Origin of the sequence: Azospirillum palustre (genome assembly GCF_002573965.1) — a bacterium.
In the GTDB taxonomy this organism is placed as follows: domain Bacteria; phylum Pseudomonadota; class Alphaproteobacteria; order Azospirillales; family Azospirillaceae; genus Azospirillum; species Azospirillum palustre.
On the sequence record NZ_PDKW01000043.1, the window covers coordinates 292,784 to 404,563 of the forward strand.

The following is a 111,780-nucleotide window of genomic DNA, read 5'->3' on the forward strand; positions in this document are numbered from 1 at the left end:
GATTGCCGGCGGCGAGAGCGGCCTCGGCGCGGGCGACGACGGCGTCGGCGGTGGTGCCGACCACCCCGCCGCCCTCACGGCGCACGGTGACCAGGGTGGACAGCTTGCCGACCGCCGAGTCGATCCAGCTGTTGCCTTCGCCGCGGATTTCGGCGCGGACGATCTCGCCGGCCAGCGGCTGGAAACGGTCGGTCAGCTGGGCGCGGGTCGGGATGCCCTTGGCGGCATAGGGCGCCACGGCGTCGAGCGGCTGGGTCACGCCGGCATCGGCGATGTTGAGCGCACGGACCGCCTGGAGGTCCTGCTGGAACGGCTGGCCGCCCGACAGCGAGGCGCGCAGCTGACCGGCGGCCAGCACCAGCGCCTGGGCGGCGGTGGCGGCGTCCTGCCGCTCGCTGACGGCCTGGTTGACGCTGGTGACCTGCTGCTTGAGCGCATCGACCTCGCCACGCAGCTCCTGCGCGGCCTGGGCGTTGCCGGAGGCGGCGGTGACCTTCTGCTCCAGGGCGGCGAGGCGGTCGGCCAGCGCCTTCTGGGCTTCCGCGGCGCTGGCGGCGGCACCGGTGTCCGGGGTGGCGGCCGGGCGCTTCTCCAGCGCATCGATCCGCTGGGTCAGTGCGGAGACATCGACGCTTGCGGAGCCGTTGCCGGCGGCGGCCGGACGCTGCTCCAGCTTGCCGACGCGGTCGGCCAGTTGCTGGATCTGCGACCGAAGCGCCGGATCGGCCGGAGCGGGGGCGGCGCCGGAGGCGGCGGGCGGCGGGGATGCCGGCCAGCCGGGCAGGGCCGGACCCCACCAGGGCTCCGACAGGGCGGCGGCGCCCACCAGAAGTGCCACGACCGACAGGGCGGTGGCGAAACCGCCGCCGGAGCGCGGCTCCTCGATATAGGACGGGGTCGGGGCGATGGTCGGACGCACCGGCTCGGCATCGGCGCTGCGGCTGTAGCCCGCGCTGCCGGTGGTGCCGGAGGGCGTCCAGCTGGTGGTCGAGGAGGTCGTCTTCGTCCCGCCCGACTTGATGGACTCCGACTTGATGGCGTCCGTCTTCGCGTCGTCGGCCTTCTCCGCGCCGCTCTTCGGCAGGTCGCCCAGGCTGTCGGTGGCGCCGATCGGCGTGGCCGGCGGGATCAGGGCGTCGGCGGATTGCAGCTCGGTCACTGCACCGGCGGTCGCGCTGGGGGCCGGGGTGTCGGTGTCGGAATTGGTGCCGGGAATGGTGTCGGCCGGGGAGGCGGCCGGGATCGGCTCGACCACCGGAACCACGTCGATCGTGGTGACGGACGCAGTGGCTGGCGGGATGATGACGGCGGCCGCGGAGGCATCCGTCTGACGGTCCTCGCTGGGGGTTGCCGCGTCCAGGTCGGCGTCGTCCAGCTTGATGCGGTGCTTGGCGGCGGCGGCGCGCAGGTCGGCATGGCGGGCCAGCGGGATGGCGCCGCGCTTCTTCCAGCCCTGGACCGTCGTCACCGGGGTGTCCAGCTTGTGGGCCATCGGGCGGATGCCGCCGAAACGTTCGACGATGCGGTCGACCGCCGCATTGCCGGTGCTGGCGCCGTCGCCGTCACGGTCGGTGCCGGGGCGTTCGGAGCCTGGACGAGAGGTCATGGGCTGTACCTTCGGTTCGCTGTTGTTCGTTGTAACGTCACAGCCCCCTGACCGGTCCCCCTCGTCCCCCGTACGGCTGACCCGACCATCCGTAAGCACCGGAGGCGTAAGCCGTACGGCCGGACCGCGCCGGGGTTACCCGGCGACCGGCAACAGATCGAGCAGAGAGTCCTGCTCCGGCCGAGCCGCCACCCGTACGCTTCGCCACGGCATCTCTCCCTGTCCGCCGTACGCACGGGCAGCCTCCGCGACCGCGGGGCTGAGGCAGAACGCATCGACCGTACGACAACAGTCGACCAGCCCCGCCTCGGCCAGCAGCCTAACAAAGGATGCTGCGGTACGGGGAGAGAAAAACAACACGCCGTCGAGTGCGGACGTACGCAAAAATGTCGCGGTATCGTCCGAGAGGGTTAGCGCGGGTACGGCATCGTACATCACGCTGCGCCGCAGCGTGAACCCATCCGCCGCCAGCAGGCCGGCAAGGTCGCCCGCCACCTTGCTTCCCGCCACATGCAGGAGTGTCCCGGCAGCCGGATCGCGCAGCGCCCGCACCCGCCCGGCCAGCGCGTACACGTCGCCCGAGGCGCTGTCGACTTGGCCGAAGCCGGCCGCCCGCGCCGCCCGCGCCGTGGCGTCTCCGACGGCTTGCACCGGACGGTCGCGCCGGCTCGTACGTTTGGCGTATGCGCGTACGCCGTTTGCGCTGGTGAACAGGAGTGCTTGTACGTCCGAAAGGTCAGGTTCCGGCCCGTCGAGCCAGACCATCGACAGCATCGGCTCCACCGCCACCGCATGGCCGAGCGCTTCCAGCCGGCGGACCAGCGGCTCGGCATCCTCCGCCGGGCGGGTCACCAGCAGGCGCGTACGGGGGGAGCGGCGAGGCGGTTCGGGCTGCTTTTCCGTCATGCGGAAAACCTGACCGGAGCGGGGGATCAGTGGGGTGCGGCGACGAAGAAATCGGGCGGCAGCTGCGCCCGGATCTCGGCGCCGGCATCGCGCCCCAGCGACTCGGCATCGGCCGACCGGCCGCGGCGTTCGGTCCGGAAGATGATGCTCCCGTCATGCGACAGCACCTTGGCGCGCAGATGCAGCCCGTCGCCGTCCAGCATCGCCAGCGCGGCGATGGGCGTGCGGCAGGAGCCGTCCAGCGCGGCCAGCAGGGCGCGCTCCGCCGTGACGCGGACCATGGTCTCATCGCAGTTCAGCGGAGCCAGCAGGGCGCGGGTGGCGTCGTCGTCGCTGCGGATCTCGATGCCGATGGCGCCCTGGGCCACCGCCGGCAGCATGGTTTCCGGTTCCAGCACCGCGGTGATGCGGTCGGTCAGGCCGAGGCGGCGCAGGCCGGCCAGCGCCAGCAGGGTGGCGTCGACCTCGCCGGCGTCCAGCTTGGACAGGCGGGTCTGCACGTTGCCGCGCAGCGGGAAGATCTTCAGGTCGGGGCGCAGTTCCAGAACCTGGGCCTGGCGGCGCAGTCCGGCGGTGCCGACCACGGCGCCGGCCGGCAGATCGGCAAGGCCGCCGCCGGTGCGCGAGAAGAAGGCGTCGCGCGGATCCTCGCGCGGCAGCAGGGTGGCGATCTCCAGCCCGTCGGGAAGCTGGGTCGGCACGTCCTTCATCGAATGGACGGCAAGGTCGGCGCGGCCGTCGAACAGCGCCTCCTCCAACTCCTTGGTGAACAGGCCCTTGCCGCCCGCCTCCGCCAGGGTGCGGTCGAGGATGCGGTCGCCGGTGGTCTTGAAGACGACGATCTCGATGGCGCCGGGCGCGGCGAGATGCGGATGGGCGGCGATCAGGCGGTCGCGGGTTTCATGGGCCTGCGCCAGCGCCAGCGGGCTGCCGCGCGTCCCGATACGGAGCGGGTGGGTCGTCATAGGGCGTGTTCTAGGGGATCCGCTCAGCTTTGCAAGGATTCGTCTGCCCTCCATACATAAGATTGAGGCGGATCAAATTTGCGGATCGAATGTCGGGCGCGCGGCAGCCCGCAACTCCATCCTGTACCCGGACCGCCAAGGCGGCTAATTTGGCGCCATGATCGTTCTTGGAATCGAAACGAGCTGCGACGAGACGGCCGCAGCCGTCGTTACCGACGCGCGCGAAATCCGCGCCGACGTCGTGCTGTCGCAGCTGGACGACCACACGCCCTATGGCGGCGTCGTCCCGGAAATCGCCGCCCGCGCCCATCTCGAGCATCTGGACGGGCTGATCCGCCGCGCCATGGGTGAGGCCGGGATCGGCTTCGGCGACCTGGATGCGGTGGCGGCCACCGGCGGGCCGGGACTGATCGGCGGCGTCATCGTCGGCGTGATGACCGCCAAGGCCATCGCCGCGGCGCGCGGGCTGCCCTTCGTCGCGGTGAACCATCTGGAAGGCCACGCGCTGACCGCGCGGCTGACCGACAATGTCGCCTTTCCCTACCTGCTGCTGCTGGTCTCGGGCGGCCATTGCCAGTTGCTGGCGGTGGAGGGGGTCGGGCGCTATCGCCGGCTCGGCACCACCATTGACGATGCGGTCGGCGAGGCGTTCGACAAGACCGCCAAGCTGCTGGGGCTGGGCTATCCCGGCGGGCCGCTGGTGGAGAAGGCGGCGGCGCGGGCCACCGATCCGGCGCGCTTCGAGCTGCCGCGGCCGATGCTGGGGCGTCCGGGCTGCGATTTCTCCTTCTCCGGGCTGAAGACCGCGGTGCGGCGTCATGTGGAGGAGTTGGGCGGCATGGCGGGCGGCGTCCTGTCGGATGCGGATCGCGACGACCTCGCCGCGGCCTTCCAGGCGACGGTGGCGGAGGTGCTGGCCGACCGCTGTGCCCGCGCCATCCGCCGCTTCAAGGAGGACCATCCGCAGGGCGGCGCCCTGGTGGTCGCCGGCGGCGTGGCGGCCAACAAGGCGATCCGCAGCCGCCTGTCGATCCTGGCGGAGACGCATCGCATGCCGTTCGTCGCCCCGCCGCTGCGCCTGTGCACCGACAATGCGGCGATGATCGCCTGGGCCGGGATCGAGCGCTTCCGCATGGGCGAGAGCGACCCGCTGAACTTCGCCCCCCGTCCGCGCTGGCCGCTGGACCCGAACGCCGCGCCGGTGATCGGGCGTGCAGGCGTGGGGGCGGGGGTGAAGGCGTGACGAGTGTGCGCATACCCCTCTGTTTCCTATGCGTGAGTGAAGCTCCATGAGTGCCTTGCCCATCTCCTCCCTCAACCGCATCGGCGTCGTCGGTGGCGGCGCCTGGGGTACGGCACTGGCGCTGGCGGCGTTGCGGGCCGGGCGCGAGACGCTGCTTTGGGCGCGCGAGCCGGCGGTGGTGGAGGCGATGAGCATCCGCCGCGAGAACCGCGATTACCTCCCCGGCGTGCCGCTGCCCGATGCGCTGCGGGTCACCGGCGATCTGGCCGATCTCAGCGGCTGCGATGCGGTGCTGCTGGTGTCGCCGGCCCAGCATGCGCGCAGCGTCACCGCGCGGATGGCGCCCATTCTGAAGCCGGGGGCGCCGGTCGTCGTCTGCGCCAAGGGGATCGAACTGGACAGCCATGCGCTGATGAGCGAGGCGGTGGCGGCATCGCTGCCGGCCGGCAATCCGGTGGCGATCCTGTCCGGTCCGACCTTTGCGGCGGAGGTGGCGCGCGGGCTGCCGACGGCGGTGACGCTGGCCTGTGCCGACCAGGACCTGGGCACGGCGCTGGTCGCGGCGCTGGGCAGCCGCACCTTCCGGCCCTACCGCTCGGACGATGTCGTCGGCTCGCAGATCGGCGGGGCGGTGAAGAATGTGCTGGCCATCGCCTGCGGCGTGGTCGAGGGGCGGCGGCTGGGCGACAATGCGCGGGCCGCGCTGATCACCCGCGGTCTGGCGGAGATCACCCGTCTGGCGCTGGCGCTCGGCGGCCGGGCGGAGACGCTGATGGGGCTGTCGGGGCTGGGCGACCTGACGCTGACCTGCTCCAGCCTGCAATCGCGCAACATGTCGCTGGGGGCCGCCCTGGGCGAAGGCAAGGCGCTGGCCGAGATCCTGGCGGTGCGCCGGTCGGTGGCCGAGGGCGTCTATACCGCCGCCGCGGTGGTCGGGCTGGCCGGGAAGGTGGGCGTCGACATGCCGATCTGCGCTGCCGTCGATGCCATCCTGAACCGCGGCGCCGGGCTGGACGAGACCATCGACGGGCTGCTGTCCCGGCCTTTCCGCGGAGAGGGCGTTTAGAGTTTGTCTGATGCTTATTGAAGCACCAGACAAACTCTAAGCTTTTGGTTTTCCGTGTGATTCACGCTTCAAGCGATACCGCTTGAAGCGATCACACTCTAAGGGACGGGCTGATCTGCGGGGGTCATGATCGCGTACTGTACCGCGGAGCACCCGGCCGGTCGGGTGCCGCCAGGGGAGAACGGGGAATGACGGCACGGCGACGGTTCGCGCGTTGGTCCATAATTTGGTCCGCAAGGATGATCGCCCCGGTGACGCTTCTGGCGCTGGCCGTCCTGGGATCGGGCGCGGGATCGGCCTCGGCCGGTGAACTCCGCGCGACCGTCCGCAACGTCAAGCCCAACCAGGGCAAGGTGATGGTCGCGCTGTTCGACAGCGCCGAGGCGCAGAAGGCGAAGGCGCCGCGCGCCGGCTATTTCGCCGCGGCGCTGGGGACCGAGGTGCAGGTGGTCTTCCCCGACCTGCCGGCCGGGCGGTATGGGATGATCGCCTTTCAGGATCTCGACAACAATGGGGAGATGGCCACCGGCCTGTTCGGCATCCCGGCCGAACCGCACGGGTTCAGCCGCTCCGCCCGCGGCAGCTTCGGTCCGCCGGGCTTCGACGATTATGCCGTGGCGGTCGGGGCCTCCGGCGTCGCGACGACGGAGATCCAACTGGTCGAGTGACGGGCCGGCGGTAGCGTCGTTACACCTGCGCCACCAGGAAAAGCCACTTTGTCGGGATCAAGGCGCCGCCGCTGGAATGTTCGGGATAGGCGGTCTCCAGCCGGCAGCGGTAGGCGGCGAGGAAACGGTCGAGTTCGGGTCCGGTCAGCCGGTCCATCACCGGACTCAGCGCCGACTGGTGCAGCCATTGCAGAAGCGGCACGTCGCTGTCGAGCGCATGGAAATACTCGGTTTCCCACAGATCGATCACGGCGCCCTGGGGGGCCAGCCAGTCATAATAGTCCTGGGCGTCGTGGCTGGGACTTTCCGTCCGCTCCACCGCGGGCCAGGCATCGTGCAGCCGGTCCGACCACGGGCCGTCGGCAGCGGTTTCCAGCAGCAGGCGGTGGGCGGTCTGGGCCTGCGGGCGGGGCAGGGCGACGGCCAGGACGCCCCCGGGGCCGAGCGATTGCAGCAGGTCGGGGAACAGCCGTTCGTGCCCGCCCACATGGTGGAGCCCGCCGACGGAGATGACGAGGTCCACCGGCCAGTGCGGGCGCCATTCGCCGAGATCGGCCTGCTGGTAGCGCACGCGCGACGGCGTGTCGGCGGCCCAGCGCAGCATCGCCGGGGAGTGGTCGACCGCCAGTACGTTGGCCTGGGGCCAGCGCGCCGCCAGCAGCCGGGACAGCTGTCCGGCTCCGCAGCAGAGATCGACGATGCTGTGCGGTGTCGGGGAGAAGGGAAGCGCCGCCGTCAGGTCCATGACGGGACGGCGGCGCAGGACATCGATGGTCGCGAAGGCGTTGGGGTCCGCCGTTGTTGCCCATGTCATAGAGCATGTCATGTGGCACCCGCTTCGTTGGGCGCCTGCCCCACCCGGGTGGTTCACCCGGCCTTCATGTTACCGGCCGCTTGGCGCGAGGGTCAGTGGGCGGAGCCCAGACGGTCGAAATAGCGGCCGATCGACGCGAAGATGAAGAGCACGCAGCCGAGGAAAACGATCAGGCCGCCGGCCGCGAAGGCTTCGTCCGCCGCGCGCGAGGAGGCGAGCAGCCCGACGAAGGCCATGATGCCGGCGATGATGGGGTTGATCCAGAAGGAGAAGGCTTTCACGTCGCGGAGTCCTTTCAGAACAAGGCGTTGGCGGTGGGGAAGCGCCCGCCTCCCGCCCCGCCGGGCTGCTCGCGAACGCTTCGGCTTTGAAGGAATTCTGCGGGACGAACCCGGCAGAATCAATGCGACACAAACGACTTGTGCGCTGCAACGGCTACAGCACCGGTGTCCGCATTGCATTGCGGTATGTCAAGGGCGAAGGCCGTTCCGGCGGCGTCGCTTTCCACCAGCCGCAACTCACCGCCATGGGCGCGCAGCAGCTCCCGCGCGATGGCGAGGCCAAGGCCGACGCCGCCGGCCCGCGCCGAGCCGGCGAAGGGCTGGAACAGGTTCTCCCGCGCCCGGGGTGCCAGTCCGGGGCCGTTGTCGGCGACGGTCAGGGTCAGACGGTCGGCTTGCCCGGCCTGGATGGAGAGGCGCACCCGGTCGGCGCCGGCCTGCACCGCGTTGCGGCCGAGATTGACGAGCGCACGGCCAAGCTGGGCGGCATCGACCTGCGCCAGCGTGCCGGTGGGGATGTCGTTGACCCAGTCCGCTTCCACCCGGCCGCCGTCGGGCCGGGCGGTGGCGAGAACCTCGGCGCCGACCTCTTCCACCAGCCGGCGCAGGTCCGTAGGCGCGGGAGAGGGCGGCAGGACGCCGTCGCGGGTGAAGGACAGGGTCTGGCTGCACAGCTCCACCGCCCGGTCCAGCGAGGCGACCAGCCGCGGCGTCACCCGCCGCACCTCCGGATCGGCGCTCTCGGTCAGCCGCTCGGACAGGAGGGAGGCGGTGGACAGGATGCCGCGCAGGTCGTGATTGATCTTCGCCACCGCGGTGCCCAGCGTGGCGAGCCGCTCGCGCTGGCGCAGGGCGGCGCGCACCGTGCCCTGCATGGCGGCCAGCTCGCGCTCCGCCACGCCGATCTCGTCGCCGCGGGTGCCGGGCACCAGCGGCGGGGCGCCGTCGGGGTCGCGGCGGAAGGCGACCACCCCGGCGGTCAGCCGCCGCATCGGCCGCACCAGCAGGGCATGCAGCGTGACATAGACCAGGATCGCCGCGATCAGCGAGATGGCGACCGACACCGCCAGGATGCGGCGGGAGAAGTCGAGCATCGCATCGATCAGCGGCCGCTCGTCCATCGTCACCTCGACGCGCTGGGCCGGGTCGTTGGGCGACCGGTCGATCACCCGGATCACCCGGTTGCGCTGCGGCCCGATGCCGTTCGCCAGGGCGCCTTCCAGGGCGAGCCACAGGGCGTTGCCGGCATCGACGAACTGCATGCCCATGCCAGTGCCGCGCAGGTCGTACACCGCATCGGCCTGCGGCGGCATCGGGCGCGACAGCATGTAGACGCGGGCGCCCGGCTGGATCAGGTCGATGACGTGGGTGCCGGTGTAGGCCAGCAGCTTCGCCTGCAATTCCTTCGTCACCATCAGGTCGGGAGCGGCCTCCACCGACAGCGCGGCGATGTGGGCGGCGGCCAGCCGCTCCTCCAGGTAGCTCATCCGGAAGCGCGCGATGGAGGGGGCGTAGATCAGCACCTCCGCCAGCAGCACGAACAGGATGGTGAGCAGCAGAAGCTTGGCCGACAGGCTGGTCGCGACGGTGGGGCGGGGCATGGTGGCTCGCAATGTGCCGGATGTGCCGGCGGGCAGGACGCGTGACCTTACGCGCCGGACAGTCATCTACTACACTAAGCGGCCTTCAACGGCTCGGATGTCGGAAGGCGGCGGGAGCGGAGGACATGCGATGCGGGGCTTTCTGAAATACGAAGCGGTGGTCGCCATGGAGCGCAATGCGGCGCTGACCGCGGTCGCCGACGCGCTGGGGGCTGCCGGCGGCTGGATCGTCGACCACATGCTGTTTTCCGACGTCATGGCGACCGTCCGTTTCGCGTTGCCGGGCGACCGGACCGGACTGTTCGAGACCGCGCTGGCCGATGCCGGCCTGACGGTCGAACCCGCGATGGGCGAACCGGCGGCGGGGACTGCCGGTGCGGAGGAGGTGAACGGGGCGATCACCCTGACCTTCGCCCGCGGAACCGGCGATCTGCGCCGGGACGTTCCCGCTTTTTCCTGACGCCGTCATTCCTGCGGGCGCAAACTTGTCCTCTGGCGTTACCGCTTTGGCATTGGTAAGACAGGCGCCATGAGCGACCTTGCCCGTCACATCGACACCCTGTCGCGCGCCAACGTGCTGTGCATTGGCGACGTGATGCTTGACCGTTTCGTCTATGGTTCGGTGGACCGGGTGTCGCCGGAGGCGCCGATTCCCGTCCTGCGCGTGGACCGCGAAGTGCCCAAGCTGGGGGGCGCCGGCAATGTCGCCGCCAATCTGGTGGCGCTGGAGGCGGACTGCCGCTTCGTCTCGGTGGTCGGGCGCGACGGCGTCGGCACCGATCTGCTGGCCCTGTTGCGGCGCGAGGGCGTCAGCGACGGCGCCATCGTGATGGAGGACGGGCGCCAGACAACGGTGAAGACCCGCTTCATCGCCGGCCAGCAGCAGCTTCTGCGCACCGACATCGAGACGGTGGTGCCGATCACCGTGACCGGCCGCGTGCTGGAGCGGGTGCGCGACCTGCTGCCCGAGGTGGGCGGCGTCATCCTGTCCGATTACGGCAAGGGCGTGCTGACCGACGAGCTGGTGGTGGCGGTGATCGCCGCCGCGCGGCAGGCCGGGCGCACCGTGGTGGTCGATCCGAAGGGGCGCGATTACCGCCGCTATCGCGGGGCCGACATCGTCACGCCGAACCGCAAGGAGCTGATGGATGCCACCGGCCTGCCGGCGCGCACCGACGAGGAGGTGATCGCCGCCGCCCGCCATCTGATCGCCACCTGCGGCATCGGCGCCGTCGTCGCCACCCGCAGCGAGCAGGGCATGTCGGTGGTGACCGCCGAGGATGCGGTGCATCTGCCGGCCGAGGCGCGCGAGGTGTTCGACGTGTCCGGCGCCGGCGACACCGTGGTGGCGACGCTGACCGCCGCGCTGTCGGTGGGGATCGATCTGGTCGATTCGGCGCGGCTTGCCAATCTGGCAGCCGGCATCGTGGTGGGCAAGGTCGGCACGGCGGTGGTCCGCTCGGCCGAACTGCTGTCCGGCCTGCACGAGCAGCAGTGGCGCCACGGCGAGGAAAAGGTGCTGACCCGCGACGCCGCGGCGGAACGGGCGGAGCGCTGGCGGCTGCGCGGCAAGCGGGTCGGCTTCACCAACGGCTGCTTCGATTTGCTGCATCCCGGCCATATCTCGCTGCTGAAGCAGGCCCGCGCCGCCTGCGACGTGCTGGTGGTCGGGCTGAACAGCGATGCGTCGGTGAAGCGGTTGAAGGGCGAAAGCCGGCCGGTCCAGAACGAGACGGCGCGCGCCACGGTGCTGGCCTCGCTGGGCTGCGTCGATCTGGTGGTGATCTTCGGCGAGGACACGCCGGAGACGCTGATCCACGCCCTGCGCCCTGACGTGCTGGTCAAGGGGGCCGACTACACCATCGCGACGGTGGTGGGGGCGGATTTCGTCCAGAGCTATGGCGGAAAAGTGGTGCTGGCCGAGCTGGTCCAGGGACAGAGCACGACCAACACGATCAAGCGCATGAAGGGGTGACGCAACTCGGCGCGCATGGCGGACCAGCGTCGTTTGTCGCTTGTAACCGTCCGATGCATACCCTATCTGTGGGTAGTCGACGTTGCTCTGGGCTTTGTTATTCTGATCCGTCACACGGATTTGGGTCTCTTCCCCGAAGTGAAATTGATGCATCTGCGCAAACTCGCGCGGGTGCAACGCCAGGAAGGGAACTGACCCATGGCTATCGGTACCGTCAAGTTTTTCAATTCGACCAAGGGCTTTGGCTTCATTCAGCCGGAAGACGGCACGCCCGACGTGTTCGTCCACATCTCCGCTGTCGAGCGCGCTGGCATCAGCAACCTCGGCGAAGGCCAGAAGCTGTCCTTCGACGCGATCCGCGATCCGCGCCGCGGCAAGGTTGCGGCTGAGAACCTGCGCGCGCTCTGAGCGCAGCAGGTTCGTAGAGAAAGGGCGGCTTCGGCCGCCTTTTTTTGTACCGGAATTCGGGAGCGCCGCAGCCGGGACCGCTTGTCCCTGGCGCCGCATCGCCATTTTTGGCGGCTTGTGCCCGGTACGGGATTTGTTCGATGGCCTGCCTTGTGGGCAAGGCCGACCTCACGAAATGGATGGATATGAACGGTTTTAAGAATGCAGGGCTTTCCGAGCGTCTGGCCACCGCGGCCGGCGCGAAAAAGGCACTGTTGGAAAAGTTCAAGGCGCAGCCCGGTGTGAACGATCCGGTCTTTGCCGAGCGCGAAGAGGCCCGGCGGGCCATCCGCGTCGCCCGCGAGGCCCGCGAGGCTGAACGCAATGCCGCCCGCGATGCCCGCAAGGCCGCCGAACAGGAAGCGTTGAAGGCCGAACAGGCCGAGCAGGCCGCCCGCGAGGCGCTGGCGGTTCAGGAGCTTGCCGAGCATGCCAAGCGCCAGGTGGCGACCGCAGCGGAGGCGAAAGCCGCCCGCGACGCCCGCTACGCTGCCCGCAAGGCCAGGAACCGCTGAGGCGGATCGCGGGACGTCGGCAACCGATAGGGCCCGCGGCACCGATTGCCCAATACGGCAATGGCCTCCCATGCGTTCGATCCGAACCGCATGGGAGGCCATTGCTTTTTGGGGTCGGCTCCGGGGGGCGTTGTCCGAGGCCGCGACAGCTTCGGGATTACATCTTCTTCTGGACGTTGTCGGCGCCACGCTCGATGGCGCGGCCGCCGGCCTGCACGTCCTGGCCGGCGCCCTCGACGGTGTTGCAGGCGGCCAGCGTGGTGCCCAGCAGGGTGCCCAGGACGGCGAGCAGGGCGAACTTCTTGATGGTGGTCATGGCGGTGGTCTCCGTTGCGGTGGCGCTGTGATGCCGATTTGAACGCAAGCGGGGCCGTAAAGGTTTCCGGAATCGGAAGGAGAGGAGCCTTGCGCAAAAGGGGTGCCCTTCGCTTCCATGCCGGAATGGACTAGATTGGCACTGTTCCGGAACGCCATCGTCCGGATCGGAGACGTCCGGATCGGAGACCGCCATGCCGCTCGTCCGCCGCTTCACCCCGCTGACGACCGTCGAGGAATTCTTGGCAATGGAGTTCCGGGACGACGCCCGGTATGAACTTGTCGATGGCGGGATCGTCGCTCAGGGCCATCCCAGCCGGGCGCACAGCACCCTGCAGATCGCCTTGGGCGCCGCTTTGCGCGATGCGTTGCGGGAGAAAGGCAAGAGGGATGGAAGCCGTTGCCGCGCCCTGTCGGAAGCCAGCGTCCGTCCGCATTTCGACCCGACGCACAATTACCGGGTCGCCGACCTTGCCGTGACCTGCGAGCCCTTCGACCCGGACATCCCCTACACCACCGCTCCGGTGCTGCTGGTGGAGATCCTGTCGCCGACGGAGGAGAAGGCGCAGCGCGCCAAGCTGCATGCCTATGCCGCCATGCCGTCGGTGCGCGAGATCCTGTTCCTCGACTCCCGGACCATACGGGCGGAACTGCACCGCCGCGATTCGGACAATCTCTGGCCCGCCGCACCCGAGGTGCTGGAGGAGGAGGGGAGGCTGGTGCTGGAGACCGCCGGCCTCGACATGCCGCTGGCGGAGCTTTACCGCGACCTCGGGTTCTGACCGCCGTCCATTGGGCACCCCTGCCTCCAGAGACGAAGTGTCCCGTTGCCACGGGGCGTGAGCGCGGGCATAAATCGCCCCGCGGATGATCCCGCGCGCCCTCCCCGCTGGATGGGACGGCTTTTGGCAACGAGCAAGAATGGCGAAAGGAAAGCCTCTCATGGCTGAAAGCACTTTTGACGTCGTTGTGATCGGCGGCGGCCCCGGCGGGTATGTCTGCGCGATCCGCGCGGCGCAGCTCGGCTTCAAGGTCGCCTGCGTCGAGAAGCGGGGGACGCTGGGCGGCACCTGCCTGAACGTCGGCTGCATCCCGTCCAAGGCTCTGCTGGCGGCGTCGGAGAAGTTCGAGGAAGCGGCCCACGGCCTCGCCAAGTTCGGCATCAAGGTCGGCGGCGTCGAACTCGACCTGCCGGGCATGCAGGCCCACAAGGACAAGGTCGTCAAGGACAACGTCACCGGCATCGAGTTCCTGTTCAAGAAGAACAAGATCGCCTGGCTGAAGGGTGCCGGCAAGATCACCGCCGCGAACACCGTCGAGGTCGAGGGCGTCGGCGCCATCACCGCGTCGAAGGCGATCGTCATCGCCACCGGGTCGGACGTGACCCCGCTGCCGGGCATCGCCATCGACGAGAAGCGCGTGGTGTCCTCCACCGGCGCCCTGTCCCTGCCGGAGGTGCCGAAGCATCTGGTCGTCATCGGCGGCGGCGTGATCGGGCTGGAGTTGGGTTCGGTCTGGGGCCGCCTGGGCGCCAAGGTGACGGTGGTCGAATATCTCGACCGCGTGCTGCCGACCATGGACAACGAGCTGTCCAAGCAGGCCCAGCGCATCTTCGCCAAGCAGGGCATGGACTTCAAGCTGAGCACCAAGGTGACCGGCGCGTCGGTGACCGGGACCGGCGTGAGCCTGACGGTCGAGCCCGCCGCCGGCGGTGCCGCGCAGACCATCGAGGCCGACACCGTCCTGGTCGCCATCGGCCGCCGCCCCTACACCGAAGGCCTCGGCCTGGAAGCGGTGGGCGTCGAGCTGGAGCGCGGCCGCGTCAAGATCGACGGCCATTTCCAGACCAACGTGCCGGGCATCTACGCCATCGGCGACGTGGTCGAAGGCCCGATGCTGGCCCACAAGGCCGAGGAAGAGGGCGTGGCGCTGGCCGAGCAGCTGGCCGGCCAGAAGAGCCACGTCAACCACGACCTCGTCCCCGGCGTCGTCTACACCTGGCCGGAAGTCGCCGCCGTCGGCAAGACCGAGGAGCAGCTGAAGGCCGCGGGCGTCGCCTACAAGGCCGGCAAGTTCCCGTTCACCGCCAACGGCCGCGCCCGTGCCGGCGGCAACACCGACGGCTTCGTGAAGATCCTGTCGGATGCCGCCACCGATCAGGTGCTGGGCGTCCACATGATCGGCCCGAACGTGTCGGAGATGATCGGCGAGCTGGTGCTGGCCATGGAGTTCAGCGCGTCCGCCGAAGACGTCGCCCGCACCTGCCATGCCCACCCGACTTTGTCGGAAGCGGTCAAGGAAGCGGCGCTGGCTGTGGACGGTCGTCCGCTGCACATCTGATCCTCGGCACATCCGAACCACGGTCCGCAAGGCCCACAACGACGAAAGGCTCCCCCGCCATCTGGCGAGGGAGCCTTTTTTCGCACTGGCGCCCCTACCGCCCGTCACGCCGCGCGGATGGTCGACAGGAAGCCGTTCACCGCGGTGCGCAGGCGGCCGGCGTCGCCGGCAAGCTGGCCGGACACCGACAGGACGTTCTCGGCGGAATGGCCGGCCTCGACGGCGGCGCTGCGGACGTCGGCGATGGTCTTGGTCACCTCCTGGGTGCCGCTGGCGGCCTGCTGGACGTTGCGGGCGATCTCGGCGGTGGCGGAGCCCTGTTCCTCGACCGCGGCGGCGATGGCGGTGGAGATCTCGTCGATCTGGGCGATGATGCCGCCGATGCCCCTGATGGCGCCGGCGGTCTCGCCGGTGACCCGCTGCATGCCGGTGACGTGGCCGGCGATCTCCTCCGTCGCCTTGGCGGTCTGGCTGGCGAGGCTCTTCACCTCCTGGGCGACCACGGCGAAGCCCTTGCCGGCCTCTCCGGCGCGGGCGGCCTCGATGGTGGCATTCAGCGCCAGCAGGTTGGTCTGGCTGGCGATGTCCTGGATCAGCTGCACCACCGTGCCGATCTTTTCCGCCGCCTCCGTCAGGCTCAGGACCTGGCCGTTGGCCTGCTGGGCCGCCTCCACCGCCTCGCGGGCGATCTGGGCGGACCGGTTGACGCTCTCGCCGATCTCCTGGATCGAGGCCGACAGCTCCTCTGTCGCGCTGGCAACGGTCTGAACGTTGCTGCTGGCATCCTGGGAAGCAGTGGCGACCACGCCGGCCTGCTGGCTGGTCTGGGTCGCGGTGGCGGTCATCGTCTGGGCGGTGCCGGTCATCGACTGGGCGGCGCGGTCGACGCCGTCCACCACGTTCATCACCTGGGCTTCCAGAGTGTCGGCCAGCTGCAGCATGGCCTTGCGGCGCTCGGCATCGGCCTTGGCCTGATCCTCGGCCCGCTGGTCGATCATCCGCTTCAGCTCGGCCATCATCTTGCGCAGGGCCTCGGCCAGCGCACCGACCTCGTCGGACTGCCGGATGTCCAGCGTCTGGTCGAAGCGGCCGGCGGCGATGCCCTCGGCGAAGGCGACGCTGGCGCGGATCGGCCGGGCGACGCCGCCGGCCACCACCCACATCACCGCGACGGCACCGAGCGCGACCAGGGCGCCGACGGCAACCTGCCAGAGGATGTTGGAATTGGCCCGCTCCCCCAGCGCCGATGCCAGGGCCATGCCGTCGGCCAGCACGATGTCCTTCGGCACCTGGACAAGCACCGCCCACGGCTTCTCGGTGTTGCCGAGCGTGATGGGAGCGAAGCTGCGCAGCATGTTGGTGGAGGCTTCGATGTCGACATGCGGCTTGCCCGCCTGGACGCTCGCCAGATCGGCCTGCCAGGAGGCGTCGAAGGTGGAGATCGACTGGCCGATCAGGTCGGGCCGGGCGCTGTGGGCGACGATCAGACCCATGTTGCTGATGATGACCACCTGGCTGCGGCCGTTGAACACCGCGGCGCTGACCTTCGTCGACAGCTGCTGGACGAAGTCGAGGTTGAAGTCGGCGCCGGCCACGCCGCGGAACTTGCCGCCGATGACCACCGGAACCGACAGGGTCGCAAGGAAAACCTGCTTGCCCTGCACGATGTAGGGCAGGGGGTCGAGCACGCTTTCCCGCCCGTTCTCCTGCGGGCCGATGTACCAGCCGCCCTTCGTCACGCCGTTGGGGTGACGGTCGCGGCTGTCGTATTCGACCAGCGGCTGCATGGCGATGCGGCCGTTCTGGTCGCGGTTCCAGTAGGGGATGAAGCGGCCGGTGGCGTCGGTGCCGGTCTCGCGGCGTCCCCGGAACTCCTCGTCCCGGCCATCGAGCGCGTCGGGCTCCCAGGCCGAATAGGTGCCGTTGAACAGCGGGTTGCGCTTCAGCACCGACAGCAGCACGCCGTTGAAGGCCTCGCGCCGCCGGTCCGGCAGGACATGGCCGGGCGCCCCGTCGTCGGCGAGGCTGGAGAAGCCGCTTGCCATCGTCCGTGCGGCATTCAGCGCGGTGTCGAACTCCGACCGCAGCAGTCCAGCCTGGGTGGCCGCGAGATTTTGCAGGGATTCCGTCGTTTTGCTTTCGAGGATCCGTTCGACGTTCCCGGTGACGAACTCGTTGCTTGAGCGGGTCGACAGTACGGCGAAGCCGACCAGCACGGCGACGGTACCTGCCAGGCAGAAGCCCGACAGCATCGCAATCTTCGATTGGATGGATTTCGTCTGCATAAAGTCTTTCCCCCGTCTTCGCCGCATGGATGGGGGGAACTGTCGATCTTCAAAATTAACGATAGATTAACGAGGGGTAAGGGGTCAAATCTCGTCTTTTGTCCTTAAGTATCATCTCCGAGTTGTTCTATGGGATAATTTAAAGAGTTTTGCGGGGAGGTTTAAAAGTCTTTAAGGGTAATTTCATTTCAATCAAAAGGTCTTATCGTGAGCGTCGGGGCTCAGCTGGCTGCCCCACGGCACGTGGCGCCGCCATAGGCGTGGAAATGAATACTCTAATATGCACAGATGCTTAGGGGCGGTGAGCGTCAGCCCTTGCGCGCCCGCGGATGGGCATTGCGGTAGACGTTCATCAACTGCTCGTTCTCCACATCCGTATAGCGCTGGGTCGTGGAGAGCGACGCGTGGCCGAGCAGATCCTGGATGGCGCGCAGGTCGCCGCCGTCCGCCAAAAGATGAGTCGCGAAACTATGCCGCAGGGCGTGCGGGGTGGCGCTGTCCGGCATGCCCATCAGGGCGCGCAGCTTCTGCATCTGGTGCTGGGCGATGCCGGCGTTCAGCCGGCCGCCGCGGGTGCCGACGAACAGGGGGCCGTCGGGCGTGAGCGTGAAGGGGCAGGACTCGATGTAGGCGCGCACCGCGTCCGTCACCGCCGGCAGGACCGGGATCATGCGGTCCTTGCGCCCCTTGCCGGTGACGCGCAGCGTGTCGCCCAGCGGGGCGTCCTTGCGCGCCAGTCCCAGGGCTTCGGAAATGCGCAGGCCGCAGCCGTAGAGCAGCGTGAACAGGGCGCGGTCGCGCTTGCCGATCCAGGGCTCCTCGCGGTCGCGCTCGGCCTCTTCCAACAGGCGGTCGGCGTCGATCTCGGTCAGCGGACGCGGGGCGGGGCGCTTGACCTTCGGGGTCGCCAGCGTGGCGACGGCGGGGTTGTGCAGCCGGCCGCTGCGGTCCAGCCAGCGGAACAGGTTGCGCACCGACGCCAGCTTGCGCGCCCGGCTGGCCCCGACCAGCCCGTCCATCGCCAGACGGGACATCCAGGCGCGGAAATCCGCCGCCTTCAGGTCGCCCAGATCGTTGAGCGAGGGCGGCGAGCCGCCGCGGAATTCGGTGAGGAAGCGCAGGAACTCTCCCATATCGGCGGTGTAGGCCGACAGGGTGTGGCGGGAGACCGCCTTCTCGCTCTCCATCCAGCGCCGCCAGTGGGCAAGCGCATCCTGGACATCGGGCTTGGCGGAAAAACCCAAACTTGGAGCAATGGGACCTGGATCGGTCACGCCGGCAGCTCCAGCCAGCCGCGGATCACCCGCTCGATCACGCGGGCGAGGAAGCCGACCAGCTCGGTGCCCTGGCCGCTGTGGAAGGTGTCGGGTTCGCGGCTGCCGAAGGCGAGCAGCCCGTCGGGCGTCTCGCTGGAAACCTGGATGCGGATCAGCGCCTCCGACCGGACGAGGCCGGCGCCGGGGCCGTAGATCTCGGGATCGCCCTGGATGTCGGTGTTCAGCACCACGTCGGCGCGGCCCAGCCGGTCGGCGATGGCGCCCGGCTCCACCACCCGCACGCCGGAGCGGTGGACATGGGGGATGTCGGTGCCGTTGGATTCGATGACCAGACAGGCGACGTCGAGGTCGAGCAGGACCGCGAGGTCGGTGGTGATGGTCTGGATCAGCTGTTCGAAGCTCTGGGCGTCGAGCAGGAACAGCACCGCGGCATGGATGCGGTTCTGGCTGTTCAGGTTGGCCCGGCTGGTGCCGATCAGCTCGCGCTGCTGGTCCTTGAGGGTGCGGACCTCGGCGCGCAGCCGGTCGACCATGAAGGCCTGGAGGTCCACCACCCCACGCCCGCGGTCGAGCGACGGCGGGGTCAGGTGGTGGACCAGATCGGCGTTCTGGGCCAGGAAGTCCGGGTGGGTCCGCAGATAGGCGCGCACATCCTCCGAAGAGAGCGTCGACGCCTGACGCGGGGGGTGACCCGGTTCGCGGCCCCTGTCGGCCATGATCGCTCCGGCCCGCCTTACAGGATCGACTGGCCGGTCTTCTTCCAGTCCTCGACGAACTGGGAGAGACCCTTGTCGGTCAGCGGATGGTTGAACAGCTGCTTCAGCACCGACGCCGGCGCGGTCACGACATGGGCGCCCAGGCGGGCGGCCTTGACGATGTGCATCGGGTTGCGGATCGAGGCGACCAGCACCTCGGTCTTGAAGGCGTCGTAATTGTTATAGATCTCACAGATGTCCTTGATGATGCCCATGCCGTCCTGGCCGATGTCGTCCAGGCGGCCGACGAAGGGCGACACGAAGCTGGCGCCGGCCTTGGCCGCCAGGATCGCCTGGGCGGGGGAGAAGCACAGCGTGACGTTGACCATCGTCCCTTCGGACGAGATGATCTTGCAGACCTTCAGGCCGGCCGGGGTCAGCGGCACCTTCACCGCGACGCGGTGGGAGATCTTGGCGATCTTGTGGGCCTCGGCGAGCATGGTCTCGAAGTCGGTGGACGCCACCTCGGCGCTGACCGGACCGTTGACGACGTCGCAAATCTCGGCCACGAGGTCGAGGAATTGACGGCCGGACTTGGCGATCAGGGAGGGGTTGGTGGTAACACCGTCCAGCAGACCGGTATCGGCCAGATCGCGGATCTCGGCGATGTCGGCGGTGTCGACGAAGAACTTCATGACGAAGGGTCCATGCTTGCTGATGTTGACCGGAACCGGCCGCGCCGGAAAGCTGACCGACGCGCCGTCCCGCCCGGTGCCCGGGACATGAGGCCACTCTAGCCGATGCGTTCGATTTCCGCCAGTTCCGCCCCGGGCTTTCAGGGGGATCTTCTTGGGGACGCGCCCGAAACGGGGCAGCCCGAAGGCGATTCCGCGGCAAATTCCGCGGATTTCCCGGCGAAGCCGCAGCAGCACGGGCCGGACCGCCGCGTCGCCGTGCTGCTGCCGCTGCCCTTGCGCGAGGCCTACGACTACCGCGTGCCCGACGGAATGGCGCTGGTTCCCGGCGATTTCGTCGAGGTGCCGCTGGGGCCGCGCCGGCTGATCGGCGTGGTCTGGGGGCCCGGCGCCGGGACGGTGGAGTCCGGCCGGCTGAAGGCGGTGGTGCGCCGGTTCGACGTGCCGCCGATGACCGAGGTCGGCCGCCGCTTCGTCGAATGGGTCGCCGCCTACACCATGACGCCGCCGGGCTTCGTCCTGCGCATGGCGGTCAGCGTGCCGTCGGCGCTGGAGCCGCCCAAGCCGATGCTGGCCTATCTGCGCAAGCCGGATGCGGAACCGCCGCCCGGCTTCAAGATGACCGATCCGCGCAAGCGCATCCTGGCGTTGCTGGCGGATGGGCCGCCGCGCACCCCGGCGGAGCTGGCCGAGGAGGCCGGCTGCGGCGTGACGGTGGTGCGCGGGCTGGCCGAGGCCGGGCTGCTCGACCCGGTGATGCTGCAACCGACGCGGCTCGGCCGGCCGGACTGGCGCCGGCCCGGACCCGCCCTGTCGGCGAACCAGCAGGGGGCCGCCGACGATCTGCGCGAGCGGGTGACCTCGGGATGCTATTCCACCGTCCTGCTCGACGGCGTCACCGGATCGGGCAAGACGGAGGTCTATTACGAGGCGATCTCCGCGGCGCTGGAACAGGGCAAGCAGGCGCTGGTGCTGCTGCCGGAGATCGCGCTGTCGGCCCAGTGGCTCGACCGCTTCGCCCGCCGCTTCGGCGCACCGCCGGCGGAATGGCATTCGGAGCTGACCGGGGCGCAGCGCCGCGACACCTGGCGCGCGGTGTCGAAGGGCGAGGTGCCGGTGGTGGTGGGCGCCCGCTCGGCGCTGTTCCTGCCCTATCCCGACCTGGGCGTCATCATCGTCGATGAGGAACACGACTCCGCCTACAAGCAGGAGGAGGGAGCGATCTACCATGCCCGCGACATGGCGGTGGCGCGGGCGCATCTCGGCGGGCTGCCGATCGTGCTGGTGTCGGCCACGCCGTCGCTGGAAACCAAGGTCAACGCCGACAGCCACCGCTATGCCCGGATCGAGCTGCCGTCCCGCCATGGCGGCGCCTTGCTGCCCGACGTGGAACTGGTCGATCTGCGGCGCGACCGTCCGCCCGCCCGGCACTGGCTGGCGCCCAGCCTGCGCAAGGCGCTGACCGACACGCTGGCCGGCGGCGAACAGGCGATGCTGTTCCTGAACCGCCGCGGCTATGCCCCGCTGACCCTGTGCCGCGCCTGCGGCCACCGCATGCAGTGCCCGAACTGCACGGCGTGGCTGGTCGAGCACCGGCTCGCCCGCAAGCTGCAATGCCACCATTGCGGTTTGCAGCAGCCCTTGCCCCATGCCTGCCCGGAGTGCGGCGAGGAAGGGACGATGGCCGCCTGCGGTCCCGGCGTGGAGCGCATCGCCGAAGAGGTGGCGGAGCTGTTCCCCGACGCCCGCGCCGCCATCATGGCGTCCGACACCCTGCACGGCCCGCGCGCCATCCAGGAGATGGTGGAGAGCATCGGCCGGCATGAGCTGGACATCATCATCGGTACACAGGTGATGGCGAAGGGCCACCATTTCCCGATGCTGACGCTGGTCGGGGTGGTCGATGCCGATCTGGGGCTGAACGGCGGCGATCTGCGGGCGGCGGAGCGCACCTATCAGCTGCTGCATCAGGTGGCGGGACGTGCCGGGCGCGGCGAGCGGCCGGGCCGGGTGATGCTGCAGACCTTCATGCCCGAACATCCGGTCATGCAGGCGCTGGCGGCCGGCGACCGCGACGGCTTCTATCAGCTGGAGGCGGAGATGCGGCTGGAGGCCGGCATGCCGCCCTTCGGCCGGCTGGCGGCGCTGATCGTGTCGGGCGAGGATCCGACGCTGGTGGAACGGGTGGCGATGGCGCTGGGCCGCGCGGCACCCCGCAGCGACACCGTCCATATATTGGGGCCGGCCCCGGCACCGCTGGCGCTGCTGCGCGGACGGCACCGCCGCCGCCTGCTGATGAAGGCGCCGCGCAGCACCCAGGTGCAGCCGCTGATCGCCGAGTGGCTGGACAGGGTGGAGATCCCGCCTGCCATCCGCGTGCAGATCGATGTCGACCCCTACAGCTTCCTTTAGGTGCGGTTAAGGCGATCGGACCAGGCTGCGGCGAATTGACACGATGCGGTCCCGCGGGCGATCCGGCATGGCACCTGTGACGTTTGGTCCATTGCACAGCGCGGGGCATGGTATTACCACGGCAAGGATGGTTCCGAATCGAAACATCCCTGCCGGGATGAAACCCGCGGAGCCAAACGTCACAGGGACAGGTTCGGGCTGATGATCGGCATGCTCTCCAAGCTTCGTCTGCGCGTTCAGCGGCAAACCCTGCTGACCGTGCTGCCGGTTCTTCTGCTGCTGGTGGTCATCGCGTTCGCCGCCGGCGCTCCGGCCCGCACCCGCGGCACCGACGCCGAGGCGCTGACGATGATCGACCGTGCCCAGCAGCTGCTGGAGCGGATCGGTCCGGACGCGGCGGCCGAAGCGTTTGCCGGCCATGATAGCGCTTTCACCGACCGCGACCTCTACCCGATGCTGCTGGACGACAAGGGGATGATGGTCGCCCATGGCTGGACCGCGACGCTGAACGGGTCGAACCTGAACGAGCTGCACGACATCGAGGGCAAGCCCTTCATCCGCGAGGCGCTGGACGGGGTGGCGCGCGACGGACGGACCGACGTCACCTATCGCTGGATCGATCCGCTGACGGGCCAGGTCGCGCGCAAGACGATGCATGCCCGACGTCTGGTGTTGAACGGCAAGCCGTACATGCTGGCGGTCGGCGTCTATCGCTGAGGGGGCGTCTACCGCCGAGGTGTTTGTGAAACCGGTGCGGCGGGTTGCCGCACGTCACTTTTTTACATGGTGAAATTTCGGGACGGCCACCGGCCCCGGCCTGACGCGGGTCAGAACGCCCGCGGGCGGCGCGGGCGCCAGATCGACAGGCAGTCCGCGGCGCTGTCGCCGGCGCCGATGCCGTACCAGCCCGACCGGTCGTGGAAGGACAGGCTGTAGCGGCCCTTGGCGTCGCGTTCGAAGCGGAAGACGGGGCGGTCCACCTCGGGCAGCAGCACCAGAAGCCGGTCGTGATCGCGTCCCGACTCGCGCAGCACACCGACCCAATGACCGTCGCGAATCTTCGGTTCGGCCACGGCGGCGAAGGCATCCATATCGTCCGGGGTAAAGCGGGCGCGGCAGAACTGGATGACGGTCGCCCCGCGCTCTTCCCCGCGGGAGCCGGCGCCGGCGGCGGTGTCCGCGTCGGCAGTCGCAACGGTGTCGGTCGTCGGCAGGATGGTCATCGCGGATAAGGTCCCTGGTCGCCTGGAGCGGCTGCGGCGGGGCAAAATGACGGGAAACCAAGGTCGGATCGCCCACCCGCGCGGTTCCGGCCGACCGTGGATCAGATTGGTTAACCTTGAATTAAACAGGCAATAGGGCCACATCGAAGTCACAGCCGGTATGACCAGTCGAGCGCGACTCGAGTCATTGGCGAACGCAGTTGCGACCAATGATTCCGCAGTTGCTCAAAACGCCGCAGCCAAATTGTCCAGACCCCGTTGCGTGGGCGCGATTCCTGTGATATTGGACCGCTCGCTTTCGCGGCCGGGGTGTTTGTGCCTCGGGTTGACACCCTATAAGGCCGCCGAATTCACCGTCTACCGAACTCAATTCGAGGGATCAGGTGGCATCCGAAGGAACAGGCGTATCCGAACTCGCCGCGCGTTACTCCATCGCGCTGTTCGAGCTTGCGGACGAAAACCAGGCGTTGGACACGGTCGCGAGCGATCTGACCACGCTGAAGCAGATCCTGGCCGAGAGCGCTGACCTCCGTCGCCTCGTCCGCAGCCCCGTCATCAGCCGCGCCGATCAGGGCAAGGCCATGGCCGCTGTCCTGGACAGCGCCGGCGTGTCCGATCTGACCAAGCGCTTCATCGGGCTGGTGGCGGCCAACCGCCGCCTGTTCTCGATCGACGGCATGATCGAAGGCTTCCTGGCCGAACTGGCCCGGCGCCGCGGCGAGGTCACGGCGCAGGTCACCTCGGCCCAGCCGCTGAGCGATGCCCAGCGCAACGCCGTCATCGACGCGCTCAAGGCGTCCATCGGTTCCAAGGTGCTGGTGAACACCTCCGTCGATCCGGAGTTGATCGGCGGCATGATCGTTAAGTTCGGCTCACGCATGGTCGATACCTCGGTGCGGACGAAGCTGAACAAATTGCAACTCGCCATGAAGGCCTCAGGGGGATCAGTCTGATGGATATCCGCGCCGCAGAAATCTCTGCGATCCTCAAGCAGCAGATCGCGAATTTCGGGACCGAGGCGGATGTCGCCGAGGTTGGTCAGGTCCTGTCGGTGGGTGACGGCGTCGCCCGCGTGCACGGCCTGGACAACGTCCGCGCCGGCGAAATGGTCGAGTTCCCGGGTGGCCTGCAGGGCATGGCGCTGAACCTCGAGACCGACAATGTCGGTATCGTGATCTTCGGCGACGACCGCGGCATCAAGGAAGGCGACACCGTCAAGCGCACCGGCACCATCGTCGACGTTCCGGTCGGCCGTGGCCTGCTGGGCCGCGTCGTGGACGGCCTGGGCAACCCGATCGACGGCAAGGGCCCGCTGGTCGACGTGACCCGCACCCGCGTGGAAGTGAAGGCCCCCGGCATCATCCCGCGCAAGTCGGTGCACGAGCCGATGCAGACCGGCCTGAAGGCCGTCGACAGCCTGGTTCCGATCGGGCGCGGCCAGCGTGAGCTGATCATCGGTGACCGTCAGACCGGCAAGACCGCCGTCGTCATCGACACCTTCCTGAACCAGAAGCCGATCAACCAGGGCGACGACGAGAGCAAGAAGCTCTACTGCATCTACGTCGCCGTCGGCCAGAAGCGCTCCACCGTCGCCCAGATCGTCAAGACCCTGGAAGACGCCGGCGCCATGGAATACTCCATCGTCGTCGCCGCCACCGCGTCGGAGCCGGCTCCGCTGCAGTTCCTGGCGCCGTACACCGGCTGCACGATGGGCGAGTATTTCCGCGACAACGGCATGCACGCCCTGATCGTGTACGACGATCTGTCCAAGCAGGCCGTCGCCTACCGCCAGATGTCGCTGCTGCTCCGCCGTCCGCCGGGCCGCGAAGCCTATCCGGGCGACGTGTTCTACCTCCACAGCCGCCTGCTGGAGCGCGCCGCCAAGATGGGCGACGCCCACGGCAACGGTTCGCTGACCGCTCTGCCGGTCATCGAAACCCAGGCCGGCGACGTGTCCGCCTACATCCCGACCAACGTGATCTCGATCACCGACGGTCAGATCTTCCTGGAAACCGGCCTGTTCTACAAGGGCATCCGCCCCGCCATCAACGTCGGTCTGTCGGTGAGCCGCGTCGGCTCCGCCGCCCAGATCAAGGCGATGAAGCAGGTCGCCGGCACCATCAAGATGGAACTCGCGCAGTACCGCGAGATGGCCGCCTTCGCCCAGTTCGCCTCGGACCTCGACGCCTCGACCCAGCGCCTGCTGGCCCGCGGCGCCCGTCTGACCGAGCTGCTGAAGCAGGGCCAGTTCCAGCCGCTGCCGGTTGAAGAGCAGGTCGTGTCGATCTTCGCCGGCGTGAAGGGCTACCTGGACGCCATCAAGGTCGAGGACGTCAACCGCTTCGAGGCCAAGTTCCTGTCGGAAATCCGCGCCAAGGGCGCCGATATCCTGGCGGCGATCCGCACCGACAAGCAGATCACCTCGGCGACCGAAGAGAAGCTGAAGGCTTTCCTCGACGGCTTCGCCAAGGTCTTCGCCTGACCGACCGCGCGCGGGGGCGGGAAACCGCCCCCCACCGTCTTAAAGACGGTCACGGAACGACCTCGAGCGGAATTGAAGGGCCGGCATGCCTAACCTCAAGGACCTAAAGAACCGGATCGCGAGCGTCCAGTCGACGCGCAAGATCACCTCGGCCATGAAGATGGTTGCGGCTTCCAAGCTGCGCCGCGCCCAGGAGCAGGCGGAAGCCAGCGGTCCCTACGCGGAGCGTATGGGCCGGATGCTGTCGTCCCTGGCCGCCAACGTGCAGGACAGCGGCAACGGGCCGAAGCTGATGACCGGGACGGGCGCCGACAAGGTGCATCTGCTGGTCGTCATCAGCTCCGACCGCGGTCTGTGCGGCGCCTTCAACGGCTCCATCGTCCGCGAGGCCAAGCGCCAGATCACGCGCCTGCAGGGCGAGGGCAAGACCGTCAAGGTGCTGACCGTCGGCCGCAAGGGCCGCGACCAGCTGCGCCGCGAGTTCGCCTCGCTGATCGTCGAGAGCTACGAGGATGTCGGCCGCCGCCGGCTCGGCTTCAGCGACGCCGACATGGTGGCGACGAAGGTGCTGGCGATGTTCGACGCCGGCGAGTTCGACGTCTGCTCCGTCGTCTTCAACAAGTTCAAGTCGGCGATCTCCCAGATCGTCACGGTCCAGCAGCTCATTCCGTTCGCCGTCCCCGGCGAGGCGGTCGCGGTCACCGACGAGGTGAAGCCGCTCTATGAGTTCGAGCCGGACGAGGAGCAGATCCTCGCCGAACTGCTGCCGCGCAACCTGTCCATCCAGATCTACCGCGCCCTCCTGGAGAGCGCCGCGTCCGAGCAGGGCGCCCGGATGACCGCGATGGACAACGCGACGCGCAACGCCGGCGACATGATCAACAAGCTGACGATCACCTACAACCGGACGCGCCAGGCCTACATCACCAAGGAGCTGATCGAGATCATCTCCGGTGCCGAGGCCCTGTAACGGCGGCATCCGACCCGTAGGGTCAAGCCCATTTGCGCCGGCGACGGCATACCGACACTTACCGAGTTCCTAGGGAGCTTTACTCCATGGCCACCACCAATTCTGTCGGCAAGATCACGCAGGTCACGGGCGCTGTCGTGGACGTGCAGTTCAGCGGCGACCTGCCGGCGATCCTGAACGCCCTGCACACCCAGAACGACGGCAAGACCCTCGTTCTGGAAGTGGCGCAGCACCTGGGCGAGAGCACGGTCCGCACCATCGCCATGGACAGCACCGACGGTCTGGTGCGTGGCTCGGAAGTGACGGACACCGGCAACCCGATCGCCGTGCCGGTCGGCCCGGAGACGCTCGGCCGCATCATCAACGTCATCGGCGAGCCGATCGACGAGCGCGGCGCCGTCAACGCCGCCCGCACCCTGCCGATCCACCGTCAGGCCCCGGACTTCGTCGACCAGTCGACGGACGCCGAAGTGCTGATCACCGGCATCAAGGTCATCGACCTGCTGGCCCCTTATGCCAAGGGTGGCAAGATCGGCCTGTTCGGCGGCGCCGGCGTCGGCAAGACCGTGACGATCATGGAGCTGATCAACAACGTCGCCAAGGCGCACGGCGGTGTGTCGGTGTTCGCCGGCGTGGGTGAGCGTACCCGCGAGGGCAACGACCTCTACCACGAGATGATCGAGTCGGGCGTCATCAAGCTCGACGGCCCGGGCTCCAAGGTGGCCCTGGTGTACGGCCAGATGAACGAGCCGCCGGGCGCCCGCGCCCGCGTCGCGCTGAGCGGCCTGACGCTCGCGGAATATTTCCGCGACGAGGAAGGCCAGGACGTGCTGTTCTTCGTGGACAACATCTTCCGCTTCACGCAGGCCGGTTCGGAAGTGTCGGCTCTGCTGGGCCGCATCCCGTCGGCGGTGGGCTATCAGCCGACGCTGGGCACCGACATGGGCGCCCTGCAGGAGCGCATCACCTCGACCAAGAAGGGTTCGATCACCTCGGTGCAGGCCATTTACGTGCCCGCCGACGATCTGACCGACCCGGCCCCGGCCGCCTCCTTCGCCCACCTGGACGCCACCACGGTGCTGTCGCGCTCGATCGCCGAAATGGCCATCTTCCCGGCCGTGGACCCGCTCGACTCGACCAGCCGCATCCTCGACCCGCGCGTCGTCGGTGAGGAGCACTACGGCGTCGCCCGTTCGGTGCAGAAGGTTCTGCAGACCTACAAGTCGCTGCAGGACATCATCGCCATCCTGGGCATGGACGAGCTGTCGGAAGAGGACAAGCTGGTCGTCGCCCGCGCCCGCAAGATCCAGCGCTTCCTGTCGCAGCCGTTCCACGTCGCCGAGGTGTTCACCGGCACCCCGGGCGTGCTGGTCCCGCTCGAGGAGACCATCAAGGGCTTCAAGGGCATCGTGAACGGCGACTACGATCACCTGCCGGAGGCCGCCTTCTACATGGTCGGCACCATCGACGAGGCGATCGCCAAGGCCAAGAAGCTGGCCGCCGCCTGATCCCTCACCAGGGATTGCGGCATTCCGACCCGGCCCCATCGGCCTTGTGACGAGGCGTGAGACGGCCGGGCGGAAATCGACATCAGCACACCCCCTCCCCCCGTCAGCGGGGGAGGGGGTTCCTATGAAGAGGCACCAGGAAACCCATGGCCGATAAAGTCGAATTCGAGCTGGTCTCGCCGGAAAAGCTGCTGAAGTCGCAGCCCGTGGACATGGTCGTGGTGCCGGGTTCGGAAGGCGATTTCGGCGTCCTCGCCGGTCATTCGCCGATGATCTCGACCGTGCGTCCGGGTGTCATCGACGTCTATGAAGGCGACCGCATCGTCGACCGCGTCTTCGTCGCCGGCGGCTTCGCCGAGGTCACCGAGGCCCGCTGCACCGTCCTGGCCGAGGAAGCGGTTGCGCTGACCGACCTGGACCGCGCCGCGGTCGAGAAGCAGATCAAGGACCTGTCCGAAGATCTGGACGACAGCAAGTCCGACGCCGAGCGGGCCGTCGCCGAGGCCAAGCTGGCCGTCGCGCGCGCCAAGCTGGACGCGCTGAGCCAGGGCTCCGCTCACTGAGCGGCGGCGGCCGTCCGCCTGCATTGGGGCGAACGGCATACATCTCTTCGACGGAACGGGCGGCTTGGGCTTCCAGGCCGCCCGTTTTCCGTTGCGACTTGGTTGCATCGCGGCGAAGACCGATTACATTCGAAGGCCTGAACCGTGAACCCCGCCGCATCCGACGGCAAAAGACGGGGACACGGGGCGGCAGACCCTTTCCCGGAACGAACCTTTCCCGATATGAACCGGCCGCCACGGCAGGGCGGCCCAAAACGAGGCGGTAGAGCGGATCATGGCGCGTGCGCATTGGCGGATCGACGAGCTTCCCTGGGACCGTTTCGATGCCAGCAAGATCGATCCGGACCTGGTTCCGCTGATCAAGGCGGCGGCACTGGTGGAGTTCAACGCCGACGACTACACCGCCTATCTGTGCAACGTCTTCAGCGACGATCCTGAGTTCCAGGAAGCCGCCCACGGCTGGTCGGTCGAGGAGGTCCAGCATGGCGAGGCGCTGGGCCGCTGGGCCGAGCTGGTCGACCCGACCTTCGACTTCCGGGCGGCGGTCGAGCGCTTCCGCGCCGGCTATCGCGTGCCGATCGACCTCGACGCCTCGGTCCGTGGTTCGCGCACCGGCGAGATGATCGCCCGCTGCATGGTGGAGACCGGCACCAGCTCCTATTACGCCGCCATCGGCGATTCGACCGACGAGCCGGTGTTGAAGGAGATCTGCCGCAACATCGCCGCCGACGAGCTGCGCCACTACAAGATCTTCTACACCTACGCCAAGAAGTATCTGGACCGCGAAGGGCTGAACAAGGTCCAGCGGCTGAAGGTGGCGCTGTCGCGCATCGGTGAGTCGGAGGACGACGAGCTGGCCTATGCCTATTACGCGGCCAACGCGCCGGCCGATGCCGTCTACGAGCACAAGCTCTACAACGCCGCCTACAAGCGCCGGGCGTTCGGCCGCTATCGCCGCAAGCATGTCGACCGTGCCATCGCCATGGTGTTCAAGGCCTGCGGGTTGAAGCCGCACACCCGCCTTTGCAGCATGGCCTCCCGCGGGGCTTGGTGGTTCATCGACTGTCAGGCGCGGAAGCTGGCGGCGCAGGCGGTCTGACGCTCTCCGGGCGGGCCGGGCCTCGGGAAAGGTGGCGGCGGCGGTCCCTTTGGGGTAGCCATTACCGCGCCAACCACCCAGAGAGGGTTTCGGAGACATGAAGCTCTATTACAAGCCGGGCGCCTGTTCGCTGTCGCCGCACATCGTCCTGCGCGAAGCGGGGCTGCCCTTCGAACTGGTCAAGGTCGATCTCGTGACCAAGACGCTGGCCGACGGCAGCGATTTCCGCGCGGTGAACCCGAAGGGGCAGGTGCCTACCCTGGCGCTCGATGAGGGCGGCATCCTGACCGAGGGTGGGGTGATCGTGCAGTACATCGCCGACAAGGTGCCTGGCAGCGGCCTGATCCCGGCGGCCGGCACCATGGAGCGCTACCGTGTGCAGGAACTGCTGAACTTCATCGGGTCGGAACTGCACAAGGGTGTCGTCCCGCTGTTCCCGATGCTGAACGACGTGGTGTCCGACACCCACCGCCAATTCGCGACCAAGGTCCTGAGCGGCAAGCTGGCGGTGCTGGACCAGCAGCTTGCGGGCAAAGCCTACCTGACCGGCGACAGCTTCACCGTCGCCGACGCCTATGCCTACACGGTGCTGAGCTGGCTGCCGCGCATCAAGTTCGACCTGTCGTCCTTCCCGAACCTAATGGCCTTCGCCGAACGCGTCGCCGCCCGTCCGGCGGTGCAGGCGGCGCATGCTGCCGAAGCCCAGGGTTGAGCGCCGTCCGGCCTGGATGAGGACCGGATGAAAAAAGGCCCCGTCTCGCTGGAGACGGGGCCTTTTCCTTGTGGGCGCGCTTGTCGGGGTCAGGCGGCGTTGGGCTTGCGCCGCATCGGGGTGTTGCCGCCGGGGGTGCCGGCCGCACGCGGCGCCTGCTTGCCGCTGCCGTTGCCATGGCCGTTGCCATGCGACACGGCGTGCGGGGCCGGGCGGCGGTCGTGGCGGTTCTGGTCGTTGCGGGCGGCGTCCGGACGCGGGCCGGCCGGCTTGCCGGCCTTCTGCGGCGCCTTGGCGGGCTGCTGGGCAGCCTTGGGCGCCGCCTTCGGCGCGGCGGCGGGGCGGGCCTGCTGCTGGTTGCGGTTGTTCTGGTTGCGGTTGCTGCCCGGCGCCTTGGGGCGGGGCGGCGGCTTGGACGAGGCGTGGATCTGCGCCACTTCCACCGCATGGTAGGGGTGGGTGGTGTCGGCCGGGATCGGCTGGCGGATCGTCTTCTCGATGTCCTTCAGATAACCGACCTCTTCATGGTCGCAGAAGGACACGGCGCTGCCGTCGGTGCCGGCACGCGCGGTCCGGCCGATGCGGTGGACGTAGCTTTCCGGCTCGTTCGGCAGGTCGAAGTTGATGACGTGGCTGATGCCGTCGATGTCGATGCCGCGCGCGGCGATGTCGGTCGCCACCAGCGCCCGCAGCTCGCCGTTGCGGAAGCTCTCCAGCGCGCGGACGCGGGCCGACTGCGACTTGTCGCCATGGATGGCGTCGGCGGTGATGCCGGCCTTCTTCAGATGGTCGGCGATGCGGTCGGCGCCGTGCTTGGTGCGGGCGAAGACGATGGTGCGGGCCATCGCCTTGTCTTCCAGCAGATCGGCCAGCAGGCGGCGCTTGTCGGCGCGGTCGACGAACAGGACGCGCTGGTTGATGCGCTCCACCGTGGTCGACTGCGGCGTCACCTCGATGCGCTCGGCATCGGTCAGGATGCTGTTGGCGAGGTCCACCACGGCGTCGGGCATGGTGGCGGAGAACAGCAGGGTCTGCCGGTCCTTCGGCAGCACCGCGACCACCTTCCGCACGTCGCGGATGAAGCCCATGTCGAGCATGCGGTCGGCCTCGTCGAGGACGAAGAACTCGATGGTGCCGAGATTGACGTGGTTCTGCGCCATCAGGTCGAGCAGGCGGCCCGGGGTGGCGATCAGCACCTCGACGCCGCGGGCGATGGCGGAGACCTGCGGGCTCTGGCCGACGCCGCCGTGGATGACGGTGCGGCGGATCGGCAGATGGCGGCCGTAGGTGGTGAAGCTGTCGCCGATCTGCAGCGCCAGTTCGCGCGTCGGCGTCAGGATCAGGACGCGCGGCGACTTGGCGGCCACGCGCTTCTTGTTCTGGAACAGCCGCTGCAGGATCGGCAGCGTGAAGGCCGCGGTCTTGCCGGTGCCGGTCTGGGCGAGGCCGAGCACGTCGCGGCCGGCCAGCAGAAGCGGGATGGCGCCGGCCTGGATCGGCGTGGCCGTGGAGTAGCCTTCCTCGGCGACGGCGCGCAGAAGAGGCTCGATCAGGCCGAGGCCGGAAAATTCGGTCATGGAAGTGATGGTCCTGGTCACCAGAATGGGGGCCGCGCCAGGAGGGAGCGGCCGGGCTTGCGCGCTCCGCGGCGGGTTGGCGCGGAGCCGTCGGGCGGCGGGCGATCAGGCGCGCGCAAGTCCTGCGCGGCGCCGGGCGCCGTCCGACCCCGGACAGATAGGGCCGATGGCTTGATTTGGCAAGCAAACTCGGCGCGCGGCAGGGGTGCGCCCTGCCGGTTCGCCCGAACAGGCGGAGGCTTGGCGGCAGGAAAGGGGCGTGAACCGGCTCCGCTGTCTTGCGGCATATGGCCGCGCCCCGATGCCTGCGGACGCTTACGGCTTCTTGATCACGCCGCAGGCGATGCGGTCTCCGGAATTGCCGGCCGGCTGGCTGAGGTAATCGTCGGGCTGGGCGTGGACGATGATCGAGGTGCCGCCCTGCTTGAACAGGCCGTCGGCGCCGTCGGTCAGGGTGACCATGTGGGTGATCGCCTCGAACCCGGCCTTGCCGGCCTCGTTGGCCCAGATGTTGGGCAGCTCGCCGTAATGCATGTGCTCGGCCTCAAGCCCGTGCTTGGCGCCCTGGGCGGCGAAATGGCCGCCGGCCGCCTTGAAGTCGGGGGTGCAGGCGCCGTTTTCGTGGATGTGGATGCCGTGCCAGCCCGGCGGCAGCCCTTCCAACTGGCCATGCACCAGGATGCCGTGCGGGAACTTGGTGAAGGTGACGGTGCCCAGCGGCTTGCCCTGCGCGTCGGCGACGGCGGCCTGGGCGGCGGGAGCGGGTGCGGGAGCGGATTGCTGGGCCAGCGCCGGAACGGCGGCCAGCGACAGGCCGGCGAACAGCAGGGCCGGGGCGAGGGACAGGGTGCGGGGCATTCTGGTGGGTCCTCCGTCTTGGGTGTTGGCCTGTTGGCCGGCGCGCCTGGACGGCCGGCGGGTGACGACTTTACGCCGCTGCGAAACCGCTCTGGGATTGCGAACGGTTTTCAGTATGATGGGGGCATCGGCAAGCAAAGACCAGGGTTGGGGTTATGACGTCGCGTCTGGAAGCGTTGTGCATGGAAAAGGGCCTGAAGATGACCGGCCAGCGTCGTGTCATTTCACAGGTGTTGTCGGAGGCGGACGACCACCCCGACGTCGAGGAGGTGCATCGCCGCGCCGTGCAGATCGATCCGCGCATCTCCATCGCCACCGTCTACCGCACCATGCGGCTGCTGGAGGACGCGCAGGTGATCGAGCGCGTCGACCTGGGCGACGGCCGCGCCCGCTATGAAGAGGCGACGGCGGACCACCACCATCACCTGATCGACACCCGCACCGGCCGGATCATCGAATTCGCCAGCCCGGAGCTGGAGGCGATGAAGGAGCGGATCGCCCACGAGCTTGGCTACAAGATCGTCGGCCACCGGCTTGAAATCTACGGGGTGCCGCTGGACGACGCGGCCGACTGCGCCCGGGATGAGGAGGAGCGTCCATGACCGATCCCCGTTTCCCCGAGGCCGATCAACCCATCGCCGAGGCCATCGCCTGCCGGAATGCGGTGCAGCGCTGCTACTCCGGCCTGTGCCGCTGCGGCCAGCCGGAGCGCTATGCGCTGGAGGCGGCGGTGACCGTCTACCGCTACCACCATCCGGAGATTCCGCCGGCCCAGGCGGAGACCATCGTCAGTCACTGGGTGGCGGGGCCGGTCCGGCATTGAGGGTCCCGGCGGCAAGACAGTCGCCGGCGGATGGCTTTATGAAAATAGTCCTTGATTGACGCCGCATAAAATCCTAAAACCAAGCCTGTCAAGGCGACGGGTCCGCCCCTGGACCTTACGCCCGACAGCACCAGAGCTCCCCCCTCGCTTCGGTCCGAAAAGGGCCGGCCGGACACTCCCGAAGTCCGGCCGGCCCTTTTTGTTTTCGCGTTTCGCCCGCGGCCGGCGCTGCGTCCTGCACGCACCCCCGACAACCGGGTGGCGGAACGTTCCCCCCGCCATGCCCCCGCGGGATCCGCAGGAACGCGAAAGGAAATTTTCCCTATGTCGACGAGCATCGCCCAGGCATTCGTCAAGCAGTTCGAGCGTGAGGTCCATGAGGCTTACCAGCGCATGGGCTCCAAGCTGCGCAACACCGTGCGCGGCAAGAACAATGTGCAGGGCGCTTCCACCGTCTTCCAGAAGGTCGGCAAGGGCGCCGCCGCCACCAAGTCGCGCCACGGCGCGGTTCCGGTGATGAACCTGGACCACACGCCGGTGGAGTGCGCGCTGTACGACTTTTATGCCGGCGACTGGGTCGACCGGCTGGACGAGCTGAAGACCAACATCGACGAGCGGCAGATCATCGCCAATGCCGGCGCCTATGCGCTGGGCCGCAAGACCGACGAGCTGCTGATCGCCGAGCTGAACAGGTCCGTCAACTATGCCGGCAGCGCCACCGACGGGCTGACCAAGGCCAAGATCCTGACGGCCTTCGAGATGATGGGCGAGGCCGACGTGCCGGACGACGGCCAGCGCTATGCCGTCGTCGGCTGGAAGCAGTGGAGCCAGCTGCTGGGCATCGAGGAGTTCGCCAGCGCCGACTATGTCGGCTCCGACGAACTGCCCTGGCGCGGCACCCAGGCCAAGCGCTGGCTCGGCACGCTGTGGCTGCCGCATTCCGGCCTGACGCTGAGCGGCAACGTCCGGCTCTGCCACTGGTACCACAAGACGGCGGTCGGCCATGCGGCGGGTGCCGACGTGAAGACCGACATCACCTGGCACGGCGACCGTGCTGCGCATTTCGTCAACAACATGATGAGCCAGGGCGCCGCGCTGATCGACACCAGCGGCGTGGTCACCCTGCGCTGCCTGGAGAACTGAACGGAGGAGGGTGAACCGCCCTCCTTTCCGCATCCCCCACACAAAATCCGGAGTCTTCGATCCATGGCCTATGCGTCCAAGGATTTGAGCGTGCTCGCCTATGCGAACGGCTTCACGCTCTGGCACTACACCACGCATGACGTGGCGACCGACGTCGATACCGCCGGCTATTTCAACGGGGCGGCCGACCTGCTGCGGGTGGGCGACATGCTGCTGGCGAACTGCGCGGTCGGCGGCGCCACCCCCGCCACCGGCGTGCTGGTGGTGGCGGCCAGCGCCAACGGGGCGGTCGACGTCGCCAACCTGACGCCGTTCGGTGGCGTCAACAGCGACTGATCCGCCGAAGGGAAGGGCGCCGCACCGACGGCGCCTCCCGCTCGCCTCCCGCTCCATGCCCGCCACCCGGAGACATGTCCCATGGCCCTGACCGCCATCGGCCTGTGCGGCCGTGCGCTGATCAAGCTCGGCGCCACCGCCATCGCCTCCTTCGACGACGGCTCCGCCGAGGCGGAGGTGGCCGCCGCCCTTTACGGGCCGACGCGCGATGCGCTGCTGTCGGCCAACGCCTGGAGCTTCGCCAGCGTGCAGGCCACGCTGCCGCGGCTGGCCGAGCCGCCGGTCGCCGATTATGCCAACGCTTTCCAGCTGCCGGCAGGCTTCCTGCGGGCGCTGGGAGCGGGCGGCGAGGGACGGGGGCGTGGCCTGTCCTACCGCATCGTCGGACGGACGCTGCTGTGCGATGCCGGCACCGTCACCCTGTCCTACGTCGGCCGACCGGCGGAGGAGGATTTCCCCGCCTTCTTCGATCAGGCGCTGATCGCCCGGCTGGCTGCCGAGTTCTGCATCCCGCTGACCGAAAGCTCGACGCGGGCGGAACTGCTGGCCCAGCAGGCCGAGAGCGAGTTCCGCCGCGCCCGCCAGATCGACGCCCAGCAGGACAGCCAGCCCGGCTTCGAGGACTTCACCCTGATCGACGCGAGATCCTGATGGGGAGGGCGTGATGGGACGGCTGCATCAGGTCAAGACCAACTTCACCGCCGGCGAGGTGTCGCGCCGCCTGCTGGGGCGCGGCGACCTCAAGGCCTACGACAACGGCGCGCTGGCTTTGCGCAACCTGTTCATCGACCCGACCGGCGGGGTGACGCGGCGGTCGGGGCTCGCCTTCACCGCGCCAGCCCGTGGCGACGGGCGGCTGGTGGCGTTCGAGCGCAATGCCGAGCAGACCTATCTGCTGGTCTTCACCGACCGTTGGATCGACGTGTTCCAGGGCGGCACCCGGCTGGCGTCGGTCGCCGCCCCCTGGACGTTGACGCAACTGGCGCAGATCACCTGGACGCAGAGCGCCGACACGCTGCTGGTCTGCCATCCCGACCTGCCGCCGCGCAAGCTGACGCGTGGTGACGATGGCGGCTGGACGCTGTCGGACTGGGCCTTCGCGGTCGAGGGCGAACTGGTGCGCATCCCCTTCCATCGCTTCGGCGATCCGGCGGTGACGCTGACACCGTCCGGCACCACTGGGGCGATCAGCGTCACCGCCTCGACCCCGGTGTTCGATCCGCGCCAGGACGGCACCCGCATCCGCATCAAGGGCAAGCAACTGCTGGTGACCGGCGTGGTGTCGGCGACGCAGGTCAACGCGACGGTCAAGGAGACGCTGGCCGACACCCAGCCGACCACCAGTTGGGAGGAGCAGGCTTTCTCGGCCTATCGCGGCTGGCCGGTGTCGGCGGCCTTCCATCAGGACCGGCTGGTTATCGGCGGGTCGCGCGACCTGCCCAACCGGCTGTGGCTGTCGCGCTCCGCCCAGATCTGGAATTTCGACCTGGGCGGGGGGCTGGACGATCAGGCCATCGAGTTCGGCATCCTGTCCGATCAGGTCAATGCGGTGCGCGCCGTCTTCTCCGGCCGGCATCTGCAGATCTTCACCTCGGGCGCCGAGTATATGGTGACCGGCGACCCGCTGACCCCGCAGAGCATGCAGGTCAACCGGCAGACGCGCATCGGCTCCCCGATGGACCGCGCCATCCCGCCGCGCGATGTCGAGGGGGCGACGCTGTTCGTGCCGCGCAACCGGCGCGAAATCCGCGAGTTCCTCTACACCGACACCGAGGCCGCCTATCAGGCGAACGACCTCGCCATGCTGGCCCGCCATCTGATGGCCGGCCCGCGCGACCAGGATTACGACCAGAACCGCCGGCTGCTGTTCGTCGCGATGGAGGACGGCACGCTGGGGGCGCTGACCGCCTACCGGGCGGAGGATGTCACCGCCTGGACCCTGCTGGAGACCGACGGGGCGGTGCGCTCCGTCGCCGCGGTCGGGGACGAGGTCTACACGCTGGTGGAGCGGCGCGGGGTGTGGACGGTCGAGCGCTTCGACGATGCGCTGAACCTCGACACCGCCGTCACGGCGGAGCGGGGTGAGGGAACCGCCGTCTGGGGCGGGCTGGCGCATCTGGAGGGGCGGACGGTCGCCGTCGTCGCCGATGGGGTGATCCGCAACCCCGTCACCGTCCAGGCCGGCAGCGTCACGCTCGACCCGCCGGCGCGCAAGGTCGAGATCGGACTGCCCTATACCCACCGGATCGAACCGCTGCCGCCCAACCTGCTGGGGCAGGCGACCGGAGCCGACATCGTCCGGCTGGTCGCCGTCACCTTCCGGCTGGAGGAGACGGCGGCGCTGAGCGTCGATCTGGGACGCGGGTTGCAGGAACTTCCGCTTCACCGGCTGGGGCCGCAACCGGCCGGCGGGGTGCCGCCGCGGGTGTCCGGCGACCGCCGGCTGCGGGCGCTCGGCTGGCGCCACGACACCGATGTCCCGCTATGGCGCATCGAACAGGATGCGCCGCTGCCTTTCACGCTGCTTTCCGTGACCATGGAACTGAAGGTGAATGACTGATGGGTGGAATCACTCCCCTCGTGACCACGGCCCTGCCGCTGGCGAATTCCGTCATCGGCACCGTGCGCAATGCCGGCTCCGCATCGTCCAGCGCCGCCACGCAACAGGCCGCCGCCCAGCAGGCCGCGGCCGAACTCGAATACAAGCGCCAGCAGGATGCGGCGCAGGCCGCAGCCGCGCAGGCGGCGCTGGAACAGAAGTACCGCGAGGAAGCGACGGCGGCCGAGCGCAACGCCCAGGCCGCGGCGACGGCCCGCCAGCAGCAGGCCCAGCTGGAGGCCGAGGCGCAGGCCCGCCAGTGGGCGCATGACGCCGAGTTGCGTCAACAGGAGCAGGAGTTGCAGCGCCAGAAGGACGAAACTGCGGCGGCTGCCGCGGCGGCGGCGCGGGCCAAGGAGATGGACGATTTCCGCGGAGCCCAGGAGCAGACGCTGGCCCAACTGCGCGCCGGCCAGGAGGAGGCCGTCCGCGCCAGGGAAACCGACTCGCAGACCCAGCTCGCCCAGCTGACCGCCGCGGCGGATGCCGCCGAACAGCGCCGGCTGGCCGCCTTGCGCCAAGCTGTCAGCAAGACCCGCGCCGGGTTGGGCGCGCGTGGCGTCACCGCCCAGGACGGGTCGGGCGAGGCGATCCTGCTGGGTCTGACCAACTCCAGCGAAACCGAGCGCAAGGACGCCCAGGCGACCGACCAGCTGAAGCGCGCCGCCATCCAGCAGGGGCTGGACGATGCCAAGCGCCGCAACCTGCTGGAGTTGTCGCAACTCGCCGACCGTCAGCGACTGGAATACATGAGCAAGTTCTTTTGAGGAACGGCTCCATCCTCCGGAGACCCCCCGATGTCCACGCCGCTTCTCATCCCGCGCGGAATCCCGCGCGTGCAGTATCTCGCCGACGGCATGCAGCGGGTCTTTACCTACCCGTTCCCGATCTTTGCCGCCGAGGATCTCCAGGTCTTCCTGGGCGCGGCACTCCAGAGCACCGGCTATGCGGTCAGCGGAGCCGGTGCGACCGCGGGCGGGGCGGTGACCTTCGCCGCCGCACCGGCCGAGGGGACCGTCGTGCTGCTGCGCCGGCGGCTGCCCATCGAACGGCGCAGCGATTTCGGCGAGAGCGGGCCGCTGCCTGCCGCCGCCCTCAACGGCGAGCTGGACCGGCTGACGGCCATGCTCCAGCAGGTGGCGGGCGATCAGGAGCTGATGCTGCGCTATGGCGACAGCGACCTGCCGGCCTCCCCCCTGCTGCCGGAGCGGGCCTTGCGCCAAGGCAAGCTGCTGGCCTTCGACAGCGCCGGCAACCCGACGATCCGCCCGCCGGTGGACGAGGAGGCGCTGGCGACCTATGTGCCGCCGGGGGCCGGGGCCACCGCCCGGCCGGTGCGCGACAAGCTGGCCGATCTCGTGTCGGTGAAGGATTTCGGCGCGGTGGGCGACGGTCTGGTCGACGACACGCTGGCCTTGCAGGCGGCGCTGACCTCCGCCCGTGCGGTGTTCGTGCCGCCGGGCAGCTACCGCATCGCCAACACGCTGACACTCGGCCATGGCCAGACGCTGTATGGGGCGGGGCAGGCGTCGGTGATCCGGGGGGCGTCGAACGGCTTCGACCTGATCCATCTGCCGGACGGCTACGCCACCCTGTCCGGTCTGCGGCTGGAGCAGGGTAAGGCCGGGGTGCGGCTGTTCGGACGCGACGGCGCTTGCGTGCAGAACAGCCTGACCGACCTGACATTCTGGGAGCCGGAGGTGGGGCTGGTCTTCGACGGCTATACCGACCCGAACCTGCCCTGCTATTGGAACAACATCGCCCGCGTGCTGGTGGCGCGGCCGTCGCGCCATGGGGTGTGGCTGACGCGGACGGGGGCGGGCGACACGCCGAACGCCAACCGCTTCCAGGCCGTGCGGGTCTATTCGCTGTCGGCGCCGATGAGCGGCTGCGGCTTCTTCGTCGAGCAGGGGCGTTTCAACAACGCCTTCTTCGACTGCGAGGCCAATCTGTGGCCCGAAGCGGAAGCCTGTTTCCGTGTGGGATCGGTCACCGACAAGACGCTGATCGTGAATTTCTACGCCGAATCGCTGGGCGCCCTGCCGAACCTGCAACTGGATGCCGGGTCGGTGGAGACGGCAATCGTCAACCTGTTCTCCGCTGCCGCCGGTCCGGCGATCCTCGACCGGTCGGGCGGGCGCTATACCGCGGTCAATGCCGGCTATCCGGAGAAGAACCGGCTCCAGCGCAGCCGCATCACCGAGCTGGTGGTGGAGGCGCTGCGTTACGACACCGAGTATGTCGAGCCGGCCGGCGGCGGGCTGGTGGCGCTGGACCTGACCAGTTCCGTCTATCTGGCCAGCGCCTATGCCGGGGCGGTGGAGTTGCGGCTCCCCAAGGCCGAGGACGCCAACGGCCATGCGGTGACGATCAAGCGCACCGATGCGTCGACCAACCCGCTGACTGTGAGCGAGACCGGCGGGCCGGGGCCGGACGGGCGGGTGCTGTCGCTGGGCAACCGGTACGACTTCGTGACGCTGGTGTCGAACGGGGCCGGCTGGTGGATCGTTGCCGGCAACAACCCGCCCGCCAACGCCCGCTATCACGAGGCTCCCGGCCTGTTCGAGCCGGACCTGAACCAGCAGCTCTATCTGGTCAGCGCCTGGAACGGGGCGGTCGAGGTGCGGCTGCCATCGCCGTCGGCGCCCCATGCGGTGGGCCGCACGGTCACCGTCAAGAAATCCGACACCGGCGGCAACCGCGTCACCGTCACCCAGGCCGGCGGCGGCGGGCCGGACAGCGAGGCCATCGCGCTGACCGCGCAGGGCCATGCGGTGACGGCGATGTCGAACGGTGCCGGCTGGCACATCCTGGGGCGGAATCCATGAAGGAAAAGAACGACGACGGTTTCCGCGCCTTCGTCCAGGGCTGGAACGCCATGGTGGAGCTGAAGACCCCCGCCCACCATGCGCGGATGGCGGGCTGGTTGGAGGATCATATGGCCGGGCAGAACCGGCGGATGCTGCTGATGGCCTTCCGCGGCTCCGGCAAATCGACGCTGGTCGGGCTGTTCGCGGCCTGGCTGCTGCTGCGCGATCCCAACCGGCGGCTGCTGGTGCTGGCCGCCGACCTGAAGCTGGCGATGAAGATGGTGCGCAACGTCAAGCGCATCCTGGAACGCCATCCCGATTGCAGCCACCTGAAGCCGCCTGCTACGGAGCGTGACCAGTGGGCGGCCGACCGCTTCACCGTGGTGCGGCCGATGGAGCTGCGCGACCCGTCGATGGCGGCGGCCGGCATCGGCGGCAACATCACCGGCAGCCGTGCCGACGTGGTGATCTGCGACGACGTGGAGGTGCCGCGCAACGCCGACACCGCGGTGAAGCGCGCGGCGCTCCGCGAACGGCTGTCGGAGCTGGAGTATGTGCTGGTGCCGGGCGGGGCGCAGCTCTATGTCGGCACGCCGCATGCGCAGGACAGCCTCTATGCCGAGGAGAGCGACGACGGCAGCCCGCCCTTCCTGGACGGGTTCGAGCGGCTGGTCCTGCCGGTCTACACCGAGGATGCCGAGGGCAACCGCAGCTATACCTGGAAGGAGCGCTTCGGCGAGGCGCATGTCGCCCGCATCCGCAAATCGACCGGTCCCAACAAATTCACCAGCCAGATGCTGCTGCGCCCGGTCAGCATCACCGACGGGGTGCTGAATGTCGAAAAGCTCGGCCGCTACGACGCGGAGCTGGAGTATCGCGAGGCGCTGGGGCGCGCGGCGCTGACGCTCGATGGGGTGAAGCTGGTCTCCGCCACCTGCTGGTGGGATCCGGCCTTCGCCCGGCCGGCGGGGGAGGGGGACGGCAGGTCCAGAGGCGGCGACGGCAGCGTGGTCGCCGCCGTCTTCGCCGGGGAGAACGAGCGCTTCTACCTGCACCGGGTGCTGTACCTGTCCGTCGATCCCAAGGCGGAGGAGACGGAGGCCGACCAGCAATGCATGCAGGTCTCCCGCTTCCTGGCCGACAACCATCTGCCGGCGGTCCACATCGAGATCAACGGTCTCGGCCGTTTCCTGCCCGGACTGCTGCGCAAGCGGCTGCGCGACGACCGGCTGGCCGCAGGCGTGGTCGAGCAGAACAGCCGCACGCCCAAGGCGGCGCGCATCGTCAAGGCCTTCGACGCCCTGCTGGCCGACCGCCGCCTGCTGGCTCACCGGCAGGTCTGGCAAACACCGCTGATCCGCGAAATGCGCGACTGGCGCCCGGACGGCCGCTACCGCGGGCCCGACGACGGGCTGGACGCGGTGGCCGGCTGCCTGGGTGCCGAACCTTGCCGCTTCGACCGCAGCACCACGCCGCCCGAACGCCGCCCGGACTGGCGCGGTGCGGGGGCCGTGGTGGCGTCGGCGGACTGGGAGCTTTGAGTCGTTTCAACACTCACACGAACGGGAGACCCCGATGCATGAATCCCTGACCGCGGGCCTTGATCTCACCTGGTGGATCACCGCCGTCGAGTTGCCGGCGATGGGCGGGCTGTTCTGGCTGATCGCGCGGGTGCGCAAGGATGCGGACAGCGCGCTGGACGATCTGCGCAACCGGGCGGAGGAGGCTCAGGCGCAGGTGCGCGAGAGCCTTGCCGCATACAAGCTGGAGGTCGCGAAGACCTACGTCTCCTTCGCGACTCTCAAGGACGTCGAGCAGCGTCTGACCGACCATCTGCTGCGGATAGAGACCAAGCTCGATTCGGGCTTCATGCCGTTCGAAGGCGGACGGCGCTGACCGGGAGGCCGGGTCAGTCGGCGTGGTGGATCATCGACTGGTAGATCTTCCAGGCGATTTCGACCGACACGCCGCCGGCCCGCGCGCCGGCCGCCAGCATGGTGGCGCTCGGCTTCAGCGGGACCGCGGTCTGACCCGGCTCGCACAGCGCGCCCATGGCGGTGACCGACGCGCCCAGATCCGTTTCGCAGGACACGGTCTTCTTCAGCAGGCTCATGGAAATGGCGTTCATGGCGGGTCCTCCGTTGACTTGCTTCTGTCACAGCAAAAGCGGTGCCAACCGCCGGAAGCTGGCCGAATCCGGGAATCGCGGCGGATTCACGGGGGTTGATCAGGCAATTCCCATAATCCGGTGGCCAATGCCGCCGCCGAATTTCAAAAATACCCGCAAAATGCCGAATAGTTTCGAGTGTGCTTTGCAAAATGCAACGCGCGAAGCGTGCGGAATTGCAATCGGGGAGTCGATCTTGCGTTGTGCCATCGGTCGCGATCCGCGGGCTGCGACCCGTTACGGCCAAGCTGCGGCTTCGAGGTCTCTGGCCGCTGGGCATGCATTGCGTTAGTGTCCGGCCGTCATGACCGACCGAATCATTCACCACATGTGCCGTGCGGACGAGTGGGACGCCGCCCGCCCGGCCGGCCGCTATCCCGGCTCGTCCCAGGACGTCCAGGACGGCTTCATCCATTTCTCGACCGCCGCACAGGTGGTGGAGAGTGCCGCCAAGCACCGCGCCGGCCAGGACGGCCTGCTGCTGCTGACGGTGGACGCCGCCCGGCTGGGCGATGCCCTGCGCTGGGAACCGTCGCGCGGCGGCCAGCTGTTCCCGCACCTCTACGGGCCGCTGCCGGTCGATGCCGCGCTGCGGGTCGATCCGCTGCCGCTGGGACCGGACGGGCGCCATGTCTTCCCGGCCGGCTTTCCCTTCACCCTTCAGGACCTCGTTCCGTGATCGACCTCTATCCGCTTGCCGGGCCGCTGCTGTTCCGCTTCGACCCTGAGACCGCGCATGGCCTGACCATCAAGGCGCTGAAGTCCGGGCTGGTGCCGCCGGCCCGCGGCAGGGACGAGCCGGCGCTGCACACCCGCGTGTGGGGGCTGGACTTCGCCAATCCGGTCGGGCTGGCCGCCGGCTTCGACAAGAATGCCGAGGTGGTCGACGCCATGCTGAACCTGGGCTTCGGCTTCGTCGAACCCGGCAGCGTCACCCCGCGGCCCCAGCCCGGCAACCCGCGCCCCCGCCTGTTCCGGCTGGTCGAGCAGCGCGCGGTGATCAACCGCATGGGCTTCAACAACGAGGGGTTGGAGGTCTTCGCCCAGCGGCTGGAGCGCCGCCGTGACTCGGCCAAGCGGGCGCCCGGCATCGTCGGCGCCAACCTGGGCAAGAACAAGGACACGGTGGACGCCGCCGACGACTATGTGATCGGCGTGCGCCGGCTGGCGCCGCTGGCCGACTATCTGGTCGTCAACGTCTCTTCCCCCAACACGCCGGGCCTGCGCGCGCTTCAGGGCCGCAACCCGCTGCGCGCCCTGCTGGAACGGGTGCTGGAGGCGCGGGCGTCCTGCGGCCTGACCCGCAATCCGCCGCTGCTTCTGAAGATCGCCCCGGACCTGACGGTGGAGGACAAGAGCGACATCGCCGCGGTGGCGCTGGAGTCCGGCATCGACGGGCTGATCGTCTCCAACACCACCATCGCCCGGCCCGACAGCATTCCGGCGGCGATGCGCAGCGAGGCCGGCGGCCTGTCCGGCCGTCCGCTGTTCGAAGCCTCCACCTCCGTCCTGCGCGAGATCTATGCGCTGACCGGCGGCAAACTGCCGATCGTCGGCGTCGGCGGTGTCGCGACCGGCGAGGACGCCTATGCCAAGATCCGCGCCGGCGCGTCGCTGGTGCAGCTCTATTCGGCGATGGTCTATGCCGGGCCGGCGGTGGTCCACCGCATCCGCCGCGAACTGGCGGAGCTGCTGCGGCGCGACGGCTTCCAGTCGGTGGCCGAGGCGGTGGGAGCCGATCACCGCTGATCCCGCGCAGGGTGAGGCCGGCAGCGGCGTAGCATTAACGGATCGTCAAGCGGGCGTCCCGACAGTGGGTCCCACGGTTGGAACGCCCGCAAGGTCCGCATCATGCTCCTGCCGGAGGCTGCGAACCCGTGAAGGCCCTGACCGCCGATTTCCGCCCCGGCACCGCCGCCCCGACCACGGCGGCGCCCACCACTCCGGTTCCTGCAATGACCCTGCTGACGCACCTCGTCTATGCGCTGGCCTATCTGATCGCCGGCGGTTCGGCCGGTGCGGCGCTGTGGGCGCTGCGTCCAGAGGCCGACCCGCTGGTGGCGTGGCTGGCGGGCGCGCTGGTGGTGCTGGCCGGTGCGCTGGTCCATGAGGCGGTAACGCGGCTGGAGCGCGAGCGCAAGGCCGCCCGCCGCATCGCCCGCCTGAACGACCGGGTGGAGGAGCTGGCCCAGCTGCTGGAGCGGCGGCTCGCGGCCGATCCCGATGCCCAGCCCGACGGCGGGGTGCGGTACGACGCGGTGATGCAGGAGGTGAAGCTTCTGCAATCGCTGGTCGCCCGCCTGACCGAGCGGCGTGCCCCCCGTCCGCCCTCCGCCAGTGGGGAGCGCCGTCCCGCGCCCTCCGCAGCGCCCTCCGCACCGCCCTCTGCCGCAGCCGTTCCCGCCGCGCCACCGATGGACGATGCGGCGGTGCTGGAGGCGGTGCGCGACGCGCTGAAGGCCGACCGCATCGACGTCTATCTCCAGCCCATCGTCAGCCTGCCCCAGCGCAAGCATCGCTTCTATGAAGTGTTTTCGCGCGTGCGGGCCGCCGACGGGCAGCAGATCATGCCCGACCGCTATCTCGACATCGCCGAGCGGGAAGGTCTGATCGCCACCATCGACAATCTGCAGCTGGTGCGCTGCGTCCAGCTGATCCGCGAGACGGAACGGCGCCAGCACGCCATCGGCTTCTTCGCCAACATCTCCGCCGCGACGCTTGCCGATGCGGAGTTCATGCGCCAGTTCCTGAACATGATGGCGCAGAACCACGCCCTGGTGCCCAAGCTGGTGTTCGAGCTGAGCCAGCATGCCGTGAGCGCGGGCGGGGCGGTGACGATGGGCATCCTGTCGCAGCTGGCGCGGCTGGGCTTCCGCTTCTCGATGGATCAGGTGACCGACCTCGCCATCGACCTCGACCGGCTGCTGCGCCACGAGTTCCGCTGCATCAAGCTGGACCGCGCGCTGGTGCTGGATCCCGCCAACGCCGGGCGTATCCGTGAGCTGCGCCACCGCTGCGCCGCCGAAGGCATCGACCTGATCGTCGAGAAGATCGAGACGGAAAACCAGCTGGTCGAGGTGCTCGACACCGGCTTCGACTTCGGCCAGGGCTATCTGTTCGGCGAACCGCGGCTGAGCCGGAAGCCGGAGTGACGGTGTGCTGGATTGTCCGCATCGAACCAATGCCGAGTTGTGGCGGCAATGCAGCGTTGGCCTTTCGACAGCCTTGATTTCCGCAGCCGCGCTTGACATTCCCCCACGCGGCGATGGAAATTTCGCGTTCCCGGCCAAGTCCGGGCACCCGATGCGGGTGAGACCAACACTAGTAAATGGTGACTTCGGTGACGTCCAACATCGCCATCACGCTGCCCGACGGCAGCGTGCGGGAGTTCGACCGGCCGGTGACGGGGCTTGAGATCGCCCAGTCCATCGGTTCGCGCCTGGCCAAAGATGCGCTTGCCGTCAAGATCGACGGCACGGTGAAGGACCTCACCACCACCGTCACTACCAACGCCAAGATCGAGATCGTCACGCGCAACCACGGCGACGCTCTCGAGGTCATCCGCCACGACGCCGCCCATGTGCTGGCCGATGCGGTGCAGAAGCTCTATCCCGGCACGCAGGTCACCATCGGCCCGTCGATCGCCACCGGCTTCTACTATGACTTCGCGCGCGACGAGCCGTTCACGCCCGAGGATCTGGAGAAGATCGAGGCGAAGATGCGCGAGATCGTCGGGGCCGACATCCCCATCGTCCGCGAGGTCTGGGACCGCGACGAGGCGGTCGCCTACTTCAAGAAGCTCGGCGAGCATTACAAGGCCGAGCTGATCGAGGCGATCCCGCAGGGCGAGCCGGTGTCGATCTACCGCCAGGGCGACTGGCTGGATCTGTGCCGCGGGCCCCACGCCATGACCACGGGCAAGGTCGGCCAGGGCTTCAAGCTGATGAAGGTGGCCGGCGCCTATTGGCGCGGCGACAGCCGCAACCCGATGCTCCAGCGCATCTACGGCACCGCCTGGCGCGACGAGAAGGAGCTGAAGGCCTACCTGCACCAGATCGAGGAGGCGGAGAAGCGCGACCACCGCAAGCTGGGCAAGGAACTCGACCTGTTCCATGTGCAGGAAGAGGCGGTCGGCTCGGTCTTCTGGCATCCGAAGGGCTGGACGCTCTACCAGACGCTGGAAAACTATATCCGCACCAAGCTGAAGGGCGCCGGCTACGTCGAGGTGAAGACGCCGCAGCTGATCGACAGCTCGCTGTTCAAGGCGTCGGGCCACTGGGACATGTATGGCGACAACATGTTCAAGGTGGAGGCCGACGGCGGCGAGAAGCTGCTGGGCATCAAGCCGATGAACTGCCCCGGCCATGTCCAGATCTTCCGCCACGGCCTGCGCTCCTACCGCGATCTGCCGATCCGCATGGCGGAGTTCGGCGCCTGCCACCGCAACGAGCCGTCGGGTGCCTTGCACGGCATCATGCGCGTGCGCGCTTTCACCCAGGACGACGCCCACATCTTCTGCACCGAGGATCAGGTGCAGAGCGAGGCGGCCGAGTATTTCAAGCTGCAGCTCGGCGTCTACAAGGATCTGGGCTTCGACAAGATCTCGGTGAAGCTGGCGCTGCGTCCGGACGTCCGCACCGGCGCCGACGAGCTGTGGGACCGGGCCGAAGGCGCGCTGGCCCAGGCTCTGCGGGACGCCGGGTTGGAGTATGAGGAGCTGCCCGGTGAGGGTGCCTTCTACGGCCCGAAGGTGGAGTTCCACCTGACCGACGCCATCGGCCGGACCTGGCAGTGCGGCACCCTGCAGTACGATCCGAACCTGCCGGAACGGCTCGATGCCAGCTACATCGGCGAGGATGGCGCCCGCCACCGGCCGATCATGCTGCACCGGGCGATCCTGGGGTCGATGGAGCGCTTCATCGGCATGCTGATCGAGCATTACGCCGGCAAGTTCCCGCTGTGGCTGTCGCCGGTCCAGGTGACCGTCGCCACCATCACCAGCGAGGCCGACGGCTATGCCGAGGAAGTGGCCAAGCTGCTGAAGCGCAAGGGTCTGCGCGTCGAACTCGACACCCGCAACGAGAAGATCAACCTCAAGGTCCGCGAACACAGCCTGCAGAAGGTTCCGCTGATGCTGGTTGTCGGGAAGCGTGAGGCGGACGAACGGACAGTCGCGCTCCGCGTGCTGGGCGGCAAGGATCAGGAAATTCTTGCCCTCGATGCGGCGGTTGCTAAACTGCTGGAGGAAGCGAAATCGCCGGCCGGCGAGACCGTGACCGACTCGCCGTTTTAACCGACCGCGTGACGCCGCCGGCCGTTCCTCTGGACGGCCGGCTTCTCCGTGGTCTCAGATCATGGAGAAGCGTCCATAGCCAGGATCCCGTCCGAAGCCGCCCCGACCCGCGATGGCCCGCGGGTTAACCGGGAGATCTCGGCTCGTTCCGTTCGTCTCGTCGGTGCAGATGGCGAGATGATCGGGGTGGTGTCGTTGCGCGATGCTTTGCTGGCCGCCGAGGATGCCGGTCTCGACCTGGTCGAGATCGCTCCCCAGGCGGAGCCGCCCGTCTGCAAAATCCTCGACTATGGCAGGTTCAGGTACGAGGCGCAGAAGAAGGCGAACGAGGCCCGCAAGAAGCAGAAGATCATCGAGGTCAAGGAGATCAAGCTCCGGCCGAACATCGATGACAACGACTATGACGTGAAAATGCGCTCGGCGCGCCGTTTCCTTGAGGAGGGCGACAAGGTCAAGGTGACCCTGCGCTTCCGCGGCCGTGAAATGGCGCACCAGGATCTGGGTATGAATGTGCTGGTCCGCGTCCGCGACGAGCTGGAGGCGCTGGCGAAGGTCGAGCAGATGCCGAAGCTCGAAGGCCGCCAGATGGTCATGGTGCTGGCTCCGCGCTGACCTGTGGTGACGTTGTGAAAAAGGCCCGTCCGGGATGCCGGGCGGGCCTTTTTCATTTGCGGTGACGAGGCTGGCGCCTCAGCGCAGCGGCCGGTCGTCGACGATGACGACATAGCAGGTGTGGCGGGTGAATTTGGCGCAATTGTCGAGTGCGGCGCGGCGGGCGGCGTCCTCGCTCGGCATGCCGGACTTCCAGCCGAAGGCGCCGTCCTGCGACACGGCGAAGGCCTTGCGTCCGGCCGCCGAGACATAGGCGTCGAACTTCTCGCGTCCGGCGGCGGACAATTCCGGCGGCGGCTCCAGCCTGACGCGCGTGGTGCGCGGCGGCTCCACCACGGCCTGATCGGCGGCCCCCCCTGCCGGCCGGTCGTTGAGATAGGCGATGCGGCAGCCCTTCTGGGTGTGCGACATGCAGTTTTCCAAGGCACCCTTCTGCGCCTCGTCCAGGCTGCGCAGGCCGGACTTCCAGCCGAAGGCGCCGTCGGGCGAGACGGCGAAGGCCTTGTTGCCGCCGGCTTCGACATAGGCGGGGAACTTGGCCCGGTTGGCGGCCGACAGTTCCGGCGGCGGCGGGAGTGCCGGCAGCGACACCATGATCGGCGTGCCGCGCGGCGCCAGCCCGGTCTTCGTCAGGAAGCCGTCGACCATCGGCGTCCATTGCGGGATGGCGGCGCTGAAGAAGGAATGCCCGTCCTTGCCATTCGGCGGTGCGGCGATGAACTCCGCCCGCCCGCCCGCCTGGGTGAAGGCCCCCCACAGGCGCCGGGCGAGGTCGGGGCCGAAGAACAGATCGTTCTCGGCATAGATCCACAGGGTGGGAACGCGCGACGTGCGGCCCATCGTGCCGAAGGCGCCGATCAGCCGGTCTTCCTGGCAGACCTGATTGTCGGCGATGGAGCCGCGGCCGCCGGCGAAGCTGATGACCGCCTTCAGTCCCGGCGGCGGATCGGCGCTGAGCGCGATGCTGGCGAGCCCGCCGGCCGACACGCCCACCGCCAGGATGCGGCTGGCGTCGGCGAAGGGCTGCGCCGCCACATAGCGGATGGCCTGCCGCAGATCCTCGGCGCTCTGGCGGGCGGAGCGCAGATAGTCCGGGTTGTTGCAGGAGCCGGTCGTTTCGCTGTAGGGGCCGTCCGACCCGCCATAGCCGCGCCGCATCACCGCCACAACGGCCCAGCCGCGCCGCGCGAACTCGCGCGCTTCCGGCAGGTAGCGCAACGGCGTCATCTGCGCCCGCTCCGCCGCGTCGCGCGGCGTGCCGTGGCTGAGGATGGCGATGGGGTAGGGGCCGGGCCCGTCCGGCCGCAGCAGCATCGCCTCCAGCGTGGCGGATGTGCCGTCGGGGAAGCGCGCCGGGATCGGCAGCGCCGTCTGCGTCAGACCTTCGGCAAGGGCGGGACCGCAGCACAGCAGCAGGAAGAACAGGGTGAACAGGCGGCGCAGGGTCATGGCGGGAATCATGGGCTGGCGCAGTCTCCGCAAGGGAAGGGCTCTTGCGCCTTTGTACGCCATCTTGGACTTGGCGTCAGCGGGGAGGTGAAAGGGAAGGGGCGGCTGACGACTGCCCCCTCCCTGACCTTTTCCTTTACTCCATCCCCTGCCGCGCCACGCGCAGCGCCTCGGCCAGAACCTCCGCGTCGCCGATGTGGTTGGCGAGCAGCAGGATCAGCTTGGCGTTCAGGCGGGTGCTCTGGTCGGGGGTCAGATCGCGGTGGCTGTCGATCAGCAGCTGGTAGACGTCGTCCGGGCTGGCGAAGCGCTGCTCGGTCATCAGTTTGGCCATGGGAAGGGCTCCGGAAAAATCGGGGAATCAGCAGCCGGCAGCGTGACCGACCGCGCGGTCGAGCGCGGCGGACAGCGCCGCGGCGTCGAACCGCCGCCAGCGGGCGGCGATGTGCTGGTCGGGGCGGATCAGATAGACGCTGCCGGGGGTCAGGTCGTAGCGCTCGCGCAGCCGGCCGGCGCTGTCCACCAACTCCCCGGCGATGCCGCGGCGGCGGTCCGTCACCGCGTGCCAGGCCAGCGGCAGCGGCCCGGCGGCAGGGCCGTCCAGCGCCTCCGCCACCTCTGCCGGAACCCGCCCGTCGCCTGCGGCGTAGAGCACGGTGAAGCGGCCGTCCAGCGCCTCCATCAGCCAGCCGGACTGGCCGTCACGCTCCACCGGCGCGTCGGTGGCGGGAGCGCCCGGCACCATCTTTCCGGCGAAACTGTCGCCGTCCGGCGTGTTCAGCGGGCTGTCGGTGTAAGTGGTGGGGGTCGACAGGCGGCCGGAATTGACCAGCGCGCGGGCGAAGGGCTGGTCGACCGCCAGTTCCAGCACGGCGTCGCGGAAGACGCGGCTCATCTCGCTCTTCGGTGTGATGAAGTCGGTGGAGCGGGTGGAGTTCAGGATGTTCTCCTTCGCCGCCGCAACCCGTTCGTCGCTGTAGCTGTCCAGCAGCGATTCCGGCGCCTTGCCGTCCAGCACCAGCGCCAGCTTCCACACCAGATTGTCGGCGTCGGGCACGCCGCTGTTGGCGCCGCGGGCACCGAAGGGCGAGACCTGATGGGCGCTGTCGCCGGCGAACAGGATGCGGCCATGGCGGAATTGCTCCAGCCGGCGGCACTGGAAGGTGTAGACCGACACCCATTCCAGTTCGAAGGGCGTGTCGGCGCCGAGCATGGCCTGGACGCGCGGGATGACGCGCTCCGGTTTCTTCTCCTCCTCCGGGTCGGCGTCCCAGCCCAGCTGGAAATCCAGGCGCCAGACATTGTCGGGCTGCATGTGCAGCAGGGCCGACTGCTTGCGATGGAAAGGCGGGTCGAACCAGAACCAGCGCTCCGCCGGGAAATCGGCCTTCATCACCACGTCGGCGATCAGGAAGCGGTCCTTGAACACCTCGCCCTGGAACTCCAGCCCCAGCATCTTGCGCACCGACGACTTGGCGCCGTCGCAGGCGATGACCCAACCGGCCTCGACCGCGTGGACGCCGTCGGGCGTCTCGACCTGAAGCACGACATGGTCGGCCTCCTGCCTGGCGGAGATGACGCGGGAGAGCCAGCGCAGGTCGATCAGGTCGCTCCTGCGGGCTTGCGCGACCAGGAAGTCCTCCAGGTAATATTGCTGGAGGTTGATGAAGGCGGGGATCTTGTGGTCCGGCTCCGGCAGCAGGTCGAACTGGTAGACCATGCGGTCGCCGTTGAAGACCTTGCCGATCTTCCACACGACGCCCTTGTCGATCATGCGCTGGCCGACGCCCAGCCGGTCCCACACCTCCAGCGCGCGCTTGGCATAGCAGACGGCGCGGCTGCCGACGCTGACGGTGTCCTCGGCGTCGAGCACCACCACCGGGACGCCCTTGCGCGCGAAGTCGAGTGCCGCGGTCAGCCCGACCGGGCCGGCGCCGACGATCACCACCGGATGGCGCCGGACACTGCCGGTGCGCTGTTCGTCGGAGGGTGTGAAGCTGTATTTCGGATAGCTGAAGGTCGCGTGCATTGGGCGTTTCCTCCCCCGGAAACCAAGATCGGCGAAAAGCGTGACTGGCGCGTTGGCGGATTGTTATTGTTGCCAACGATACAGTTTCATTTGATACCAATCAAGCCCCGGCATCGCTGCCGGCAAGGGAGCCGGTGAAGCGATACAGGCATGCTTACCATGACGGAAAATCAGTATCGCGTACAGCCTGCGGCGGTGTAGCCTTCCGGCAAAAGATCGGCCGCAGACCGCCCCGAACAAGACCGCCGAACAGCGACACCGAGGAACGCCCGCCCATGACTGCTCCAACCGCCTTTCCCGCCTTGCCGCGCCCGACCGTCTACGCCATCGACGGCGTGATCCCGGTCATCGACCCGACCGCCTTCGTCCATCCCTCCGCCGTGCTGATCGGCGACGTGGTGGTGGGGCCCGGCTGCTATGTCGGCCCCTGCGCCAGCCTGCGCGGCGATTTCGGCCGGATCGTGCTGCACCGGGGCAGCAACGTGCAGGACAACTGCACGATCCACGCCTTCCCCGGCCATGACGCCATCGTCGAGGAGGACGGCCATGTCGGCCATGGCGCGGTGCTGCACGGCTGCGTCGTCCGCCGCAATGCGCTGGTGGGCATGAATGTGGTGGTGATGGACGGGGCGGAGATCGGCGAGGAATCCATCGTCGCCGCCATGGCCTTCGTCAAGGCCGGCTTTGTCGTGCCGCCGCGCACCCTGGTTGCCGGCCTGCCGGCTAAGGTGATGCGCGAGCTGCGCCCCGACGAGATCGCCTGGAAGTCGGAAGGGACGGAGGAGTACCAGCGCCTCGCCCGTCGCTCGCTCGCCACCATGGTCGCCTGCTCAGCCCTGGAGGCGGAGGAACCCGGCCGCGGCCGCGTCGATGCCGGCACCAGCCAGCCGCTGCACAAGGTGAAGGGCGCCTGAGCGGTGTCCTTACCCGCCCGCCTGCTCCGCCTGCGCGCTTACCGGCGCCGGGCGGGCGGCGAGCTGGTCGGCGCGGGCCTGGAGCTTCGACAGCAGCGTGTCGAGCTGCGCCCGCTCGTCGATCGACAGGGCGTCGGTGACCTCTTCCTCGTAGGTCAGCGCCATCGGCACGATCTCCGCATAGATCGCCAGCGCCTTGGGCGTCAGGGTCAGCAGCGCCTTGCGCCGGTCGGTGTCGCCCGATTCGCGCAGGATCAGCGCCGAATCCAGCATGCGGCTGATGGCGCGGCTGACCTGCACCTTGTCCATCGCCGTGCGCTGGGCGATCTCGCCCGCGCTCATCGTCTCGCCGCCGCCCAGCACGGCGATGATCCGCCATTCCGGGATCGTGATGCCGAACCGCTTCTCGTACAGCTTGGCCAGCGTGTGGCTGACCGTGTTGGCCAGCACCGACAGCCGGTAGGGCAGGAAGCGCGTCAGATGCAGCGCCGGCAAATCCGTCTGGCCGGATGCGGGGCTGGGGGAGGCGGTGCGGGAACGGCGGGCAGGCGGCATCGGCGGCGCATCGTCTGTAGGGAGGGTCGCGGGTGCCCCATCCTGCGCTGTAATTTGGCTCTTGCAACAGTTTCAAACGAAACTAAAATGGCGGCAACGGAACAAGCCTGCCGGCGCCCGATGCGGAAATGCCGGCGGCAGTGAGTGGGGAAGCGCCATGAAGAACTGGATTTCGTTTCCGAAGGTCGAAGGCACCGCGTCGCGTCAAGCCCATGTCCGGCTTCCCGCCGGCACCTACGAGCGTGAGATGGGGCGCGAGGGCTTCTTCGGCCCGGCGACCCAGATGCACCATGCCCACCCGCCGACCGGCTGGACCAGCTTCGACGGGCCGCTGCGCCCGCGCGCCTTCGACCTCAATCATGTCGACACCATGCCCGGCTGCCCGCTGGAGGCGCCGGCCCTGATGGGCAACGGGGCGACCCAGGTGCGGCTGTGGCGCTTCAAGGGCAGGATGGACCATCTCGTCCGCAACGCCGACGGCGACGACCTGCTGTTCTTCCACCAGGGCGGTGGCCACCTGTTCTGCGACTACGGCCATCTGGAGGTGCGCGAGGGTGATTATGTCGTGCTGCCGCGCAACACCTGCTGGCGGCTGGAGACCGACGAGGCGGTGATGGTGCTGATGGTGGAGGCCACCAACGACGCCTACAAGCTGCCGCACAAAGGACTGGTCGGCACCCATGCCATCTTCGATCCGGCGGTGCTGGACGTGCCGGCGCTGGACGACGCCTTCCAGGCGCAGAAGCACGAGCGCGAGACTCTGGTCCGGGTGAAGAAGCGCGGACAGCTCTGCGCCATGACCTATCCGTTCAATCCGCTGGACGCGGTGGGCTGGCATGGCGACCTCGCCCCGGTGCGGCTGAACTGGCGCGACATCCGGCCGCTGATGAGCCACCGCTACCATCTGCCGCCCTCGGCGCACAGCACCTGGATCGCGGGGCGCTTCATCGTCTGCACCTTCGTGCCGCGGCCCATCGAGTCGGACCCGGAGGCGCTGAAGCTGCCCTACTATCACTCGAACGAGGATTTCGACGAGGTGCTGTTCTATCACCGCGGCCAGTTCTTCTCGCGCGACAACATCCATCCCGGCATGGTCACCTACCACCCCTCGGGCTTCCCGCACGGGCCGCACCCGAAGGCCTACGAGGTGGCGCAGAAGTTCGAGCGCAAGGAGACCGACGAGGTCGCGGTGATGATCGACACCCGCGATCCGCTCGACGTCTATCAGGCAATGGACGGCGTCGAATGGGGCGGCTACGCCGACAGCTGGAAGGCGAAATGAGCGGCCAGAAAGTCGCCGGACGCCGAATTCCGAGGAAGGGAAGAGACGAATGAAGCTGGCAAGTTTGAAGGCGGGCGGGCGCGACGGCACCCTGGTCGTGGTGTCGCGCGACCTGACCCGTGCCGTCCCGGTGCCGGAGATCGCCCGCACCCTGCAGGCGGCGCTGGACGACTGGACGGCGCTGGAGCCGAAGCTGGAGGAGGCCTATCGCGCGCTGAACGACGATCCGGCCTCCGGCCGGCCCTTCGACCCGGCGCTGGCGGCCTCGCCGCTGCCGCGCGCCTACCAGTGGGCGGACGGGTCGGCCTACGTCAACCATGTGGAGCTGGTCCGCAAGGCGCGCGGTGCTGAGATGCCGCCCAGCTTCTGGACCGACCCGCTGATGTATCAGGGCTGTTCCGACAGCTTCCTGGCGCCGACCGACCCGATCCCGGCGGCGACCGAAGCCTGGGGCATCGATTTCGAGGCGGAGATCGCCGTCATCACCGGCGACGTGCCGATGGGCGTTTCGGCCGAGGCTGCGCGCGGGCAGATCAGGCTGCTGATGCTGGTCAACGACGTCAGCTTGCGCAACCTGATCCCGACGGAGCTGGGCAAGGGGTTCGGCTTCTTCCAGTCCAAGCCGGCCTCCAGCTTCTCCCCCGTCGCGGTGACGCCGGACGAGCTGGGCGAGGCGTGGGACGGCGCCAAGCTGCACCGCCCGCTGCTGACGACGCTGAACGGCGAGCCTTTCGGCAAGCCGGATGCCGGCGTCGACATGACCTTCGACTTCCCGACGCTGATCGCGCATGCCGCCAAGACCCGCCATCTGGCGGCCGGCAGCATCGTCGGGTCGGGCACGGTGTCGAACAAGCTGGACGGCGGCCCCGGCAAGCCGGTCGATGCCGGCGGCGTCGGCTATTCCTGCCTTGCCGAGCTTCGGATGATCGAGACCATCGAGCATGGCGCGCCGAAGACCCCCTTCATGCGCTTTGGCGACCGGGTGCGGATCGAGCTGTTCGACGCCGCCGGCGCCAGCGTGTTCGGCGCCATCGATCAGCAGGTGGTGCGGTACGACGGGCCGTAAGGGGTGCCATCCGTGCCGATGGTCTATTGCATTCCTGGTTGTGGACCTTGCATCGGTGGGGCTTCCTTAACCCTGCCGATGCTACTTTTCGCAGTTGCAGCAATTTCCATGGCTTGACCGGGCAGGCGCAGCATGCAGTCCGGAATCCATTTCAAGGTTGAGCCACAAAGCGCCAAATCATGAGAATTGACGTGCCTTCCGACCGTTATCGATTATAAGGTGCCGCCCCTTACCCCTATTTGGCGCCGCCTTGCCGTTCATTCCGGAACATCTGGCGGACCGGAAAAAGGTGTGCGGCATGAAGGCTCGGTTCAGGACGAAGATCATCATCGGCGTTGCGGCGGTTCTGGCGGCGGGGGCCGCCGCGGTGACGGCGGTGTCGCTCACCCTGTCGCGCGACGCCGGGCACAAGGCCGCCCAGACCCTGGCGGCCGAGATGGCGGACCGCCATGGGGCGCGGGTCGCCGCCGACCTGTCCGCCGCACTCGACGCCGCCCGTGCCGCCGCGGCCCTCGTGGAGGTCGAACGGTCGACCGGAACCCCGCGGCGCGAAACGGTGAACCGCTACCTGCGCCGCGTGGCCGAAGCCAACCCGCTCTATGCCGGGGTGTGGGTGGACATGGCCGACGGCGGGTTCGACGGCCGGGATGCGGCCTTCGCCGACCATGACCGCTCGACCGAGATTCTCGGCCTGCCCAAGACCGGCCGGATGAGCCTGCTGTGGCTGCCGGGGGACAAGGGGGTTCATGCCGACGACAGCGAGGGCTATCCCTTCGCGGATGTGCAGGAGAAGGAATATTACAAGTCGGCCGCCGCCGCCCGAAAGCCGGTTCTGACCGAGCCCTATCTCGACGATCTCACCAAGCGGCTGATGACCAGCGCTGCGGCCCCGGTGATCGACGGGACGGCAGGCGGCGGCCAGGTGATCGGCGTCACCGGTGTCGACATGGCGCTGAGCGGCCTGACCGACCTTGTCCGCTCGGTGAAGCCCTATGGCGACGGTTTCGCCGCGGTGCTGACCGGCTCCGGCCTCTATGTCGCCCATCCCGACGACGGCAGGCTGTCGAAGACCGCCGACGACCTGCCGGAGGCCGCCCGCCGCGCCGTTGCCGAGGGGCGCGCGTTCGACGGCCTCGTCATGCTTGCCGGGGCGCCGCATTACCTGCGGCTGGCGCCGGTGCGCTTCTCCGGTGCGGACAGCGCTTGGTCCTTCATGGTGGCGGCGCCGCAATCCAGCGTGATGGCGGACGCGAACCGGCTCGCCGTCCTGATCGTGCTGGTCAGCCTGGGCTGCGTCGCGCTGGGATGCGTGGTGGCCTGGAAGGTCGGCGACGGCATCGCCCGGCCGGTCAGCGCCGTCACCGTCGCCATGGACCGGCTGGCGGCCGGCAATCTGGCGGTGACGGTGCCGGGTGCCGACCGCGACGACGAGGCCGGCGGCATGGCCCGCGCCGTCGAGGTGTTCAAGGAGGGGCTGGTCCGGGCCAAGGAACTCGACCGCCAGCAGCAGGCCGACTGGCATGCCAAGGAGGCCCGCGTCGCGGCGCTGGCCGATTTGCAGAAGGGCTTCGAGGTCCGCGTCGGCGGTCTGACCGGGGCACTGGCCTCGTCCGCCCAACAGCTCGAATCGACCGCTCGCGCCCTGACCGGCATCGCCGACCAGAGCCTCGGCCGGTCGGAGCAGGTGGCTGCCTCCGCCAGCGCCGCCGCCGACAGCGTGCAGACCGCCGCCGCGGCGACGGAGGAACTGTCCGCCTCGGTCCAGGACATCGGCCGGCAGGTGGCGGAGTCCGCCCGCATCGCCGATGCCGCGGTGTCCGACGTGAAGCGGGCCGACGAGGCGGTCACCGTTCTGGCGGAGAGCGCCGAACGGATCGGCGCCGTGGTGGAACTGATCAACTCCATTGCCGGCCAGACCAACCTGCTGGCGCTGAACGCGACCATCGAGGCGGCACGCGCCGGTGAGGCGGGCAAGGGCTTCGCCGTCGTGGCGTCGGAGGTCAAGGGCCTCGCCAACCAGACCGCCAAGGCCACCGAGGACATCGTCGGCCAGATCAAGGGCATCCGCGATGCGACGCAGGAGGCGGTGACCGCCGTCCATGGCATCAACGAGACCATCGCCCAGGTCAGCCGCATCGCGTCGGGGATCGCCGCGGCGGTGGATCAGCAGGCGGCGGCGACCCAGGAGATCGCCCGCAGCGTGATCCGGGCGGCCGACGGGGCGCAGGAGGTCAGCGGCGGCATGGGCAACATCCGGGCGGGTGCCGGCGAAACCGGTGCGGCGGCCGACCAGCTGCTCGCCGCCGCCGCCGCGCTCGCCGGCCAGTCGAAGGACCTGACCCGCGAGATCGACGGCTTCATCGCCGGTGTCCGCAAGGCCTGAGGTGCCTGTTTCCCGTTATCCCACCGCCATCAGCCGGTCGGCCGGCAGCGTTTCCGGAACGTGCTGCGAGACATAGCCTTCGCTGTGGATCCGGTCGTCCCTGGCGCCCAGCGCGCGGGCGGCGGCGACGCAAGCCTCGACGAAGGCAGGGCTGCCGGCGGTGAAGATGGCGTGGCCGGACAAATCGGGGAACAGGCCGGGCAGGATGGCGGGGATGCGGCCCGTCAGATGGCCGGCGGCCTCCTCGCGCGTCAGGGTCACCTTGACCTTGAAGTTGCGGTATTTGGCCTGCCAGTAGCCGAGCAGACCCAGCTCATACATGTCGGCCCGCGTGCAGGCGGAGAACAGCAGCGTCACCGGCGGGCGGTAGCCGCGGCGCAGCGCCGCGTCGGTCAGCGCCAGGATGGGCGCCAGGCCGGAGCCGGCGGCCATGCACAGCACCGGGCTGTCCACCGACGGGTCGCCGATGAAGGTGCCGTAGGGGCCGGACAGCTTGACCATGCTGCCGACCGTCAGCGTGTCGTGGATCCAGCCGCTGGTCGGGCCACCGTCGACGCGGGTCACCTGCAACACGATCTCGCCGTCCGGACGGGGCGCGTTGGCGATGGAATAGCAGCGCGGCGGCGCCCCGGCGGCGGCATCGCCCAGCATCACATACTGCCCGGGCCAGTAGCGCAGCGGCTGGCCCAGCGGGCGCAGGCGCAGCTCCACGATGCGGGGCGTGCGCGGGATGCGGTCGGTGACGATGAACAGCACGTTTTCGCGCGGCGGGAACAGCTTGGGCTGGGCGTCGGCGGTGCCGTATTCGATCACCAGCTCGTCGGAGATCGGCTTGGCCATGCACATCAGGCCATAGCCGTCCTTCCGCTCGGGCTGGGACAGCGCCATGTCCAGGACCATGCCCTGGTCGAACTGGCCGCTGAGGACCTTGACCTTGCATTCGCCGCAGGCGCCGGCGCGGCAGTTGTTGGGCAGGGCGTAGCCGGCCTGTTCCAGCGCCGACAGGACGGTCTCGCCGTCACGGCACTCGACCGTGCGGCCCGAGGGGTGGAGGCGGATGCGGCTCACCGGCGGGATCCTTGGACGGGATTGGAGATGGGCGGGATTGGAGACGTGGAGGCGCGATGCCCCTCCCTGACCCTTGAAGACGGGCAGGGAGGGGGTGGGAGCGTTCAGGCAGGCTTGGCTCAGAACACCGGGATGATCTCGTCCATGTCGATGTCCCGGACTTCCTCGCCGGTGATGCCGACCTCGGGGATGGCCGGGAACGGGATGTCGTAGCGGTCCAGCACGCCCTTCAGGTTCAGCATGGCGTTGCGCCAGTTCTCCTTCTTCGCCTCGTAATCCGGGATGTGGAAGCCGGCGTTGCGGGCGATGGCCTCGGCCTCGCGCTGGGTGGCGATGAAGTCGTCGGGCAGGTCCCAGAACTGGGGCGGCGGCTCGAACAGCACGGCGGACAGGAACAGGTAGCCGGCGCGGATCTGCTTGGTGATGATCGACCGGTCCTCCACCGCAAGATGGGGATAGTCCCGCTCCATCACCGACATGCAGATCGCCATGTGGCGGCCCTCGTCGCGGCCGATGTTGCGGAAGGCCTCCTTGAACACCGGCTCGCTGCAACCGGCAGCCATCTGGTGGAAGATGGTCGCCGCCGCGATCTCGCCCATCAGGAAAGAGCTGAACAGCACGGCCAGCGAGTATTTCGGAACCGCCTTCTTGTAGCCGTCCCAATAGCGCCCGCCATTGTAGTAGAGCCAGTGGGCGTTCTTCTGCAACCGGCGGCCGAGATCCGTCTTCGGCTCGTAGGTCAGCGGGCTGCTGGCCTCAAGAAGCCTGGTGATGGCGAGGCCGCACATCTGCTCGTGGTTCTGCTCGTCGCGGGTGACCGAGAAGAAGCAGCGGCGGACAGGGTCCTCCTCATGCACCTCGTAGGTCTTGATCAGGGCATGGGCGAAGACCGGCGGGGCGGAGGCGTCGAACACCGACAGGATGGTCCACCAATAGGCGATGGCCTCCCGCTCCTCCCAGCTGTAGCGCGACACGTCGAAGCTGTCCCAGGGCAGCTTGGCCGGGTCCCAGTTCTCGCGCTGGGCGGCGGCATAGACCTCTTCCAGCTTCTTGGTCTGCGACACCCAGGACAGCGGGTAGACGTTCGGTTGCGGCGTGGCGGGGGGCAGCTCCATCGTGTTGGCGATGGGGGTGTAGTCCTTGGACATGGGGGCGTTTCCTCCGGGAGCATTCCGCGGGCGCTCACATTTCCATCGGCGCCCTGTGGTCTTTATATGACACAGAAAAACCGCACTATCAACGATTTGTGTATCGCTTTAAATCGCCAGGAATGCCCATGTAATCCATTGATTTAAAAACATAAGCGTGGAAAAGCGACGAATTGATCCAGATCAATTCGTTCGTCCAGCCAACGAAAATCTTAGGTCAGGTATCGGGATGCCCGGCGGGCGGGGCCGCGCTCAGGACCGGACGAGAACGGGAATGTTGCCGCGCACCATGTCGCGGGCGGCGGGGTCGACATCGGCGACGATGCAGGCGTGCATGTAGGCGCGGCTCAGCACATCGCGCGCGAAGCCGACCCCGTGCGACCGTTGCCGGAATTCCTCGCTCCGCATCGGAGTGCCGAAGACCGCCTGCCAGAAGGTCGGCGTGTCGAGCGGGCCGAAATTCATCGCCCAGAAGCCGAATTCGGGCGGCCCGCCCGAGGTCTCCCGCAGCAGCGGTGTCACGTCGCGATGGCGCGGGTCGTCGACGATGCGGGCGAACAGTCGGTCCACCAGCTCCGCTTCGCCTTCCAGAACCTGGAGGAAGATGCCCCTGAACTCGACCAGGAAGCCGGTAATGCCCTGCTCACAGTTCTTGCGGGCGCTGAACAGACAGATGTCGGCAAGCGCACTGTAGGGAAGCCGGTCGATGGCCTCGCTGCGGTAGACGATGGTCAGCATCGACAGCTTTCCAGCCTTCGGTCGATTGGGAACGATCGTCGACTGTATCGCTTTTTCCTGGGTCTGACGTGTGGTGTTTTGGTGTAACTGCTCCCAGGACGCGGAAACCGCCCGATCCGGGAATTCTTATATTAGAGTTTGTCTGATGCTTATTGAAGCACCAGACAAACTCTAAGCTTTTGGTTTTCCGTGTGATTCACGCTTCAAGCGATTCCGCTTGAACCGATCACACTTTAGCCGGCGGCAATGGTCTCCAGCCCGCCGAACCGGCCCTGGAAGGCGGGCTGGGCTTCCGGCAAGGGGCCGTTGGCGGTGGTTGCCGCCTGCATCAGGAAGGCTTCCGACGGGCCGGCGAGGCGGCGGTAGAGGTTGCGCGTCAGCATCCGCGATTCCTGTCCCGGCCAGTCCGCCGGCAACAGGTCGGGCGGCAGCATCGGGTCGCGCAGCAGGATGCGGCGGAAATCGTGGATCATCAGCGTGCGCAGGACGAAGCAAGCCGCCGGGTCCGGCGCCCCCGCGGCATCGACCGCCGCCCAGACCGGACGGAAGTGATCCAGAAATGCGGCATAGTCGTGTTCGAGCTGATCGATGTCCCAGCAGCCGCGCACCAGATCGCGCAGCGCCCCGAACCCCTCCGCCCGGTCCAGGCTGGCCTTCATGTGGACGATCCTGTCGGCCACGCCCAACTCCGCCAGCGAGCGGTGCATCGCCGCCTCGTCGCAGTTGGGATGGGCGTAGACGGTGGCCGATGCGGCGCCGAAGCCCTGCCAGGTCAGTTCCCGCCGCAGGGCATCGCGCGTCTCGGCATCCAGCGCGTTGGGCGGCACCATCAGCAGGTCCCAGCCGCGGTCCCATTCGCGGGCCAACGGCGCGTAGATCCGCCGTTCGGCCGCCGCGAAGCGTTCCTTCCCGCTCTCGGTGACGCGGTAGAAGCTGCGCCGGCCGATCTGGGTGTTGGTCAGCCAGTCGTCCTTGCACAGCCGGAAGACCGAGGTGCGGACGATCCGCTCGCTCATGCCGAACAGGCCCATCAGCTCGATCAGGCTGCCCAGCCACAGCGATCCGCCATGCGGCAGAACCGCGTCGCCATAGACGGTGATGATCAGCGACTTCGCCCGCGGCGCGATGGTCTCGGTCAACTGGGCGGCAAGGTCTTCGGGGCGGCGCGGGCGGGCCATGCGGAGGGGGCGTCCTTATCGATGCGGCTTTGAGTCGTGTGTCGAAGCGGAGGGTGGCGCGACGGAGTTGTATACGAGACCGGGGGGCGGTTGGGCCAGTGCCGCGACAGCGCGGGCCGGGGGTGGAAAGCAGGTTCGCCGCCGATAGGAGGCAATCCGGACTTTCCGTTTGACAATCATTAACATGATACACTAGCTTGGCATCTCAAAGTAAATTTGTGTCATAAAACGAAATGACGATTCCCCGGCGTCAAGCCGGAGGGATCGCAAATGATCAGGGGAGGCAGGCGGCAACATCCGCAATTCGATTGTGGCTGCGCCCGCCGAAATTTTTCTTTCGAAACCATTTCGTTTGAAACATTATGTGCGGCAAATCGTTCCGCAGCGCTGGAATCGGGCTGCCGCCCGGTCCGGCGACAAGCGGGACAGCTTCAGGGAGGACATCATGCGCAAACGCCTGCTTGCCACCATCGCCTTCTCCGCCATGACCGCCATGACTGCGGTGTCCGGCCTGCTGTCCGGTGCGGCGCAGGCCGCGGACCCGATCAAGGTCGGCGCCATCGTCTCGGCCACCGGGCCGGCCTCCTTCCTCGGCGATCCGGAGAAGAAGGTGCTGGAGCTGTATGCCGACCGCATCAACAAGGCGGGCGGCGTCGGCGGACGTCCGGTGCAGCTGACCGTCTATGACGATGGCGGTGCGGCGGACAAGGCGGCCTCCTTCACCAAGCGCCTGATCGAGAGCGACGGTGTCGACGTGATCGTCGGCGGCACCACGACCGCGGCGACCATGGCGGCAGTGCCGCTGGTGGAGCGCGCCGGCGTGCCCTTCATCTCGCTGGCCGGTGCCGTGGTGATCGTCGAGCCGGTGAAGAAGTGGGTGTTCAAGACCCCGCATACCGACCGCATGGCCGCGGAAAAGGTGATGGAGGACATGAAGAAGCGTGGGCTGACCAAGCTGGCCCTGCTGTCGGAGGACAGCGGCTTCGGCAAGTCGGGCCGCGAGCAGACCGTCGCCGTCGCCAAGGAGCGCGGGATCGAGCTGGTCGCCGACGAGACCTACGGCGCCAAGGACACCGATGTTACCGCCCAGCTGACCAAGGTCAAGAACAACGCCGCAGCGCAGGCGGTGCTGGTGTTCGGACTGGGCCAGGGTCCGGCGGTGGTGACCAAGAACTACCGCCAGCTCGGCATCTCGCTGCCGCTCTACCAGTCGCACGGTGTCGCGTCGAAGGAATATATCCGGCTGGCCGGCGGTGCCGCCGAGGGTGTGCGCCTGCCGGCCGCCGGTCTGGTCGTCGCGGCGCAGCTGGCCGACAGCGACCCGCAGAAGAAGGTCGTGACCGAATTCACCAAGGTCTACGAGGACAGCTTCAACACCGAGGTGTCGACCTTCGCCGGCCACGCCTATGACGGGCTGATGATCGCGCTGGACGCCGTGAAGCGTGCCGGCGGCACCGACAAGGCCAAGCTGCGCGACGCCATCGAGCAGACCAAGGACTATGTCGGCACCGGCGGCACCGTGACCATGAGCGCCAAGGACCACATGGGCCTGACGCTGGACGCCTTCCACATGGTGGAGGTGAAGCAGGGTGATTGGGCGCTGGTGAAGTAAACCGGCGGTCCGCTGTTATTCCCTCTCCCCCCTGGGGAGAGGGTTAGGGTGAGGGGGATGCACGGCGTGGCTTTTTTCGACAAGCGACGCCGCAGCTCCCCGTTCAATCCACCCCATGCGTCCCCCTCACCCCGACCCTCTCCCCGGGGGGGAGAGGGGAGAATGTGCGCGGGGGGAACATCAGGAACCCAACGATGTTCGCGGAACTGCTGCAATATCTGCTGTCGGGGCTGACCATCGGCGCGATCTATGCGCTGGCGGGGCTCGGCTTCTCGATCATCTACAACGCCAGCCACGTCATCAATTTCGCCCAGGGCGAGTTCATCATGATCGGCGGCATGGCGTCGGCCACCCTGACGGCGTCGGGCGTGCCGCTGCCGCTGGCGATCATGATCGGCTGCGGCGGCGCCATGCTGGTCGGCGTCCTGGTGGCGAAATTCGCGGTCGAACGCGCCCGCAACGCCTCCACCGTCACGCTCATCATCATCACCATCGGCGCCTCGATCTTCCTGCGCGGCGTCGCCGAACTGGTCTGGGGCAAGGATTTCAAGCGGCTGGACGCCTTCTCGGGCGAGACGCCGATCCAGATCATGGGCGCCTCGATGCAGCCGCAGTCGCTCTGGGTGGTCGGCACCGCCGGCGTGCTGATCGTCGCCATCGGCCTGTTCTTCGCCAGGACGCTGACCGGCAAGGCGATGCTCGCCACTTCGCACAACCGGCTGGCCGCACAGCTGGTCGGCATCGACGTGAAGCGGGTGGTGCTGGCCTCATTCGCGCTGTCGGCGGCGCTGGGCGCTGTCGGCGGCGCGGTGGTGGCGCCCATCACCTTCTCCTATACCGAGATGGGCATCATGCTGGGGCTGAAGGGCTTCACCGCCGCGGTGCTGGGCGGACTCGGCCACGGGCCGGGCGCCGTTGCCGGCGGGCTGATCGTCGGCATCGCCGAGGCGCTGGGCGCCGGCTACATCTCGTCGGCCTACAAGGATGCGGTGGCCTTCGTCATCATCCTGGCCGTCCTTCTCTTCATGCCGAACGGGCTGTTCGGCAAGCGCGGCACCGAACGGGTGTAAGGATTTATCTCCGATGAACGCACTCCTTCACGGGCGGCTGACCGGGCTTCTGGCGCTGGGCGCGGTGATCGCGGTCCTGCCGGCCTTCCTGCCCAACAACTTCTATCTCGACATCGCCATCCTGGCCGGCTTCAACGCCGTGGTCTGCGTCGGGCTGAACCTGCTGATCGGCTATGCCGGGCAGATCAGCCTGGGCCATGCCGGCTTCTTCGGCATCGGCGCCTACGCGTCCGGCGTGCTGGTCGGCACTTACGGCTGGCCGCCGATCGTGGCGCTGCTGGCCGGCGCCGTCTTCGTCGGGCTGCTGGCCTTTCTGGTGGCCAAGCCGATCCTGCGGCTGAAGGGCCATTACCTCGCCATGGCGACGCTCGGCATTGGCATCATCGTCTCCATCGTGCTGCGGACCGAAAGCGGCCTGACCGGCGGTCCCGACGGCATGATGGTGGAGCCGTTCAGGATCTTCGGCGTCGAGCTGTATGGCGAAAAGGTCTGGTACTGGGTGGTCGGCGTGCTGCTGGTCGGCGTCGTCTGGCTGTCGCTGAACCTGATCGACAGCCCGATGGGCCGAGCCTTGCGCGCCGTCCATGGGTCGGAGGTGGCGGCCGAGGTGGTCGGCGTCGACACCGCGCGCTTCAAGGTGCTGGTCTTCGTGCTGTCGGCGGTGTTCGCCAGCGTGGCCGGCAGCCTGTTCGCCCATTACGCCGGCCTGATCACCCCGGCCAAGGCCGACTTCTTCAAGTCGATCGAGCTGGTCACCATGGTGGTGTTCGGCGGCATGGCCTCGACCTTCGGCGCCGTCGTCGGTGCGGTGGTGCTGACGCTGCTGCCGCAGGCGCTGACAATGTTCCAGGATTACCAGCAGATCGTGCTGGGCGGCATCCTGATGGCGACGATGGTGTTCATGCCCAAAGGGCTGCTTCCCACCCTGGCGGCGCTGCTCCCGGCGCGGAGGCGGGCATGAAGATGCTGGCGACCACAGACCTCTCCCCGGACATGACCGCCCAGGCCCGCCGCGTCGGTCCGCCGATCCTGAAGGTTGAGCATCTCAGCCGCGAGTTCGGCGGCGTGCTCGCCATCGGCGACCTCAGCTTCTCCATCGCCTCCGGCGACATCCATTCGATCATCGGGCCGAACGGGGCGGGCAAGACCACCCTGTTCAACCTTGTGACCGGCGTCTACAAGCCGTCGGGCGGCCGGGTGCTGTTCGACGGGGCCGACGTGTCGGGCATGGCGCCTTACAAGCTGGCGGCCCGCGGCATGTCGCGCACCTTCCAGAACCTGCAGATCTTCTTCAACATGACGGCGCTGGAGAACGTCATGGTCGGGCGGCACCTGCACCTGAACACCCGGCTGCTGCCGGCGCTGTTCCGCGTGCCCTCTCTGGTGCGCAAGGACCGCGAGGCAAAGGACCGGGCGGCGCAGCTGATGGCCGATGTCGGGCTGGAGAAGTATGTCGACGCCGACGCCGCCTCCATGCCCTACGGCGCGCTGAAACGTCTGGAGATCGCCCGCGCGCTGGCGTCGGAGCCGAAGCTGCTTCTGCTGGACGAGCCGGCGGCCGGCCTGAACGCCACCGAAAGCCGCGAGATCGACGAGGTGATCAAGACGGTCGCGGCCGGCGGCGTGACCATCGTCCTGGTGGAGCATGACATGAAGATGGTGATGGGCATCTCGCACCGGATCACCGCGCTGAACCAGGGCCGCATGCTGGCCGAAGGCACGCCGCAGGAGGTGGGGGCCAACCCGGACGTCATCGCCGCCTATCTCGGCGCCGCACCGTAAGGAGGGCCACCCATGCTTCTGGAGATCGAGGGCCTCAACAGCCATTACGGCCGCATCCACGCGCTGAAATCGGCCAGCCTGACCGTGCGGGAGGGCGAACTGGTGGCGCTGGTCGGCGCCAACGGGGCCGGCAAGACGACGCTGCTGCGCACCCTGTCGGGCGTCCATCCCGCCAGCAGCGGGCGCATCACCTTCGACGGCTGCGACATCACGGGCATGAAGGCGTCGCGCCGCGTCGCCGAAGGGGTGGTGCAGGTGCCGGAGGGCCGGCAGCTGTTCGGCCCGCAGAGCGTGGAGGACAATCTCCGCCTCGGCGCCTACCGCCGGGGCAGCGGCAAGCCGGACGACGACATCGACCGGCTGTACGAGATGTTCCCGGTGCTGAAGGTCAAGCGCGACCAGCCCGCCGGCACCCTGTCGGGCGGCCAGCAGCAGATCGTGGCGCTGGGCCGTGCGCTGATGGCGAAGCCGCGCCTGCTGCTGCTCGACGAGCCGAGCATGGGGCTGGCGCCGCTGCTGGTCGCGGAGATTTTCGACGCCGTGCAGCGGCTGAAGCGCGAGGGCACCACCATCCTGCTGGTCGAGCAGAACGCGCACGCCGCCCTCGCCATCGCCGACCGCGGCTATGTGATCGAGACCGGCGAGATCGTGCTGAGCGACAGCGGTGCCGCCCTCTTGAGCAACGAGCGGGTGCGGCAGGCCTATCTGGGGCTGTGATAGGGTCTCAAATCCGATCGCCGCCGCGACACTTCAACGGACACACGCCCCTTGAAACTCCACACCTACTTCCGCTCCTCCGCCGCCTACCGCGTGCGCATCGCCCTGAACCTGAAGGGGCTGACGCCGGACCAGGCCTTCGTCCATCTGCGCCGGGGCGAGCAGGCCAAGCCGCCCTATTCCGACCTCAACCCGGAACATCTGGTGCCGGCGCTGGAGGTCGATGGGCCGGACGGTCATCATGTGCTGACCCAGTCGCTCGCCATCATCGAGTATCTGGACGAGACGCATCCCACCCCGGCGCTGCTGCCGGCCGATCCGCTGGGCCGGGCGCGGGTGCGGGCGCTCGCCCTGGCGGTCGCCTGCGACCTTCATCCGCTGAACAATCTGCGGGTGCTGAACCACCTGAAGACCATGGGCCACAGCCAGGAGGAGGTCGACGGCTGGTACCGGCACTGGGTCGCCGTCGGCCTGACCGCGCTGGAGGCGCAGCTGACCGGCGACCCGCGCACCGGCCGCTTCTGCCATGGCGACGAGCCCGGTCTGGCCGACATCCTGCTGGTGCCGCAGATGGCGAACGCCCGCCGCCTGGACTGCCCGCTGGACGGTTATCCCACGCTGCTGCGCATCGACGCGGCCTGCCGCGCCCTGCCGGCCTTCGCCGCCGCCCTTCCGGACCGCCAGCCCGACGCGGAGGCTTGAGACGCCGCCATCCTGCGGCAGGGCAAGCCCGACCTTTGTCCCCGCCAGATCACACGTCTCCGGTTGGTGTTAGCGGTTTCGCGACATCCTTCCGTGGTATAGAGGTAACGGGAAATCGGGTGGGGACGGCGGCCGGGCGATGTTGGGCAACTTCTCTTCGATGGCGTACGATCTTGCCGAGAACATCGCGGCGAGCGCCTTCGTCGTTCTTGCCTACACGTTTCTGATCCGCCGCTCCGGCGGCTGGAGCATCTACACCCGGCAGATCGTCTTCGGCGCGGTGATGGCGCTGACCGCCATCTTCTCGATGGTCCATCCCATCCATATCGGGCCGGGCATCTTCATCGACGCGCGGGCTCCGCTGGTCGGGCTGAGCGCGCTGTTCGGCGGTCCGCTGTCCTCCGCCATCACCGCCGTGACGGTCGCGGGCTACCGCATCGTCCTGGGCGGGGTGGGGATGGAGGCCGGCGTCGCCAACGCGCTGCTGTCCTTCCTGACCGGCGTCGGCTTCGCGATGTGGTCGAAGCGGCGCGGGGTGGCGATGGGCGTCCGTTCGCTGCTGGGCTTCGGGCTGCTGCTGACGCTGGTGTCGACATCGACCCTGCTGCTGCTGCCCACCTGGGAGCTCGCCATGCAGGTGGGGCAGCGCACGGCGCCGGCGCTGCTGGCCATTATCCCGCTCGGCACACTGTTCCTGGGCGGCCTGCTGCTGCGCGAGCAGCGCCACCACGACGCCGAACGGCGGCTGGGCGAGAGCGAGGCGCGCTACCGCCTGCTGGCCGACAACGCCACCGACATGATCCTGGAGATGAAGGCCGACGGGGCGGTGCGCTACCTGTCGCCGTCGGTGCGCGACATCCTGGGCCATGACCCGGCGGAGATCGTCGGCTCCGCCCCGGCCAACCTGCTGCACCCGGACGATCTGGAGAGTGCGGCGATGGCCTTCGCCGGGATGCAGACGGGGTCGCCCCCCGTCACCTTCACCCACCGGCTGCGCCACCGCGACGGCCATTACCTGTGGGTCGAATCCAGCATGCGGCCGACGGTGGGATCCGACGGCCGCTTCGTGGTGGTCGGCGTGGTCCGCGACGTGACCGAGCGCAAGCGCTACGAGGAGGAGCTGTCCGCCGCCCGTGCCGAGGCGGAGGCGGCCAACCGCGTGAAGTCGGAATTCCTGGCGTCGATGAGCCACGAGATCCGCACGCCGCTGAACGGCGTCATCGGCTTCGCCGACCTGCTGCTCGGAACCGATCTGACGGCGGAACAGCGCCAGTATGTGTCGCTCCAGCGCGAGGCCGGGCGCGGGCTGCTGGCGATCATCGGCGACATCCTGGATTATTCGAAGATCGAGGCCGGCAAGCTGGAACTGGAGGAGCGCGCCTTCGACCTGCACCGGCTGCTGCGCGACTGCCGCGACCTGATGAGCAACGCCGCCTCGCAGAAGGGGCTGCTGCTGCAACTGTCGCTGGGCGGCACCGTTCCGCGCTATGTCCGCGGCGACGAGGCGCGCATCCGCCAGATCCTGCTGAACCTCGTCGGCAATGCGGTGAAATTCACCGAACGCGGCTCGGTGCTGGTGTCGGCCGGGCTGCTGTCGGGCCAGGGGGGCGGCGAGGGGGAGGCCGTTCCGGCGGCGCATGTGCGGCTTTCGGTCAGCGACACCGGCCCCGGCATCCCGGCGACCGATCAGGCCAACCTGTTCCAGCGTTTCAGCCAGGGCGACCGCTCCACCACCCGGCGCTATGGCGGCACCGGGCTCGGCCTCATCATCTCCAAGCAGCTGTCGGAGCTGATGGGCGGGCATATCGGCGTGCAGAGCAGCCCGGGGGTGGGCAGCACCTTCTGGTTCGAACTGCCGCTGCCGGTCGCCAACGCGCCGGGGCTGTCCACCGTCGAGCGCAAAGATGCGCCATCCGCCCGCAGCGCCCGCATCCTGCTGGCCGAAGACGTGCCGATGAACCAGATCGTCACCTCCTCCATCCTCTGCAAGGCGGGCCATACGGTCGAGGTGGCGGAGGACGGCATCCTGGCGGTGGAGGCGATGCGCCGGGGCGAGTTCGACCTCGTCCTGATGGACATGCAAATGCCGCGGATGGACGGCCTGCAAGCAACCGCGGCGATCCGTCAGCTTGGTGGGCGGCGCGGCGCCGTGCCCATCATCGCGCTGACCGCCAACGCGCTGACCGATCAGCTCCAGCTTTGCCTGGATGTCGGCATGAACGACCATGTGACCAAGCCGATCGAGCGCGATACGCTGCTGTCCGCGGTCGACCGCTGGCTCGACGCCGGGACGGATGAAACTCTGCCGGAGGGGGATGCCGTGGAAGAGGCGACGGTGCTGGCCGGGGTGGCGACGGTGTCGGACAGCGCGCCGGTGCTGAACCGCGCCACGTTGGACACGCTGGCCGAAACGCTGGGCGCGGACGTGCTGCCCCGATTCATCGCCGGCACCTTGGCCGAGCTGGCCCTGCGCGCCGACCGCATCAGCGAGGCGGACTCGTCGAAAGCCGCCGCGGCCGACGCCCATGCCATGGTGTCGCTGGCCGGCAATGTCGGCCTCTTGGAACTGTCGCGCAGCGCCCGCAAGCTTCAGCATGCCTGCGAGCAGCAATGGCCGGACGAGCCGGTGCTGAAAGCCGACCTGCGCGATGCCGTCAATCGTGCCTCCTCCGCACTCCAGGCGGCGCTGCCCACGCTGGGCGTGGCGGTGGAGACGGCCCGCTGAGCCGCCCTTCTATCTGTTGACGATCAGGGCGACACCGGCCACCGCGACCGCGGCGCCGGCCCAGGCGCCCAGCGACGGGCGCTGGCCGGTCAGCAGCCACATCATCGGCAGGATCAGGACCGGGCTCAGCGCCGACAGGGTGGCGACCACCCCGGCATTGCCGTGGGCGAGCCCGACCAGCAGCAGCGTCATCCCCAGCCCGACGCCGAGCAGCCCGTTGCCGGCAATCTGCAGCATCAGCTTCGGCGTCAGCCCGCGGGGAACCAGCAGACCGCCGAGCCCACCGGCGCCGGCCACCGCCGCGCCGCCGTTAACCCCGGCGCGAACCCCAGCACGAACCGTAGAGAGCACGCCGATGGCCGTGAACATCAGGGCCGCCGTGGTGACCCGCACCGCGGCCGATGCAATCGGATCGGCGCCCGCCGCCATCACCGGCTTGGCGATGATCGAGCCGGCGGCCTGACCGACCGCCGCCAGCAGACAGACCGACACGCCGGCCAGCAGGTTGCCCTGGATCGCCTCCCAGCTGTGGGTGGAGCCGGAGCGCAGGGCCACCGCCAGCATCACCCCCAGCGTGACCAGCGCCACGCCCAGAACGGTCCACGGCCCCAGCGCCTCCCCCAGCAGGGCATAAGCGAGCAAGGCGGTCAGTGGCGCGTTGGCGGCATAGATCACCACGTTGCGGCGCGGTCCCAGCCGGCTGAGTGACCAGAACAGCGCCATGTCCCCCACCACGATCCCCAGCAGCCCCGAGAGCGCCAGCGTCAGCGCGGCCCCGGTGTCCAGCGTCTGCCAACCGCCCAGCAGCGTGGTGGCGGCCAGCAAGGCCGCGGCGACGATGGTCAGGCGCACGCGGTTGAAGGCGATGGAGCCGAGCACCCGCACCGGTCCGATGGCGATCAGGCCGCCCGCGGCCCAGCACAGCGCCGCGCCCAGCGCGGCCATGTTGGCGATCATGATGGAACTGCGGACCGTCGGTTGAGGAGGGGGACAGGCACTCTACAGCCGACGCCCTCTGCCTGCGAAATGAGCAAGATGCATGGCCGGGCAGATCTTCGACCGGTCCGCCGGAACCGTGCCCGGCCCAAGACCGTTGATTCCATCGGAACACGCCCCCCGAGCGGAATCGCCATGGGCATGACCGGATGGTCATGGCCAAACCCAGGGGGCCAAACCCAGGGGGTCAACCCGAGGAGCACGCGACCGATGCGGACAAATTTCACAAGGTTCGGCCCCGTCGCCCTCGTCATGGCGGCCGGGCTCCTCACCGCCCACGGGGCGGCGGCCCAGACGGATGCCGCGGCCCAGGCGGGTTGCGGCGCGATGGTGGACCAGTTCGCCGCCGATCTCGGTCTGTCGACCGACCCGCCGCCGGTCGCCGTCCCTGGTCCTGGTGGCGGTCCCGGCACGCCCGGCCTGTCGGGCTCCACCCCGCGCGACGAACCGGGGTCCGGCAGCGGCAGCGACCGGCTCGCCCAGTCCGGCGGCATGGTGGCGCCTCCCGCCGTCGGCGACCGGTCGGTGGTCGAACCGCCGGCCATCGGCAGCAACATGCCGACCGCTCCGTCCATCAGTCCCCAGGCCAGTTCGCAAGCCGGCCCCCAGGCCAATTCGCGGACGCCGCCTGACAGCGGTCCCGGCGGCTCCGGCGGCGGCGATGGGCCGATGGGGCAGGCGGCGCGGAACGCCCAGGTGGAATCGCTGGTCACCGCGGCCCGCAGCGCCGCCCGCGACGGCGACGAGACCCGCTGCATGACCAGCCTGAACGATGCCCGGCGCCTGTCGCGGACCGCCCCCGGCGGCCATGGCGGCTGACGGCATCGATTGCCTTATCAATGATCTTGAGGAACCGCGCATGATCTTCGACCTTGGACCCTATCCGCCTTCGCCGCCGCGCGAACCGTCGGTGCCGGATGACACGATGCCGGTGCCGGGAGATCCGGCGCGTCCGCCGCTGGGAGAACCGCCGGGCCCGATCCCGGTTCCGCCGCGCGAACCGCCGCCGGCGCCGGACCGCCTGATGGACCGCCTGATGGGCTGAGGCCCGTCCATCGGGCCCCCAGGGGTGTGATTTAACGGCCTGTCCGGCTTATTCGGAGCGGTCCCGACTTGCCAAGAGCGCGCGGACGGGCGATGTGTCAGGGGTTGGCGTCCACCTGTCCATGAGATGGACCGGCAAGGGCGCCGCTTCTGTTTGCCGGAGTTCGGGTTTCCCATGCACAATCAGCCGCCCCGCAGCCACGTCTATCGCCAGCCCAACGTCGTCGCCACCCAGGTGACGGCCACCGTGAAATGGTTCAACCCCGAACGTGGCTACGGCTTCGTCAAGGTCGGCGACAGCGGCAAGGACGCCCTGCTGCCGGCCTCGCTCGTCGTGCCCGCCGGCCACACCACGCTGCCGGACGGCGCTACCGTGGTCGTCGACCTCGTCGAGGACCGCAAGGGCCAGCAGGTCAGCGTCCTGCACTCCGTCGACCTCTCCACCGCCGCCGCCCCGGCCCGTCCGCAGGGGCGCGAGCGCAGCTTCGGCGACCGCGGCGATCGGGGCTTCGGTGACCGGGGTGGGGATCGGGGCGGCGATCGCGGCTTCGGTGCGCGCCGCGATGCCGGCGGTCCGCGCGACCGCGGCTTCGGCGACCGTGGCGGTGATCGCGGCGGCTTCCAGAACCGCAACCAGGATCGCGGTTTCCAGGATCGGGGCTCCGACCGTGGCTTCCAGGATCGGGGCCAGGACCGCGGCTTCCAGGATCGGGGCGGCCCCCGCCGGCCGCAGCAGGCCAGCGGCCCGACCAGCGAGATGGGCGCCACGGTGAAGTGGTTCAACGGCGGCAAGGGCTATGGCTTCGCGCAGCCCGACGACGGCGGGCGCGACGTCTTCATTCCGGCCCGTGCGCTGGAGAGCGCCGGCCTGCGCGGGCTGGATGACGGGCAGCGCGTGCGCATGACCGTCCGCCAGGGCGAAAAGGGCATGGAAGCGGTCAGCCTCAAGATCGAGTGACCGCCTCCATCCTGTGATCAGCTGTCCGACGGCACCGAGGACTGGCCCAGATGCGCCGCCGCTTCCCGCTGGTTGCGGGCGGCGGCGTCATCGGGAACGGCCAGCCCGGCATCCGGGCTGTTGACGCGGGGACCGCCGGAGTTGCGGCGGTCCTCCTCCTCGATCTCGCGGGCGGCCTGCGCCCAATGGTCGAGATGGCGGTCATCGGGCCGCCCTTCCTCTTCCCAAAGCCGATAGGCCCGGTCACGGACCCGTGGGTCGTCCGGACCCGCTGTGTGTTCCATGATGGTTGGTTCCTGTTGTCGAGGGAGGTCGCTCAGGCCCGGTCCGGCTCGGAGGGGGAGGAAATCCGTTCCAGCGTGTCCTGGACCGCGCGGTCGTTCTTGGCGTCTGTGGCAAGGTCGCCCAGCGAGACGATGCCGGTCAGCCGGTCGTTGCGGTCCACCACCGGCACCCGCCGGATCTGCTGGCCGGCCATCAACTGGGTCACGCTGCCGACCGGGTCGTCCTCGTAGCAATAGCGGGGATTGGCGGTCATCACCTCCGACACCTTGCAGCGGTCGGGCAGCTTTCCGGCGGAGATCGCCCGGATGGTGATATCGCGGTCGGTCACCACGCCGACCAGATCCCTCCCGTCGCAGACGGGCAGGATGCCGACGTTCAACTGGTCCATCAATTGCGCGGCCCGGCGGATGCTGTCGTCGGGCCGTACCGTCTGCACGTCGCGGGTCATGATCTCGCGGATTTTCATGCGGGGGCTTCCTGAAGCAATGGCGGGGGGAGCAGCGGCGAGGGCAGGCTGGAGGTGGTACGCGGTACTCGTGTCCCGTCCTCAACAGATGCACCGGTCCGCCGTCCCGCTCAACCTACCCAGTAGAGTGGATCCACCCCGAAGAGCAGGGGGTGCAGCATCAGCATTCCACCATAAGCGGCAAGCCCGCCGATCAGTCTTGCCGGTCCCATCTCCGCCAGTCCGCGCAGCGCTCCGGGCCAGCCCTGCGGCCCGGTCAGCGGCACAAGCGAGGTCTCGTCCCGGTAGGCGCGACCGGCGGCGCTGCGGCGCAGCACGATCTCGTTCTTCACCAGCGCAAACAGGGCGATGGCCGCCATGGTGCCGAACAGCAGCACGCGGCGTCCGTCGCCGGTGGCGTTCAGGTGCGCGCATGCCCACAGCAGCAGCGCCAGGCTGCCCGGCGCGCGGGTCAGGCGGTAGATGCCGCGGGGCGGGTTCGGCGCGCCCTGGCTGCCGAAGCGGGTGGTGACGCGGGCGGCCAGCAGCAGGAAGACGACGGGCATCACCGCCGCCACCAGCGGGGCGGCCCAGCCGAAGGGCGTGAACAGCACCTCCCCGCCGTCGGCGGCGCGGTAGGCCAGCACGAACAGCGTCAGCGTCAGCAGCGAGCCGACGGAATGGATCGTCACGAAGCCGCCGCGGCCGAGCCGGGCGATCAGGGCGGGCCGCACCCCCGGCCAGGACGGCAGGGCATGGCTGAGGAACAGCAGGGCGGCGGCGAGGGCGAGGGATGCGGTCATGATGGAGACACTGAAGCGTGTACGAACGGCCTCTGCCTTGATTGGGGTCAAGATTGGGGTCGAGGGGGATGGAAAAACGGGGAACGCCGGCAAGGCCCGCACGGTTCACTGGAGACGGCTTTCTCCTCACCGACCCCCGTGGACCCAATGACCGAGTGGATCATCCAGATCGTGCAGCAGTTCGGCTATCTCGGGATCTTCCTGATGCTGATCCTGGCCCGCGTGCTGCCGCCGGTGCCGGCGGAGACGGTGATCCCGCTGGCCGGCATGGGGGCCGCGACGGGGGAGTTCAACCTGCTGCTGGTGGCGCTGGCCGCCGGGGCGGGGTCTGCGGTGGGTGAACTGGTCTGGTACCTGCCGGCCCACTGGATGGGGCGCGAGCGGTTCGAAGCCTTTCTCCGCCGCCATGGCCATTGGCTGACGGTGAAGCCCGAGCAGGTTCACCGCGCCACCGAATGGTTCGCAAGGCGCGGCGGCGTCGCCGTTCTGCTGTGCCAGCCACTGCCGGGGCTGCGCACGCTGATCTCGGTTCCCGCCGGGGCCTGCGGGCTGCCGATGGCGGTGTTCCTGCTCTATGCCGCGGCCGGGGCGACGCTGTGGTCGCTGGTGCTGGCCGGTACCGGCTATCTGGTGCGGGTCGGCTTTCCCTGGATCGCCGACTGGATGGTGCCGGGGGCGCTGGTGCTGTTCATCGTCCTGCTGGCCGCCTATGTGCTGCGGCTGGTCCGCCACCGGCGCGACAACCGCCGGGCGGAGCGTGAAGGAATTTCGCGCAGCGGCGGCTGAACCGGCGCGGAACCTTCGCCCCGGCTGGTGCGTTTGAGGCGCAAGACATCCCGAAAGGACGTGGCCGAAAGGACATGGCCTGAGAGGGACACGACCTTGGCCCGCCCCCCGGTTTCCGGCGTGAAGCCCGATCCGAAAGGAACCGACCAGATGACCCGCAAATCCGCAATGACGAACCGGTGGCGAGCCGCCGCCGTGTTGTCGGCGGCGCTCGGCATGGCCGCCTGCGCCTCCGACGTGCCGCCGCCCACCGCCCAGCTCGGCGCCGCGTCCCAGGCGGTGCAGGAGGCCGAGCGCGCCAACGCCCTGCAATACGCTCCCGTCGCGTTGCAGAGCGCCCGCGACAAGCTGGCCTCCGCCGACAAGGCCATGCGCGCCGACGAGCGCACCCGCGCCCGCCGCCTCGCCGAGGAGGCCCGCGTCGATGCCGAGCTGGCGACGGTGACCTCGCAGCGCGCGGTGACCCAGCAGGCCGCCACCGCCGTGGCCAAGTCCGCGGTCCCCAACACTCCGCGGTCGGCTGCCGCGCCGAATGTGGCGCCGGTCTACAGCGGCTCGACGCTCGGCGGCACGCCGTCCGGCGGGGCCGGCTATGGCGGCTCCGGGATGAGCGGTTCCAGCTATCCGGCTCCGTCCGCGGTTCCGCCGGCGCCGGCCGGTTCGCTCGGCACGGTGGGCGGCACGGTGGGCGGCTCAGGCGTCGGGACCAGCGGCGGCAACAGCTGGGGCTACAGCTATCCGGAGGTGCGTCAATGACCGCGTTCGCTTCCCGCAGCATTCTTGTCCTCGCGGGTCTCGGCCTCGGGCTGGCCGGTTGCGCCACCCAGCCCACGGACAGCGCCGCCCTGACCCAGGCGCGGCAGGATTACAGCCTGGCCGCCGCCAACCCGCAGGTCGCCGGCAACGCCCCGCTTCAGCTGCGCGACGCCGAGACGGCCTTGCGCCGTGCCGAGGCGATGCGCGACCAGGGCGCCGATGCCGCCGAGGTCGATCACCAGGCCTACATCGTCAGCCGCCGGGTGCAGATCGCGCAGGAGACGGCCGGGGTGAAGGGTGCCCAGACCGTGGTCGCCAACGCCGACAGCTACCGCCTCCAGGCCCGCAACACCGAGCTTGAGCAGCAGCTGCGCGACCTCCAGGCGCAGCGGACCGAGCGCGGCCTGGTCATGACGCTGGGCGACATCCTGTTCGCCACCGGCCGGGCGGAGCTGACCCCCGGCGCCTATGAGCGCATCGACCGGCTCGCCCAGTTCCTGCAATCCCAGCCCGGCCGCACCATCCGGATCGAGGGCCACACCGACAGCACCGGCAGCGACACCACCAATCTGCGCCTGTCGGAGGCCCGCGCCAACTCCGTTCGCGACGCCCTGACCATGCGCGGCGTCTCTCCGGCGCGCATCGTCACCCAGGGCATGGGCGAGGCGCAGCCCGTCGCCGCCAACACCACCGACGCCGGCCGCCAGCAGAACCGCCGCGTCGAGATCGTCATCTCCGACGACGGCCGCGTCGCGGAGACGCGGTAAGTCCAGATATGGAAATCCCCTCTCCCACGGTGGGAGAGGGGGTTTCGGAAAGCGGGCCCGGCTCTCGCGTGACGGTCAGTCGCGCGCGGGGCGGGCTTTTTCGCGTCCGCTCCGGATCGCGCCCCAGACCCCGGCGGCCAGCCCGACCGTCAGCAGAGCGGCGGCAGCGGCGCGCAGGGCGGAGCGCGGCGGTGGCGGCAGACGCTTCCACGGTGCCCAGGCCTCGTTCGGGTCGTCGGGGTCGGCGATGCGCAGGGCGGCGAAGGCCTGTTCGGTCAGGCTGGGATCGCTGGCGGGCAGTTCGGCCAGCCGGCGGCCGGACTGCGGGCAGAGCCGGTCGATGGCGGCGACGACGCTGCCGGCCGCCTGGATTTCCGCCTCCAGCCGGGGCTGGTCGATGCCCATATGCTCGGCCAGCAGGCGGTTGCGCACGCCCATGATCGCGGCCTCCGCACTGGTCCGCTCCGGCCCGTCTTCCCGCGGCGCCTCGATGGTCAGGTCGCACTCGCTGTCGTAGCCCATCGAGCGGTTGTTCAGGTTGGACGAGCCGATGCGCAGCAGCCGGCCGTCCACCGCCACCACCTTGGAGTGGACGATCACCGGCCCGCCGCCCTCCGTCACCGGGGTCAGGGTGCGCAGCCGACCGAAACGGTCGGCCTCGCGCAGGCAGCGCAGGGCCACCGAGCGCGGCGTGTCCATCGCCATGCGGTCGAACCAGCTCGGGCTTTCCATCGACACCACCAGCACCACCTCCGGCCCGTCGGGCTCGGCCAGCCGGCGGGCCAGCGCCTCGGCGACGCGGGCGGAGGCGAAATACTGGTTTTCCAGATAGATGGTGCGTTCGGCGGCGGCGATGGCGGCGAAGGTCAGCGCCTCGCTCTCGCGGATCGCCGGACGCTCGTCGATTTCCGGCACGGTGCGGGAGATGCCGATCCGCGCATCCGTCAGGATCGGGCTGGCGCAGTCGGGCAGGGGGCAGTCCGGCCAGGGGTCCTGATCGGCCCGGTCGGTGTCGGGCGGCGGGCAAGGCTCCAGCATCTCGCCGGTGGCGCAACGCCAGCGCTCCCTTGCCAGTTCTGACAGGGCACGGGCGGCATCGCCGTCGACCATCATCATCACGTCGTGGCGCGGGCCATAGGGCTCGCCATTCGGGCAGCGGCGGCGCGGGTCGCCGTCGCGATGCTCCGACGTGTCCCAGCGGTCGAAGGAGAAGTCGATCCCGCCGCAGAAGGCCAGGGCATCGTCGATCACCAGCAGCTTCTGGTGCTGGGCGGCGCCGACCGGCAGTTCCCCGTCGAGCCGGGCATTCAGCCGGTGGCCGGTGCTGCGGTCCAGCCGCTCCAGCGGTTCGTGCGGATGGTCGAGCGCGATGGGAAAGGGCATGTCCCATTTCAGCGCCCGCACATGCAGCCCGGGCCGCGACCGCATCAGCCGGGCGAGGAAGCGGCCCAGCGTCTCGTGGCTTTCGGGGTCCAGGCGCATGCGCGGGTCGATGTCCCAGCCGACCAGCAGGATCGATCGCTTCGCCTGTTCCATGGCGGCACGGGCGGCAACGAAATAATCGGCGCCGTCGACCAGCACCGCCACCCGCCCGGCACGCTCGGTCCGCCAGCAGGTCAGGCCGGGACGGAGCACCGGGTCGGAGGGTCCAATGGCACTGGAAGGATCGGGGGGCATCGGGGGCGTTGCAGAATGATGGGGGGCGGACTGTCGGGCGGCATCCTGGGAGGCGTCGGGCAAGGCTGGAACCCTCATTGAAAACGCGCCGGGAGGCTTTGCGCGGACCATCCGCCTCGCGGCTTGAACCCTATGGCGTGCCTGTTGTTCCCGCCTCGCCGGCTGTGCGTCGGTGGCTCGCCGAAGGAACCCGCCGGGCGTGGCCTTGCCCCTCTTTTGCCGGCGTTTTTCCAAAAAAAGCGCATGGACCGACCGAGATCATGCCCCGATTGCCCTGTTCTAAACCCATGAAAGACAATGACGCCCTGGCCGGACGCCGATTGCGGCTCCAGACACGGCGTCCGTCCCGTTCCAAAGACGCCCAAATGCGAGGCGTTGCCACCATGAAGGAGTTCGAGGATGCGTAACCTGATGATCGGTGCTGTTTCGGCAGTTTTCCTGATGGCCGCCCCGGCCATGGCCCAGACCGCTCAGCAAGCCAACCCCGGCGCCCTCAAGGGCAGCGGCGCATACCAAACCGCCCCGAGCAGCACCACCAACGTCGGTCCGGACGGCATCGTCCACACCCCGCCGGGCGCCACCACCTCGCCGTCGGCCGGTTCCACCACCGGCGGTGCGGGCACGTCGGGTTCGACCGGCACCACTGGCACCATGTCGGGCTCCTCGACCTCGCCGGTGCCGGGTGTGACCACCGCCCCGTCGGGCATGGGCAACAACACCGGCAGCAACGTTCCGCGCGACAACCAGACCGCGACCGGCACCCACTGCCCGCCGGGCACCCCGAACTGCGGCCCGGACAACGGCGGCAGCCAGTAATTTCCCCCTTGCGGCAACAGCGCGGGCGCCCCGGAGCCATCCCTCCGGCGGCGCCCGCGTCGTTTTTGCAGGTCGTTTTCGGTGCCGCCGTCACCGTCATGGCGGACGGCAAAGAGAATAGACTGTTGGAACCTCAGCCGGATGCGCGGACCGGACGGCGGGACGGAACCTCGACGAGATCGTCCAGCGGGGCGGTGCCGGCGGCGGTTTCGACCAGACGGCGGAACAGCGCCTGCTGCCGGCTGTCGGCGACCAGATATTCCGGATGCCACTGCACGCCGATCATGAAGGGCTCGTTCGGCGCCTCGATGCCCTGGACGACGCCGGCGCGTTCGCGCGCGACGACGCGCAGACCGTCGCCGACGCGGTCCACCGACTGGTGGTGCAGGGCGTTCACGCGGCATTCGGCGATGCCGAGGATGCGGTAGAGCCTGCTGTCCGGTGCGATCCGGATGCGCTTGCGCGGCAGAACGGTGCGCATGTGCGGCGCTTCGTCGTAGACCTCGTGGATGTCGACGTGGAGCGAGCCGCCGCGGTGGACGTTGATCATCTGCGACCCGCGGCAGATGCCCAGCACCGGCAGTCCGATCTTGGCGGCGCAGTCCAGCGCCAGCATCTCCAGCCGGTCGCGTTCGGGATCGATGCGGATGTGCGGACGGGCGGATTCGCCGTAGAGCGACGCGTCGATGTCGTCGCCGCCGCCGACGACCAGCGCGTCCAGCCGGTCGATGGGGAAGGGTGACTCGGCGGTGATGCGGACCGACGATGCTCCGGCCCGCCACAGGGCAAGCCGGTTGGCCATGGCGGCGATGCGGCTGCCATGGATCGAGGCGGTGATGCCGACCAGCGGCCGGGACCTGCCGACGATGGCTGCCATGGAAACCCCCCTCAGCCGGCCTGACGGGCGGGGCCGTCGACCCCATCGACTTGCTCAGCGATGCCTGCGTCCGCGCCGTGAATGCCCGGATTGGCGGCCAGCACGGCGTCGATGCGCTCGGCCCAGCCGTCGAGCTGCTGTGCTTCGGCTGCCCGGCGGTAATCGGTGCCGAGGCCGTCCAGCAGGGCGCGGTCGGCGGCCAGCCGCTCCACCGCCACCCAGCGGTTCCAGTCGGCGGCGAGCGACCAGCTGGGGTCGCTCAGCCGCGCGTTCGGCAGTCGGTAATGGAAGGTCGGGCGCGGTCGGATATGCGGATCCGCCATCGCCGCGGCCAGACGGTCGCGGTCGAGATGGGCGAACAGCGGGAACAGGTCCAGCTCGCGGTTGCGGGTGGGGTTGTCGGCCAGATAATCGTCGATCAGCCCGCCCAGGTCGGGACGATAGGCGGGATCGACCACCTTGGCGGCATAGGGCGTCGGGAAGGCGGCGATGAAGCCGGACAGGCGCCGGGTGACGTCGACCCGGATTTCCCGCCGCAGCCAGGGGGCCAGCAGCAGGAAGGCCTTCAAAGTGTCCAGCAGGTAATCGCCATCGGTCCGCGCCACCTCCGGATTGAAATGCAGGCCGAAGGCGAACAGGGGGCTGGCCTCCGTCCCGGCGGCGCCCAGCGCGCGCAGGCGGGCGACCATCTCCTCCAGCTCCGGCATCTGCTCCACCGTCACCGGCGGGGCGGCGATCTCGAAGGGCATCACCAGACTGCCGATGTTGCCCCACAGCGGCCGCAGCGGGTCGAGGATCGCCGCACCCCCCTTGCCCTTGTGGGCGGAGCGCATGTCGAGTTCCACCGTGAAGTCGCCGAGCCGCGTCTCCGTCACCAGACATCGGTGCGGGTTTTCGACGGTGACGCTGCCGCCGAACAGCCGGTGCACGCAGGCTGCGGCCGACGGCGCGTCCAGATCGGCGAATTCAAGTTCCACCCCCACGCGGCGCGGCGTGCCCTGGGACGTGGTGCGGAGCGGGGGGAGGAGGAAGGGTGTGGTCATTGCAAGGCTTCAACAGCCCACCCCGCAGCCTGTTCCATCGATGGAGCAGCGTCTGTATTGCAGTTGCATGAGAAGTCCTTGAGCACTGCAACGACGCGAATTCAAGCATGCTGCGGGACATATCCCTTTCGACCGTAGCCACTCGATGGTGGTATGTTTGGGTTTTTGATGTAAATGCTCTGCAGTTGGCGGCAAATTGGGAGAGGATAACAGCCCTTCGATCGGTTTCTCCCCTCTGTTCCAGCCCATTCTTTTCTAAATTAACCGGCGCTTAACCATAAGTGCGTTAGCGATGGGCATGCCGCAGGGTGGCGCATCCATCGTTCCATCCGGTCGGCTTTGCGGAGGAGCCTCGTCTACGCCATGACCCTTCTGGCACGCCTCTTCATCCTGGTCCTGCTCGCGGTCCTGCCGGCGATCGGCATCCAGATCTACAGCGTGCTCGAACAGCGGGCGGAGCGCGAAGGCGAAGTGACGCTCCAGGCCGAACGCCTTCTCCGGCAGGTCGAAAGCGAGCATTTCCGTCTCATCGACAGCGCCCGCCTGATGGTCACCGCGGTGACGGAGGCGCGCTTTCTGCGCCGGGGCGAGATCGACAACTGCCAGAGCTATCTGGAGCGGCTGGCGACCCGTTCCGCCGATTACCGCACCCTGTCGATCACCGATACCGAGGGGCGCATCCTGTGCAGCGCCGATCCGTCGCGCATCGGTGCCTCGCTGAGCGTCCAGCCGCATTTCCGCCGGGCGATGACGCAGGGCCGTTTCGCCGTCGGCGAGTGGACGATCACCCATTCCGGCGCCGACGGCGGCGAACTGCCGGTCGCCGCTCCCTATTCGGACAGCAACGGCCGGCGGGCTGGCGTGGTTGCCCTGTCGCTCGACGTGCCGCGGCTGACCGCCCTCTTCGCCTCCCGTCCGATGCCGGACAACACCACCCTGACCGTCGCCGACCGCTCCGGCACCATCCTGGTGAAGCTGCCGGGCACCCAGGGCCGCGCCGGCGAACGGCTGCCGGACAGTTATCTGGGGCTTCTGTCGGAACGGGAAGCCGGCGTGACCATGCTGCCCGGGCTGGACGGCGTGTCGCGCATCCTCGCCTTCTCCCCGCCGTCCGCCGGCATCCGCGACCTGTTCATCAGCGTCGGCGTCGACCGTGGCGCCGCCATGGGGGCGGTCGACCGCGCCACCCGGGACGGGTTGCTGATGACGCTGTCCGGCTTCCTGGTCGCCGCCGCCGCCGCCTGGATCGGCGGCACCCTGTTCATCCGCCGCCCGGTCGATGCGCTGGTTTCCGCCGCCCGCGACTGGAGCGAGGGCAAGACCGCCACCCGGGTGAAGCTGTCCGACCGTTCGTCGGAGATCGGCCAGCTCGGCTACGCCTTCGACATGATGGCCGAACGGCTGGAGGCGCGCGAAGCGGCGTTGCGCCAGTCGGAAAGCCACATCCGCGCCGTGCTGGACGCGCTGCCGGCCTATGTCGGCGTGCTGACGCCGGACGGGGCGGTGGCCCAGGTCAACCGCGCCGCCGCCGATGCCGCCGGGTTGCCGCCCGCCCGCATCGTCGGCCGCCCCTTCGACGAGATTTGCTGGCTGTCCTTCGACGAGGCGGGGCGGGAACGGCTGCGCCACGCGCTGGCGCTGGGGGCCGGCGGACGGTCCTCCCGCTTCGATGCCGGGCTGCGCGTCGCCACCGGGCGGGACACCGCTCCGCGCGAGATGACGGTGGACGTCAACCTGACCCCGATGGTCGATGCCGACGGGCATGTCACCCACCTGATCGCCACCGGCATCGACATCACCGAACGCAAGCGCACCGAGGAGGCGCTGCGCGTCGCCGAGGAGCGTGTGCGCACCGGCCTGCGCAATTCCGGCGTGGTGGTGCTCAACCAGGACCGCGACCTCCGCTACACCTGGGCGCATTCGGAATGGCTCGGCTTCTCTCCCGACGCGCTGATCGGCCGTACCGACGCCGACCTGTGCAGCCAACGCGAGGATGCCGACGGCATGATGGCGCTGAAGCGCCGGGTGATGGAGAGCGGCGTCGGCGCACGGGAAGAGGTGCGCATCCGCTGCAAGGGCGAGGACCGCTTCTTCGACCTGACCATCGACCCGCTGCTCGATCCCTCCGGCCGTGTGGAGGGCGTCACCTGCGCCGCCGTCGAGGTCACCGACCGCAAGAAGGCCGAGGCCGAACTGCGCCGTGCGCGGGAGGAGGCCGATCAGGCCAACGACGGCAAGTCCAAGTTCCTCGCCGCCGCCAGCCACGACCTGCGCCAGCCGGTGCAGTCGCTCTATCTCTTCACCGCGGCCTTGAGCGATCGGCTGCAGGGCCATGCGGCGCTGCCGATCCTCGACAACATCCGCCAGGGGCTGGACACGCTGAAGAGCCTGCTGGACGGCCTGCTGGACATGTCGCGGCTGGAGTCCGGCAAGATTGTCGCCACGCCGGTCGAGGTGCGGCTGAACCAGATGCTCGGCCGGCTGGTCGCCGAATACGGCCCGCGCGCCGCCCAGAAAGGGCTGGAACTGCGCGCCGTGCCGACCCGCGCCTGGGTCCGCACCGATCCGGCCCATCTGGAGCGCATCCTGCGCAACCTCGTGGAAAATGCGCTGCGCTACACCACCAGGGGCAAGGTGCTGCTGGGCTGCCGCCGGACGCCGTCCGGCATGCGGGTGGAGGTATGGGACACCGGCGCCGGCATCCCCGCCGACCGGCTGGAGGACATCTTCGAGGAATTCACCCAGCTGGGCGAGCGCAGCGAACGCGGCCTCGGCCTGGGGCTGGCCATCGTCAAGCGGCTGTCGCGGCTGCTCGGCCATCCGGTGACGGTGCGCTCGTGGGAGGGCAAGGGGTCGGTCTTCGCGGTCGAACTGCCGCGGGTGATCCTGGGCAACCCGCGTCCGGCCAGCGGCACCGCCGCCGCTGCGGCGACGCTCGCGCGCCGGTCCGTCGCCAACGACGCCGCTGCGGCCAACGACCGCGGGCAGGCGATCAGCGCCATCGCCAACGCCTTCGGCGCTGGGCGGAGCGCGGGCGGGGCGACCAGGACGATTGCCGCCCCGGCGGCGGTCGCACCCGGGGCCGGAGCCGGAGCCGGCAAGGGCATGGTGCTGGTGATCGACGACGAGGCGATCATCCTTCTCGGCCTCAAGGCGATCCTGGAAGGCTGGGGCTATGACGTGCTGACCGCCAAGTCGGGCGATCAGGCGCTGGAACGGCTGCGCGCCGACGGCCGCTGCCCGCAGATCGTGCTGGCCGACTACCAGCTCCAGCAGGGCCGCACCGGTCCGGAGGCGGTGTGTGCCGTCCAGACCATGCTGGGCCAGTCGGTTCCCGGCATCATCCTGACCGGCGACACCAGTTCCGAGCGCCAGGAGGAGGCCGAGCGCCGCGGCTTCCGCATCCTGCACAAGCCGGTCTTCCCCAACGACCTCCGCCGCATGATGGCGAGCGCCGGGGCGGCGTGAGGCGCCGGCTTCGGTTGTACCGACAGCAAAAAGGGCCGCTCCCCACCGGGAAGCGGCCCTTGTCCTATCCGAATTGCGGCAGCCTTACTTCGCCAGATTGCGCAGCACGAAGTTCAGCACGCCGCCGTTCCGGTAATACTCCACCTCGTCCAGCGTATCGATGCGCAGCAGCAGCGGATAGGTCTCCGTCTTGCCGTCGGCGCGGGTCAGGGTCAGGGTGACGTCCTTGCGCGGGCGCAGGTCCTGTTCGATGCCGTCGATGTCGAAGCGTTCCGACCCGTCCAGCTTCAGCTCGTTGCGGGTCAGGCCGTCCTTGAACTGCAAGGGCAGGATGCCCATCCCGACGAGGTTGGAGCGGTGGATGCGCTCGAAGCTCTCGGCGATCACCGCGCGGATGCCCAGCAGGCGGGTGCCCTTGGCCGCCCAGTCGCGGCTCGACCCCGTGCCGTACTCCTTGCCGGCGACCACCACCAGCGGCACGCCCTCGTCGGCGTAGCGCATGGCGGCGGTGTAGATCGGCAGCCGTTCGCCCGACGGGTAATGCTTGGTCTCGCCGCCTTCCACGCCGGGGATCAGCTCGTTGCGGATGCGGATGTTGGCGAAGGTGCCGCGCATCATGACTTCATGGTTGCCGCGGCGGGCGCCGTAGCTGTTGAAGTCCTGCGGACGGACTTGGTAGCTCAGCAGATACTCGCCGGCCGGGCTGGTCTTCTTGATCGAGCCGGCGGGGGAGATGTGGTCGGTGGTGATGGAATCGCCCAGCACCGCCAGCGCCCGCGCGCCGCGCACGTCCGACACCGGGTCCGGCGTCTTGGTCAGGCCGGTGAAGAAGGGCGGCAGCTTCACATAGGTGGAGCCGTCCTGCCACTGGTAGGTCTGGCCCTCCGCCGTGGCGATGGCCTGCCACTGTTCCGGTCCCTTGAACACGTCGGAATAGCGGCTGCGGAACATCTCGGCGGTCAGCGAGGCGTCGATGGCGTCCTGCACCTCGCGGTTGCTCGGCCAGATGTCCTTCAGATAGACCGGCTGACCGTCGGTTCCGGTGCCCAGCGGATCCGTGGTCAGGTCGACGTTCAGGTTGCCGGCCAGCGCATAGGCGACGCAGAGCGGCGGCGAGGCGAGGTAGTTGGCGCGGGTGTGCGGGTTGACGCGGCCTTCGAAGTTGCGGTTGCCCGACAGCACGGCGCCGACCACGAGGTTGCCTTCCTCCACCGCCGCGGCGATGGTGTCGGGCAGCGGGCCGGAATTGCCGATGCAGGTGGTGCAGCCATAGCCGACGATGTTGAAGCCGATGCGGTCGAGATACGGCTGCAACCCGGCCTTGGCGAGATAGTCGGTGACCACCTGGGAGCCCGGCGCCAGCGAGGTCTTGACCCACGGCTTCTGCGTCAGCCCCTTTTCCACAGCCTTCTTGGCCAAGAGGCCGGCGGCGACCAGCACCGCCGGGTTGGAGGTGTTGGTGCAGGAGGTTATGGCGGCGATGACGACGGCGCCCTGTTCCAGGCTGTAGTCGGCACCCTTCACCGCAACCGCCTTCTTCGGATCGTCGGCCTTGTAGGCCTCGGTCATGTCCTTGGCGAAGCCCTGTGCCACCGCCGACAGCGGCACGCGGTCCTGCGGGCGCTTCGGGCCGGCCAGCGACGGCTCCACCGTGCCCATGTCCAGTTCGAGCACGTCGGTGAAGACCGGGTCGGGGCTGTTCGGCTCGCGCCACATGCCCTGGGCCTTGGCATAGGCCTCGACCAGCGCGACGCGGTCGGGATCGCGGCCGGTGAAGGTCAGGTAGCGGATGGTCTCGGCGTCGATGGGGAAGATGCCGCAGGTCGCGCCATATTCCGGCGCCATGTTGCCGATGGTGGCGCGGTCGGGCAGCGTCATGCTGTCCAGGCCCGGCCCGAAGAACTCGACGAACTTGCCGACCACGCCCTTCCTGCGCAGCATCTGGGTGACGGTCAGCACGAGGTCGGTGGCGGTCATGCCCTCCTTCAGCCGGCCGGTCAGCTTGAAGCCGACGACCTCCGGGATCAGCATGGAGATCGGCTGGCCCAGCATCGCGGCCTCTGCCTCGATGCCGCCGACGCCCCAGCCCAGCACGGACAGGCCGTTGACCATGGTGGTGTGGCTGTCGGTGCCGACCAGCGTGTCGGGATAGGCCACCGGCTTGCCCGACGGGTCGCCGTCGGTCCACACGACCTGGGCCAGATATTCGGTGTTGACCTGATGGCAGATGCCGGTGCCCGGCGGCACCACGCGGAAATTGTCGAAGGCCTTCTGGCCCCAGCGCAGGAATTCGTAGCGTTCCAGGTTGCGTTCGAACTCCAGATCGACGTTCTTCTGGAAGGCGTCGGCGCCGCCGAAGTAATCGACCATCACCGAATGGTCGATGACCAGATCGACCGGGACCAGCGGGTTGATCTTGGTCGGGTCGCCGCCCAGCGATGCCATCGCTTCCCGCATCGCCGCCAGATCGCAGACCGCCGGCACGCCGGTGAAGTCCTGCATCAGCACACGGGCCGGGCGATAGGCGATTTCACGGTCGGACCGCTTGTCGGCCAGCCATTGGGCCACCGCCTTCACGTCGTCGACGGAGACGGTGCGCCCGTCCTCGAACCGCAGCAGGTTTTCCAGCAGCACCTTCATCGAGAACGGCAGCCGCGACAGATCGCCGAGACCCGCCTCCTCGGCGGCCTTCAGGCTGAAATAGTCGTAGCTCTTGCCGCCCGCGCTGAGCGAGCGGCGGGTCTTGAGCGAATCCTGACCGGTGAAGGTGGTCACGGGAAAGACTCCTTGGCTTCTGTGGCTTTTGGACCCGGCAGTCCGGATCGTGGCTTTCGGTTCGGGCGGGCACCGGCGCGGATGCCTGGGGAAGATGCTTCTCGTCGGATGGACTGGGGATGGACCGGACGGCCACCGGACAGAGCGGGCCATACAGCCAAGATGTAGGGCGCGAGCCCGGTCTATCAACGCACCGAATGTCCCCTGCCGCAAGGCGAGGTGGAAGTCCAATCCAGGGGCAGGACTTGGCGTGTGCCTGGATACTGGAAACGATTACGGTGCGGTGGTCCATACATTACAAAGTTTTATGCCGTCCGGAATTGCATATGGCTTTCAGCGAGGGACTTGTCCGGTTAGTCTGCCCGCGGCGACACATGGACGGAGGCGGGCGGTGACGGGCAAGGGCGGTCTTTGGGAGATGGTCCGCACGGTCGCGGTCGCGGGGCTGCTGGCCGTTGGAGCCCGTTCGGTGGTGGCGCAGCCTTTCCACGTCCCGTCGGGATCGATGGAGCCGACGCTGGAGGTCGGCGATTTCCTGTTCGCCAGCAAATTCCCCTATGGGTACAGCCGCTATTCCTTCCCGCTCGACGCGCTTCCCATCTCCGGCCGGGTTCTGGGCCATGCACCGCAGCGCGGCGACATCGTGGTGTTCCGCCTGCCGCGCGACCCGGAGCAGGTCTATGTTAAGCGGCTCGTCGGGCTGCCGGGCGACGTGGTGCAGATGCGGAGCGGCATTCTGCATGTGAACGGCCAGCCGGCGGCGCTGGAGCGCCTGGAGGATTTCGTCGAGACGGGAGCCGATGGCGCCCGCCGGACCATCCCGCAATATGTGGAGCATCTGCCGGGTGGTCCGGCGCACCGTGTCCTGCATGTGGCCGGGCGCGATGGTCTGGACGACACCCCGCCGCTTCGGGTGCCGGATGGCCATTACTTCATGCTGGGTGACAACCGCAGCAATTCGCTGGACAGCCGGGTTGCGGCAACGACCGGCGGCGTCGGCTTCGTTCCCGCCGAAAACCTCATCGGCCGTGCCGACCTGCGGCATTTCTCCGTCGATCCAACCGCGTTGGACGACTTGGCCCACTGGCCGGCGGCCCTGCGGCTGGACCGCATCGGGCTGATCCGCTGAGCTGCCCTCACACCATCCTATGGGGCGGGCTTCGTCAGGCGGGTTTCATCGCCACGTAGCGGACGAAGCGCAACCCGCTGCCCAGCACCCGCAACCGTGCCCACCACAGCGCCAGTTCGCGCTTCAAGGCGGCCAGCACCGGTGCCGGCGGCGCGGCGGCCGCCAGCGTGTCGGCCAGCTTGCGCACGCGGTCGATGATGTGGCGGCGGTGCAACTGGGTCAGATCCTCCGAAATGCGGAGGTCGAGGTTGCGCTGGGTCAGTTCGTCGGCCATGCGGGTGGCGGTCCAGGGATAGACCTCCATCGGCTCCTCCTCCCGCCAGCCGTTCCAGCTGTCCCAGGAGCCGGGGGTGCCGTCGATCACATAGTCGTACAGGGCGATGCCGCCCTTGGGCTTCACGCAGTCGCCGAGCCGGTCGAGGAACAGATCCTTGTCGCGCACGCGGTGGAGGATGCGGTCGGCCATCACGAGGTCGAAGCTGCCGGCCTGGTTGAAATGCTCCGGGTCGTAATGGGCGATGGGTGCCTTCTTCGACAGGCCCAGCGCCTTCGACCGGTCCATCGCCAGCTTCGCCAGCAGCGGCGACGGCTCCAGCCCGGTCACCCAGGTGTCGCAGCTTTGCACCAGCGCGCGGGCGGTGCCGCCCAGGCCGGCCGACAGGTCCAGCACGCTCTTGGCCGGGTTCAGCCCGAAGGACCGGACGGAATCGACCAGCCACGCCGCCTCCTCCGGCCCGGTCATGTCCTGGCCCCACAGAAGCTGCGCCCCCTCGCTGCGCGCCGGCGACCAGACCGGCTCGCCGTGACGGTCGAGTTGCATCAACGCCAGCCGGTCCAGTTCCGGGTTGCCGGTGGGCGGGGCCGGCAGCGCGCTTGCGCCCGGCGTTGCTGGAGGGGGGGCACTGCCAACCGTATCGACCGGGCCGGACTGGCGGCGGCCCGCCAGAGCGCGCGGGTCGGCCCGGTTCGAAATGCGGGGCAGGCGGGACAGGTCATAGCCCTCCCACCACGCAGCCAAACGGATGCGCCAGTCGGGGTTACGCCACCGCTCCAAATCCTGCGGACTGATCTGCGGCACCACGCATCTGCCCTTTCCAGATCAAGCGGCGGATCACCGATCTACCACTTTTGGGTATAGTCTCGACATTCGGCACCGTGATTTAGAAGTAGGTTGGCCTGATTTGTCTGTCAAGAAACCATTATTTAACGATTTCGACTTCGTTTTCGCCAATTGTCGGAAAATTTTACCGGTTTTTGTCTGTCCACCCGCTCTGTGCGGCCATTGCGGCAGCCCGGGCACCTCCCTATACTCCCGTCGCAACCGACGAAGGGGGCTTCGCGTGCCGATCAAAACCGGTGAGTCCACCGGCAATCCCTGGACCGTGCTGACCAGCACGACGAAATATGAGAATGCCTGGATGGAGGTGGTCGAACACAAGGTTCTGACCCCGAAGGGCTCTCCCGGCATCTACGGCGTCGTCCATCCCCGCAGTCTTGCCACCGGCGTGGTGCCGGTCCATGCCGACGGCACGGTGACCCTGGTCGGCCAGTACCGCTTCCCTTTGAAGCAGTACAGCTGGGAAATCCCCGAGGGCGGCGGGCGCAAGGGCGTCGAACCGCAGGAATCCGCCGCGCGCGAACTGCGCGAGGAAACCGGCCTGACGGCGCGGCGCTGGATGCCGCTGATGACGCTGCACCTGTCCAACTGCATCACCGACGAGGTGGCCCACACCTTCGTCGCCTGGGATATGGAGCAGGGCGAGTCCGCTCCCGACGAGACCGAGGTGCTGGCGGTGCGCCGCCTGCCCTTCGCCGAGGTGATCGACATGGTGCTGTCCGGCGCCATCACCGACGCCATGGCGGTGGCCAGCCTGCTGAAGCTGCGGGTGCTGGCGGCGGAAGGCGCGCTGCCCGAGGATCTCGTCCGCATTCTCCGCGCCTGACCTGTCAGCAATTCGATCTGCCGCCAATTCGGACCTCCATGACCGTCATTTCCGGCCACGCCGTCGCCATCGATTTCGAGACCGCCAACGAGACCCGCACCAGCGCCTGCTCCATCGGCGTCGCCTGGATCGAGAACGGCCGCGTGACCGGGACGGAAGAGCATCTGATCCGCCCGCGCGAGCCGCGCTTCAACCCCTTCAACAGCGCCATCCACGGCATCCGGGAAGAGGACGTGGCCGACGCGCCCGAATTCCCGGAGGTGTGGGCGGCCCTCCGGGAGCGGGTGCAGGGCCGGCTGATCCTGGCCCACAACGCCGCCTTCGACCTCAGCGTGCTGCGCCATACCCTGACCGACTACGACTTGGACCTGCCGGCCTGCGACTATCTCTGCACCGTCATGATGGCGCGCCGGGCCTGGCCGACCCTGACCGGACACCGCCTGAACCATCTGGCCGATTTCCTGGGGATCGCGCTTCACCACCATCATGCCGGCAGCGACGCCGAGGCCTGCGGCCGCATCGCCCTGGCCGCGGCGCTGGAGATGGAGCTGGGCGGCTTCGGCGAGATCGAGCGCACCGGCATCCGGCTGGGCCGCATCGACCCCGGCGGCTATTCGCCCTGCAAGGGCGGCAAGGCGCCGCCGCGCCGCCCGCGCGTGGTGGTGTGAAGCGTCAGCCGACGCTTTCCCAACATCCTTCCCTGCGTTCGAATTTTTGCGATCGGGTTTACGCTTCAAATCGATTCCGATTTTTCGCGATCCGATCTAGGCTCCCGCTCCACCGTGTGAAGGAGCGAACCGCATGCTGTTCATGTTCCACTGCGTCGACAAGGCGGGTGCCGCCGATGTCCGCGCCGCCAACCGTACCGAGCATCTGGCCTATCTGGAAGCCAATGCCGCCCGCATCTTTGCCGCCGGCCCGCTGCTGTCGGACGACCAGAGCGGCATGGTCGGCAGCCTGCTGATCGTCGAGTGCGCCGATGCCGCCGCCGCGCAGGCGTTTGCCGACGGCGACCCTTATGCCAAGGCCGGCCTGTTCGACAGCGTGACGATCCGGCCCTGGCGCCGCGTCTACCCTAAGGCCTGAGCGGGAGAGCGCTGGCGATGGCCTACTGGCTGGTGAAATCCGAGCCGTTCAAATATTCCTGGGACCGCATGGTCGCCGATGGCCGGACCCATTGGGATGGGGTGCGCAATTACCAGGCGTCCAACAATCTGAAGGCGATGGAGGTCGGCGACCGCGCCTTCTTCTATCACTCCAACGAAGGGCTGGAGATCGTCGGCATCGTCGAGATCGTCCGCACCTATTACCCGGACCCCAGCGACGAGTCCGGCCGCTTCGGCATGGTCGACGTGGCCCCGGTGATGCCGGTGAAGACGCCCGTCACGCTGAAGCAGATCAAGGCCGATCCGCAACTTCAGTCGATGGCGCTGGTGCGTCAGTCGCGGCTGTCGGTCTGCCCGGTCTCCGACGACGAGTGGGCGCGGGTGTGCGATCTGGCGGGGGTCGGCGTGCCGGCCTGAGGGACCGAGCGGGGCGAAGGCGGCCCCGCTCTCCGCTGCCCTGTTCTTCGCAGAAAGACCTACTCGGCCGCTTCCTGGATTGCCGCGTGGAAGTCGTTGGTCGCCTGCAGCATGCGGCGGGCGATGTCCGCCATGCCGGCGGCCGAGACGGCGTCGAGGGGACCGCCGAGCATGCGCAACGTGGCGTCGATGGCCATCAGGCTGGTGCGGTCGGCCATTCCAGCGAGACGGTCGTTGCGGTCGCCGGCTTTCGGAAGATCGTCCGCGTTCGTGGTGCTGGGCATTGCGATCCTTGCCGCCGCTGATCGTTACCGTAATGCAGCAACTCTATAGCTGCCGGCGGGTTAAGGTCGGGTTAAGCAAGGGATCGTCCGTTACAGGACGGACATCCCCGCACGCTGCCCCGCATGCTGCGCCGCGGCGCGGCGGATGGTCGCGGGACGGGACCGCCGCGCTTCCGGCCCGGTTGGCGGCGCGGTCACGGAGACCTTGGCATGCCTCGGTATGCTTGGGGAAGAAACAGTCTCGCGCTGCAAAATCAGCGACACAATCCTCCTTTGGTCGGGGGGCCTGCGGGGGCCGATCTGCTTGTTCGTCCCGCAACTTGTGTGGATAATGCCGCTCAATTCCGGGCGGCGGCCCGCCGCCCTCCAATCATCTTCCGGCCAATTCGGAAGCACCACGGGGGAATCGCACTCATGACCGACAACAGCTTCTTTCCGGTGAAGCCCGAGATCGCGGCGGCCGCCCACGTGAATGCGGAAGCCTATGCCCGCATGTACGAGCAGTCGGTCAAGGACCCCGAGGCGTTCTGGGGCGAGCAGGGCAAGCGGCTCGACTGGATCCAGCCCTACAGCAAGGTGAAGGACGTCAACTTCAACGACGACGTCCACATCCGCTGGTTCTACGACGGCACGCTGAACGTGTCGGCCAACTGCATCGACCGCCATCTGGCGACCCGCGGCGACCAGACCGCGATCCTGTTCGAAGGCGACGACCCCGGCGTTTCCAAGGCCATCACCTACAAGGAACTGCACGAGAAGGTCTGCCGTCTCGCCAACGTGCTGAAGAAGAACGGCGTCAAGAAGGGCGACCGCGTCACCATCTATCTGCCGATGATCCCGGAGGCCGCCTATGCGATGCTGGCCTGCACCCGCATCGGCGCCATCCACTCCATCGTCTTCGGCGGCTTCTCGCCCGACAGCCTGAAGGACCGCATCGTCGACTGCGACAGCCATTTCGTCATCACCTCCGACGAGGGTCTGCGCGGCGGCCGTAAGGTGCCGCTGAAGGCCAACGCCGACAAGGCGGTGGCCGGCGCGCCGGTGGTCAAGCATGTGCTGGTGGTCAAGCACACCGGCGGCACCGTCGCCTGGACCGAGGGGCGCGACCTCTGGTACCACGAGGAGATGGAGAGCGTCTCCGCCGACTGCCCGCCGGAAGAGATGAACGCCGAGGATCCGCTGTTCATCCTCTACACCTCCGGCTCGACCGGCAAGCCGAAGGGCGTGCTGCACACCACCGGCGGCTATCTCGTCTATGCGTCGATGACCCACCAGTATGTCTTCGACTACAAGGACGGCGAAGTCTACTGGTGCACGGCCGACGTGGGCTGGGTCACCGGCCACAGCTACATCGTCTATGGCCCGCTCGCCAACGGCGCCACCACGCTGATGTTCGAAGGCATTCCGACCTACCCGGACGTCTCGCGCTTCTGGCAGGTCATCGACAAGCACAAGGTCAACATCTTCTACACCGCCCCGACCGCCATCCGCTCGCTGATGCGCGAAGGCGAAGGCCCGGTGAAGAACACCTCGCGCGCGTCCCTGCGCGTGCTGGGGTCGGTCGGCGAGCCGATCAATCCGGAAGCGTGGCTGTGGTACTACAATGTGGTCGGCGACGCCCGCTGCCCGATCGTCGACACCTGGTGGCAGACGGAAACCGGCGGCATCCTGATCAGCCCGCTGGTCGGCGCCATCGGCCAGAAGCCGGGCTCCGCGACCAAGCCGTTCTTCGGCGTCCAGCCGGTCGTCGTCGACAATGAAGGCCAGATCCTGGACGGCGAGACCGAGGGCAACCTCTGCATTGCCGATGCCTGGCCCGGCATGATGCGCACGGTCTATGGCGACCACGAGCGCTTCATCCAGACCTACTTCTCGACCTTCGCCGGCAAGTACTTCACCGGCGACGGCTGCCGCCGCGACGCCGACGGCTATTACTGGATCACCGGCCGCGTCGACGACGTCATCAACGTGTCCGGCCACCGCATGGGCACCGCCGAGGTCGAAAGCGCGCTGGTCGCCCACCCGAAGGTCGCCGAGGCCGCGGTCGTCGGCTATCCGCACGACCTGAAGGGCCAGGGCATCTACGCCTACGTCACGCTGAACGCCGGCGAGACGCCGACGGAGGAGCTGCGCAAGGAACTGGTCGCCTGGGTCCGCAAGGAGATCGGCCCGATCGCCTCGCCCGACCTGATCCAGTGGGCTCCCGGCCTGCCGAAGACCCGTTCGGGCAAGATCATGCGCCGCATCCTGCGCAAGATCGCCGCGAACGAGCATGACAGCCTGGGCGACACCTCGACGCTTGCCGATCCGGGCGTGGTGACCGACCTGATCGACAACCGCATGAACAACGCCTGACGGCGGGTTTCATGAGAAAGGGGCGCTCCGGTGGGGTGCCCCTTTTTTCTTTGTCGTGTCAGGCCCTTTCCCCAACGGCACGACCACATCCTCAACGCTCCGGCAGCACCAGCGGGGCGGCGGGGGAGATGGTGAAGGCAGTGGGGGAGGGGTGGCGCTCGACGATCCGCTTGCGGGCGTCTTCAGCACTTTCGGCGGCGATGGCGTAGGTGCGGATGCCGGTCCAGGGGGCGGTGGCGTCCAGCGCCTCCACCGCGACATACCACAGCGGGCCGCTGGACCGGGCGACGCGGTCGACGCAATAGAACTCCATCGGCGTCAGGGCATCGTCGCCGGTGACGGCCGACTGCAAAGACAGGATTTCACCCTCCACCTCGGCCGCCTCGCGGCGCAGGCCGGCGAGGGTTTCCTCCGCCTCCACCCGGCGGACCGAGGCGAGCTTGGCGTAGTTGGCGTAGACGTCCAGCCGCTCCTTCAGCGCGGTCAGCTTCTCCGACTGGCGGCGGGCGCGGATGCCGAGGATGCGCTCGGCCAGCACGCCGATGACCAGGCTGGTGACAGCTCCCAGAAGCCAGACGGGGCTCACGGTGCGGAGGCTCCGGCAACAGCGTCTTCGTCCGCCTCCTCGCTGGAAACGGTGACGCCCACCCCCTCGTGGAAGATGTTGCGGGTCAGCATCTGGGCGGCGGCGAAGTCGGAGGCCCAGACCTGCGCCTCGTTCCCGAAGCGCCAGATGGCGGGGTGGACCACCGCCTTGGCATCGGGCCGGGCGGTGAAGCCCGGAGCCATCGCCAGACGGAAGGTGAAATGGTTGCGCCCCGGCTCAGGCCGGCCGATCTCGTGGATGAAGCGGCGCGCGGCGGCGGTGCGCTTGCCGCTGCGGCGGTTGAGGACGAGCTTGTCGGTCGACAGCTCCACCAGCCTTGCCTTCGTCGCCTCGATTTCGGCCTGCATCGCCTCCAGCTCGTTGGCCTGGCGTTCCAGCGCATCGCGTTCGGCGGTCAGGGCGGCGCCGCAGCGGCGGATTTCCCGGTCCGTCCGCAGGATCAGGCCGCGGCGGATGCCCAGGAACAGCAGGGTGGCGCCGATGCTGAACAGCGCCAGCAGCATTTCCGACGTCATACGCGCCCGCTCCGCAAACCATTCGGCAGTGGGGGAGTTGTAGCGCAATCCGCCTGGGCACGCATCACAAGCAAGTGCCTCCCGGATCTAAAAAACGGCGCCCCGCAGGGCGCCGTAGTCGTCAGCAAAGCGAATGGATGGTCATTTCCGCTCGCCGATGGCGGTCTGGGCGGCCTTCACCAGATCGGGGCCGATCTGCTTGGCCCACTTGTCGAAGACCGGCTGAGTGGCGGTCTGGAAGGCCTTCTGCTGGTCCGGCGTCAGGCGCACGACTTCGACGCCCTGGGCGGTGATCTCCTTCAGCAGGCTGTCGTCCTCTGCGGTGATGCCCTTGCGGGAGATCGCGACCTCTTCCGTAGCGGCCTGGACGGCGGCGGCGCGCACGGCCTCCTGGTCCTCCTTCGACCAGCTGGCCCACACCTCCTTGTTGACCACGAAGATCAGCGGATCGGCGACATAGCCCCACAGGGTGAGGTTCTTCTGGCCCAGCGTGGCGAGCTTGGCGGCAACGAAGATCGCCAGCGGGTTTTCCTGCCCGTCGACGGCGCCGGTCGACAGGGCCGGCTGCGCGTCGGCCCAGCTCATCTGCGTCGGGTTGGCGCCGAGAGCCGTGAAGGTATCGAGGTAGAGCGGCGAGCCGACGACACGGATCTTCAGCCCCTTCAGGTCGGCCGGCGTGCGGATCGGGTGCTTGGAGTTGGAGATCTCGCGGAAGCCGTTCTCGCCCCAGGCCAGCGGCATCACGTCCTTGGTGGCGAGCAGGTCGAACAGCGTCTTGCCGACCTCGCCCTTGGTCAGGGCATCCAGTGCCTTGTGGTCGGGCATCAGGAAGGGCAGGGAGAAGAGGTTCAGCTCCTTCACCTGCGGCGACCAGTTGATGGTGGAGCCGACCGCCATGTCGATGGTGCCCTGGCGGAGTGCGGTGAACTCCTTGGTCTGGTCGCCGTTCACCAGCGAGGTGCCGGGATACATCTTGACGTTGATGCGGCCGCCGGTCTTCTCCTTGACCAGTTCGGCCCAGCGGTCGCCGCCGACACCCCAGGGGAAGGGCTTGCCCAGAACGGTCGAAAGCTTGTACTCCGCCTTGTAGTCGGCAGCGTTCGCCGCACCGGCAACCAGAACCGGAACCGTCAGCGCGGCCAACGCGATGCCGGTGAGCAGAGCCTTCAGCGATTTCATACTTGTTTCCTCCCAAGCGCCCTATACGAAAGATACGGACCGGGATCGTACAGATGCACGCAGGACTGTTCCACGCGCAATTTGAAGCGACCGTCCGCGGTCCGAACAATACGGCCATGCGGCTGAGCCGCATTACGGTCATGCGGTTTGGCCTGATTCTCGGCGCTTTCGTCTGGCTGACGTCGCCCGTCCCGGGCCTCGCCCAGGGACTGCCCGGCCCGGCGACCCCGATGGGGCCGAACCCCAGCGAGTGCGAAATCCAGGCGGCGCTGCTCGGCACCACCGGACCCAACTGTCCGCCGGTGGCGATGCAGCGGCCGGCCGCCCCGCCGCCGGCCACGTCCGCCGCCGCCCCGCCGGGCCAGCGGCCGGGACCGGTGACGGTGCCGCCGCTGCCCGGCCCGACCGCGATGCAGGCGCCGGAACTGCGTGCTGCCTTCCGGGTGGAGTTCGACTTCAATTCCGCCGTCATCCGGCCGGAATCGCGGGAGATCCTGGACAAGGTGGCGGCGGTGATGGGAACGGCCGGCACCACCCGCTTCCGCATCGTCGGACACACCGACGCCGTCGGCGGCGACGCGGCCAACCTCGCCTTGTCCAAGCGGCGGGCGGCGGCGGTGGTCGAGTATCTGGTGTCGCACCACCACATTCACGCCGACCGGCTGGAGGCGTCCGGCATGGGCGCGCGGGACCTGCTGCTGCCCGACCAGCCGAAGGCGGCGGCCAACCGGCGGGTGGAGATCGTCAATCTGGGCGGCTGAAGTTTTTTCGGATCCGCCGGGAACTTTCGGTGGGGTGGGGTGTTGCGCAGGAGCGCCGACGGGCCTATCGGCCCTGTGCGCCCCTCCCTCCAACCCCCGACCGGGAGAGCCGATGCCGGACCACACCCCGATTCCCATCGACAGCCACCGCATCGCCGACGACGAGGTCGGCAAGCCGGCGGTCTTCGGTGCCATCCTGTCCGGCCAGCCGCTGGAGATTCACCGCAACATCTTCGAAGGCGACTACAGCCGTTTCCGGTCGGGGGTGTGGCAGTGCACGCCGGGTCTCGTTGCGATGAAGGACTGGCCCTATCACGAATTCTGCGTCCTGCTGTCGGGCCGGGTGATCATCACGCCGGAGGGCGGAACCCCGCGGGAATACAAGGCCGGCGACGCGCTGGTGCTGCCGATGGGTTTCACCGGCACCTGGGAGATCCTGGAGACGGTGCGCAAATACTATGCGGTCCAGGCGCGCCAGCCGCTGCTGCGGCGGATGAAGGCGCGGGTGAAGGGCTGGCTGCGGCCGGAAGCCAAGGGCGGGCCGGCGGCGACTACGCAGCCCGGCACCGCATTCTGACACCTCGCCATCCGCCGGACGCCCGTGTTAGGGTCCGCCGCGCCGTCTGCCAGGACGGCCCCCGTGCAAGACTCTGACACCGGTGCGTCCCATCATGACCCAGGCCCCCCGTACCCTCACCGAGATCGCCGAAGCGCTGGGCGCCGCGGTCGAAGGCGACGGCTCCCTCACGATCCGCCGCGCCGTCCATCCGTCGGAAGCGGAAGGTCCGGAGGATCTGGCGCTGGCGATGGACAAGGACCTGCTGGCCCTGCTGCCCGGCAGCAAGGCGGTCGCCGCCGTCGTCGCCGAAGGGGTCGAGGTGCCGGAGGGCATCAAGGGCCGCATCGTGGTCAAGCGCCCGCGCTACGCCATGGCCGGGATGCTCGACATCTTCGAACGTCCGGTCCATGCCGAGCCGGGGGTGTCGCCGCAGGCCTATGTGGCGCCCGACGCCGTGGTGGCGCCCGATGCCTCCATCGCCCCCTTCGCCTATGTCGGCCCGCGCGCCCGCATCGGCGCCGGGGTGGTCATCCTGCCGCATGTCACGGTCGGGGCCGATGCGGTGATCGGCGAGGGCAGCCTGCTGCACCCCGGTGCCCGCATCGGCGAGCGGGTGGAGATGGGCGCCCGCTGCATCGTCCATCCCAACGCCGCCATCGGCAATGACGGCTTCAGCTTCGTCACGCCGGAGCCGGGCAGCGTCGAATCCGCCAAGACCACCGGCCGCGTCGTCGGCACCAACGTGCTGATCCGCCGGGTGAACTCCATCGGCACCGTGATCATGGGCGACGATGTCGAGGTCGGGGCCGGCGCCACCATCGACCGCGGCACGGTGACGGCCACCCGCATCGGCAACGGCACCAAGATCGACAACCTCGTCCAGATCGGCCACAACGTCCAGGTCGGCACCAACTGCATGCTGTGCGGCCATGTCGGCATCGCCGGCAGCACGGTGATCGGCGACCGCGTGGTCCTGGCCGGCAAGGTCGGCGTCGCCGACCACATCAAGATCGGCAGCGACGCGGTGGTGGCGGCCAATTCCGGTGTCGGCAGCAACATCCCGCCGAAGTCGGTTTGGATGGGCTATCCCGCCGTGCCGCGCACCCGCGCCTTCGAACAGTACAAGGGCCTCGCCCGCCTGAAGCGCCTGTTTGCCGACGTCTCCGACCTCAAGGCGCGCCTGACCGCCATCGACGGCGGCCCGGTGAAGGCCGAGGCGGAGCCGGCGGAGCAGCAGGAATAGGCGAGCGGTCCGGCCGCCTTCCGCCCTTCATCGTTCAACCACAATCGTTCCCATGACCTCCGGCCAGAACCCCACCCGTGAATCGATCCTTGGCGGCCCGGCCGTCATCCTGGTGCAGCCGCAGCTCGGCGAGAACATCGGCGCCTGCGCGCGTGCGATGCTGAATTGCGGGCTGACCGACCTGCGGCTGGTCAAGCCGCGGGACGGCTGGCCCAACCCGAAGGCGAATGCCGCGGCCTCCGGTGCCGACCTCGTCATCGACAATGCGAAGATCTTCGAGACGACCGCCGAGGCGGTCGCCGATCTGGAGTCGGTCTTCGCCACCACGGTGCGCACCCGCGACATGATCCAGCGCTTCGTCACCCCGCGCGTCGCGGCCGGCGAGATGCGGGAGCGCTATGCCGCCGGCCAGAAGGTCGGGGTGATGTTCGGGCCGGAGCGCACCGGGCTGTTCAACGACGACCTGACCCTTGCCCAGACGCTGGTGACGGTGCCGCTGAACCCGGCCTTCTCCTCGCTCAATCTGGCGCAGGCGGTGCTGCTGATCGGCTACGAGTGGTTCCAGGCCGGCGACCGCACGCCCGACCGTTTCCTCCACACCGGCCAGACCCGCCCGGCGACGATGGCGGAGCGGGTGAACTTCTTCGAGCGGCTGGAGGCGTCGCTGGACCGCACTGGCTTCTTCACCAGCGAGGCGAAGCGCCCCTCGATGATCCGCACCCTGCGCAACGCCTTCGAGCGGATGGAGATGACCGAGCAGGAGGTGCGCACCCTCCACGGCGTCGTCACCGCCCTGGTCGATGGCGACAAGCGGAAAGGCGGGAGTTAGAGTCTGTCTGATGCTTATTGAAGCACCATACAGACTCTAAGCTTTTGGTTTTCCGTGTGATTCACGCTTCAAGCGATTCCGCTTGAACCGATCACACTCTAAGCCGCAAGTACCGCTATAGTGGGCGTCCATGGACTATGCGTTGCAGAACATGGATGTCGGGCTGGTGCTGCTGGACAGCGCGCGGCGGGTGCTTGCCCTGAACCCGGCGGCGGTGCGGCTGCTGGGCGACCGCGCCGCCGGGCTGGTCGGCGCCTATCTGCACGACCTGCACCCACCCTCCCACCGCGCCAAGGTGGAACTGCTGCTGGCCGCCGCCGGCGAGCCCGCGGCTCCGGCCTCGGCCTGTTCGATGATGGTGGCGCTTCCCGGCCGGGTGCTGGTGGTGAAGGCGACCGCGCTGGCACCCGCCACCACGGCGGGGGAGGGGAGCGCGGTCACCGCCCTGATGCTGATGGAGGCGGCGCGGCCATCAGCAGCCGATGCGCAAATCCCGCCATCGCAAGCTCCCGCATCGCAGGCGCCTGAACCGCTGGTCAAGCTGCCGGTGGAGAAGGGGCAGGGGATCGTGCTGCTCGACCCGGCCGATGCCGTCTATCTCCAGGCCGACGGCCATTACACCACCGTCCACACCGCCGACGGCGCCTTCTTCTGCGGCCTTCCCCTGTCGGAGCTGGAGGCGCGGCTCGACGCCCGGTCCTTCGTGCGCACCCATCGCGGCTACATCGTCAACCTGCGCCATGCCCGCGCGGTGGAACGGCAGGACGGCCGCGCCGCCTTCGTCATGGCCGCCCCCGGCGCTCCCCGCGTGCCGGTCAGCCGTAACCGGGCCGAGGCACTGAAGAAACGGCTAGCGCTATAGCCGCTGCTCCATCTGCCGCGCCAGCGCCGGCCAGTCGCGGCCGGGCGAGGCCCAGTTCGCTTCGCCATGGGTGGCGTGGCCCGGCAAGGGGCAGGCCAGGAAGCGGCCGGCCGCCCCCAGCGTGTAGTGCAGGCAATAGTCGATGGACCGCCGTTCGATGCGGAAGCGGTCCCAGACGGCGCTGTCCTCGCGCAGGGTCGACAGCCGGCAGGCCCAGGTCATGGTGGTGCTGGCGGTGAATTTCCAATGGCTGAGCGGCCGGCGCAGCACGCAGGTTTCCTCGCCGCCGGCCGCGATCACCCCATGCAGGCCGGTGGCAGCGGGGTCGGCGTACTTGTCGGCATGGTCGTACAGCGTCACGTAATCGGCGATCTGCAACCCCTCCGCCAGCAGGGCGCGGGCGCCCGGCAGATGCAGATAGTCGTCCTCCAGGAAATAGACGATGGCGTCACGGCCGTGCTGGCGGTCGGACAGGTCGGCCAGAGCCAGCGCCTTGGCATGCAGGAAGGAGCCGTGATGGCCCAGCGCCGTGCGCTGGACGACGGTCCCCTCGGAGCCAAGGCAGCCGGCCTGGGCCAGCATCGCCTCCACCCGCTCCACCGTATCGTCCCGGCAATTGTCGGCGATCACCCGCAGCTCGTCGGCGGCCGGACGGAAGACGTCGAGGAAATTGGCCAGACAGGCGAAGGGGCCGGCGATCTTCTCCTTGGGGTTCCCGCGGTCGCTCAGCCGGTAATAGACCCGCAGCCGGCCGGGAGCGGGTGGGAAGCGCCGCCGGTCATGATGCCGCCAGCGGGCACCGCCGCTTGCGATCTGCCGGCGGTGAAGCGCCAGGGCCAGATCGCAGAAGCCGTCCTCATGGTCAGGCTCGACCGCCAGCAGCCGGGACAGCCAGCCCACCGACGCCTCCGCCGGGCCATGATGCAGGGCCGCGACACCGGCATTGCGCAGGGCGGCGGCATCGCCGGGGGCGAGGGCGAGGGCGTTGCGGAAGGCCTGCAGGGCCGTGGCTCCGTCCTCCTGCTGCAAAGCCAGCGCGCCGAGGTCGGTATGGAGGTCGGAGCGCAGCGGATGCCGGGCGGCGGCTTCGCGGAGGGCGTCGACGGCGCCCGCCCGGTCGCCGGCCTGTTGACGGGCGGCGGCCAGACGGCGCCACGGCATGGGATCGGCCGGCGTCAGCAATGCGGTGCGGCGCAGCCAGACCATCGCGGCGTCGGCATCGCCGCCGGCCTTCGTCATGGCGGCGAGGTTGGCGGCATAGTCGGCACGGGCGGGGTCGCAGGCGCAGGCACGGCGCTGGCGCGCGACCGCATCCGCCGTGCCGTCGGTCCCATGCTGGAAGCGGATGATCGCGGAGAGCTGCCAGGCGTCGCCGGTCTCCGGCTCCCGGTCGAGTATCGCGGTGCAGGCGTCGTAAGCCTCCTGCCGGCGCCCCTCGCGGAAATGCCCGGCCGCCGCCGCTAAGTCATGGAGCGCCATATCCCGTCCCGATCGCCCGCCGGTTGCATCCGTGGCGCGAGAGTGGTCCGTGGACCGGGCCGCGGTCAAGCCTCGGCGACGGTTCCGTTCATGCAGCGATCCCGCCATTCGCGCAGACCGGATGCCGCTGGTGCAGGGTCGCTTGATCGCAGGCGTGCCGGCGGGAAAGCATCGGGCCAATCTTCCCCACCCCTGCCAACCGGTCCCTGCCAACCGGCCCCTGCCAACCGGAATGAGGAGCTCGCTTCCGTGGACAGCATCGACGCGCCCGACCGCTATGTCTCGTTCAAGGGGATCGACTGCGAGGGCAACAGCCGCCGCATCATCGACCGCCTGTACATGCACATCGACGACCCCGCCAAGACCAACGCTTTCTGGGAGCGGTTCCGCGCCAAGCTGGCGGTGGCCGAGGATCCGCTGAAACGGCAGGCCGACGGGCTGTGCCTGCTCTGCGCCAACATCTATTACATCGCCGACCTGTTCGAGGAGCATGACGACGAGGACGGGCTGGCGATGCTGCGCCAGTTGGAGGACGAGTGCTGCTGACCCGTCAGGGCCGGGGAGCCGTCCTGGCCGCCGGCTCCCTCTCGGCGTCCTTGTCCGCCGCGGCATAGGCGACGCGCCAGACCGTGCCGGAGGCATCCTCGGCGATCAGCAGGGCGCCGTCGGCGGTCACCGCCAGCCCGCTCGGCCGGCCCCAGACCTTCGGGGTCTCGTCGCCCTCCGCGGCACTCCCCGTCGCGGTCCCCGCGGCCGGGGTGACGCGGAAGCCGGTGACGAAGGTCTCGTAGGTGCCGGTCGGCCGGCTCTTGTCGAATGGCGCTGTGTCGAAGGGCACGAAGGCGATGGCGTAGCCGGTCGGACGCGAGCGGTTCCACGACCCGTGCAGCGACACGAAGGCGCCCATGCGGTAGCGTTCCGGGAAATGGGTGGCGTCGCCGAAGGCCAGCCCGATCGGTGCCGAATGGGCCTGGAACAGCAGCCCCGGCACCAGCGCCGCCTTCACCAGATCGGGCCGCCGCCCGGCAAGGTCGGGCTGCGGGTTGTCGCCGATGTAGGAATAGGGCCAGCCATAGAAGCCGCCCGGCTTCACCGCCGTCAGGAAATCGGGAACCAGCTGGTCGCCCAGCCCATCGCGCTCGTTGACGACGGCATAGAGGTCGCCGGTGCCGGGCTTGAAGGCAAGGCCGACAGCGTTGCGCAGGCCGGCGGCGTAGGTGCGCTGGCCGCTGCCGTCGATGCGGAATTCCTGGATGGTGGCGCGCGGTTCCAACTCCACCCCGATGTTTCCCTCCGATCCGATGCCGACATAGAAGTGCCGCCCGTCCGGCGCCACTGCGACGGAGCGCGTGGCATGGCCGCCGCGCTTGCCGAAGGCGCCCTCCGGCGTCAGCCGCCGCCGCTCTCCCGCCTGGGTCGTCCCGGCGGTCCAAGGCAACCGCCACACCCCGGCCAGATCGCCGACCAGCACCGCCCCGTCATGGAAGGCGAGGCCGAAGGGATGGTCGAAGCCGTCGGCCCAGACCTGGGCCATCTCCGCCCGGCCGTCGCCGTCGGCATCGCGCAGCAGGGTCAGGGTGCCTGGCCGCTGCTGGGCCACCAGCACGTCGCCGTTGGGCAGGACCAGCAGGTTGCGGGCATTCTCCACATGGTCGCGGAACAGGGTGACGGTGAAGCCGCGCGGTGCGCGCAGGGGCTGCTCGGCGGGGCGCTGCACCAGCACCGCCTCGTTGGCGACCGCGGGCGTGGCATAGGGCTTCGGCAGGGTTTCGATCCGCACATGCACCTCGGCGCCGACCGTCTGCATCGGGTCCGACCGCACCGGGCCGGTCAGCGCCGATTGCGCCATGGCCGATTGGACCAGGGCCGATTGGAGCAGGGCCGTGCCGGCGGCCAAGGCCAGCAGAGCGGCGAGCAGGAAAGGCTTGGGCGGCAGGGGGGGGCGGTCGGCCATCGGACGGGCGCTTTCACGGCGGAGGCGAGGGCGAATGAGGCGGGCGGGCATGACAAATATCGGACGTGAATATGGGGACGATGCCCCAGCCGTTGTACGAACGCAGGCGGTGCAAGGGGGGCTGTACCGGTGGGGTCCCCCGCAAGCGCCGGGTGTCGCGAACGTCTCCCTTGCGCACATCAAGTTGCTTGCGGACGCAGCCGGCGCCAGACCATACTCCGACCGATGTAGGCGGAAGGACCGGCGGGTGGCGTCGGTTGCCGGCGGCGGTGCGGCGACAACTCTGCAATGATGGACAGACACCCGATCGACGCTGCGGCACTCACGCTCTCCCCCACGCGCACCCGTCTGCTGCTGGCCGCTGCCTTCGCGCTGATCGCGCTGCTCGGCGCCGGCTTCTGGGGCTATGTCGTCTGGGCCGACCGGGAAGAGACGCTGCGCCACGGCCGGGAACAGGCCCAGTCCACCGCCCGCCTGCTGCAGGAGCATGTCCGGCGGACGGTCGCCACCGCCGACCTCGCCATCGGCCGTGCGAAGGATCTCATCCGCCATCACGGCATGCCCGGCCTGGACACCAACCGCGAGGCCTGGATCACCGTCCGCGACATGGTGGACAACCTGCCGGAAATCGCGGCGCTGTGGATCGACGGTGCAACCGGCGATGCCGTGCTGACCAGCAGGCAATATCCGACACCGCACCTCAACGCTTCGGATCGCAGCTTTTTCAAGGCGCATCTCGACGGGACCGATTTCCATGTCGGCGAGCGCATCACCGGCCGGCAGACGGGGACGGAATTCTTTACCGTCAGCCGTTCGATCATGCTGGAAGGACGCTTCCAGGGTGTCGTTCATGCCAATGTCGACCTCGACTATTACAGCCAGCTCTACGAAAGCCTGGATCTCGGGGCCGGTGCGGCGATCGCAGTGTACCGTACCGATGGAAAGCCCGTGCTGCGCTTTCCCGCCAGCGAGCCGCTGGACGGCCCGGACGGGAGCATCGTGCTGCGCCATGCGGCCGATGCAGCCATCGAAACCTTCGAGGCAGACGGGCCGACGCCGGGGAGCCGGCGCATCCTGTCCTACCAGCGGGTGCCGAACCTGCCGCTCGTCGCGTTCGTCGCCCTGTCGGTGCGGACGGAACTGGCCCCCTGGCGGGAGCGGACGCTCCGGGGCAGCATCCTGGTCGGGCTGGCGGTGCTGGCCTGCGCCGGCCTGGCCTATACCGCGCTGCGCAGCCTGGAGCGCGAGGTGGCCGGGCGCCGCCAGCTGGCCGATACCAATGCCGAGCTGGACACCAAGAAGAGCGAGCTGGAAATCGCCAACGAGGCCTTCGCCAGCGCCAACCGCCGTTTGAACCTGATCCTGCGTTCGGCGTCCGACAGCATCTGCGGCATCGACCGCGACGGGACGATCACCTTCGCCAACCCCGCCACCTCAGCGCTGACCGGCTATTCCAACGAGGAACTGCTGGGCGGCAACCTGCATGCGTTGATCCATTCCCGCCGTGCCGACGGCAGCCACTTCCCGGCACTGGAATGCCCGGTGACCGAGGTGCTGCTGAGCGGGGAGAGCCGGCGCGGGCTGGAGGACACCTATTGGAGCAAGGCGGGGACGCCCTTCCTGGTGGAATACACGGCCTCCCCGATGCTGGCCGAAGGCAAGGTCGAGGGTGCCGTGGTGGTCTTCCACGAGATCGCCGAGCGCAAGCGGGCGGAAGCGGCGATGCAGCGCGCCCGGCTGGCGGCAGAGGCGGCGAGCCGTTCCAAGAGCGAGTTCCTGGCCAACATGAGCCACGAGATCCGCACGCCGATGAACGCGATCCTCGGGCTGATCCACCTTTTGCAGCAGACCGAGCTGAACGGCCGGCAGGCCGATTACGTGCAGAAGGTGCGGGTGTCGGCGCAGTCGCTGCTGGGCATCCTGAACGACATCCTCGACTTCTCGAAGGTGGAGGCCGGCAAGCTTGAACTGGAGCGGGTCGATTTCCGCCTGGACGACCTGTTGCAGACGCTGGCGGTCATCGTCGGGTCGGCCGCGCAGGAGAAGGACATCGACGTCCTGTTCTCCGTCGCGCCGGACGTACCGTTGGATTTGATCGGCGATCCGCTGCGGCTCCAGCAGGTCCTGATCAACCTCGCCGGCAATGCCATCAAATTCACCGAGGCAGGAGAGGTCGTGGTGTCGGTCGGGGTGCGGTCGCTGGGCGACGACCGCGCGGTGCTGGACTTCGCCGTGCGCGACACCGGCATCGGCATCGCGCCGGAACAGCGCGACCGGCTTTTCCAGGCATTCAGCCAGGGCGACAGCTCCACCACCCGGCGGTTCGGCGGCACCGGGCTGGGGCTGGCGATCTGCGCCCGGCTCGTCCGGCTGATGAAGGGCACGATGGATGTGGAGAGCGAGCCCGGCAAGAGCAGCGTCTTCCGCTTCCAGGCGGAATTCGACCGCCATCCCGGCGGGGCCGGCCGGCGAACCGGCGGGGCTGCGGCCGGCTGGCCCGACTCCCACCCGCGCCCGGTGCCGCGCGACCTGACGGTGCTGGTGGTCGACGACAACCCCACGGCGCGCGAGGTGCTGGGCGCCATCGCCGCCGCCTTCGGCTGGACCGTCACCGCCTGTCGCGACGGCCAGAGCGCCATCGCCGAGCTGGAACGTGCCGCCGCGGCAGGCCATCCCTATGACATGGTGCTGATGGACTGGAAGATGCCGGGGATGGACGGCATCGAGGCGGCGCGCCGCATCCGCGCCGATGTCCATGCCGGCACCCCGATGATCATCGTCATCAGTGGCTATGGCCGCGAGCGGCTGGGCGCCCGCTTCGAGGAGGCCGGGATTTCCGGTTTCCTGGTCAAGCCGGTCACCGCCTCCACCCTGCTCGACGCCGTGACCGTCGCCTATGCCCAGGCCGGGTATGGCGCGCCTCTTCTGCCATCCCCGGTTCCGGCGCCGTCCGGCGGCAGCGGGTTGGGCGGGGCGAGCGGGCCGGCCGAGGACGCCAGCCGGGCGCTGCATGGCCGCCGGCTGCTGCTGGCCGACGACAACGACATCAGCCGGCAGGTGGCGTTCGAGATCCTGGAGCGCGCCGGCGCGTCGGTCACCACGGCCTCGACGGGGCGGGAGGCGGTGGAGTGCGTGCGCGCGGCCGGACAGCCGTTCGACGCCGTGCTGCTCGACGTGCATATGCCGGACATGGACGGCTTCGCCGCGACCGCCGCGATCCGCGCGCTGCCGGGCGGGCAGCAGCTGCCGATCATCGCCATGACGGCAAGCGCCCTGCCGGAAGACCGGCAACGCTGCCTCGACAACGGAATGGACGCCCATGTGCCGAAGCCGCTCGACCTGCCCCAGCTGTTTGCCACGCTGGCCCGCTGGATCGGGCAGCCGCTGGTGGCGGTGCGGCCCTGCGCGCCCTGCGGTGCCGGCCCCGTCCCGCTGCACGGCGACGCCATGCTGACGCGCTCCCCGGCTCTGCCGATGCCGGTTGGCGGTCCGGTCGGCCCGCTGGCCGATTTGCCCGATGGATTGCCGGGCATCGACCTTGCCGATGCGCTCAACCGGCTGGGCGGGGACGCCGACCTGTTCCGCCGCTTCATCGGCCAGTTCGCCGATGGCTATGGCAACGTCGCCGAACGGATCGCCGCGGCGGTGAACGGCAACGATCTGGCCACCGCCAAGTCCATCGCGCATGAGCTGAAAAGCGTCGCCGGCAACCTCGGTGCGCGCCGCCTGTCGGTCGCCGCCGATGCATTGCAGACCGCCGCCTACAGGGACGACGCCAGTGCGGCTGCGGCCCAGGTGCCGGTGCTGCACAGCGAACTGGCGCTCGTAATGGAAAGCGCGCAGCGGCTGCGTGCGGCGCCCGGCGGAAAGACGGGCCCGGCAGGAGGGCCGGGGATGCCGGGCCGGTCGGCGGAGAGCCGGGCGCAGCTGGCGAACCGCCTGCCCCAATTCATAACTTTGTTGCAAGAGAGTAACTTCGCAGCGGCGGAGGAGTTCGCTATGCTGGCGCCGTTGCTGACGGACTGGGTCGAACCTTCGACGATGAAGGGGCTGTCCGCCGCCATCGACGGTCTGGACTTCACCAAGGCGCTTGGGATCGTGCAGCGGATCGCGCGAGACCTCGGCCTCCCGCTAGCGACGGTCTGAACGCGCCCATGGCCGACCTCCGCCCGAAAATCCTGGTGGTGGACGATATTCCGTCCAACGTCCATGTGCTGAGCCGCATCCTGAAGGACGATTACGACATCTATTTCGCCACCGACGGCGAGAAGGCGCTGGATCTGGTCCAGGCGCGGATGCCGGATCTCGTCCTGCTGGACATCATGATGCCGGGGATGGACGGATTCGAGGTGTGCCGCCGCATCAAGGCCGATCCCGCCATCCACGACATCCCCGTCATCTTCATCTCCGCCAAGAGCGAGGTGGAGGACGAGACCCTCGGGCTGGAGGTGGGGGCCATCGATTTCATCACCAAGCCGATCAGCCCGCCCATCGTGAAGGCGCGGGTGCGCAACCATCTGCTGCTGAAGCGGCAGACCGACCTGCTGCGCAGCCTGTCCTTCCTTGACGGGCTGACCGGCATCGCCAACCGCCGCCGTTTCGACGATGCGATGGTGCGCGAATGGCGGCGCTGTGCCCGGTCGAACCTGCCGCTGTCGCTCATCATCCTCGATGTCGATCATTTCAAGGCCTACAACGACCATTACGGCCATCAGGCCGGCGACGAATGCCTGCGCATGCTGGCCGAACTGCTGTCGGACCGGGCAAAGCGGCCGAGCGACCTCGTCGCCCGCTATGGCGGCGAGGAGTTCGTCTGCCTGCTGCCGGAAACCGACGGCCCCGGCGCCGTCCGCGTGGCGGAAGGCTTCCGGACCGGCGTCGCCGAATGCCGCATCCCGCATGCGCAGTCGCCGGTCATCCCCTATGTCACCATCAGCCTGGGGGTCGCCACCGTGATCCCGTCGGCCGACGGCAGCCCCGAACAGTTGGCGGAGATGGCCGACCAGCTGCTCTACCGCGCCAAGCGCGCCGGCCGCAACCGCGTGCAGGACGCCACGGTGCCGGCGCTGTGACGACGCCGCTGCCGGGCCCGCCCTTTTACGATGTCCGCGGCCGCGGTTTCCCGCGCCGTGCGCCGCTGGCCGATGGCTGGGACTGGATCGACCGCCGGGTCGCCGTGCCGGCCGCAAGGGTCCTGCCCGTGGCGGACTGCGGCGGGCTGCGGCTGGCCGACGCCGTCGTGGCGCAGGGGGACTGGCCCCCGGCCGACCGTGCCGCGGTGAACGGCTATGCCGTGGCGGCGGCCGACACGCTGGGTGCCGGCTCCTACAACCCGGTGCCCTTGACGGCGGCGGTTGCGGTGAGCGCCGGCGACCCTCTTCCGGCGGGCTGCGACGCGGTGATCCCCTACGAGGCGGCGCAGGCCGCCGGTCCCTTCATCGAGGCCATCGACGCGGTGGCGCCCGGCAGCGGGGTGGAGCGGCAGGGCGCCTGGACCGCCGCCGGAAACGCGCTGCTTCCGGCCGGGCGGCGCCTGCGCCCCGGCGATCTCGGCCTGCTCGCCGCGGTGGGGCATGACACCGTATCGGTCCTGCCGGCGCCGCGGGTGCGGATTCTGATTGCCGGCGGTCCCAGGGCCGGCGCGCCGGAGCAGCTCGCGGCCATGCTGGCGGCGCTGGTCGGACGCGACGGCGGGGGTGTCGAGGCGGCCGAGGTCGTGCCGGCCGACTTGGATGCCCTGGCCGAAGCCTTCGCCCGGCCGGG

Annotated in this window: 106 protein-coding genes (2 of these 106 only partly in view); 67 read left to right on the plus strand and 39 right to left on the minus strand. The window is 68.8% G+C overall.

The features are described 5' to 3' along the window. The 3 genes from CRT60_RS23740 to hemC all read right to left on the minus strand — a co-directional run. Positions 1 to 1,606 carry the 5' portion of a mitofilin family membrane protein gene (locus CRT60_RS23740; protein WP_098739040.1) on the minus strand. The gene continues 176 nt to the left of window position 1, outside the view, so 1,606 of the gene's 1,782 nt are visible here — the first part of the coding sequence; it begins with the start codon at positions 1,604 to 1,606; its stop codon lies beyond the left edge, outside the window. Between the two features lie 135 nt (positions 1,607 to 1,741). Then, positions 1,742 to 2,512 carry a uroporphyrinogen-III synthase gene (locus CRT60_RS23745; RefSeq protein WP_098739041.1) on the minus strand — a complete coding sequence of 257 codons (771 nt, stop codon included), beginning with the start codon at positions 2,510 to 2,512 and terminating at the stop codon, positions 1,742 to 1,744. A gap of 26 nt (positions 2,513 to 2,538) precedes the next feature. Further along, entirely contained in the window at positions 2,539 to 3,477 is a 939-nt protein-coding gene (gene hemC, locus CRT60_RS23750) for a hydroxymethylbilane synthase (RefSeq protein WP_098739042.1), read from the minus strand. Positions 3,478 to 3,634: 157 nt separating this feature from the next. Between hemC and tsaD the strand changes: the two genes are divergently transcribed. The 3 genes from tsaD to CRT60_RS23765 all read left to right on the plus strand — a co-directional run bounded on the left by tsaD (position 3,635) and on the right by CRT60_RS23765 (position 6,454). Continuing rightward, on the plus strand, positions 3,635 to 4,720 hold the full coding sequence (gene tsaD, locus CRT60_RS23755) for a tRNA (adenosine(37)-N6)-threonylcarbamoyltransferase complex transferase subunit TsaD (RefSeq protein ID WP_098739043.1): 1,086 nt from the start codon (positions 3,635 to 3,637) through the stop codon (positions 4,718 to 4,720). 46 nt (positions 4,721 to 4,766) lie between these two features. Beyond that, positions 4,767 to 5,786, plus strand: a complete 1,020-nt coding sequence (locus CRT60_RS23760; RefSeq protein ID WP_098739044.1) for an NAD(P)H-dependent glycerol-3-phosphate dehydrogenase — start codon at positions 4,767 to 4,769, stop codon at positions 5,784 to 5,786. A 251-nt stretch (positions 5,787 to 6,037) separates the two neighbouring features. Continuing rightward, positions 6,038 to 6,454 carry a DUF2141 domain-containing protein gene (locus CRT60_RS23765; RefSeq protein WP_161958120.1) on the plus strand — a complete coding sequence of 139 codons (417 nt, stop codon included), beginning with the start codon at positions 6,038 to 6,040 and terminating at the stop codon, positions 6,452 to 6,454. A 19-nt stretch (positions 6,455 to 6,473) separates the two neighbouring features. Here the strand turns inward: CRT60_RS23765 and CRT60_RS23770 are convergent, their stop codons facing one another. The 3 genes from CRT60_RS23770 to CRT60_RS23780 form a co-directional block, all read right to left on the minus strand. Continuing rightward, a complete protein-coding gene (locus tag CRT60_RS23770) occupies positions 6,474 to 7,268 on the minus strand; it encodes a methyltransferase domain-containing protein (RefSeq protein ID WP_098739046.1) in 795 nt (264 codons plus the stop codon). Between the two features lie 92 nt (positions 7,269 to 7,360). After that, positions 7,361 to 7,549: a hypothetical protein gene (locus tag CRT60_RS23775; protein ID WP_098739047.1), complete on the minus strand. Its 189-nt coding sequence runs from the start codon at positions 7,547 to 7,549 to the stop codon at positions 7,361 to 7,363. Between the two features lie 119 nt (positions 7,550 to 7,668). Next, positions 7,669 to 9,150 carry a sensor histidine kinase gene (locus tag CRT60_RS23780; RefSeq protein WP_098739048.1) on the minus strand — a complete coding sequence of 494 codons (1,482 nt, stop codon included), beginning with the start codon at positions 9,148 to 9,150 and terminating at the stop codon, positions 7,669 to 7,671. 130 nt (positions 9,151 to 9,280) lie between these two features. Between CRT60_RS23780 and CRT60_RS23785 the strand changes: the two genes are divergently transcribed. From CRT60_RS23785 to CRT60_RS23800, 4 genes are all read left to right on the plus strand, one after another. Next, positions 9,281 to 9,610 carry a hypothetical protein gene (locus CRT60_RS23785; protein ID WP_098739049.1) on the plus strand — a complete coding sequence of 110 codons (330 nt, stop codon included), beginning with the start codon at positions 9,281 to 9,283 and terminating at the stop codon, positions 9,608 to 9,610. A 69-nt stretch (positions 9,611 to 9,679) separates the two neighbouring features. Beyond that, a complete protein-coding gene (gene rfaE1 / locus CRT60_RS23790) occupies positions 9,680 to 11,125 on the plus strand; it encodes a D-glycero-beta-D-manno-heptose-7-phosphate kinase (protein ID WP_098739050.1) in 1,446 nt (481 codons plus the stop codon). Between the two features lie 198 nt (positions 11,126 to 11,323). Then, positions 11,324 to 11,533 carry a cold-shock protein gene (locus CRT60_RS23795; protein ID WP_098739051.1) on the plus strand — a complete coding sequence of 70 codons (210 nt, stop codon included), beginning with the start codon at positions 11,324 to 11,326 and terminating at the stop codon, positions 11,531 to 11,533. Between the two features lie 152 nt (positions 11,534 to 11,685). Further along, positions 11,686 to 12,087: a DUF6481 family protein gene (locus CRT60_RS23800; protein ID WP_244592719.1), complete on the plus strand. Its 402-nt coding sequence runs from the start codon at positions 11,686 to 11,688 to the stop codon at positions 12,085 to 12,087. Positions 12,088 to 12,244: 157 nt separating this feature from the next. Here the strand turns inward: CRT60_RS23800 and CRT60_RS23805 are convergent, their stop codons facing one another. Further along, a complete protein-coding gene (locus tag CRT60_RS23805; RefSeq protein ID WP_042692070.1) occupies positions 12,245 to 12,403 on the minus strand; it encodes an entericidin A/B family lipoprotein in 159 nt (52 codons plus the stop codon). 193 nt (positions 12,404 to 12,596) lie between these two features. Between CRT60_RS23805 and CRT60_RS23810 the strand changes: the two genes are divergently transcribed. Next, positions 12,597 to 13,184, plus strand: coding sequence for a Uma2 family endonuclease (locus CRT60_RS23810; protein WP_098739052.1), 588 nt, complete (start codon positions 12,597 to 12,599; stop codon positions 13,182 to 13,184). Positions 13,185 to 13,344: 160 nt separating this feature from the next. Beyond that, positions 13,345 to 14,742 (plus strand): dihydrolipoyl dehydrogenase, encoded by a 1,398-nt coding sequence (gene lpdA / locus CRT60_RS23815; RefSeq protein WP_098739053.1) that lies wholly within the window; start codon positions 13,345 to 13,347, stop codon positions 14,740 to 14,742. A 104-nt stretch (positions 14,743 to 14,846) separates the two neighbouring features. On the opposite strand, the gene CRT60_RS23820 is transcribed toward lpdA, so the two are convergent. The 4 genes from CRT60_RS23820 to fsa form a co-directional block, all read right to left on the minus strand. Then, the gene (locus tag CRT60_RS23820) at positions 14,847 to 17,027 is read right to left on the minus strand and encodes a methyl-accepting chemotaxis protein (protein ID WP_098739054.1); all 2,181 of its coding nucleotides are present in this window, start codon (positions 17,025 to 17,027) and stop codon (positions 14,847 to 14,849) included. Positions 17,028 to 17,335: 308 nt separating this feature from the next. Beyond that, entirely contained in the window at positions 17,336 to 18,301 is a 966-nt protein-coding gene (locus CRT60_RS23825; protein WP_244592720.1) for a tyrosine recombinase XerC, read from the minus strand. After that, positions 18,298 to 19,020 carry a DUF484 family protein gene (locus CRT60_RS23830; RefSeq protein WP_098739055.1) on the minus strand — a complete coding sequence of 241 codons (723 nt, stop codon included), beginning with the start codon at positions 19,018 to 19,020 and terminating at the stop codon, positions 18,298 to 18,300. Before CRT60_RS23830 ends, CRT60_RS23825 begins: the two co-directional genes overlap by 4 nt. A 17-nt stretch (positions 19,021 to 19,037) precedes the next feature. Next, positions 19,038 to 19,694 carry a fructose-6-phosphate aldolase gene (gene fsa, locus CRT60_RS23835; RefSeq protein ID WP_063635338.1) on the minus strand — a complete coding sequence of 219 codons (657 nt, stop codon included), beginning with the start codon at positions 19,692 to 19,694 and terminating at the stop codon, positions 19,038 to 19,040. Between the two features lie 105 nt (positions 19,695 to 19,799). Between fsa and CRT60_RS23840 the strand changes: the two genes are divergently transcribed. Together CRT60_RS23840 and CRT60_RS23845 are read left to right on the plus strand one after the other, a co-directional pair. Continuing rightward, the gene (locus CRT60_RS23840; protein ID WP_425290417.1) at positions 19,800 to 22,106 is read left to right on the plus strand and encodes a primosomal protein N'; all 2,307 of its coding nucleotides are present in this window, start codon (positions 19,800 to 19,802) and stop codon (positions 22,104 to 22,106) included. 201 nt (positions 22,107 to 22,307) lie between these two features. Next, on the plus strand, positions 22,308 to 22,823 hold the full coding sequence (locus tag CRT60_RS23845; protein ID WP_098739056.1) for a cache domain-containing protein: 516 nt from the start codon (positions 22,308 to 22,310) through the stop codon (positions 22,821 to 22,823). Positions 22,824 to 22,933: 110 nt separating this feature from the next. On the opposite strand, the gene CRT60_RS23850 is transcribed toward CRT60_RS23845, so the two are convergent. Then, positions 22,934 to 23,329 (minus strand): hypothetical protein, encoded by a 396-nt coding sequence (locus tag CRT60_RS23850; protein WP_098739057.1) that lies wholly within the window; start codon positions 23,327 to 23,329, stop codon positions 22,934 to 22,936. 383 nt (positions 23,330 to 23,712) lie between these two features. Between CRT60_RS23850 and CRT60_RS23855 the strand changes: the two genes are divergently transcribed. The 7 genes from CRT60_RS23855 to gstA all read left to right on the plus strand — a co-directional run bounded on the left by CRT60_RS23855 (position 23,713) and on the right by gstA (position 30,663). After that, the gene (locus CRT60_RS23855) at positions 23,713 to 24,282 is read left to right on the plus strand and encodes a F0F1 ATP synthase subunit delta (RefSeq protein ID WP_098739058.1); all 570 of its coding nucleotides are present in this window, start codon (positions 23,713 to 23,715) and stop codon (positions 24,280 to 24,282) included. Continuing rightward, on the plus strand, positions 24,282 to 25,811 hold the full coding sequence (gene atpA, locus CRT60_RS23860; protein ID WP_098739059.1) for a F0F1 ATP synthase subunit alpha: 1,530 nt from the start codon (positions 24,282 to 24,284) through the stop codon (positions 25,809 to 25,811). The genes CRT60_RS23855 and atpA overlap by 1 nt, the downstream gene beginning before the upstream one ends. A gap of 85 nt (positions 25,812 to 25,896) precedes the next feature. Next, positions 25,897 to 26,781 (plus strand): F0F1 ATP synthase subunit gamma, encoded by an 885-nt coding sequence (locus CRT60_RS23865; RefSeq protein ID WP_098739060.1) that lies wholly within the window; start codon positions 25,897 to 25,899, stop codon positions 26,779 to 26,781. 86 nt (positions 26,782 to 26,867) lie between these two features. Then, complete coding sequence (gene atpD, locus CRT60_RS23870) at positions 26,868 to 28,289, plus strand: F0F1 ATP synthase subunit beta (protein ID WP_098739061.1); 1,422 nt, start codon at positions 26,868 to 26,870, stop codon at positions 28,287 to 28,289. A 146-nt stretch (positions 28,290 to 28,435) separates the two neighbouring features. Beyond that, positions 28,436 to 28,852 carry a F0F1 ATP synthase subunit epsilon gene (locus tag CRT60_RS23875; protein WP_098739062.1) on the plus strand — a complete coding sequence of 139 codons (417 nt, stop codon included), beginning with the start codon at positions 28,436 to 28,438 and terminating at the stop codon, positions 28,850 to 28,852. 274 nt (positions 28,853 to 29,126) lie between these two features. Next, positions 29,127 to 29,951, plus strand: a complete 825-nt coding sequence (locus CRT60_RS23880; RefSeq protein WP_098739063.1) for an acyl-ACP desaturase — start codon at positions 29,127 to 29,129, stop codon at positions 29,949 to 29,951. A gap of 97 nt (positions 29,952 to 30,048) precedes the next feature. Further along, positions 30,049 to 30,663 carry a glutathione transferase GstA gene (gene gstA, locus CRT60_RS23885; protein ID WP_098739064.1) on the plus strand — a complete coding sequence of 205 codons (615 nt, stop codon included), beginning with the start codon at positions 30,049 to 30,051 and terminating at the stop codon, positions 30,661 to 30,663. Positions 30,664 to 30,752: 89 nt separating this feature from the next. Here gstA and CRT60_RS23890 read toward each other — a convergent pair whose 3' ends face one another. Together CRT60_RS23890 and CRT60_RS23895 are read right to left on the minus strand one after the other, a co-directional pair. Then, positions 30,753 to 32,240: a DEAD/DEAH box helicase gene (locus CRT60_RS23890; RefSeq protein ID WP_098739065.1), complete on the minus strand. Its 1,488-nt coding sequence runs from the start codon at positions 32,238 to 32,240 to the stop codon at positions 30,753 to 30,755. 315 nt (positions 32,241 to 32,555) lie between these two features. Continuing rightward, positions 32,556 to 33,098, minus strand: a complete 543-nt coding sequence (locus CRT60_RS23895; protein WP_098739066.1) for a superoxide dismutase family protein — start codon at positions 33,096 to 33,098, stop codon at positions 32,556 to 32,558. A gap of 155 nt (positions 33,099 to 33,253) precedes the next feature. Between CRT60_RS23895 and CRT60_RS23900 the strand changes: the two genes are divergently transcribed. From CRT60_RS23900 to CRT60_RS23945, 10 genes are all read left to right on the plus strand, one after another. Next, complete coding sequence (locus tag CRT60_RS23900) at positions 33,254 to 33,700, plus strand: Fur family transcriptional regulator (RefSeq protein ID WP_098739067.1); 447 nt, start codon at positions 33,254 to 33,256, stop codon at positions 33,698 to 33,700. Then, positions 33,697 to 33,921: a hypothetical protein gene (locus CRT60_RS23905; protein WP_098739068.1), complete on the plus strand. Its 225-nt coding sequence runs from the start codon at positions 33,697 to 33,699 to the stop codon at positions 33,919 to 33,921. The genes CRT60_RS23900 and CRT60_RS23905 overlap by 4 nt, the downstream gene beginning before the upstream one ends. Positions 33,922 to 34,245: 324 nt before the next feature. Next, a complete protein-coding gene (locus CRT60_RS23910) occupies positions 34,246 to 35,064 on the plus strand; it encodes a phage capsid protein (protein ID WP_098739069.1) in 819 nt (272 codons plus the stop codon). A gap of 63 nt (positions 35,065 to 35,127) precedes the next feature. Further along, positions 35,128 to 35,400, plus strand: coding sequence for a hypothetical protein (locus tag CRT60_RS23915; RefSeq protein WP_098739070.1), 273 nt, complete (start codon positions 35,128 to 35,130; stop codon positions 35,398 to 35,400). An 81-nt stretch (positions 35,401 to 35,481) separates the two neighbouring features. Beyond that, the gene (locus CRT60_RS23920) at positions 35,482 to 36,051 is read left to right on the plus strand and encodes a phage connector family protein (RefSeq protein WP_098739071.1); all 570 of its coding nucleotides are present in this window, start codon (positions 35,482 to 35,484) and stop codon (positions 36,049 to 36,051) included. 13 nt (positions 36,052 to 36,064) lie between these two features. After that, positions 36,065 to 37,960 carry a phage tail protein gene (locus CRT60_RS23925; RefSeq protein ID WP_098739072.1) on the plus strand — a complete coding sequence of 632 codons (1,896 nt, stop codon included), beginning with the start codon at positions 36,065 to 36,067 and terminating at the stop codon, positions 37,958 to 37,960. Beyond that, positions 37,960 to 38,766 carry a hypothetical protein gene (locus CRT60_RS23930; protein WP_098739073.1) on the plus strand — a complete coding sequence of 269 codons (807 nt, stop codon included), beginning with the start codon at positions 37,960 to 37,962 and terminating at the stop codon, positions 38,764 to 38,766. The genes CRT60_RS23925 and CRT60_RS23930 overlap by 1 nt, the downstream gene beginning before the upstream one ends. 30 nt (positions 38,767 to 38,796) lie before the next feature. Beyond that, positions 38,797 to 40,827: a glycosyl hydrolase family 28-related protein gene (locus CRT60_RS23935; RefSeq protein WP_098739074.1), complete on the plus strand. Its 2,031-nt coding sequence runs from the start codon at positions 38,797 to 38,799 to the stop codon at positions 40,825 to 40,827. Continuing rightward, on the plus strand, positions 40,824 to 42,350 hold the full coding sequence (gene terL / locus CRT60_RS23940; protein ID WP_098739075.1) for a phage terminase large subunit: 1,527 nt from the start codon (positions 40,824 to 40,826) through the stop codon (positions 42,348 to 42,350). Before CRT60_RS23935 ends, terL begins: the two co-directional genes overlap by 4 nt. Before the next feature lie 34 nt (positions 42,351 to 42,384). Then, positions 42,385 to 42,705 (plus strand): hypothetical protein, encoded by a 321-nt coding sequence (locus tag CRT60_RS23945; RefSeq protein ID WP_098739076.1) that lies wholly within the window; start codon positions 42,385 to 42,387, stop codon positions 42,703 to 42,705. Between the two features lie 13 nt (positions 42,706 to 42,718). Here the strand turns inward: CRT60_RS23945 and CRT60_RS23950 are convergent, their stop codons facing one another. After that, complete coding sequence (locus tag CRT60_RS23950) at positions 42,719 to 42,937, minus strand: hypothetical protein (RefSeq protein WP_098739077.1); 219 nt, start codon at positions 42,935 to 42,937, stop codon at positions 42,719 to 42,721. 99 nt (positions 42,938 to 43,036) lie between these two features. Continuing rightward, positions 43,037 to 43,186 carry a hypothetical protein gene (locus tag CRT60_RS36285; RefSeq protein WP_161958121.1) on the minus strand — a complete coding sequence of 50 codons (150 nt, stop codon included), beginning with the start codon at positions 43,184 to 43,186 and terminating at the stop codon, positions 43,037 to 43,039. A gap of 94 nt (positions 43,187 to 43,280) precedes the next feature. Between CRT60_RS36285 and CRT60_RS23955 the strand changes: the two genes are divergently transcribed. From CRT60_RS23955 to infC, 5 genes are all read left to right on the plus strand, one after another. Next, complete coding sequence (locus CRT60_RS23955) at positions 43,281 to 43,655, plus strand: DUF952 domain-containing protein (protein ID WP_098739078.1); 375 nt, start codon at positions 43,281 to 43,283, stop codon at positions 43,653 to 43,655. Beyond that, positions 43,652 to 44,725: a quinone-dependent dihydroorotate dehydrogenase gene (locus CRT60_RS23960; protein ID WP_098739079.1), complete on the plus strand. Its 1,074-nt coding sequence runs from the start codon at positions 43,652 to 43,654 to the stop codon at positions 44,723 to 44,725. Before CRT60_RS23955 ends, CRT60_RS23960 begins: the two co-directional genes overlap by 4 nt. A 128-nt stretch (positions 44,726 to 44,853) precedes the next feature. After that, positions 44,854 to 46,128 carry an EAL domain-containing protein gene (locus tag CRT60_RS23965; protein ID WP_244592721.1) on the plus strand — a complete coding sequence of 425 codons (1,275 nt, stop codon included), beginning with the start codon at positions 44,854 to 44,856 and terminating at the stop codon, positions 46,126 to 46,128. Between the two features lie 176 nt (positions 46,129 to 46,304). Further along, positions 46,305 to 48,269: a threonine--tRNA ligase gene (gene thrS / locus CRT60_RS23970; RefSeq protein ID WP_098739081.1), complete on the plus strand. Its 1,965-nt coding sequence runs from the start codon at positions 46,305 to 46,307 to the stop codon at positions 48,267 to 48,269. 84 nt (positions 48,270 to 48,353) lie between these two features. Beyond that, on the plus strand, positions 48,354 to 48,881 hold the full coding sequence (gene infC, locus CRT60_RS23975) for a translation initiation factor IF-3 (RefSeq protein ID WP_098740996.1): 528 nt from the start codon (positions 48,354 to 48,356) through the stop codon (positions 48,879 to 48,881). Between the two features lie 78 nt (positions 48,882 to 48,959). On the opposite strand, the gene CRT60_RS23980 is transcribed toward infC, so the two are convergent. The 3 genes from CRT60_RS23980 to CRT60_RS23990 all read right to left on the minus strand — a co-directional run bounded on the left by CRT60_RS23980 (position 48,960) and on the right by CRT60_RS23990 (position 52,359). Next, positions 48,960 to 50,330 (minus strand): CocE/NonD family hydrolase, encoded by a 1,371-nt coding sequence (locus tag CRT60_RS23980; RefSeq protein ID WP_098740997.1) that lies wholly within the window; start codon positions 50,328 to 50,330, stop codon positions 48,960 to 48,962. Positions 50,331 to 50,466: 136 nt separating this feature from the next. Then, positions 50,467 to 50,664 (minus strand): DUF2783 domain-containing protein, encoded by a 198-nt coding sequence (locus CRT60_RS23985; RefSeq protein ID WP_098739082.1) that lies wholly within the window; start codon positions 50,662 to 50,664, stop codon positions 50,467 to 50,469. Positions 50,665 to 50,691: 27 nt separating this feature from the next. Next, positions 50,692 to 52,359: an FAD-dependent oxidoreductase gene (locus CRT60_RS23990; protein WP_098739083.1), complete on the minus strand. Its 1,668-nt coding sequence runs from the start codon at positions 52,357 to 52,359 to the stop codon at positions 50,692 to 50,694. Positions 52,360 to 52,634: 275 nt separating this feature from the next. Between CRT60_RS23990 and CRT60_RS23995 the strand changes: the two genes are divergently transcribed. Next, positions 52,635 to 53,273, plus strand: a complete 639-nt coding sequence (locus CRT60_RS23995; protein ID WP_098739084.1) for an acyltransferase — start codon at positions 52,635 to 52,637, stop codon at positions 53,271 to 53,273. 9 nt (positions 53,274 to 53,282) lie between these two features. On the opposite strand, the gene CRT60_RS24000 is transcribed toward CRT60_RS23995, so the two are convergent. Next, on the minus strand, positions 53,283 to 53,828 hold the full coding sequence (locus CRT60_RS24000; protein WP_098739085.1) for a MarR family winged helix-turn-helix transcriptional regulator: 546 nt from the start codon (positions 53,826 to 53,828) through the stop codon (positions 53,283 to 53,285). A 157-nt stretch (positions 53,829 to 53,985) separates the two neighbouring features. Here CRT60_RS24000 and CRT60_RS24005 point away from each other — a divergent pair, with 157 nt between their 5' ends. The 3 genes from CRT60_RS24005 (at position 53,986) to CRT60_RS24015 (ending at position 58,559) form a co-directional block, all read left to right on the plus strand. Continuing rightward, entirely contained in the window at positions 53,986 to 55,110 is a 1,125-nt protein-coding gene (locus tag CRT60_RS24005; protein WP_098739086.1) for a homogentisate 1,2-dioxygenase, read from the plus strand. 49 nt (positions 55,111 to 55,159) lie between these two features. Continuing rightward, complete coding sequence (locus tag CRT60_RS24010) at positions 55,160 to 56,176, plus strand: fumarylacetoacetate hydrolase family protein (RefSeq protein ID WP_098739087.1); 1,017 nt, start codon at positions 55,160 to 55,162, stop codon at positions 56,174 to 56,176. Between the two features lie 298 nt (positions 56,177 to 56,474). Next, positions 56,475 to 58,559, plus strand: a complete 2,085-nt coding sequence (locus CRT60_RS24015) for a methyl-accepting chemotaxis protein (protein ID WP_098739088.1) — start codon at positions 56,475 to 56,477, stop codon at positions 58,557 to 58,559. Positions 58,560 to 58,574: 15 nt separating this feature from the next. On the opposite strand, the gene CRT60_RS24020 is transcribed toward CRT60_RS24015, so the two are convergent. From CRT60_RS24020 to paaX, 4 genes are all read right to left on the minus strand, one after another. After that, positions 58,575 to 59,627, minus strand: coding sequence for a 2Fe-2S iron-sulfur cluster-binding protein (locus tag CRT60_RS24020; RefSeq protein ID WP_098739089.1), 1,053 nt, complete (start codon positions 59,625 to 59,627; stop codon positions 58,575 to 58,577). 119 nt (positions 59,628 to 59,746) lie between these two features. Then, positions 59,747 to 60,775, minus strand: a complete 1,029-nt coding sequence (locus CRT60_RS24025) for a diiron oxygenase (protein ID WP_098739090.1) — start codon at positions 60,773 to 60,775, stop codon at positions 59,747 to 59,749. A gap of 252 nt (positions 60,776 to 61,027) precedes the next feature. Continuing rightward, entirely contained in the window at positions 61,028 to 61,513 is a 486-nt protein-coding gene (locus CRT60_RS24030; protein WP_098739091.1) for a BLUF domain-containing protein, read from the minus strand. A 233-nt stretch (positions 61,514 to 61,746) separates the two neighbouring features. Next, a complete protein-coding gene (paaX, locus tag CRT60_RS24035; RefSeq protein ID WP_098739092.1) occupies positions 61,747 to 62,691 on the minus strand; it encodes a phenylacetic acid degradation operon negative regulatory protein PaaX in 945 nt (314 codons plus the stop codon). Positions 62,692 to 63,136: 445 nt separating this feature from the next. Between paaX and CRT60_RS24040 the strand changes: the two genes are divergently transcribed. From CRT60_RS24040 to CRT60_RS24070, 7 genes are all read left to right on the plus strand, one after another. Continuing rightward, positions 63,137 to 64,303 carry an ABC transporter substrate-binding protein gene (locus tag CRT60_RS24040; RefSeq protein WP_098740998.1) on the plus strand — a complete coding sequence of 389 codons (1,167 nt, stop codon included), beginning with the start codon at positions 63,137 to 63,139 and terminating at the stop codon, positions 64,301 to 64,303. Between the two features lie 194 nt (positions 64,304 to 64,497). Further along, the gene (locus tag CRT60_RS24045; protein ID WP_098739093.1) at positions 64,498 to 65,373 is read left to right on the plus strand and encodes a branched-chain amino acid ABC transporter permease; all 876 of its coding nucleotides are present in this window, start codon (positions 64,498 to 64,500) and stop codon (positions 65,371 to 65,373) included. A 13-nt stretch (positions 65,374 to 65,386) separates the two neighbouring features. Further along, positions 65,387 to 66,334, plus strand: coding sequence for a branched-chain amino acid ABC transporter permease (locus CRT60_RS24050; RefSeq protein WP_098739094.1), 948 nt, complete (start codon positions 65,387 to 65,389; stop codon positions 66,332 to 66,334). Further along, the gene (locus CRT60_RS24055; protein WP_098739095.1) at positions 66,331 to 67,155 is read left to right on the plus strand and encodes an ABC transporter ATP-binding protein; all 825 of its coding nucleotides are present in this window, start codon (positions 66,331 to 66,333) and stop codon (positions 67,153 to 67,155) included. Before CRT60_RS24050 ends, CRT60_RS24055 begins: the two co-directional genes overlap by 4 nt. Positions 67,156 to 67,167: 12 nt before the next feature. Then, positions 67,168 to 67,872: an ABC transporter ATP-binding protein gene (locus CRT60_RS24060; protein WP_098739096.1), complete on the plus strand. Its 705-nt coding sequence runs from the start codon at positions 67,168 to 67,170 to the stop codon at positions 67,870 to 67,872. Between the two features lie 51 nt (positions 67,873 to 67,923). After that, positions 67,924 to 68,574 carry a maleylacetoacetate isomerase gene (gene maiA, locus CRT60_RS24065; RefSeq protein ID WP_098739097.1) on the plus strand — a complete coding sequence of 217 codons (651 nt, stop codon included), beginning with the start codon at positions 67,924 to 67,926 and terminating at the stop codon, positions 68,572 to 68,574. Between the two features lie 160 nt (positions 68,575 to 68,734). Next, the gene (locus CRT60_RS24070; protein ID WP_098740999.1) at positions 68,735 to 71,299 is read left to right on the plus strand and encodes a hybrid sensor histidine kinase/response regulator; all 2,565 of its coding nucleotides are present in this window, start codon (positions 68,735 to 68,737) and stop codon (positions 71,297 to 71,299) included. A 9-nt stretch (positions 71,300 to 71,308) separates the two neighbouring features. Here CRT60_RS24070 and CRT60_RS24075 read toward each other — a convergent pair whose 3' ends face one another. Then, a complete protein-coding gene (locus CRT60_RS24075) occupies positions 71,309 to 72,256 on the minus strand; it encodes an EamA family transporter (protein ID WP_098739098.1) in 948 nt (315 codons plus the stop codon). A gap of 249 nt (positions 72,257 to 72,505) precedes the next feature. Between CRT60_RS24075 and CRT60_RS24080 the strand changes: the two genes are divergently transcribed. From CRT60_RS24080 to CRT60_RS24090, 3 genes are all read left to right on the plus strand, one after another. Next, positions 72,506 to 73,114, plus strand: coding sequence for a hypothetical protein (locus CRT60_RS24080; RefSeq protein ID WP_098739099.1), 609 nt, complete (start codon positions 72,506 to 72,508; stop codon positions 73,112 to 73,114). 40 nt (positions 73,115 to 73,154) lie between these two features. Beyond that, positions 73,155 to 73,340: a hypothetical protein gene (locus CRT60_RS24085; RefSeq protein ID WP_098741000.1), complete on the plus strand. Its 186-nt coding sequence runs from the start codon at positions 73,155 to 73,157 to the stop codon at positions 73,338 to 73,340. A 174-nt stretch (positions 73,341 to 73,514) separates the two neighbouring features. Then, positions 73,515 to 74,297 carry a cold-shock protein gene (locus CRT60_RS24090; protein WP_098739100.1) on the plus strand — a complete coding sequence of 261 codons (783 nt, stop codon included), beginning with the start codon at positions 73,515 to 73,517 and terminating at the stop codon, positions 74,295 to 74,297. A 17-nt stretch (positions 74,298 to 74,314) separates the two neighbouring features. On the opposite strand, the gene CRT60_RS24095 is transcribed toward CRT60_RS24090, so the two are convergent. The 3 genes from CRT60_RS24095 to CRT60_RS24105 all read right to left on the minus strand — a co-directional run bounded on the left by CRT60_RS24095 (position 74,315) and on the right by CRT60_RS24105 (position 75,830). Next, complete coding sequence (locus CRT60_RS24095) at positions 74,315 to 74,581, minus strand: DUF2934 domain-containing protein (protein ID WP_098739101.1); 267 nt, start codon at positions 74,579 to 74,581, stop codon at positions 74,315 to 74,317. A 32-nt stretch (positions 74,582 to 74,613) separates the two neighbouring features. Then, positions 74,614 to 75,048, minus strand: coding sequence for a CBS domain-containing protein (locus CRT60_RS24100; protein ID WP_098739102.1), 435 nt, complete (start codon positions 75,046 to 75,048; stop codon positions 74,614 to 74,616). A 110-nt stretch (positions 75,049 to 75,158) separates the two neighbouring features. Continuing rightward, positions 75,159 to 75,830: an NnrU family protein gene (locus CRT60_RS24105; RefSeq protein WP_098739103.1), complete on the minus strand. Its 672-nt coding sequence runs from the start codon at positions 75,828 to 75,830 to the stop codon at positions 75,159 to 75,161. Positions 75,831 to 75,977: 147 nt separating this feature from the next. Between CRT60_RS24105 and CRT60_RS24110 the strand changes: the two genes are divergently transcribed. The 3 genes from CRT60_RS24110 (at position 75,978) to CRT60_RS24120 (ending at position 78,139) form a co-directional block, all read left to right on the plus strand. Next, positions 75,978 to 76,616, plus strand: coding sequence for a DedA family protein (locus CRT60_RS24110; RefSeq protein WP_098739104.1), 639 nt, complete (start codon positions 75,978 to 75,980; stop codon positions 76,614 to 76,616). Between the two features lie 150 nt (positions 76,617 to 76,766). Continuing rightward, positions 76,767 to 77,372 (plus strand): DUF4398 domain-containing protein, encoded by a 606-nt coding sequence (locus tag CRT60_RS24115; RefSeq protein ID WP_098739105.1) that lies wholly within the window; start codon positions 76,767 to 76,769, stop codon positions 77,370 to 77,372. After that, positions 77,369 to 78,139: an OmpA family protein gene (locus tag CRT60_RS24120; protein WP_098739106.1), complete on the plus strand. Its 771-nt coding sequence runs from the start codon at positions 77,369 to 77,371 to the stop codon at positions 78,137 to 78,139. Before CRT60_RS24115 ends, CRT60_RS24120 begins: the two co-directional genes overlap by 4 nt. 75 nt (positions 78,140 to 78,214) lie before the next feature. On the opposite strand, the gene CRT60_RS24125 is transcribed toward CRT60_RS24120, so the two are convergent. Then, on the minus strand, positions 78,215 to 79,774 hold the full coding sequence (locus tag CRT60_RS24125) for a phospholipase D-like domain-containing protein (protein WP_244592722.1): 1,560 nt from the start codon (positions 79,772 to 79,774) through the stop codon (positions 78,215 to 78,217). Positions 79,775 to 80,215: 441 nt separating this feature from the next. Between CRT60_RS24125 and CRT60_RS24130 the strand changes: the two genes are divergently transcribed. Beyond that, positions 80,216 to 80,632, plus strand: a complete 417-nt coding sequence (locus tag CRT60_RS24130) for a hypothetical protein (protein WP_143273377.1) — start codon at positions 80,216 to 80,218, stop codon at positions 80,630 to 80,632. A 133-nt stretch (positions 80,633 to 80,765) separates the two neighbouring features. On the opposite strand, the gene CRT60_RS24135 is transcribed toward CRT60_RS24130, so the two are convergent. Further along, positions 80,766 to 81,509: a gamma-glutamyl-gamma-aminobutyrate hydrolase family protein gene (locus tag CRT60_RS24135; protein WP_098739109.1), complete on the minus strand. Its 744-nt coding sequence runs from the start codon at positions 81,507 to 81,509 to the stop codon at positions 80,766 to 80,768. A gap of 11 nt (positions 81,510 to 81,520) precedes the next feature. Beyond that, the gene (locus tag CRT60_RS24140) at positions 81,521 to 82,552 is read right to left on the minus strand and encodes an amidoligase family protein (protein WP_098739110.1); all 1,032 of its coding nucleotides are present in this window, start codon (positions 82,550 to 82,552) and stop codon (positions 81,521 to 81,523) included. 363 nt (positions 82,553 to 82,915) lie between these two features. Between CRT60_RS24140 and CRT60_RS24145 the strand changes: the two genes are divergently transcribed. Further along, positions 82,916 to 86,020, plus strand: a complete 3,105-nt coding sequence (locus CRT60_RS24145; RefSeq protein ID WP_098739111.1) for a PAS domain-containing protein — start codon at positions 82,916 to 82,918, stop codon at positions 86,018 to 86,020. Positions 86,021 to 86,104: 84 nt separating this feature from the next. Here the strand turns inward: CRT60_RS24145 and acnA are convergent, their stop codons facing one another. After that, a complete protein-coding gene (gene acnA / locus CRT60_RS24150) occupies positions 86,105 to 88,795 on the minus strand; it encodes an aconitate hydratase AcnA (protein ID WP_098739112.1) in 2,691 nt (896 codons plus the stop codon). Positions 88,796 to 89,186: 391 nt separating this feature from the next. Here acnA and lepB point away from each other — a divergent pair, with 391 nt between their 5' ends. Continuing rightward, on the plus strand, positions 89,187 to 89,924 hold the full coding sequence (gene lepB, locus CRT60_RS24155; RefSeq protein WP_098739113.1) for a signal peptidase I: 738 nt from the start codon (positions 89,187 to 89,189) through the stop codon (positions 89,922 to 89,924). Positions 89,925 to 89,958: 34 nt separating this feature from the next. Here the strand turns inward: lepB and CRT60_RS24160 are convergent, their stop codons facing one another. Further along, complete coding sequence (locus CRT60_RS24160) at positions 89,959 to 91,002, minus strand: class I SAM-dependent methyltransferase (RefSeq protein ID WP_244592723.1); 1,044 nt, start codon at positions 91,000 to 91,002, stop codon at positions 89,959 to 89,961. A 262-nt stretch (positions 91,003 to 91,264) separates the two neighbouring features. Here CRT60_RS24160 and CRT60_RS24165 point away from each other — a divergent pair, with 262 nt between their 5' ends. The 4 genes from CRT60_RS24165 (at position 91,265) to CRT60_RS24180 (ending at position 93,390) form a co-directional block, all read left to right on the plus strand. Then, on the plus strand, positions 91,265 to 91,867 hold the full coding sequence (locus CRT60_RS24165) for an NUDIX domain-containing protein (protein ID WP_098739115.1): 603 nt from the start codon (positions 91,265 to 91,267) through the stop codon (positions 91,865 to 91,867). A 38-nt stretch (positions 91,868 to 91,905) separates the two neighbouring features. Next, positions 91,906 to 92,535: a 3'-5' exonuclease gene (locus CRT60_RS24170; protein WP_098739116.1), complete on the plus strand. Its 630-nt coding sequence runs from the start codon at positions 91,906 to 91,908 to the stop codon at positions 92,533 to 92,535. 133 nt (positions 92,536 to 92,668) lie between these two features. After that, positions 92,669 to 92,953: a YciI family protein gene (locus CRT60_RS24175; RefSeq protein ID WP_098739117.1), complete on the plus strand. Its 285-nt coding sequence runs from the start codon at positions 92,669 to 92,671 to the stop codon at positions 92,951 to 92,953. A gap of 17 nt (positions 92,954 to 92,970) precedes the next feature. Then, on the plus strand, positions 92,971 to 93,390 hold the full coding sequence (locus CRT60_RS24180; RefSeq protein WP_098739118.1) for an EVE domain-containing protein: 420 nt from the start codon (positions 92,971 to 92,973) through the stop codon (positions 93,388 to 93,390). A gap of 59 nt (positions 93,391 to 93,449) precedes the next feature. On the opposite strand, the gene CRT60_RS24185 is transcribed toward CRT60_RS24180, so the two are convergent. Then, on the minus strand, positions 93,450 to 93,674 hold the full coding sequence (locus CRT60_RS24185; protein ID WP_098739119.1) for a hypothetical protein: 225 nt from the start codon (positions 93,672 to 93,674) through the stop codon (positions 93,450 to 93,452). A gap of 414 nt (positions 93,675 to 94,088) precedes the next feature. On the opposite strand from CRT60_RS24185, the gene acs reads away from it, so the two are divergent. Continuing rightward, positions 94,089 to 96,029: an acetate--CoA ligase gene (gene acs / locus CRT60_RS24190; RefSeq protein WP_098739120.1), complete on the plus strand. Its 1,941-nt coding sequence runs from the start codon at positions 94,089 to 94,091 to the stop codon at positions 96,027 to 96,029. Positions 96,030 to 96,120: 91 nt separating this feature from the next. On the opposite strand, the gene CRT60_RS24195 is transcribed toward acs, so the two are convergent. From CRT60_RS24195 to CRT60_RS24205, 3 genes are all read right to left on the minus strand, one after another. Continuing rightward, positions 96,121 to 96,615, minus strand: a complete 495-nt coding sequence (locus tag CRT60_RS24195) for a hypothetical protein (protein ID WP_098739121.1) — start codon at positions 96,613 to 96,615, stop codon at positions 96,121 to 96,123. After that, positions 96,612 to 97,151, minus strand: coding sequence for a hypothetical protein (locus CRT60_RS24200; RefSeq protein WP_098739122.1), 540 nt, complete (start codon positions 97,149 to 97,151; stop codon positions 96,612 to 96,614). Before CRT60_RS24200 ends, CRT60_RS24195 begins: the two co-directional genes overlap by 4 nt. 141 nt (positions 97,152 to 97,292) lie before the next feature. After that, positions 97,293 to 98,330, minus strand: a complete 1,038-nt coding sequence (locus tag CRT60_RS24205) for a DctP family TRAP transporter solute-binding subunit (RefSeq protein ID WP_098739123.1) — start codon at positions 98,328 to 98,330, stop codon at positions 97,293 to 97,295. A gap of 140 nt (positions 98,331 to 98,470) precedes the next feature. Between CRT60_RS24205 and CRT60_RS24210 the strand changes: the two genes are divergently transcribed. The 5 genes from CRT60_RS24210 (at position 98,471) to CRT60_RS24230 (ending at position 102,584) form a co-directional block, all read left to right on the plus strand. Further along, complete coding sequence (locus tag CRT60_RS24210; protein ID WP_244592724.1) at positions 98,471 to 99,091, plus strand: OmpA family protein; 621 nt, start codon at positions 98,471 to 98,473, stop codon at positions 99,089 to 99,091. Between the two features lie 112 nt (positions 99,092 to 99,203). Beyond that, complete coding sequence (locus tag CRT60_RS24215) at positions 99,204 to 99,668, plus strand: cupin domain-containing protein (protein WP_098739125.1); 465 nt, start codon at positions 99,204 to 99,206, stop codon at positions 99,666 to 99,668. A gap of 94 nt (positions 99,669 to 99,762) precedes the next feature. Then, positions 99,763 to 100,893: a UDP-3-O-(3-hydroxymyristoyl)glucosamine N-acyltransferase gene (locus tag CRT60_RS24220; RefSeq protein WP_098739126.1), complete on the plus strand. Its 1,131-nt coding sequence runs from the start codon at positions 99,763 to 99,765 to the stop codon at positions 100,891 to 100,893. A 52-nt stretch (positions 100,894 to 100,945) separates the two neighbouring features. Next, positions 100,946 to 101,722, plus strand: a complete 777-nt coding sequence (locus CRT60_RS24225) for an RNA methyltransferase (protein WP_098739127.1) — start codon at positions 100,946 to 100,948, stop codon at positions 101,720 to 101,722. A gap of 130 nt (positions 101,723 to 101,852) precedes the next feature. Continuing rightward, a complete protein-coding gene (locus tag CRT60_RS24230) occupies positions 101,853 to 102,584 on the plus strand; it encodes a LytTR family DNA-binding domain-containing protein (RefSeq protein WP_098739128.1) in 732 nt (243 codons plus the stop codon). Here the strand turns inward: CRT60_RS24230 and CRT60_RS24235 are convergent. Next, a complete protein-coding gene (locus CRT60_RS24235; RefSeq protein ID WP_098739129.1) occupies positions 102,579 to 104,063 on the minus strand; it encodes a hypothetical protein in 1,485 nt (494 codons plus the stop codon). The genes CRT60_RS24230 and CRT60_RS24235 overlap by 6 nt on opposite strands. A 249-nt stretch (positions 104,064 to 104,312) precedes the next feature. On the opposite strand from CRT60_RS24235, the gene cowN reads away from it, so the two are divergent. Further along, on the plus strand, positions 104,313 to 104,609 hold the full coding sequence (gene cowN / locus CRT60_RS24240) for a N(2)-fixation sustaining protein CowN (RefSeq protein ID WP_085090167.1): 297 nt from the start codon (positions 104,313 to 104,315) through the stop codon (positions 104,607 to 104,609). 4 nt (positions 104,610 to 104,613) lie between these two features. On the opposite strand, the gene CRT60_RS24245 is transcribed toward cowN, so the two are convergent. After that, complete coding sequence (locus tag CRT60_RS24245; protein ID WP_098739130.1) at positions 104,614 to 106,017, minus strand: PQQ-dependent sugar dehydrogenase; 1,404 nt, start codon at positions 106,015 to 106,017, stop codon at positions 104,614 to 104,616. Between the two features lie 288 nt (positions 106,018 to 106,305). Between CRT60_RS24245 and CRT60_RS24250 the strand changes: the two genes are divergently transcribed. The 3 genes in view from CRT60_RS24250 to CRT60_RS24260 are tightly spaced (at most 8 nt apart) and all read left to right on the plus strand, a layout consistent with a single transcriptional unit that may run on beyond the window. Beyond that, positions 106,306 to 110,163, plus strand: a complete 3,858-nt coding sequence (locus CRT60_RS24250) for a response regulator (protein ID WP_098739131.1) — start codon at positions 106,306 to 106,308, stop codon at positions 110,161 to 110,163. Positions 110,164 to 110,171: 8 nt separating this feature from the next. Then, positions 110,172 to 111,089 carry a diguanylate cyclase gene (locus tag CRT60_RS24255; protein ID WP_098739132.1) on the plus strand — a complete coding sequence of 306 codons (918 nt, stop codon included), beginning with the start codon at positions 110,172 to 110,174 and terminating at the stop codon, positions 111,087 to 111,089. Further along, positions 111,086 to 111,780 carry the 5' portion of a molybdopterin-binding protein gene (locus CRT60_RS24260; protein WP_098739133.1) on the plus strand. Its footprint extends 478 nt past the window's final position, so 695 of the gene's 1,173 nt are visible here — the first part of the coding sequence; the start codon lies at positions 111,086 to 111,088; its stop codon lies off the right edge, out of view. The genes CRT60_RS24255 and CRT60_RS24260 overlap by 4 nt, the downstream gene beginning before the upstream one ends.

Bases quoted from the DNA above. Each gene is read 5' to 3' on its own strand.
- CRT60_RS23920 (WP_098739071.1), top strand. From the start codon at position 35,482: ATGGCCCTGACCGCCATCGGCCTGTGCGGCCGTGCGCTGATCAAGCTC.
- CRT60_RS23900 (WP_098739067.1), top strand. From the start codon at position 33,254: ATGACGTCGCGTCTGGAAGCGTTGTGCATGGAAAAGGGCCTGAAGATG.
- CRT60_RS23760 (WP_098739044.1), top strand. From the start codon at position 4,767: ATGAGTGCCTTGCCCATCTCCTCCCTCAACCGCATCGGCGTCGTCGGT.
- CRT60_RS23845 (WP_098739056.1), top strand. From the start codon at position 22,308: ATGATCGGCATGCTCTCCAAGCTTCGTCTGCGCGTTCAGCGGCAAACC.
- CRT60_RS24080 (WP_098739099.1), top strand. From the start codon at position 72,506: ATGCGGACAAATTTCACAAGGTTCGGCCCCGTCGCCCTCGTCATGGCG.
- CRT60_RS24075 (WP_098739098.1), bottom strand. From the start codon at position 72,256: ATGATCGCCAACATGGCCGCGCTGGGCGCGGCGCTGTGCTGGGCCGCG.
- CRT60_RS24140 (WP_098739110.1), bottom strand. From the start codon at position 82,552: ATGACCACACCCTTCCTCCTCCCCCCGCTCCGCACCACGTCCCAGGGC.
- CRT60_RS23805 (WP_042692070.1), bottom strand. From the start codon at position 12,403: ATGACCACCATCAAGAAGTTCGCCCTGCTCGCCGTCCTGGGCACCCTG.
- CRT60_RS24205 (WP_098739123.1), bottom strand. From the start codon at position 98,330: ATGAAATCGCTGAAGGCTCTGCTCACCGGCATCGCGTTGGCCGCGCTG.
- CRT60_RS24130 (WP_143273377.1), top strand. From the start codon at position 80,216: ATGCGTAACCTGATGATCGGTGCTGTTTCGGCAGTTTTCCTGATGGCC.
- CRT60_RS24100 (WP_098739102.1), bottom strand. From the start codon at position 75,048: ATGAAAATCCGCGAGATCATGACCCGCGACGTGCAGACGGTACGGCCC.
- gstA (WP_098739064.1), top strand. From the start codon at position 30,049: ATGAAGCTCTATTACAAGCCGGGCGCCTGTTCGCTGTCGCCGCACATC.
- CRT60_RS24050 (WP_098739094.1), top strand. From the start codon at position 65,387: ATGAACGCACTCCTTCACGGGCGGCTGACCGGGCTTCTGGCGCTGGGC.
- CRT60_RS24185 (WP_098739119.1), bottom strand. From the start codon at position 93,674: ATGCCCAGCACCACGAACGCGGACGATCTTCCGAAAGCCGGCGACCGC.
- CRT60_RS23880 (WP_098739063.1), top strand. From the start codon at position 29,127: ATGGCGCGTGCGCATTGGCGGATCGACGAGCTTCCCTGGGACCGTTTC.
- atpD (WP_098739061.1), top strand. From the start codon at position 26,868: ATGGCCACCACCAATTCTGTCGGCAAGATCACGCAGGTCACGGGCGCT.
- CRT60_RS24235 (WP_098739129.1), bottom strand. From the start codon at position 104,063: ATGGCGCTCCATGACTTAGCGGCGGCGGCCGGGCATTTCCGCGAGGGG.
- CRT60_RS23950 (WP_098739077.1), bottom strand. From the start codon at position 42,937: ATGAACGCCATTTCCATGAGCCTGCTGAAGAAGACCGTGTCCTGCGAA.
- CRT60_RS24040 (WP_098740998.1), top strand. From the start codon at position 63,137: ATGCGCAAACGCCTGCTTGCCACCATCGCCTTCTCCGCCATGACCGCC.
- CRT60_RS23985 (WP_098739082.1), bottom strand. From the start codon at position 50,664: ATGGCCAAACTGATGACCGAGCAGCGCTTCGCCAGCCCGGACGACGTC.
- CRT60_RS23930 (WP_098739073.1), top strand. From the start codon at position 37,960: ATGGGTGGAATCACTCCCCTCGTGACCACGGCCCTGCCGCTGGCGAAT.
- CRT60_RS24230 (WP_098739128.1), top strand. From the start codon at position 101,853: ATGGACTATGCGTTGCAGAACATGGATGTCGGGCTGGTGCTGCTGGAC.
- CRT60_RS24070 (WP_098740999.1), top strand. From the start codon at position 68,735: ATGGCGTACGATCTTGCCGAGAACATCGCGGCGAGCGCCTTCGTCGTT.
- CRT60_RS23830 (WP_098739055.1), bottom strand. From the start codon at position 19,020: ATGGCCGACAGGGGCCGCGAACCGGGTCACCCCCCGCGTCAGGCGTCG.
- CRT60_RS24180 (WP_098739118.1), top strand. From the start codon at position 92,971: ATGGCCTACTGGCTGGTGAAATCCGAGCCGTTCAAATATTCCTGGGAC.
- CRT60_RS23905 (WP_098739068.1), top strand. From the start codon at position 33,697: ATGACCGATCCCCGTTTCCCCGAGGCCGATCAACCCATCGCCGAGGCC.
- CRT60_RS24210 (WP_244592724.1), top strand. From the start codon at position 98,471: ATGCGGTTTGGCCTGATTCTCGGCGCTTTCGTCTGGCTGACGTCGCCC.
- fsa (WP_063635338.1), bottom strand. From the start codon at position 19,694: ATGAAGTTCTTCGTCGACACCGCCGACATCGCCGAGATCCGCGATCTG.
- CRT60_RS23840 (WP_425290417.1), top strand. From the start codon at position 19,800: ATGCGTTCGATTTCCGCCAGTTCCGCCCCGGGCTTTCAGGGGGATCTT.
- CRT60_RS24220 (WP_098739126.1), top strand. From the start codon at position 99,763: ATGACCCAGGCCCCCCGTACCCTCACCGAGATCGCCGAAGCGCTGGGC.
- CRT60_RS24175 (WP_098739117.1), top strand. From the start codon at position 92,669: ATGCTGTTCATGTTCCACTGCGTCGACAAGGCGGGTGCCGCCGATGTC.
- CRT60_RS36285 (WP_161958121.1), bottom strand. From the start codon at position 43,186: ATGGCACAACGCAAGATCGACTCCCCGATTGCAATTCCGCACGCTTCG.
- hemC (WP_098739042.1), bottom strand. From the start codon at position 3,477: ATGACGACCCACCCGCTCCGTATCGGGACGCGCGGCAGCCCGCTGGCG.
- terL (WP_098739075.1), top strand. From the start codon at position 40,824: ATGAAGGAAAAGAACGACGACGGTTTCCGCGCCTTCGTCCAGGGCTGG.
- CRT60_RS23925 (WP_098739072.1), top strand. From the start codon at position 36,065: ATGGGACGGCTGCATCAGGTCAAGACCAACTTCACCGCCGGCGAGGTG.
- CRT60_RS24110 (WP_098739104.1), top strand. From the start codon at position 75,978: ATGACCGAGTGGATCATCCAGATCGTGCAGCAGTTCGGCTATCTCGGG.
- CRT60_RS23995 (WP_098739084.1), top strand. From the start codon at position 52,635: ATGACTGCTCCAACCGCCTTTCCCGCCTTGCCGCGCCCGACCGTCTAC.
- CRT60_RS24025 (WP_098739090.1), bottom strand. From the start codon at position 60,775: ATGTCCAAGGACTACACCCCCATCGCCAACACGATGGAGCTGCCCCCC.
- CRT60_RS24200 (WP_098739122.1), bottom strand. From the start codon at position 97,151: ATGACGTCGGAAATGCTGCTGGCGCTGTTCAGCATCGGCGCCACCCTG.
- CRT60_RS24000 (WP_098739085.1), bottom strand. From the start codon at position 53,828: ATGCCGCCTGCCCGCCGTTCCCGCACCGCCTCCCCCAGCCCCGCATCC.
- CRT60_RS23980 (WP_098740997.1), bottom strand. From the start codon at position 50,330: ATGACCCTGCGCCGCCTGTTCACCCTGTTCTTCCTGCTGCTGTGCTGC.
- CRT60_RS23910 (WP_098739069.1), top strand. From the start codon at position 34,246: ATGTCGACGAGCATCGCCCAGGCATTCGTCAAGCAGTTCGAGCGTGAG.
- CRT60_RS24120 (WP_098739106.1), top strand. From the start codon at position 77,369: ATGACCGCGTTCGCTTCCCGCAGCATTCTTGTCCTCGCGGGTCTCGGC.
- CRT60_RS24005 (WP_098739086.1), top strand. From the start codon at position 53,986: ATGAAGAACTGGATTTCGTTTCCGAAGGTCGAAGGCACCGCGTCGCGT.
- CRT60_RS23935 (WP_098739074.1), top strand. From the start codon at position 38,797: ATGTCCACGCCGCTTCTCATCCCGCGCGGAATCCCGCGCGTGCAGTAT.
- CRT60_RS23850 (WP_098739057.1), bottom strand. From the start codon at position 23,329: ATGACCATCCTGCCGACGACCGACACCGTTGCGACTGCCGACGCGGAC.
- CRT60_RS23780 (WP_098739048.1), bottom strand. From the start codon at position 9,150: ATGCCCCGCCCCACCGTCGCGACCAGCCTGTCGGCCAAGCTTCTGCTG.
- paaX (WP_098739092.1), bottom strand. From the start codon at position 62,691: ATGGCCCGCCCGCGCCGCCCCGAAGACCTTGCCGCCCAGTTGACCGAG.
- CRT60_RS24115 (WP_098739105.1), top strand. From the start codon at position 76,767: ATGACCCGCAAATCCGCAATGACGAACCGGTGGCGAGCCGCCGCCGTG.
- CRT60_RS23810 (WP_098739052.1), top strand. From the start codon at position 12,597: ATGCCGCTCGTCCGCCGCTTCACCCCGCTGACGACCGTCGAGGAATTC.
- CRT60_RS23745 (WP_098739041.1), bottom strand. From the start codon at position 2,512: ATGACGGAAAAGCAGCCCGAACCGCCTCGCCGCTCCCCCCGTACGCGC.
- CRT60_RS23955 (WP_098739078.1), top strand. From the start codon at position 43,281: ATGACCGACCGAATCATTCACCACATGTGCCGTGCGGACGAGTGGGAC.
- atpA (WP_098739059.1), top strand. From the start codon at position 24,282: ATGGATATCCGCGCCGCAGAAATCTCTGCGATCCTCAAGCAGCAGATC.
- CRT60_RS24135 (WP_098739109.1), bottom strand. From the start codon at position 81,509: ATGGCAGCCATCGTCGGCAGGTCCCGGCCGCTGGTCGGCATCACCGCC.
- CRT60_RS23865 (WP_098739060.1), top strand. From the start codon at position 25,897: ATGCCTAACCTCAAGGACCTAAAGAACCGGATCGCGAGCGTCCAGTCG.
- acs (WP_098739120.1), top strand. From the start codon at position 94,089: ATGACCGACAACAGCTTCTTTCCGGTGAAGCCCGAGATCGCGGCGGCC.
- CRT60_RS24225 (WP_098739127.1), top strand. From the start codon at position 100,946: ATGACCTCCGGCCAGAACCCCACCCGTGAATCGATCCTTGGCGGCCCG.
- CRT60_RS24030 (WP_098739091.1), bottom strand. From the start codon at position 61,513: ATGCTGACCATCGTCTACCGCAGCGAGGCCATCGACCGGCTTCCCTAC.
- CRT60_RS24085 (WP_098741000.1), top strand. From the start codon at position 73,155: ATGATCTTCGACCTTGGACCCTATCCGCCTTCGCCGCCGCGCGAACCG.
- CRT60_RS24015 (WP_098739088.1), top strand. From the start codon at position 56,475: ATGAAGGCTCGGTTCAGGACGAAGATCATCATCGGCGTTGCGGCGGTT.
- CRT60_RS24145 (WP_098739111.1), top strand. From the start codon at position 82,916: ATGACCCTTCTGGCACGCCTCTTCATCCTGGTCCTGCTCGCGGTCCTG.
- CRT60_RS23785 (WP_098739049.1), top strand. From the start codon at position 9,281: ATGCGGGGCTTTCTGAAATACGAAGCGGTGGTCGCCATGGAGCGCAAT.
- CRT60_RS23875 (WP_098739062.1), top strand. From the start codon at position 28,436: ATGGCCGATAAAGTCGAATTCGAGCTGGTCTCGCCGGAAAAGCTGCTG.
- CRT60_RS23945 (WP_098739076.1), top strand. From the start codon at position 42,385: ATGCATGAATCCCTGACCGCGGGCCTTGATCTCACCTGGTGGATCACC.
- rfaE1 (WP_098739050.1), top strand. From the start codon at position 9,680: ATGAGCGACCTTGCCCGTCACATCGACACCCTGTCGCGCGCCAACGTG.
- CRT60_RS24245 (WP_098739130.1), bottom strand. From the start codon at position 106,017: ATGGCCGACCGCCCCCCCCTGCCGCCCAAGCCTTTCCTGCTCGCCGCT.
- CRT60_RS24045 (WP_098739093.1), top strand. From the start codon at position 64,498: ATGTTCGCGGAACTGCTGCAATATCTGCTGTCGGGGCTGACCATCGGC.
- CRT60_RS24105 (WP_098739103.1), bottom strand. From the start codon at position 75,830: ATGACCGCATCCCTCGCCCTCGCCGCCGCCCTGCTGTTCCTCAGCCAT.
- CRT60_RS23795 (WP_098739051.1), top strand. From the start codon at position 11,324: ATGGCTATCGGTACCGTCAAGTTTTTCAATTCGACCAAGGGCTTTGGC.
- CRT60_RS23820 (WP_098739054.1), bottom strand. From the start codon at position 17,027: ATGCAGACGAAATCCATCCAATCGAAGATTGCGATGCTGTCGGGCTTC.
- CRT60_RS23915 (WP_098739070.1), top strand. From the start codon at position 35,128: ATGGCCTATGCGTCCAAGGATTTGAGCGTGCTCGCCTATGCGAACGGC.
- CRT60_RS23770 (WP_098739046.1), bottom strand. From the start codon at position 7,268: ATGACATGGGCAACAACGGCGGACCCCAACGCCTTCGCGACCATCGAT.
- CRT60_RS24090 (WP_098739100.1), top strand. From the start codon at position 73,515: ATGCACAATCAGCCGCCCCGCAGCCACGTCTATCGCCAGCCCAACGTC.
- CRT60_RS23990 (WP_098739083.1), bottom strand. From the start codon at position 52,359: ATGCACGCGACCTTCAGCTATCCGAAATACAGCTTCACACCCTCCGAC.
- CRT60_RS24060 (WP_098739096.1), top strand. From the start codon at position 67,168: ATGCTTCTGGAGATCGAGGGCCTCAACAGCCATTACGGCCGCATCCAC.
- CRT60_RS24250 (WP_098739131.1), top strand. From the start codon at position 106,306: ATGATGGACAGACACCCGATCGACGCTGCGGCACTCACGCTCTCCCCC.
- lpdA (WP_098739053.1), top strand. From the start codon at position 13,345: ATGGCTGAAAGCACTTTTGACGTCGTTGTGATCGGCGGCGGCCCCGGC.
- CRT60_RS24170 (WP_098739116.1), top strand. From the start codon at position 91,906: ATGACCGTCATTTCCGGCCACGCCGTCGCCATCGATTTCGAGACCGCC.
- CRT60_RS24215 (WP_098739125.1), top strand. From the start codon at position 99,204: ATGCCGGACCACACCCCGATTCCCATCGACAGCCACCGCATCGCCGAC.
- CRT60_RS24095 (WP_098739101.1), bottom strand. From the start codon at position 74,581: ATGGAACACACAGCGGGTCCGGACGACCCACGGGTCCGTGACCGGGCC.
- CRT60_RS23895 (WP_098739066.1), bottom strand. From the start codon at position 33,098: ATGCCCCGCACCCTGTCCCTCGCCCCGGCCCTGCTGTTCGCCGGCCTG.
- CRT60_RS24255 (WP_098739132.1), top strand. From the start codon at position 110,172: ATGGCCGACCTCCGCCCGAAAATCCTGGTGGTGGACGATATTCCGTCC.
- CRT60_RS24010 (WP_098739087.1), top strand. From the start codon at position 55,160: ATGAAGCTGGCAAGTTTGAAGGCGGGCGGGCGCGACGGCACCCTGGTC.
- tsaD (WP_098739043.1), top strand. From the start codon at position 3,635: ATGATCGTTCTTGGAATCGAAACGAGCTGCGACGAGACGGCCGCAGCC.
- CRT60_RS24055 (WP_098739095.1), top strand. From the start codon at position 66,331: ATGAAGATGCTGGCGACCACAGACCTCTCCCCGGACATGACCGCCCAG.
- thrS (WP_098739081.1), top strand. From the start codon at position 46,305: ATGGTGACTTCGGTGACGTCCAACATCGCCATCACGCTGCCCGACGGC.
- CRT60_RS23890 (WP_098739065.1), bottom strand. From the start codon at position 32,240: ATGACCGAATTTTCCGGCCTCGGCCTGATCGAGCCTCTTCTGCGCGCC.